The following is a 113,485-nucleotide window of genomic DNA, read 5'->3' as shown; positions in this document are numbered from 1 at the left end:
CACGTCGCGGTGGAACTTCTGGCGATATTCGATCGCCATCTTGGTGGCGAAGGTCACCGCCTCGGGATCGTCGCCGTTGACGTGGAAGATCGGCGCCTGGACGCCCTTGGCGACGTCCGACGGGTATGGCGACGAACGCGCGAACTGCGGCGACGTCGTGAAGCCGACCTGGTTGTTGATGATGAAGTGGACGCAGCCGCCGGTGTTGTAGCCGCGGATGCCGGAGAAGCCGAGGCACTCCCAGACGATCCCCTGTCCCGCGAACGCCGCGTCGCCGTGGATGAGGACGGGGAGCGATGCCTTGTGCTCGTCGAGATCGCCCGCGATCGTCTGGATCGCGCGCGTCTTGCCGAGCACGACGGGGTCTTCCGCCTCGAGGTGCGACGGGTTGGCGACCAGCGACATATGGACGCTGATCCCGTCGAACTCGCGGTCGGTCGAGGTGCCGAGGTGGTACTTCACGTCGCCCGAACCCGCGACGTCGTCGGGATTGTCCGACCCGCCGCCGAATTCGTGGAAGATGATGCGGAACGGCTTGGCCATCACGTTGGTCAGGACGTTCAAGCGGCCGCGATGCGCCATGCCGAAGACGATATCGTTGATGCCGAGCGCGCCGCCATATTTGATGACCGACTCGAGCGCCGGGATCATGCTTTCGCCGCCATCGAGGCCGAAGCGCTTGGTGCCGACATACTTCTTGCCGCAGAAGCGTTCCCACTGCTCGGCTTCGATCACCTTGTTGAGGATCGCCTTCTTGCCGAGATCGGTGAACTCGATCGCCTTGTCCTTGCCTTCCATGCGGTCCTGCAGGAAGCGACGCTCTTCGACGTCGGCGATATGCATGTATTCGAGGCCGACATTGCCGCAATAGTTGGTGCGCAGCGTGTCGACGAGCTCGCGGATCGTCGCCCATTCGAGCCCCATCGCGCCGCCGAGATAGACCTTGCGGTCGATATCGGCGTCGGAGAAGCCGTGATATTCGGTCTTCAGATCATCGGGCATGTCGCGCGTCGACAGACCGAGCGGATCGAGATTGGCGGCGAGATGGCCGCGCACGCGGTAGGTGCGGATCAGCATCATCGCGCGGATCGAATCGCTCGCGGCGCGCAGGATCGCGTCCTCCGAGGGCGCCGGGGCAGCCGCCGCGGCGGGAGCTGGCTTTGCGCCACCGCGTGCGGGCTTGGGCGCGGGCTCCATCTGGGTCGGGTCGAGCGCCGAGGTGAGATCGTCGGTCGAGGAAAGCGGCCAGTTCGCCTGCTGCCACGAAGCGCCTTCGGTCGAGCCTTCGAGGCCTTCGAACCAGGAGCGCCACGACGGCTCGACGCTGTCGGGCGACGTCTTGAAGCGTGCGTAGAGCGACTCGATGAAGGCGGGGCTTACGCTGCCCGCAACATCCGCGAAATCCTGGCCTTCAATGCCCATATCGAGTCCTCGTCACCCCGGCGTAGGCCGGGGTCGCTGTGTTTGGGGCAACCGCTGCGCAACAGTAACGCAGCGGCCCCGGCCTTCGCCGGGGCGACGCCCGAGATTAACCGTTCAGCACTGCCAGCAAGGTCGTGCCCAGTTCCGAGGGGCTATCCGCAACGCGGATACCCGCAGCTTCCATCGCCGCGATCTTGTCCTCGGCGCCGCCCTGGCCGCCCGAGACGATCGCCCCGGCATGGCCCATGCGACGACCCGGAGGCGCCGTGCGGCCCGCGATGAAGCCGGCCATCGGCTTGCTGCGACCGCGCTTGGCTTCGTCACGCAGGAACTGCGCGGCTTCCTCTTCGGCCGAACCGCCGATTTCGCCGATCATGATGATCGACTTGGTCTCGTCGTCCGCCAGGAACAGCTCGAGCACGTCGATGAAGTTCGTGCCGTTGACCGGATCGCCACCGATGCCGACCGCGGTCGTCTGACCAAGGCCTGCGTTCGACGTCTGGAACACCGCCTCATAGGTGAGCGTGCCTGAACGGCTGACAACGCCGACCGACCCCTTGCGGAAGATGCTGCCGGGCATGATGCCGATCTTGCACTCACCCGGCGTCAGCACGCCCGGGCAGTTCGGGCCGATCAGGCGCGACTTGGAACCCGACAGCGCGCGCTTGACGCGGACCATGTCGAGCACCGGGATGCCTTCCGTGATCGTGACAATCAGCGGAACCTGTGCGTCAATCGCCTCAAGGATCGAGTCGGCCGCGAAGGGGGGCGGAACGTAGATGACGCTTGCGGTCGCGCCGGTCTTGGCGACGGCCTCGGCGACGGTGTCGTACACCGGCAGGTCGAGGTGGGTGGTGCCGCCCTTGCCGGGCGTCACGCCGCCAACCATCTGCGTGCCGTATTCGAGCGCCGCCTTGGTGTGGAAGCTGCCGGTCTCACCGGTCATGCCCTGGGTGATGACCTTGGTGTTCTTGTCGACGAGAATGCTCATGTGGCGTTCGATCCCTTACAGCGTCCACCCCGGCGAACGCCGGGGCCCAGTTGGAATGGCGGTTATGGTTGTGCGATGCGGTCGTAAAGGTCTTCCCACTCCGGGTTGAGCCCTTCGATCTCCTGCAGTTTCCAGCTTCTCCGCCACTCCTTCATTCGCAGCTCGCGCTGCCGTGCTTCTTCCCAACCGTCGTGCGCTTCGTACCAAACCAGAAGCTTGCAACCGTAACGCTTCGTAAAACCTTCGACGACACCGCCCCGATGTTCCCAAGCCCGCTTCGCCAAATTGACCGTCGAGCCGAGGTAGATCGTTCCGTTGCGCTGGCTGGCCATGATATAGACATAGGCGTGTCCGTTCATAGCCAGCGTCCCACGACTGGGCCCCGGCGTTCGCCGGGGTAGTGCCTAATTCCTTAGTTCAAGCTGCCGTCGATCGCCTTGCACGCGACCAGCAGTTCCTTGACCGCGTCGACCGAGACCGAGAGGTTGCCCTTGGCTTCGTCGTCGAGTGCGATCTCGACGATCTGCTCGACGCCGCCCGCACCGATCACCACCGGAACGCCGACATAGAGATTGTCGATGCCGTACTGGCCGGTGAGGTGCGCCGCTGCCGGGAGGACGCGCTTCTGGTCGTAGAGATAGGCTTCGGCCATCGCGATACCGCTGGTGGCGGGCGCATAATAAGCCGAACCGGTCTTGAGCAAAGCGACGATCTCGCCGCCGCCGCCGCGCGTGCGCTTGACGATCGCGTCGATCTTCTCCTGGGTCGAACGGCCCATCGCGATCAGATCGGGGACCGGGATGCCCGAGACGGTCGAATACTGGATGACCGGGACCATCGTGTCGCCGTGGCCGCCAAGCACGAAGCTGGTGACGTCCTTGACCGAAACCTCGAATTCCTCGGCGAGGAAGTGGCTGAAGCGCGCCGAGTCGAGCACGCCGGCCATGCCGACCACCATGTGATGCGGGAGCCCCGAGAATTCGCGCAGCGCCCACACCATCGCGTCGAGCGGGTTGGTGATGCAGATGACGAACGCGTCGGGGGCGTTGGCAGCGATGCCCTCGCCGACGGCCTTCATGACCTTGAGGTTGATACCGAGCAGATCGTCGCGGCTCATGCCGGGCTTGCGCGCGACACCAGCGGTGACGATAATCACGTCGGCGCCGGCGATGTCCTTGTAATCGTTGGTGCCGGTGACCTTGGCGTCGAAGCCCTCGACCGGCGAGCACTGGCTGAGATCGAGCGCCTTGCCCTGCGGCACGCCTTCGACCACGTCGAACAGCACGACGTCGCCCAGACCCTTGAGCGCTGCGAGGTGCGCGAGCGTGCCACCGATGTTACCGGCGCCGATCAGCGCGATCTTCTTGCGAGCCATCTGGGATCCTTCCGACTATCGCCCGCATCCGGGCGTTGTGATTGGGGCCGCGGACGCGCGGCTGGGCAGATGGCGCGCGGCTTAGGCCGGTTTGCGCCTCGGGGCAACCGTAAAGGCGAGTGGGTTAACAAGCAGTATTGCGACTAATTCGCAAGTGCAATTGGGCAGGCTCACACTCTGTACCTAGGATGAACGCGACAGCGCTCAGTCGGTGCCATGCCCCTGCGCAAGATACGCTTCCGAGCGCATTTCTTCGAGGCGACTGATCGTGCGTTCAAACTCGAAGCGGCCATCCCCCGCTTCGTAGAGCAGCGCGGGCTCGGCGTCGGCGGCGGCGAGCAGTTTGACCTTATGTTCGTACAGCGCATCGATCAAAGCGACGAATCGCGCCGCCTCGTTGCGCATGTCGGGGCCGAGCTTGGGGATGCCGACGAGGATCACGGTGTGGAAGCGCCGCGCAATCGCGATGTAGTCGGCGGCACCGCGCGCCTCCCCGCAGAGCCGCTTGAAGCTGAAGACCGCGACACCCTTGAGCGCCTTGGGAACGTGGAGCGTGCGGCCCTGGACGATCATCTCTTCGGACGGAACGTGGGCGCGGTCCTCGACCGGGAAATCGGTGAGGCGGAAAAAGTCGCCCGATAGCGTCGCGGTCGCCTGCGGGCCGTTGGGAACGAGCCAGGTGTCGACCTGCCCCAGGCGATCGCGGCGGTAATCGGTCGGGCCGTTGAGCGCGAGCACGTCGAGCTTTTGCTCGATCAGCGCGATGAACGGCAGGAAATGCTCGCGGTTGAGCCCGTTCTTGTAGAGATCGGCGGGCGGGCGGTTCGAAGTGGTCACCACGGTCACGCCCTCGTCGAGCAAATGCGTGAACAGCCGCGACAGGATCATCGCGTCTGGGCTGTTGGTGACCATCATCTCGTCGAACGCGAGCAGGCGCGTTTCCTCGGCAAAGGTTCTGGCGAGCGGCGGGATCGGGTCGCCGAGTTCCTTGGCACGCTCGGCGGCGAGGCGCTGGTGCACTTCGAGCATGAATTCGGCGAAATGGACGCGGCGCTTGCGGCGGATGTCGAGGCTGTCGAAGAACAGGTCCATCAGCATCGACTTGCCGCGACCGACCCCGCCCCAGATGTAGAGCCCGCGGGGTGGCTCAGGCTTGCGGCCGAGCACGCGCCACAGCGTGGAGCCGCGTTTTGGGGTGGCCTGGAGTGCGGTCGCGAGATCGGCGAGGCGCTGGGCGGCGGCGGCTTGCTCGCGATCGGGTTTCAGCTCGCCCGAAGCGAGGAGCGCGGCGTAGCGCTTGAGGATGTCGGTCATTCCGTAACGCACCTCACATGGATTCCCACGGAGCTGCAGTTACCGCGAGGTGATCCCTCAAATCCTCCTCCCGGTGGGAGAAGCTGGCGCGAAGCGCCGGATGAGGGTGCTGCGCGCCAGCGGCTGCGTCACCCTCACCCTTACCGCACCTGCTGCGCGGGCCCCTTCCCTCTGCTGGAGGGAGAGGGAGAAAAATCAAACGACGCGTTCGATTTCCATCTTCTTGATCTCGGCGATCGCCTTGGCGGGGTTGAGACCCTTGGGGCAGACGTTCGCGCAGTTCATGATCGTGTGGCAGCGATACAGGCGGAACGGATCCTCGAGCTCGTCGAGCCGCTCGCCGGTCATCTCGTCGCGGCTGTCGGCGAGCCAGCGATAGGCTTGCAACAGGATCGCCGGCCCCAAGAACTTGTCCGAATTCCACCAATAGCTCGGGCACGCCGTCGAGCAGCACGCGCACAGGATGCACTCGTACAGGCCGTCGAGCTTCTCGCGCTCGGCCGGCGACTGGAGCCGCTCCTTGCCGGAGGGCGGCGGGGTGACGGTCTGCAGCCACGGCTTGATCGAGCTGTACTGCGCATAGAAGTGCGTGAAATCGGGGACGAGATCCTTGATCACTTCCATGTGCGGCAGCGGCGTGATGCGGATCTCGCCCTTCACGTCCTCGATCGCCTTGGTGCAAGCGAGCGTGTTGGTGCCATCGATGTTCATCGCGCACGACCCGCAAATGCCCTCGCGGCACGAGCGGCGGAAGGTGAGCGACGAATCCTGCTCGGACTTCATCTTGATCAGCGCGTCGAGCACCATCGGGCCGCACGAGTCGAGATCGACCTCGAACGTATCGTAATGCGGGTTCTGGCCGGCATCGGGATCGTAGCGATAGATCTTGAAGTTCTTGATCCGAGTCGCGTCCGATGCCGCTTTGTGCACCGTGCCGGTCTTCTTGATCTTCGAATTGGCGGGAAGGGAGAATTCGGCCATCGCTGTCTCGTTTCCGTGATGCGTAGCGCCCAAGAGCGCCGGGTTTGCGACCGCTCGTACACAGAGTGAGCGCGGGCCGCAAACCCTAGCTCTGCATTGCAGCATGCAATTGAAAGAGGGTGGGCAATTTGTCCCAGCCGCAGCATCGCTCCTGCGCCCCCTGAAAGGGAGGGAAGCAAGCCCTCAGATCACGTCGAGCACCAGCCCGAGATCGCGCGCCTGCTCGGCCTCGATATACCAGTTCGACGGCGCCTTCTCGCGCAGTTCCTCGAAATCGACCTGGCTGTCCTTGACGATCGCGCGGAAGCCCTCTTCCTCGATCTCGATCGAATGCTCGACTTCGTGGAGCGCCGCCTTGATCGAGGCGACGACCATCCGCAGTGGCCCATCGAGCGTGATCGTCTTCGAAATCTTGCGCTCGTGGATCATCAGCCGCGTGTGCCGGGTGAGAAACCGGCGCCCGACCGGGAACGCCGCCATGAAGGTCGCGCCTGCCGAATAGACCGCGACCTTGCCGAGGAACAGGATCTCGCGCCCGTCATGCTCGTCGAGCAAGCGGATATCGTCGGCCATCGTCCGCGCGACCTCGGGGTCGCCGCCGAGCGTCGTCAGCGCGATGACGATCGTCCCCTCCTCCGGGCAGGCGTCGAGCTGCTGGCGGAAGTTGGTGTACATCAGCTGGTCGACCGGACCCGACAGGCGGATGTGCGGATTGGCGAGCAAGGGGTAGCGGGTGGCGGTCATGCCCGCGCCAACCGGCGAAGCGGGGCCTGGTTCCAGCGCCACCGCAACATCCGAAATTTTCAGCCGGGTTCGATCGGCTGCCGGGGCGGCATGGCGGGGGCGTGGACTGCCCCCGCCACGCTATCAATACACCCGCTTCTTCGGCTTGATGTACTCGGCCTCGTCGGTGAGCGTGTAATCGTGGACCGGGCGATAGCCGATCTCGACCTTGCCGCCGACGCCGCCCCAGCCCGTGAAGGTCGCGGTGGTATGCTTCATCCAGTTCGCGTCGTCGCGATCGGGATGATCCTCGTTGACGTGCGCGCCGCGCGATTCCTTGCGGTTCGCCGCCGACTGCATCGTCACCATCGACTGCGCGAGCAGATTGTCGAGCTCGAGCGTCTCGACCAGATCGGTGTTCCAGATCAACGAGCGATCCGTGACCGCGACGTCGTTGAGCTTGGCGTAGGTCGCCTTGATCTGCTCGACGCCCTCGTTCAGCAGCTCGTTGTCGCGGAACACGGCGCAGTTCTTCTGCATCGTGCGCTGCATCTCGAGCCGGATCTGCGCGGTCGGGATCGTGCCCGTCGCGTTGCGGAAGCGGTCGAGGCGGCTGAGCGACAGCTCTTCCGACCCCTTGGGCAGCGGCTGGTGCGGCGTGTTGGGCTTGAGGATATCCTTGATCCGCAGCCCCGTCGCACGGCCGAACACGACCAGATCGATCAGCGAGTTCGAACCCAGGCGGTTGGCGCCGTGGACCGAGACGCACGCCGCCTCGCCCACTGCGAACAGGCCGGGGACGACCGCATCGGGGTTGCCATCCTTCATATGGACGACTTCGCCGTGATAATTGGTCGGGATGCCGCCCATGTTGTAATGCACCGTCGGCGTGACCGGCAGCGGCTGGCGCGTCAGATCGACGCCGGCGAAGATCTTGCCGGTCTCGGTGATGCCCGGCAGGCGCTCGGCGAGCACCTTGGGATCGATATGGTCGAGATGGAGCCAGATATGGTCGCCATTCTTGCCGACGCCGCGACCCTCGCGCATTTCGAGCGCCATCGAGCGCGATACGACGTCGCGCGAAGCGAGATCCTTCGCCGAGGGTGCATAGCGCTCCATGAAGCGCTCGCCCTCGGAATTGGTGAGATACCCGCCCTCGCCGCGCGCGCCTTCGGTGATGAGCACGCCCGCACCGTAGATGCCGGTCGGGTGGAACTGGACGAACTCCATGTCCTGCAGCGGGAGCCCCGCGCGCAGCACCATCGCATTGCCGTCGCCGGTGCAGGTGTGCGCCGACGTCGCCGAATAATAGCAGCGACCATAGCCACCCGTCGCGAGCACGACATTGTGCGAGCGGAAACGGTGGATCGAGCCGTCGTCCATGCACAGAGCGATCACGCCGCGGCACACGCCGTCTTCCATGATCAGGTCGAGCGCGAAATATTCGATGTAGAAGTCGGCGTCGTACTTCAGGCTCTGCTGGTAGAGCGCGTGGAGCATGGCGTGGCCGGTACGATCGGCGGCAGCGGCGGTGCGCTGGACCGGCGGCCCCTCGCCCATGTTCTGCATGTGGCCGCCGAACGGACGCTGGTAGATCGTGCCATTCTCGTTGCGGCTGAACGGCACACCGGCGTGCTCGAGCTCATAAACCGCCGCCGGTGCTTCGCGCACCATATACTCGATCGCGTCCTGGTCGCCGAGCCAGTCCGACCCCTTGACGGTGTCGAACATGTGCCACGTCCAATGGTCGGGGCTGTTGTTGCCGAGCGACGCGGCGATACCGCCCTGCGCCGCCACGGTGTGGCTGCGCGTCGGGAACACCTTGGTGATGCACGCGGTTTTCAGCCCGCTTTCGGCGATCCCCATCGTGGCACGAAGGCCGGACCCGCCGGCACCTACGACGACGGCGTCGTAGGTGTGATCGATAATCTTGTATGCCTCAGACATGCGGCACTCCGGTGGTGGCGGTGAAGGCGACCTTGAGGATCGCAAAAAGGGCGACGGCGCCGCTGCCGAAGGTGAAGAAGTTGAGCAGCAGCATCAAAGCAACCCGGCTGGCGCCGTGTTGGTAGTCCTCGATCAGCACCTGCAGCCCGAGCCGGAAGTGATAGAAGACCGAGAGGATCAGCAGCACCAGCGGGATCGCCGCCCAGGGCGAGCCGAGCCAGGTGTGGACCGAGTCGTAATCGTAGGCCGGCAGCCGGACGAGCGCGACAAAGAACCACAAGGTAAGAAACAGGTTCGATCCGGCGGTGACGCGTTGCGCCCACCAATGGTGCGCGCCTTCCTTGGCGCTGCCGAGACCGCGGACGCGGCCGAGTTCGGTTCCGTTACCCATCTTACTTGACCCCCACGATATAGGCCCAGACGAGCACGGTTGCCACCACCGCAAAGACCATTGTCGCGATCGAGCCCGAGCGATTGATCTTCAACTCGTAACCGGCGCCGGCATCGAGGAAGAAGTGGCGGATCCCGGTCGCCATGTGCTGGAAGAAGCACAGCGTCATGCCGATGGCGAACAGGTAACCTATCGCACCGCCGGCAACTTCCCCGAACACATGGTAGAAGGTGTGATAGCTCTCGCGCCCCGCCGCGATCGCGGCGAGCCACCAGACGAGCACGACGGTGCCGACGGTCGCCATACCGTCGCCGGTAATGCGGTGGAGGATCGAGACCACCATGTGCGGACCGGGTTTCCAGATCGACAGATGCGGACTGAGCGGTCGGGCGCGGGGTGTTGGGCTGGCCAAGGCTAGGACGTCCTCGTCATATTGGGTTGTGGCTCCTTTAGTCGGCAAGCGCTGCGATGCAAGGTTTCTGGCATGCCACGCACATGCAGCAATTGCAGCTGGGCACTTTGCCCAAGGGCCTGAGCAGGCCGCACGCAGGGCTTACCGAGCGTTAACCAAATCGCGTTAAGCCATCGGGTGACCGCCGACCAGTAGCGTACAGCCCATGGCTGCGGCAGATACGGAGCTTCGCCTTGAACCCCACTGCATTGCCTGCCCCCGGTACGGTCGCCGCGACCATCGATATTCGGGCGCGCCTGCGCGCCTTCGATTTCGACAATACGCTGGAAGCCGCCGCGCGCGACGTGTGGAGCGTCCTCGAGGCCGATGCCGCCGAGATCGCGCTGGCGTTCTGGGCGCAATGGCGCCGCGCGAGCCCGGGCGAAAAGAGCTGGCAGCCGCACGAAGAAACCAAGATGATCGAGCTTGGCGTGACCTTCCTGCGCAATCGCTTCTGCGACGTTTCGGGGCGTGCCTGGATCGAGTCGATGGAGCGATCGGTCGCGTCGGGCTACAAGGAGGGCGTGTCGACGATGGCGCTGCTGTCGATGACCTGCGCGAGCGACCGCGCCGCGCTCGATATCCTGTTCAAGCGCGTCAAGGGCGACGACCCGCGCCTGCCCGGCTTCATCGATACGCTGATGCGGCTGACCGGGCTCGAAGCCGAGATAACCGTCGAAATCTACAACGCCTTCCGCCTCAACAGCGCGCAAGGCGAGCGCGACAGACTCGCCACCGAGTTCCGCGAGCGCATCGCCGCGACGGTCGAGGAAGCGACGCAGGAATCCGAAGTGCTGCGCGGCCAGTCGGTCCGCACCTCGACCTCGGCGCGCGGCATGCTCGGCAAGACGAGCGAAGTCGCCGCCGCCGCCGAGCAATCGGCGATGGCGATGCGCGAGGCGGCGCAGACCGCCGCCGGGCTGATCCGCGCGATCGAGGATGCGCGCTCCGAAGTCGAAGCCGCCGCCGAGATCGCGACACGCGCCTCGACCCAGGCAAGCGCTGCGGTCGGCATGTCGGAAACGCTCAGCGACCATGCCAAGTCGATCGAATCGATCCTCGGGCTCATCCGCGACATCGCCGGGCAGACCAATCTGCTCGCGCTCAACGCAACGATCGAGGCGGCGCGCGCCGGCGATTCGGGGCGTGGCTTCGCGGTCGTCGCGCAAGAGGTGAAGTCGCTGGCCAACCAGACCGCGCGTGCGACCGACGACATCGCCGCCAAGATCGCCGCGATCCAGTCGGCGACGCGCTCGACCGTCGCGACCAACGCCTCGATCAAATCGACCGTCGCCGAGGTCCAGGAAAGCGCCAACCGCATCCGCTATGCGATGGAGGCGCAAGCGCACACCGTGACCGCGATCACCGCCGCGGTCGACGAGACCGCGCTTGCCGCCGATTCGATGTCGAACACCATCACCGCGATCCGCGAGGACACCGAATCGGTCGCCTCCGAGATCGACAGCGTCGGTCGCGGCTTCGATTCGCTCGACCACAAGCTGGGGACCCTAAAGAACCGCGCGAGCGACTTTGTCGCAAAAGTCGCGGCGTAAACCGGGAACGAGGAACTGAGATGGCAGTAAGCGACGCGCTTGTAGGCGCGATCCCGGGTGGGTGGAGCGGCGAACACCGCACCGCCGCCGCCCGTGTCGCCGACTATGATTGGGACGGCAGCATCCGCGCGTGCGCGGCGGAGATCACGCAGGCGATCGCCGGACACGAAGCCGAAATCTCGCGTGCTTTCTGGGAGCATTATCTCTCGCTGCCGGTGAGCGCGCACATCCGCTCGCAATTCACCGCGGACTATCTCGACACGAGAGTCGACAACAGCGCGCGCTACACCCGCGTCAAATATGCCGCGCCGTACGAGGATGACTGGATGCGCATGGCGACGCGCCATGCCGCATCGTCGCAAAAGGCGGGCGTGCCGTTGCAGGCGCTGCTCTCGTCGTTGAGCTTTGCGCATACCCGCACGCTGGTCGCGATCGAAGCCAAGCTCGGCAGCGGGTCGTCGCGGATCGGCGCGCTCGCCGATTGCGTCCAGCGGCTCGCGCTCGTCGAGGCCGATGTGATGGCGTCGTATCTCGGCGCGCACGATGCCGAACGCGCGCGCTCCGAACGGCGCACCCGCTCGGCCGATTTCAGCGCGACGATCGCCAGCTCGATCGAGGGTGCCGCCGCGCTCGGCAACCGCATTCGCGTCCAGGCACAAGGCGCATCGCGCGCGGCGCGCGGGATGCTCGGCCAGACGAGCGAAGTCGCCGCCGCGGCCGAACAATCGGCGATGGCGATGCGCGAAGCCGCGCAGACTGCCGCTGGCCTCATTCGCGCGATCGAGGATGCGCGCAGCGAAGTCGAAGCCGCCGCCGAAATCGCGACGCGCGCCTCGACCCAGGCGACGACGGCGGTCGGCATGTCGGAGACGCTCAGCGATCACGCAAAGTCGATCGAATCGATCCTCGGGCTGATCCGCGACATTGCCGGACAGACCAATCTGCTCGCGCTCAACGCAACGATCGAGGCGGCGCGCGCGGGCGATGCCGGCCGTGGTTTCGCGGTGGTCGCGCAGGAAGTGAAAAGCCTCGCCAACCAGACCGCGCGCGCGACCGACGACATCGCCGCCAAGATCGCCGCGATCCAGTCGGCAACGCGCTCGACCGTCGAGACCAACGCCTCGATCAAATCGACCGTCGTCGAGGTCCAAGAAAGCGCCAACCGCATCCGGTTCGCAATGCAGGCGCAAGCGCAGACCGTCACCGCGATCACCGCGGCAGTCGACGAAACCGCGCTCGCCGCCGATTCGATGTCGGGGACGATCACCGCGATCCGGGCGGGCACCGAGCGAGTCGCGGGCGAGATCGACACGCTCGAACGCGAGTTCGGCACCGTCGACGATCGGCTGGGCGAGCTGAAAGGCGCGGCCGACACTTTCTCGGCGAGCGTGGCGGCCTGATCGTAGCCCCCTCCCCCCCTTCCTTCCAGGGAGGGGAGGCCCGTAGCGCTTGGGCAAACGTCCCGCTAAAGCTCGCAAATGACCAACATCCTCCTCACCGGTTCATCGCGCGGGATCGGTGCCGCCACGCTCACCGCGCTCGAAGCGGCGGGCGCCACCGTCATTGGCCAGGGCACCCGCTCGGGCATCCCCGCCGACTTCGCCGATCCCGCCGCACCGCGCGCCTTGTGGGATGCAGCACTCGCGCGCTGCGACGGGCGGATCGACGTGCTGGTCAACAACGCCGGCGTGTTCGAGGCCAACCCGATCGAGTCCGACGATGCCGCCTGGGTCGAGCAATGGGAGCGCACGCTGCGGATCAACCTGACCGCCTCGGCCGAACTCTGCCGCTTCGCGGTGCGCCACTGGCAGGAGCGCGGCGTCGGCGGGCGGATCGTCAACATCGCCAGCCGCGCGGCCTATCGCGGCGATTCGCCGGCGCATTGGCATTATGCCGCGTCGAAGGCCGGGATGGTCGCGATGACCAAGTCGATCGCGCGCGGCTATGCCCGTAACGGGATCCTCGCGTTCGCGATCTGCCCGGGCTTCACGATGACCGGGATGGCCGAGGAGTATCTCGAGAGCCGCGGCGGCGACGCGCTGCTCGCCGACATTCCACTCGGGCGCGTCGCGATGCCCGAGGAAGTCGCCGAGGCCGCGCGCTTCCTCGCGCTGACCGCGCCGGCGTCGATGACGGGCGCGGTGCTCGACATCAACGGCGCGAGCTACGTCCGTTAGCGCAGCGCGCGCAGCCGCTCGAGATCCTCGGGCCGGTCGATGTCGAGCAGCTCCGCCTCGGGTGCGATGACGTGGCGCCCGGCGCGGACCATCGCGCGCGCGCCTTCGTCGCCCGCGAGTTCGAGGAGCGCCGGAAGCCGCGCTGCGCCGAACAGCGCGGGCGGGCTCGTCTGGACGCCGTTGCTCGAGGCGATCACGGCATTCTCGCCATCACCGTCGACCGCGTCGGCGAGGCGATAGATGTGCGACGCGGTCACGCGCGGCATGTCCGCCAGCGCGATCACCGCGCCGGCACAGCCGAGCTCGATCGCGGCGCGCACACCGAGCTTGACCGATCCCGCCATGCCGTCGCCGGGGTCGGCATTGTGGAGCACGGTGTAGCCCCGACTGCCGAAATCGAGCGCGGTGTTCGAACAGACCGCAAAACGCGCCTTGAACGGCACATCCTCGAGCGCGGTGACGACGTGGAAGGCGAGCGGCTTGCCGAGAAAGTCCTGCTGCAACTTGTCGGCATCGCCGAAGCGTTCGGACCGCCCCGCGGCGAGCAGGATCAGCACATAGTCGTCGATCGCGATCATCTCGGTTCTCCGGCGCGGCTGCCCCTAGCCCTGCGGCATCAACGCGCGCCGTCGCCGATATGGTCCGCACAGCGCTGCGCTATCGAGGCTTTTCGCGTGGCGCGCTATCGTCAAACTGTCATCGTCTTGCCCCATGCGGGCGGACACGACGCTGCCAAGAGGATTTTCACGACGATGACGCATTCGAGCACCGCCAAGGCCGCCCAGACAGTCGCGGCGCTGTTGCTGTCGCTGGCGTCGAGCGCGGCGATCGCGCAGACTGGCGCGATGCCCCACCCCGTCACCGCGCAACCGCTCTCCCCGCCGATCGTCATCGCGCACCGCGGCGCGAGCGGGCTTCGGCCCGAGCATACCATCGCCTCGTACACGCTCGCGATCGAGCAAGGCGCCGATTTCATCGAGCCCGACCTCGTGCTGACCAAGGACGACGTCTTTGTCGCGCGGCACGAGAACGACATCACCGGCACCACCGATGTCGCCAAGCACCCTGAATTTGCCGCGCGCCGCACGACCAAAATGATCGACGGCGAGAGCCATACCGGCTGGTTCACCGAGGATTTCACGCTCACCGAGCTGAAAACGCTGCGCGCGGTCGAGCGTTTGCCCAAGCTGCGCCCCGGCAACGTCAAATATGACGGTCAGTTCGAAGTTCCCACGCTCGCCGAGGTGATCGCTCTGGCGAAACAGCATTCGGTCGGCGGGCGCGTCGTCGGCATCTATCCCGAGACCAAGCATCCGAGCTATTTCGCGCGCATCGGCCATCCGATGGAAGCGCGGCTCGTCGCGCAGCTGAAGGCGGCAGGCTGGGACAAGCCGAGCGACCCGGTGTTCATCCAGTCGTTCGAGGTCGACAATCTCAAGCGCATCCACGCAATGACGGGGCTGCGGCTGATCCAGCTGATGGACGCGAGTGGCGGGCCAGCCGACCATGCCGTGCCGAGCTATGCCGCGATGGTCACGCCCGAGGGGCTCAAGGCGGTCGCGAAATACGCGTATGGCATTGGCCCCGGCCTCGCGATGATCGAGAATGGCGATGCGCCGCCGACGACCCTGGTCGCCGATGCGCATGCCGCCGGCCTGCGGCTCCACCCCTGGACCTTCCGCGCCGAGAACATCTTCCTGCCGCCGAGCCTGCAGACCGGCACCGATCCGGCGGTCCACGGGCGGATCGAAGATGCGATGCGGCGCTATCTCGCGCTCGGAATCGACGGCTTCTTTACCGATTTTCCAGGGATTGGCGTAAAGGTGCGCAACGCCCTAAAGGAAAAATGATGCAGTACCGCCCTTTGATCGCCGCCGCCTTGCTCCCGCTGATGATGGGCGGCTGCGTCCGCACCGCTGCCAGCATCGTCACCTTCCCCGTCAAGGCCGCGGGCAAGGCGGTCGACTGGACGACGACGAGCCAGTCCGAAGCCGATCGCAACTACGGCCGCAAGATGCGCAAGCAGGAAGCGCGCGAAGGCGCCGAACGCCGCCGCTGGGCGCAGGAATGCCGTCGCGAGCAGCGCCCCGACTGCAATCGCTACGACGGGTATCAGGCCGGGCGCTGAAGGCCCCTTTGTCACCCCGGGCTCGTCCCGGGGTCCATCGGCCCGCACATCCGTCCCGCGTAGTACGCGCGGCACGGTGGGCCCCGGCACGAGGCCGGGGTGACGTTGCGGTCCGTTCGCTCAGACCTGCCGCTCGACCGCAGCGCCGCCCAGCACCTGCGCCACCGCGAGCAACACCGCCGGGCGCACCTGCACGCCGACATGGCTGCTGCGCACCTCGACCGATCGCCCCGCGGCGTCGTGGCAGATCATGCCATTGACCAGCCCATCGCTGCGGCTCCAGATCGCCGTTGCCGGCACCGGCGGGGTCTGCGCGACCAATGCGCTGTGCGCGACGATCTCGGGCGCGTCGATCCGGTCGCCGGTGAAGAATTCGAACGCGCGCCACACATTGGTCGCACGCGGGCTGCCGGCATAAGGCGAGCTGATCGTCACCACTTCGCGCACCAGCTCGGGCCAGCGATGCGCCGCGAAACGCGCCATGATCCCGCCGAGACTGACGCCGACCAACGTCACCGGCTCGCCGCTCGCCGCGGCCAGCGCGACGATCCGGTCGTGCAGCCGCGCGCCATCGACGCCGATCGTCCGCGCGCCGAGATTGCGCCCGAGCCCCCACCCCTCGGCGCGGTAACCGAGCGAGACGAGGTAACGCTGCAGGAACACCCCCGACAGATCGCTGTTGAACAAGCCTGGCAGCAGCAGCACCGGCCGTCCATCGCCGCGCGGCCCCTTGGCCAGCAGCGACCGCGACCCGAGCAGCGACGCCAGTCCCCACGCCCCGCGCGGCACTTCGAGCGCGAGCAATGCTTTCGACGGCGGCTTCACGTCGCATCTCGTAGCGGATGTCGCGGCGGGGCAAACCAGCCGAGTACCGTCACCGGAAACGGCGTCCACACCCCGATCCGCACCCCGGCCGCTCGCAAGGCGTCACCGGTCCAGGCGTTGCACGTCTCGATCGCGCTGTAGCGCCCGCGCGCCTGGTAGAAGGCATCGTTGCTGCCGTAGCCCGCGCGGTGCCACGCCTGCCGCCCCGCAAAGCTCGCGCGGATAAAGGCCACGAGCCGGCGATATTCGTCAGGCCGCAGCACGAGCACGCGCGCATCGTCGGCCGCGGCGGGCGGCGCGATGTGCTCGACATGCAGCACGGTGCGGTCGCTGCCGAACGCGGCGCGCAGCACGGTGAGCGGCTTCACGTCGCTCCAGCGCGGCGTCTCGAGGTAGAAGGTCCGCTCGCCCCAGCCGATCGCGACATGATCGAAGCCGGCATAGCGCGGATCGGCGAGATCATCGCCAGGCAAAAGGTCGCGCCAATCGACCCCGGCCGCGACCTTGGGCAGCACCAGATCGGTATGCACGCCATTGCTCTCGACCAGGATTCGCACGCCATCGCGCGGCTGGCTCCAGCCAGCATTGCTCGGCGCCGCACCGCCCGCCATCCCCGCCGCGCCATAAGCGACGAGCAATACGGCGATTATGCCAGCCACGCTGACTACCCGCCCAAGAATTCGTTTCATGCGTAAGCATTCCAGACCCGCAGTGGCTGTGATACCCTGCAGCAATGACCGATGATACGCACGTTCTCGACCGCCCCCCGCCCGGCGCCTCCGCCGATTGGACGATCCCGCAGGATTGGGCGCATTTCAGCCAAGAAGAACACCACGTCTGGGACACCTTGTTCGCGCGCCAGGCAAAACTGCTGCCCGGTCGCGCGTCTGACGCCTATTTGCGCGGGCTAGATGTACTCAAGCTGTCTAAACCGGGGATTCCCGATTTCGACGAACTCTCCGAACGGTTGATGAAGCTCACCGGCTGGCAAGTCGTCGCGGTGCCCGGGCTCGTGCCCGACGCCGTGTTCTTCGACCATATGGCGAACCGCCGCTTCGTCGCGGGCAATTTCATCCGCCGCGCCGACCAGCTCGATTATCTCCAGGAACCCGACGTGTTCCACGACGTGTTCGGCCATGTCCCGATGCTCGCCGACCCCGTCTTCGCCGATTACCTCGCGGCATACGGCCGCGGCGGGCAGCGGGCTCAGGGGCTCGATGCGCTGAAATATCTCGGCCGGCTGTATTGGTACACGGTCGAGTTCGGCCTCGTCGCCGAGCCCGAAGGCTTGCGGCTCTACGGCGCGGGGATCGTGTCGAGCTTTGCAGAGAGCCGGTTCGCACTCGATGATCCGAGCCCCAATCGCATCGCCTTCGATCTCGAACGCGTGATGCGCACCGAGTACCGGATCGACGACTTCCAGCAGAACTATTTCGTCATCCCGAGCTTCGAGGATCTGCTGCGCGTAACGGTCGAGACCGACTTCGCCCCGCTCTATACCAAGCTTGCCGAGATGCCCGACGTGCCGGTCGCGCAAATCCTGCCCGACGACACGCTGCTGACGCGCGGGTCGCAGGCCTATGCGCTGGCGAAGGCGTCGTGAGCCGCGCCGAACGCGAGCGCTGGGCGATGGCCGAGGAACAGTGGCCGACGCTGCAGGCGTTCATGACCGAGCGGCTCCATGTTTTCGGCCATTTGAAGGCGCTGCATGCCGAAATCGCCGAGGCGCTGCCACAGCTGAGCTTCGACGAACGCGCGACGATGGCGAGCGAATGCCGCGATTTTCTCCAGACGTTCAAGACACGCTATGACGACCGCGAGTTCCTGCGCGACGGCTTCGGCGTGCGCGGCGAGCTGCCGATCGACGATCGCGGGCGCAGCCAGGCCGGGCTGACGCGCGCCAAGGTGATCTACGATTCGCTGCTCGCCTCGCTCCGGCGCGAGAAGGCCGAGTGGCAGCCGGCCTGACGCGTCGCTAGAGATCGAGCGCCCAGCCGTCGCGTCCCTTCGGGTCGATCGGCTTGGTCGGGACATAGCGCACCGCGCCCGCGACGAGCCGCAGGATCGTCCAGTCGCCACGCCGGTCGGTCTCGGCCAGCGTGCAGCCGCAGCCGGCAAACGCCGCGACGACATCGACGCGCTGCGTGTCGAGCAAGCCCGCCAGGACGATCGTCGCGCCGGGCGCGGCAATTGCGGCGAGCTCGGGCGCCATCGACACCAAGGGGCCCGCCAGGATATTGGCGATCACCAGATCGTACGGCGCGCGTGCGGTGATCGTGTCGTCGAGCGCACCGTCGGCGACGATCAGCGCGATGCCGTCGAGCGCATTGAGCTCGGCATTCTCGCGCGTGACGATGATCGCGCGCGGGTCGATATCGGTCGCGACGATCTCGGCCGTCGGCCACAGATGCTGTGCGGCGAAAGCGAGCAGTCCGGTGCCGGTGCCGATATCGATGATCCGCGCGAACGACTGGTCGGCGAGGCGGTCGAGCATCGCAAGACATCCCGACGTGGTCGCATGGTGTCCGGTGCCGAACGCCTGCCCCGCCTCGATCAGAAAGGCGCGACCGCCTGCGGGGGCGGCGACGGGATGCGCGCTGGTATGGACGACGAAACGCCCCTCGGCGATCGGCTCGAGCCCGTCCTGGCTCAGCGTCACCCAATCCTCATCGGGCAGTTCCTCGACCAGCGGCGCGGTCTCCCCCGCACTCGGCGCGAGCAGGCGGATCGCGGCGATTGCCGAGGGCGTCGGCGCCACCTCGAGATAGGCGTCGAGCCGCCAATGCTCGCGATCGTCCTCCTCGAGTTCGGTCGTCATCAGCACCATGCCCTCGGCGATATCATCGGCGGCATCGATCGCCTCGGCCTCGGCGCGGGTGCAGGGGAGCGTCACTTTCCAGCTGGTCATCGCTGCGTCCTGCCCGCGCCGCCCGCCCCGCGCAAGCGGGCATCCCCACTTCTCTCCGCGTCTCCGCGTCTCCGCGTGAACAAGAAATTGATTTCACGCGGAGACGCGGAGACGCGGAGAAGAAAGGGCGTAGCGCTACGCGGTTATTCGTGGCGGAGCGCGTCGATAGGGTTGAGTGCTGCCGCGCGGCGCGCGGGGAAATAGCCGAAGACGACGCCGATCACCGCCGAGATGCCGAACGCGATCAGGTTGATCTGCGGCACGAACAGGAAGTCGACCTTCATCACCGGCGCAAGGCCGAGGATTGCGAGTTGCGCGACGACGAGCCCGATCAACCCGCCGAGCATCGACAGCGCGATCGCCTCGACGAGGAACTGCATCAACACCTCGTTCGCGACCGCGCCGATCGCGAGGCGGATGCCGATCTCGCGCGTGCGCTCGGTCACCGAGACGAGCATGATGTTCATGATCCCGATCCCGCCGACGATCAGGCTGATCGCCGCCACCGCGGTGACAATCCCGGTCAGCAAGGTGGTCGATTGCGTCAGCGTCGCTGAGATCTGGGCTGTATCGAAGATGTTGAAATCGTCGTCCTTGCCGCCAGTGATGTTGCGGCGTTCGCGCAACAGATCCTCGATCGAGGATTGCACCGCCGCGCTCGAATAGGCCTGGTCGACGCCGACGAGCATCAGCTTGAGGTCGGTCGTGCCGGTGAAGCGGCGCTGCACCGTCTTCAGCGGCATGATGATGACATCGTCCTGATCGCCGCCGAAGCCCGCCTGCCCGCGCTTCGACAGCAACCCGATCACGTCGCACGAAATCCCCGCGATGCGCAGCCGCGTGCCGAGCGGCGAGGCGCCGCGATAGAGATTGTCGTTGACGGTATTGCCGATGATGCAGATCGATTTGCCTGCGGCTTCCTCCGCCGGGGTGAAAATGCGCCCCTCGGCGAGCGGCCACGGCTGGACCTGGAAATAGGCGTTGGTCGTGCCGTTGACAGTGGTCGACCAATTCGCGCCCTCGTAGATCGCGGTGCCGGTGGTGCCGGCCTGCGCCGCGACTGCGGTGACGCCGGCGATCTGATCGCGGATCGCGGCGGGGTCGTCGGCCTTGAAGTCTGGCGGACGCGGTCCGCCGCCGCCGCGACCGAAGCCTTGGCCGGGGCGAATCTGGAGGATGTTGGTGCCGAGCGCGGCGATCGATTTCTGCACCGCCGCGGTCGTCGCCTGGCCGAGCGTCACCATCGTCACGACCGCTGCGACACCGATGATGATGCCGAGCGTGGTGAGGAACGAACGCAGCTTGTGGCGCGCGATCGAACGCAGCGCGAGGAGGAGGGTCGTGCCGAACATTATGACTTCCCTCCCGCTTGCGGGGGGGGCGTGCCGGTGGGGCGGTCGCTTGAGGCACTGCCCTCCCCTAGCCCCTCCCGCAAGCGGGAGGGGGATTCGTCGGGAGTCTCCCCCGGCCGATGCTGCGCCTCGACGCGCTCCACCAGCCCGTCCTTGAAATGGACGATAGTATGCGCGAACGCCGCCATGTCGGGTTCGTGCGTCACCATGATCACCGTGATCCCGCTGTCGCGATTGAGCCCCGACAGCAGCTCCATGATCTCGATCGACCGCTCCGAATCGAGGTTGCCGGTCGGCTCGTCCGCCAGCAGCACCGACGGCGAGGTGACGATCGCGCGCGCGATCGCGACGCGCTGCTGCTGCCCGCCCGACAGCTCGGCCGGCGTATGGTCCCACCAGTCGGCGAGCCCGACCTTGTCGAGCGCTGCCATCGCCAAAGCGCGCCGCTCCTTCTTCGCATCGCCGCGATACAGCAAGGGCAGCTCGACATTCTCGAGCGCGGTCGTGCGCGCGAGCAAATTGAACCCCTGGAACACGAAGCCGAGATATTTGCGCCGCAGCAACGCGCGCTGGTCGCGGTCGAGCGTCTCGACATGGACGCCCTTGAACACGAACGTCCCGCCGCTCGGCACGTCGAGACAGCCGAGGATGTTCATCGTCGTCGACTTGCCCGAGCCGGACGCCCCCATCACCGCGACGAAATCGCCCTGCGCGATGTCGAGGTCGATGCCCTTGAGCGCCTGGAACGCGGTCGCGCCCTCGCCGTACGTCTTGATGACCTGACGCAGCGCGATGATCGGTGCGCCCGCGGCCGGCACATATTGGCCGGCGACGTGGACGGCGGGGGCGTTACTGGCCACCGGCCTGCCCGCCCGACCGCTTGCGCTTGCCCGCCCCCGATGCGCTCGCGCCTGCCGCGAGCTGCCCGGTGATGACCTTATCGCCGGGCTTGAGATTGCCGCCAATCACTTCGGTCATCGCGCCGTTGCTCTCACCCGTGGTGATCTGCACCGGCTGCGGCGTGCCCCGCGCATCGGCGATATAGACCGTCTGCGATCCGCCGCGCTTGACCGTCTCGCCCTTGCCCGTACCCGCGCCGCCACGCCGTGGACGGCCGGGGATCAGCGCGCCGGCGATGCCCTTATTGGCGCTCGCGCCCGTGTCGGTCGGCTTGAAGCGCAACGCGGCATTGGGGACGAGCAGCACGTTGGTCTTGGCGGTCGTGGTGATGTCGGCAGTCGCGGTCATGCCGGGGCGCAACTGGAGATTGGCGTTACCGACGCTCAACGTCGCGCTGTACGACACGACTTGCCCGGTCGTGGTCGTCGTCGTGGTCGTCGTGCTCGCTTGCGCCGACAGGTTCGATCCGAGGTCGACGCGCGTGATCGCCGCGGGGAAGGTCTTGCCCGGGAAGGCGTCGACCGTGAACACCGCGCTCTGCCCTTCCTTGACCGATCCGACATCGGCTTCGTCGATCGCGACCTGGAGCTTCATCCGGCTGAGATCCTCGGCGATGACGAACAGCGTCGGCGTGCTGAACGAGGCGGCGACGGTCTGCCCCGGTTCGATCTGTCGCGCGAGCACGACGCCGTTGACGGGCGACCGGATCACCGTTTTCACGAGCTGCGTCGCGTTCGACGACAGCGTCGCGCGTGCCGAGGCGACATTGGCTTGCGCCGCCCGCACATTGGCGATCGCGCGGTTCCGGTCGGCGACCGCCTGGTCCATCTCGGTCTTGGCGGGGACGCGCCCGCCCGACAGGCGGCTGACCTCCCGGAAGCGCGCAAGCGTCGCATTCGACTGCGACAGCGTCGCCTGATTCTGCGCGACCGTCGCGACCGCGGCATCGAGCGCGGCCTGGCTTTGGTTGACCGTATCCTGGAAACGCGACGGATCGACCAATGCGAGCGGCTGCCCCTTGGTCACGCGGTCGTTGACGTCGACGACGACCTTGGTGACGAGCCCCGACAATTCCGAACCGACATTGACTTGGTTGGTCGGCGCGAGCTTGCCCGTTGCCGAGACGCTGACCGCCAATGCGCCGCGCGCGACGGTGTCGGTCGCATATTCGGGCTTGGCAGTGCCCCCGAAGCAGCTCTTGAGCAGGATCAGCAGCAACAGGACGCCGACGCCGACCGCAGCCCATTTCGCCCAGCGGCGCCAGGCGGGAACCGACTTGGCGCCGAGAAATTCGTTCAGATCGGTGCGCGCGGGATCGGCCATCTATCGTACCTGTGCGGGAGAGAGCGGGAGGGCGGTCGGATCGGCGGCACTGTCCCAGCCGCCGCCGAGCGCGAGATAGAGCTGGACGAGCGCCGTCGCCTGGTCGGACTGCGCCTGGCTCAGGCCATTGCGCGCGGTCAGCAAGCTCGCCTCCGACGTGTTGAGCGTGGTGAAATCGGTCAGCCCCGCGCGGTATTGCGTGCGCGACAGAATCGCGCTGTTGTTCGCGGCATCGAGCGCGATCGCGAACTGTGCTGCACGACGCTTGGCACTATCGAGCGCGACGACCGCGTTTTCGACATCCTCGAGCCCACTCAGCACGGTCGATCTGTACGCTGCGAACGAACCCTCGGCCGCCGCCTCGCTCGCGCGGACTTGCGAGCGCAGCCGCCCGCCGTTGAAGATCGCCTGCGTCAGCCCGGCGAACACCTGGCCCGCGATGCTCTGGAACAGGTCGCCGAGATGCGATGCATCGGTCGAGACGCTGCCGCTGATCGCCAGCGCCGGATAGAGCGCCGCCTTCGATATGCCGATCTGCGCCGTCGCAGCGGCAAGCGCGCGCTCCGCGGCGCGGACATCGGGGCGCTGGCGCAGCGTGTCGATCGGGATGCCGACCGCGACCGATGCCGGCCCCGTCGGGATCGGCCGCGCCGCCGCCAGCTCGGCCTTGAGCGCGCCGGGGGCCTGGCCGGTCAGCACGCCCAATCGCGACACCGCAGCGTTGTAATTCTGCTCGATCGTCGGGATCGTCGCCGCGGTAGAGGCGCGCTGCGAACGCGCCTGCTCGGCATCGAGCGAGGAGACGAGCCCCGCCTGGACGCGGAAGCCCGCGATCTGGAGGTTGTCGTCCTGCAACCGCAGCGAATCCCGCGCATTGGCGAGCTGCGCTTGATACAGCCGCGCGAGCATGTAGTTGCGCGCGGTCTCGGCCTGGGTCGACAGCACGACGGTCGCATAGTCGTAGCCCGACGCCTGATATTGCGCGCGGCTCGCCTCGACCGTGCGGCGCACTTCGCCGAACAGCCCGACCTGATATTGCACGTCGAGCCCGAGCGACAGCGTGTCGCCCGATCCGCGTCCGGTGATGACCGTCGCGCCGCCGGGCAAGGTCGTCGTGCCGCCGCGGATACTTTGCGAGCGCGTGTAGCCGCCCGATCCGCTGAGCGTCGGCAGCAATTGCGCGCGCGACTGGACCAGCGCTTCGCGCGCCTGGCGCAGCCGCGCGACGGCTTGGGCGATGTCGAGATTGTTGCTGCGCGCGCGCTCGATGATGCTCGCGAGCAGCGGATCGTTGAACTGCGTCCACCACGCGGTGAGATCGGCGGCAGGGCGGCCGTCGCTCGGCACCGAATACACATCGGGCACGCCGAGCGTCGCGGGCGTGGCGGGGTGGTAATTGGGGCCAACCGTACACGCCGCCAGCGGTACGGTGACGGCGAGCAGCAGGGAAAGGCGGTGACGCATGGTGTTCGTGTGGACTAGCACACCGTGCGAGGTCCACCGATTTATTGTCGCAACCTGTCGCGGTTCCGTCCTGACGCGATACGAAATGTCGGTATCGCGGATCGCGTCAGTGCGAGACGCCGCCCGCGGCTATTCCATCTCGAGGATCACCGCATCGACCGCGAGGCTGTCGCCGGGCGCAGCGTTGACCGATTTGACCGTGCCCGCCTTCTCGGCGCGCAGGATGTTCTCCATCTTCATGGCTTCCACCACCGCGAGCGGCTGCCCCGCCTCGACCTTGTCGCCCGCGCCGACATCGAGCCGCATCAGCAGGCCGGGCATCGGGCACAGCAGGAACTTCGACAGATCGGGTGGGATCTTGGTGATCATGTGCTGCGCGTAGGGCGCGACATGCGCTGGGAGCACGCGCGCGACGTGACTCGCGCCGCGCGTGGTGAGCTTGAAGCCGGTGCGGGTGCGCGAAATCTTGACGGTGAGCGGCGCATCGTCGAGCTCGGCGTCAACATAGCGGTCGCCCGGCGTATATTCGAGTGCGATGTCGAGATCGGCATCGTCGACGGTGATCCCGTCGGTCGAGATCGACACCAGATGATCCGCCTCGCCGATCCGCACCGACCATTCCGACGGCGGGCGCAGCCGCTTGCCGAGCTGCCCGTCGATGCGGCGTGCGCGGTCGGCCTCGGCGGTCGCGGCGAAGGCGGCAATCGCGGCGAGCGCTTCGATCAACTCGGCATTGGCGGGGGCACCGTGGAAGCCGTCGGGATATTCCTCGGCGATGAAGCCGGTCGTGATGTTGCCCGAGCGGAAGCGCGGGTGCTGCATCAGGGCCGAAAGGAAATCGATGTTGTTGCCGGGGCCTTCGATCTCGAACGCGTCGAGCGCGGCGATCTGCTCGTCGATCGCTTCCTCGCGGGTCGGCGCCCAGGTAATCAGCTTGGCGATCATAGGGTCGTAGAACATGCTGACCTCGCCGCCCTCGCGGACTCCGTCATCGACGCGGGTATAGGCTTCTTCTTGCCCCCCTCCCGCTTGCGGGAGGGGCGTGCCGGAGAGATCCGCGCTCGCGGCACGCCCCTCCCCTAGCCCCTCCCGCAAGCGGGAGGGGGAAAGGTAGGGCGTCTCGCTGCTTTCGGGCGGATTGTACCGCACCAGCCGACCAATGCTCGGCAGGAACCCGCGATACGGGTCCTCGGCATAGACGCGGTTCTCGATCGCCCAGCCGTTGAGCTGGACGTCGTCCTGCGTGAACCCGAGCGGTTCCCCCGCAGCCACGCGGATCATCAGCTCGACGAGATCGAGCCCGGTCACGGCCTCGGTCACCGGATGCTCGACCTGCAGCCGGGTGTTCATCTCGAGGAAGTAGAAGCCTTCGCCGGTGGTGTCGGCGCCCGACACGATCAACTCGACCGTCCCCGCCGAGAAATAGCCCACCGCGCGTGCGAGGGCTACCGCCTGCTCGCCCATGGCCTTGCGCATCTTCGGCGTGACGAACGGCGACGGCGCTTCCTCCACGACCTTCTGGTGGCGGCGCTGGATCGAGCATTCGCGCTCGCCGAGATAGACGATGTTGCCGTGCTGGTCGCCCATCACCTGGATCTCGATGTGACGCGGGCTTTCGATGAACTTCTCGATGAACACGCGGTCGTCGCCGAACGACGCGAGCCCCTCGCGCTTGGTCGCCTCGAAGCCTTCGCGCACGTCCTGCTCGGAGTATGCGAGCCGCATCCCCTTGCCGCCGCCGCCGGCCGAGGCCTTCATCATCACCGGGTAACCGATGCCCGAGGCGATCTCGACCGCATGATCGGTGCTGTCGATCTCGCCAAGAAAGCCCGGCACGACGTTGACGCCCGCCGCCTTGGCGAGCTTCTTCGATTCGATCTTGTCGCCCATCGCGGCGATCGCTTTCGGGGGCGGGCCGACAAACGCGATCCCGGCATCGGCGCAGGCGCGCGCGAAGCTCTCGCGCTCGGACAGGAAGCCGTAGCCTGGGTGGATACAGTCGGCGCCGGTTTCCTTGGCGGCGAGCAGGATCAAGTCGGCGAGCAGATAGCTCTCGCCCGCGGGGGGCGGCCCGAGCCGGACGGCTTCGTCGGCCATCAGCACGTGCGGGGAGCGCGCATCGGCGTCGGAATAGACCGCGACGGTGGCGATCCCCATCTTCTTGGCGGTGCGCATCACGCGGCAGGCGATTTCACCGCGATTGGCGACGAGGATCTTCTTGAACACGCTAACTTCTCCCCTCCCGCTTGCGGGAAGGACCAGAGGAAGGCCCGTCCGCAAGAGGTGAAACCTGGAGGGAGGATGGCCCCTCCCCCTAACCCCTCCCGTAACCGGGAAGGGAACTCGTCATCACTGGTACCAGATCATCGATTTCAGTTGCGCCGTCCGCGCTCGCGTCAGGTCGGTTCGGCACGCCGCCATCGTCATGCCTTGCGCCGATCCGCCGGCATATTGCCCGCCCTCGATGACGCACTGCGCATCGCGATACTTGAGCCACGCACGCTGGCTCTCGAGCAAGGCGCCCGCATAACCGAACCCGCCGCCGCGCGACGTATCCTGCGCATCGCGGCCCTTCATATAGGCATAGGTCCGCTTCCACTGCGCGGTCATCGCCGCGTCAGCCTGCGCGTAGCTTGCGCCGCCGGAGCGGTTCATCGCCGCCTTGGTCTGGACCGGGGCGGCGGCGGTGAGGAGCAGCGCGATCAGCAGCACGTCTTTTCCTTCCGCATCGGTTCCTCGCCGACCATCGGGACGAGCCCGAGCTTCGCCAGCAGTGCGGCGTCCTTATCGTCGCCGGCATTGCCCGTGGTGAGCAGCTTGTCGCCGGTGAAAATCGAGTTCGCGCCCGCCATGAAGCAGAGCGCCTGCGTCGCCTCGGACATGCTCTCGCGCCCGGCCGACAGCCGCACCATGCTCAGCGGCATCGTGATCCGCGCGACCGCGACCGTCCGCACGAACTCGATGTCGTCGATCGCGGCGAGCGGCGTGTCGGCGAGCATGTTGCCGAGCACGGTACCCTTGACCGGCACCAGCGCATTGACCGGCACGCTCTCGGGATGCCGCGGCAGCGTAGCGAGCGCATGGACGAAACCGACGCGATCGGCGCGCGTCTCGCCCATCCCGACGATCCCGCCGCAGCAGACATTGATGCCCGCCTCACGCACGTTCTCGAGCGTGTCGAGCCGGTCCTGGAAGGTCCGCGTCGTGATGACCTCGGCGTATTTTTCCGGCGAGGTGTCGATGTTGTGGTTGTAGTAATCGAGCCCCGCCGCGGCGAGCTGCTCGGCCTGGGCGGGCGTGAGCATGCCGAGCGTCATGCAGGTCTCCATCCCCATCTGGCGGACGCCCTGCACCATCTCGATGATCGCGGGCATGTCCTTGTCCTTGGGGTTGCGCCAGGCGGCGCCCATGCAGAAGCGCTGGCTCCCCGCATCGCGCGCCTGCGCAGCGGATTGCAGGACGGCGCGGACGTCCATCAGCTTCCTCGCCTTGAGCTCGGTCTCGGCCGAGGCGGACTGGTTGCAATAGCCGCAATCCTCGGGGCAGCCGCCGGTCTTGATCGACAAGAGCGTGCACAGCTGCACCTGCCCCGCAGCGTGGTGTGCGCGGTGCGTGGTCTGGGCGCGGAACATCAGTTCGTCGAACGGGAGATCAAACAAAGCGGCGATCTCGGCGCGGGTCCAGTCGGTTCGCACTTCGTCACCCCGGACCTGTTCCGCCTCAGCTTGCAAGGTCGGCGCGTGGGGCGCGGTGGACCCCGGAACAAGTCCGGGGTGACGGAGCGTATCTACAGTCATTTCACATCTTCCTCGACCGGCGGCATGTTATGCCCCAGCAACCGCAACACTTCGCCCGCAGCCTCGACCAGATTGGTCCCGGGCCCGAAAATCCCCTGCACGCCGGCGTCGCGCAACACCTGATAATCCTGCGCCGGGATCACCCCGCCCGCGATCACCTTGATGTCGCCGCGCCCGGCCTCGCGCAGATGCCCGATCAGCTCTGGGATCAGCGTCTTGTGCCCCGCCGCGAGCGACGACGCGCCGACCACGTCGACATCGCTCTCGATCGCGAGCTTGGCCGCTTCGGACGGCGTCTGGAACAACGGCCCCGGCACCACGTCGAACCCAAGGTCGCCAAACGCCGAGGACACGAGGTTGGCGCCGCGGTCATGCCCGTCCTGCCCCATCTTGGCGACGAGCATGCGCGGACGGCGGCCGTTGCGCGTCTCGAGCGAGACGACGCCTTCCTTGAGCCCCTGCCATGCCGCGTCGAATTCGTGCGCGCCGCCGTAAATGCCCGACACCGGGGTGGGGACTGTGTCGTAGCGGCCGAAGATATCCTCCATGGCGGAGGAAATCTCGCCGAGCGTCGCGCGCTGGCGGGCGCATTCGACCGCGAGCGCGAGCACATTGGTCGTGCCGCGCGCGCCTTCGCGCAACGCGTCGAGCGCCGCCGTGTATTTCGCCTCGTCGCGCCCAGCCTTCGACCGCGCGATCCGCGCGATCTGCGATTCGCGCACCGCCACGTTGTCGACGTCGAGAATGTCGATCGGGTCCTGCTCAGCGAGCTTGTACTTGTTGACGCCGACGATGACGTCCTCGCCCTTGTCGACGCGCGCCGCGCGGCCGGCCGAGGCTTCCTCGATCATCGCCTTGGGCCAGCCCGCCGCAACCGCCTGCGCCATACCGCCCTCGGCCTCGACGCGCTGGATGATCTCCCACGCCTTGTCGACCAGCTCCTCGGTGAGCGCCTCGATATAATAGCTGCCGCCGAGCGGATCGACGACCTTGGTCATCCCCGTCTCTTCCTGCAGCACGATCTGCGTATTGCGCGCGATCCGCGCCGAGAAATCGGTCGGCAGCGCGATCGCCTCGTCGAGCGCGTTGGTGTGGAGCGACTGCGTGCCCCCCAGCATCGCCGCCATCGCCTCGACCGTCGTGCGGATGACGTTGTTGTACGGATCCTGCTCGGTCAGCGACACGCCCGACGTCTGGCAATGCGTGCGCAGCATCTTGGAGCGCTCGTCCTTGGCGCCAAGATCGGTCATCACGCGGTGCCACAGTTTCCGCGCCGCGCGCAGCTTGGCGACCTCCATGAAGAAGTTCATGCCGATCGCGAAGAAGAAGCTCAGCCGGCCCGCAAACGCATCGAGGTCGAGCCCCGACGCCATCGCAGCCTTGGCGTACTCGCGCCCGTCGGCGATCGTGAACGCCAGTTCCTGCAGCTGCGTCGCCCCGGCTTCCTGCATGTGATAGCCGGAAATCGAGATCGAGTTGAACTTGGGCATATGCGCCGAGGTGTAGGCGATGATGTCCGAGATGATCCGCATGCTCGGCTCGGGCGGGTAGATGTAGGTGTTGCGGACCATGAACTCCTTGAGGATGTCGTTCTGGATGGTCCCGTCGAGAAGCGCCTGAGGCACCCCCTGCTCCTCGCCCGCGACGATGAAGAAGGCGAGGATCGGGATCACCGCGCCGTTCATCGTCATCGAGACCGACATCTTGTCGAGCGGAATGCCGTCGAACAGGATCTTCATGTCGTCGATCGTGTCGATCGCCACGCCCGCCTTGCCGACATCGCCGGTCACGCGCGGATGGTCCGAGTCATACCCGCGATGCGTCGCCAGATCGAACGCGACCGACAGCCCCTTCTGCCCCGCCGCCAGGTTGCGGCGGTAGAAGGCGTTCGACGCCTCGGCGGTCGAGAAGCCCGCATATTGCCGGATCGTCCACGGCCGCCCCGCATACATCGACGCGCGCACCCCGCGCGTGAACGGCGCGAAGCCGGGGAGGCCGGGGTCGATCCCCTCGACATCGGCCGCGGTATAGAGCGGCTTGACCCCAATTCCCTCGGGCGTCTGCCAGGTCAGGTCGCGACCTTTGACTTCCTTGGCAGCAGCCGCTTGCCAGTCGCTCAGCGTTGGTTTGTCGGTCATAATGGGATGTTGTCGTGCTTTTTCCACGGGTTTTCGAGCGCCTTGCCGCGCAGCTTGCGCAAGCCCAGCGCGATGCGGCGGCGCGTCGAGTGCGGCTGGATCACCTCGTCGATGAACCCCTTGCTCGCCGCGACGAACGGGTTGGCGAAGCGCGCCTCGTACTGCGCGGTCTGCTCGGCGATCTCCTCGGGCGAGCGGCCGCGGAAGATGATCTCGACCGCACCCTTCGCGCCCATCACCGCGATCTCGGCGGTCGGCCAAGCGTAATTGAGGTCGCCGCGCAAATGCTTCGACGCCATCACGTCATACGCGCCGCCGTAAGCTTTCCGCGTGATCACCGTGATCTTCGGCACGGTCGCCTCGGCATAGGCGAACAGCAGCTTGGCGCCGTGCTTGATGATGCCGTTCAATTCCTGAGCGGTGCCCGGCAGGAAGCCCGGCACATCGACGAAGGTGACGATCGGGATCTCGAACGCGTCGCAGAAGCGCACGAAGCGCGCCGCCTTTTTCGACGAATTGATGTCGAGGCAGCCGGCGAGCACCATCGGCTGGTTCGCGACGAAGCCGACGGTGCGCCCCTCGATCCGCCCGAACCCGATGATGATATTGCCGGCATGCGTCGGCTGGACCTCGAAGAAATCGCCCTCGTCCACCGTCTTCCGGATCAGCTCGTGCATGTCGTACGGCTGGTTCGCGCTCGCCGGCACCAACTGGTCGAGGCTGTGCTCGATCCGGTCCCACGGATCGGACGACGGCCGTTCGGGCGATGCTTCCCGGTTCGAGGCGGGAAGGAAATCCACGAAGTCGCGGGCCGCGAGCAGCGCCTCGATATCGTTCTCGAAGGCCACGTCGGCGACCCCCGACTTCGTGGTATGCGTCACCGCTCCACCCAGTTCCTCCTGCGTGACGATCTCGTTGGTAACGGTCTTCACTACATCTGGGCCGGTGACGAACATGTAGGAACTATCCTTCACCATGAAGATGAAGTCGGTCATCGCCGGGGAATAGACGGCACCCCCGGCGCATGGCCCCATGATGAGAGAGATTTGCGGCACAACGCCGCTCGCCAGAACGTTGCGCTGGAACACCTCGGCATAGCCGCCGAGCGAGGCGACGCCCTCCTGGATGCGCGCGCCGCCGCTGTCGTTGAGCCCGATCACCGGCGCGCCGACCTTGAGCGCCATGTCCATGATCTTGCAGATCTTCTGCGCGTGGCGCTCGCTGAGCGAACCGCCGAACACGGTGAAATCTTGGCTGAACACGAACACCAGCCGGCCGTTGATCGTGCCCGAACCCGTGACCACGCCGTCGCCGGGGATGATCTGGTCCTGCATTCCGAAATCGACGCAATTGTGCTCGACATACATGTCGAGCTCCTCGAACGAGCCCTCGTCGAGCAGGACAGTGAGCCGCTCGCGCGCGGTCAGCTTGCCCTTGGCGTGTTGCGCGGCGATGCGTTTTTCACCGCCACCCATGCGGGCGGCTTCGCGCTTGCGGTCCAGTTCGGCGAGGGTCGAAGACATGCGCACTCCCTTAGGTCGCGCTCGTCTTGCCGCTCTGCGCGCACTATGCAAATGTGGTTTTGCAAATATGCGTGTGGAAACTTCACAATGCCCGTCCCCCAATCGCGCCGATCGTTCGACGGCTACCGTGTCCGCGCGGTGCGCAAGCAGCTCGGCTTGAGCCAGGCCGAGATGGCGCGGGCACTCGCCATCTCGGTGTCGTATCTGTCACAGATCGAGAGCGGCGACCGGCCGATCACCGGCAACGTGCTGGCGGCGCTCGCCACGCACTATCCGCACGACTGGTCGGCGATCGACCCGAGCGAGACCGAGACGCTGCTGTCGGATGTGATCGACGCCTGTTCGGACCCGAGCGTCGGCGACGTCGTTGGTGATCTCAGCGATATCGAACGCGTCATCCGCCAGCACCCGTTGATCGCGCGCCGCCTCGCCGCGCTCTATGCGACGCAGCGCGCAAATCTCGCGCAATTGCGCGCGCTCGACGATCAGGTCGGCGCCGAGGGCAGCGCACGCCGCCTGCCGTGGGAAGAAGTGCGCGACTGGTTTCACGCGCAGCAGAACTACATCGACGAGATCGACCGTGCCGCCGAGCGGATCGCCGCCGAATTCGCCGACGGCCCGGCGCTGCAGCAGATCGAGGCGCGGCTGCTCAACCGCTTCGGGGTGCGCGTCGCCCCGATCGCAAATGGCGACAGCGCGATCCGCGCGTTCGATCCGGCAGGCGTGCTGCATGTCGATCCGTCGCAGCCGGCGGAGAGCATACTGTTCTCGGTCGCGTATCAGCTCGCGCGGCTCGAATTCGGCGATCTCGTCGCGAGCATCGCCGCGCGCGGATCGCAGACGAGCGTCGGACGCCAACTGCTCGGCGCGGGCATCACCAATTACGCCGCCGGGGCATTGCTGATGCCGTATCTCGCCTTCCGCCAGGCCGCGCGCGAATGTCGCCACGATGTCGACCAGCTCCGGCTCCAGTTCGGGACGAGCTTCGAGCAAACCTGCCACCGCCTCTCGACGCTCCAGCGCCCCGGCGCACTCGGCATCCCCGTCTTCTTCTGCCGCGTCGACATGGCGGGCAACATCACCAAGCGGCATTCGGCGACACGGCTCGAATTCGCGCGCTTCGGCGGGGCCTGTCCGCTCTGGGTGGTGCACGAAGCCGTGGCGATCCCCGATCGCATCCTCGTCCAGCTCGCCGAGACGCCCGACAGCGTGCGCTACGTCTCGATGGCAAAGGGGCTCGTCAAACCCTCGAACAGCTACACGCGCGCCCCGCGCCGCTACGCCGTCGCGCTCGGCTGCGAGGAGCGCTACGCGCCCGCCTTCGTCTATGCCGATGGGTTGCGCACCGACAGCAGCGCAACCCCGATCGGCAGCTCGTGCCGCGTCTGCCCGCGCGCCGATTGCGACCAGCGCGCCTTCCCGCCGGCCGCGAGCGATTTGCACATCGATCCCGACCGGCGCGGGCGGATCCCCTACGAGCTTCGCACCACTCCGTAGCGGTGGGGGCGGCCGACCCGATCGCAGCGCGATCCCCGCGCCACGCGACGGGGCGCGTTACTCGAAGGTGCGCGCGAGGTCGGCAGGAACGTCCGCCTTCGGGTCGTTGCCGAAGCGGTTGGGGCCCGGCGTGCCGGCGGTGCAATACCAGACGAACACGAGGATGCTGCAGACCAGCGCGGCAAGCCCGGCGACGCCTGCAAGAACCATCACGCCCATGTTTCCCGACGCCGCGCTGCCCGCCACAGCGAAGATCGCGACGAATACCGGGACCATCGGCAGCAGGATGTACCAGCCGCTGCGGTCGATGTCGTGCATCCGCCGCACCGCGACCGCGATGTTGGGCAGCAGCACCGCAAGCGAGAAGATATTGCTGAGGATCCCGCCGCGCAGATTGCCCGCCGCAGCGACGCTACCCGGCACTGCGCTCGTCGTGCCGGTGGCCTGTCCGCCAAGTCCGAGCGCTGCATCGACAAAGCTGAGCACGATGCCGACGATCACCTGGAACAGGATCCACATCCAATATTCCTTGCGGCGCGAGCGGCCATTGAATTGCGCGTAGCGCTTCAACGGCAAGATCATCCATTCCATCGTCTGTCCCCTGGCGCGGGCTGCGCATGCTTATAGTGTTGCGGCCAAACATTGCGGGAGCAAGTCCTTCAATTACGTGGCGCTTGGCGGCGATAGCTCAACGCCTCGGCGACGTGCAGCCGCCCGACCTGCTCGGTCCCGGCGAGATCGGCGATCGTCCGCGCGACGCGCAGGATGCGCGTATAGCCCCGCGCCGACAGCCGCATCGCCGCCGATGCCTGCGCCAGCAACGCACGCCCGGACTCGTCTGGCGTCGCGACCGTATCGAGCAATTCGCCATCAGCCTCGGCATTGGTGCGCACCGGATGATCGGCGTAGCGCAGCGTCTGGACGCCGCGCGCCGTCGCAACGCGCGCCGCGACCTCGACCGAACCTTCGGCGGGCGGCGGCAGCACCAAATCCGCTGCGCTCACCGCCGGCACTTCGACATGCAAATCGATCCGGTCGAGCAGCGGGCCCGACACCTTCGCCTGGTAATCCGCGGCACAGCGCGGCGCGCGCGAGCACGCCAGCGCGGCATCGCCGAGATGCCCGCAGCGGCACGGGTTCATCGCCGCGATCAACTGGACGCGCGCCGGGAAAGTGACGTGTGCATTGGCGCGCGCGACGCTGACCGTCCCCGTCTCGAGCGGCTGGCGCAGCGAATCGAGCACCGCACGCTGGAACTCGGGCAGTTCGTCGAGGAACAACACGCCGAGATGCGCGAGGCTGACCTCGCCCGGCTTGACCTTCAATCCACCGCCGACCAGCGCCGCCATCGACGCCGAATGATGCGGCGCGCGGTACGGCCGCGACCGAGTCAGACGCCCCCCGCTGAGCGTGCCCGCGACGCTTGCCACCATCGACACTTCGAGCGCCTCGGCCGGATCGAGCGGCGGCAGGATGCCGGGCAGGCACGACGCCATCAGCGACTTGCCCGATCCCGGCGGGCCGACCATCAGCAGATTGTGCCCGCCAGCCGCCGCGATCTCGAGCGCGCGCTTGGCGGTTTCCTGCCCCTTGACCTGGCGCAGATCGGGTCCGGCAAGCACCGCCTCGACCGTGCCCGGCTGCGGTGCGCCGAGCAGGCCATGCCCCTTGAAGTGGTTGATCAGCGAGAGGATGTCGGGCGCGGCGAGCACCGCCTGCCCCGCCCATGCCGCCTCGGCGCCCTGCGCCGCCGGGCAGATCAGCCCGAGCCCGCGTTCCGAGGCATGCAGCGCCGCGAGCAGCACCCCCGGCGACGGCGCAATCCGTGCGTCGAGGCTCAGTTCGCCGACGACGAGATAGTCGCTCAGCGTCTCGGCATCGACCACGCCCATCGCGGCGAGCAACCCGAGCGCGATCGGCAAGTCGAAATGCGATCCTTCCTTGGGCAAGTCGGCGGGCGAGAGATTGACCACGATCCGCTTGGGCGGCAGCGCCAGCCCCATCGCCGCGATCGCGCCGCGCACGCGCTCGCGGCTCTCGCCGACCGCCTTGTCGCCGAGTCCGACGACATAGAAGCCCGGCAATCCGGGAATGAGCTGCACCTGGACCTCGACGGCACGCGCCTCGAGCCCGAGATACGCCACCGTCGACACGCTCGCGACCATCCCCACCCCCCAGCAAGTGCTGACAGCATAACGTCTTTTGCCCGTGACGATAGCGGGCGTGCTGGCGTGGCGTGATCGCGCCTTGCCGAACCGGCTCGCGCGACCCACATCGAACGTCAATGAAGCCGCAACGCCATCCAATGCTCCGTACGCTATGGTTTTCCACCGGCGTCGTCCTGGTGATTCTCTCGCCGCTGGTCGGCGCGATTCCCGGGCCGGGCGGCATTTTCGTGTTCGCCGCAGGCCTTGCGCTGATGTTGCAGAATTCGCACCGCACTAAGCGGATATTTGTCGACACCAAACGTCGCTGGCCAGCGCTCGGCCATTATGCCGACATGGGGCTGCGCCGCAAAAGCGCGGCGCGCCGCCGTGCGCGCGACAAGGCGGTGATGCCCGAGGGTCCGCCGCCGACCTTCCGCCAGCGCCTCGCCGAGATTCTCGCCCCGCCGTCGAACCATCGCCCGCGTTGACTTTGCGCAGGTCGGTCGTTAAGCGCAGCCCACCAAGGCCGTCCTCGTGGCGGCCGTTTTCTATTTAGACGTGCCCCGGGCAGAATTTTAGGGAATGAACAATGAAGCGGACCTTTCAGCCGAGCAATCTGGTGCGCGCACGCCGCCACGGGTTCCGCTCGCGCATGGCGACGCCAGGCGGCCGCAACGTGATTCGCGCGCGCCGCAACCGCGGCCGCAAGAAGCTGTCGGCCTAAGAAACCCCGTCGGCGGAGCCGACATACGGACATTGCAGATTCGCCGCGACTTTCTCGCGGCGAATGCTGGCAAGCGAGCGCCGATGCCGGGCTTTGTCCTGCAGGTGCGCGCCCGCGACGACGGATCGAGCGACATGCGTGTCGGCTTCACCGTTACCAAGAAAATCGGCAATGCCGTGGTGCGGAACCGGATGAAACGCCGGTTGCGCGCTTTGGCGCGTGATGTGCTCCCCGATTCGGGCGTGCGCGGGGCGGACCATGTGCTGATCGGCCGCAACGGCGGGATCGAGCGCGATTACGCCGTGCTGCGCGCCGAGCTGGTCAAGGCGCTGGCGAAGGTGGCACGGTGAGCCCCACGCCCCCCACTGTCACCCCGGCCTTGTGTCGGGGCCCACTTCGCACCCCGCGCAACGCCCAGATTGCAAGGGATGCGCGAGCCGCCCGGTGGACCCCGGCACAAGGCCGCGGTGACGGATGGGCGATTCGCGCCGGAGCGCAGCCATGCTGACCCGCCTCCTCGTGCTGCTCGTCCGCGGCTGGCAGATTGGCCCTTCGGCGATCCTCCCGCCTACCTGCCGCTATCAGCCAAGCTGTTCCGCCTATGCAATCACCGCCTTACGTCGCTATGGCGCGGTGAAAGGTGGGTGGTTGGCGGCCAAGCGAATCGCGCGATGCCATCCCTGGGGCGGGTTCGGACCCGATCCTGTGCCCTGAAGACTCCCGCGAGTGACGAACGGATAACGCCAGCGTGAAACAAGACACCCGCAATTTCATCCTGTTCGCGGTGCTCGCCGCGATCATCCTGTTCGGCGGCAATTTCCTGTCGGCGCGCTTCTTTCCGCGCGCGGCGAACCCGCCTGCCACCAAGCTGGTCGACGGCAAGAGCCAGGTCGTCAACACGCCAACCGGCCCCGCCGCGACGGGTGCTGCCGCCGTGCGCGATCTCAAGATCGTCCAGGCCGAGAGCCCGCGCGTGCCGATCCGCACCGCCGACCTCCAAGGCTCGATCAACCTCAAGGGCGCGCGGATCGATGATCTGACGCTGACCAAATACAAGCAGACGATCGACAAGAATTCACCGCCGATCCGCTTGCTGTCGCCGCGCGGCACCAAGGACGCGTATTTTGCGGGCTTCGGCTGGAATGGCGACGGCGTCACCGTCCCCAATGGCGACACGGTCTTCACCGCGAGCGGTGGTGCGCTCACCCCCACCACGCCGGTCACGCTGCGCTGGGCGAACGGCAAGGGCCAGGTCTTCGCGCTGACCTTCGCGATCGACGACAAATACATGTTCACGGTGCGCCAGAGCGTCGGCAACGCCGGCCCGGCGCCGATCGCGCTGCGCCCCTATGCGCTTGTCTCGCGCTCGGGCGTTGGCACCGAGCCCGACACCTGGACCAATCACATCGGCCCGATCGGCGTGTTCGACAAAGGCGCGACCTACGACATCACCTTCGACAATCTGAAGGGCAAGGACGCGACCTTCATGGGCCGCATCTGGGGCAGCAATGCCAAGGCCGGCGACAACTTCTTCGACGCAAAGGGCGGCTGGCTCGGCTTCGGCGACAAATACTTCCTCGCCGCGGTCATCCCGGACCCCAAGGCGCAGGTGCATGCCGGCTTCCACGCCGCCAATGGCGACACCTTCCAGGGCGATTTCACACAGGCGCCGCGCGTCATCGCGCCGGGCAAGGCGCTCGTCTCGACCGCGAAGTTCTTTGCAGGCGCAAAGGAGACCAACACGCTCGACCGCTATGAGGATCGCCTCGGCATCCAGCATTTCGGCAAGGCGATCGACTGGGGCTGGTTCGAGGTCGTCGAAAAGCCGATCTTCAAATATCTCGACTGGCTGTTCCGCATGATCGGCAATTTCGGTGTCGCGATCATCCTGCTCACCGTCACGATCCGCACCCTGATCTTCCCGGTCGCGCAGCGCCAGTTCGCCTCGATGGCCGCGATGAAGGCGATCCAGCCGAAGATGAAGGCGATCCAGGAGAAGCATAAGGACGACAAGGCGCGCGCGCAGCAGGAAGTGATGGCGCTGTACAAGGCCGAGAAGGTCAACCCGCTCGCGGGCTGCCTGCCGACGCTGATCCAGATCCCGATCATGTATTCGCTGTACAAGGTTCTGCTGCTGACGATCGAAATGCGCCATCAGCCGTTCGTCGGCTGGATCCACGATCTGTCGGCGCCCGATCCCGCGACGATCCTCAACCTGTTCGGCTATCTGCCGTATCATCTGCCGCCCTTCCTCGCGATCGGCATCGTGCCGGTGCTGCTCGGCATCTCGATGTTCTTCCAGTTCAAGTTGAACCCGGCGCCGATGGACGACGCGCAGAAGCAGGTGTTCGCGATCATGCCGTGGGTGCTGATGTTCGTGATGGCGCCGTTCGCGGTCGGCCTGCAGGTCTACTGGATCACCTCGAACCTGTGGACCGTCGCGCAGCAGCGCCTGCTGTACGCGCGGCACCCGGGCCTCAAAGAGCCGGCGGTGAAGAAGTGAGCTTCGAACCAGAAGATATCGAGATTGCGCGCAAGCTCTTCGCCGGGCCGATCGCGTTCCTGAAGTCGGCGCCGACGCTCGAGTTCATCCCCGAGCCGACGGTCAACGAAGTCGCCTTCGCCGGCCGCTCGAACGTTGGCAAATCGTCGCTGCTCAACGCGCTGACCAACCGCAACTCGCTCGCGCGCACGTCGAACACGCCGGGCCGCACGCAGGAGCTGAACTTCTTCGACGCCGGCAATCCGCTGGCGTTCCGCCTCGTCGACATGCCTGGCTATGGCTATGCCAAGGCACCGAAGGACCTGGTCAAGAAGTGGCGCTTCATGGTCAACGATTTCCTGCGCGGGCGCGACGTGCTGAAGCGCGCGCTGGTGCTGATCGACGCGCGCCACGGCATCAAGGAGGTCGATCGCGACATTCTCGAGATGCTCGACAAGGCGGCGGTGAGCTACCGCATGGTCATCACCAAGGCCGACAAGATCAAGGCTTCCGAACTGGTCGAGGTCACCGAGGCGACCGCGGTCGAAGCGCGCAAGCGCCCGGCAGCGCATCCCGAGATCCTGGTGACGTCGAGCGAGACCGGGCTCGGCATCCCCGAACTGCGCGCAGCGGTAATCGAGGCGGTACGCTGAGACTTGCGCGCGTCGGTCCATCGACCGACGCGGTTCAAACCTCGACGTAGGTTGCCGCTACCTCGACCGAAAAGTTTACCGACCGCGCGATGAAGCAGTGCGCGTGGATCTGCGCGTGGATCGCATCCGCCATCGTCAAGTCACTCCCCGCCGCGACCTCGATCCGAGGCCGCAGCACTGCCTTGACGAAGCACCCGGTGCCGTCGGGCGCGCTCTCGCCCATGCCGAGCGGATCGTCGGCATAGCCGGTCACCACCACGCCAGCGACGCTCGCCAGATGCAGGTACCACAGCATGTGGCACCCCGCTAAGCTCGCCAGCAGCAGGTCCTCGGGGTTGGGCAACGCCGGATCGCCGCCGAGCCGCGGATCGTTCGAGCACGCCACCACCGCCCCACCGGGGGTCGCGATGTCCCACGTCCGGTCGTAACCGCGATAGGTAGAGGTCCCCGCCCCGCGGTTGCCCGTCCAGGCGATTCGCGCGGTGAAATCGTGTTGTGTCATGCCTTACCCTCCACCAGCGCCACGAACGGTTTGGCGAGCCCGTGATACAGCCGCTCACGGCACACCAATGTGCTCGCCGCATCGGCGATCAGCGCGGTCGCGAACAGCGGCAGGATCAGCCCGCGCGCCGCGGTCGCCTCCATCACGATGATCACCGCGGTCAGCGGCGCGCGCACCACGCCGACGAAATAGGCGGTCATGCCGAGCAGCACGACCGCACCCGCCGGCTGGCCAGCGAACAGACCGGTCAGCAGGTTGCCGAACCCGGCCCCCACCGCGAGCGATGGCGCGAAAATGCCGCCCGGCGCGCCGCTGAGCGTCGTGGCGAGCGCTGCGAGGAACTTGGCCGGCCCGAACCAGTCCGACTGGCCAAGCCCTTCGACCAAGGCGCGCGTCGCGCCATAGCCAGTGCCCCACGTCGCGCCGCCGGTGACAATCCCGAGCAGCGCGACAACCAACCCGCATCCGCCAGCGAACAGGATCGGATGCGCCCGCGCCTCCGCGATCGGCCGCCAGCGCGCGCCCGCAAAGCCCAGCACCAGCCGCGAGAACAGCCCGCCCGCGGCACCGCCGAGCACGCCTGCAACCGGGGTGACGAGCAAGACAGCCGACACTCCCAGCGTCTCGTGCATCACCCCGAAATAGACATAGTCGCCCGCGATCCCGAGGCTTACCAGGCCCGCGATCATCACCGCCCCCATCACCAGCACCGCGACACGCTGCTCGTAGGCGGCCGCAAGCTCCTCGATCGCGAAGGCAACCCCCGCGAGCGGCGTGTTGAACGCCGCCGCGACGCCCGCTGCGCCGCCCGCGATCAGCACGCCCGAGGTGATCGGCACGCGCAGATAGCGATGGACCTTGACCATGATCGCCGCGCTGATCTGCACCGTCGGCCCCTCGCGCCCGACCGACGCGCCGCCGAGCAGCATCACGATCGTCAGCACGAGCTTGACGCACGCCGTCCACAGCGAGACGAGCGCGTTGCTCGGCGGCGTATCGGGCGCGCGGCTGGCGGCGATCACCTGCGGAATGCCCGATCCGCGGGCATAGGGCGCGGTACGGCGCGTCACCCACACGACCAGCGCGAACACCGCCGGGGTCAAAGCGAGCGGCGCATACGGGAAGCGCGCGACGAACACACCGAAAACCGCCTGCGCGCGGTCGCTCGCCCCGGCAAAGAGCAACGCGACCAGCCCGAGCAGCACCGCGCCGACCCCGGTCGCGAGCCGCCGCCGCAACCGACCGATTTGCATCCCGGCCTGGCGCGCACCGCGTCGGCGCCACACGATCGAGACGAGGCGGACGGCATAAGGCGCATTGCGATTCATGCCCGCGCTCATGCGCGATTGCGGCGCTGGACACCACCCGCAGATGCGGTTGCGCGGCGTTCCGCGCTCCCTTAGGCAGGGGCCATGAAACTCATCATCGGCAACAAGGCCTATTCCTCCTGGTCGCTGCGCGGCTGGCTCGCGTGCAAGCAATCAGGTTTGCTGTTCGAAGAAGCCGTCGTGCCGCTTTACGACGCCGAGTGGGACAAGCGCCGCGCAGGCGACGAATTCGCGCCGTCCTCGGGCAAGGTGCCGATCCTGTGGGATGGCGACGCCGTGGTGTGGGACAGCCTCGCGATCGTCGAATACCTCGCCGAGAAGACCTCGCGCGACCTGTTCTGGCCGGCCGATGACGCCGCGCGCGCGATGGCGCGGTCGATGGCGGCGGAGATGCATTCGAGCTTCACCGCGCTGCGCCGCAAGCACAGCATGAACGTCCGCCAGATCTTCCCGCCCGCCCAGCCCGACGCCGACGTGCTCGCCGATCTCGAGCGGATCATGGAGCTGTGGGCACAGGCGCGCGCCCGCTTCGGCGGCGAGGGCGATTTCCTGTTCGGCGCGTTTGGCGCGGCCGACATCATGTACGCGCCGGTGGTGACGCGGATCGTCACCTACAGCCTGCCGATCGCGCGCTTCGCCGCGCCCTATATGGAGGCGGTGCTCCACCACCCGTTTATGCAGGACTGGATCGCGAGCGCGCAGGAAGAGGAATGGGTGATCGAGCAATTCGAGCAGCCGGCGCCGACGGCCTGACACCCCAAATCCGTTCGGGCTGCGCCTGTCGAAGCCCTGCCCTCAGCACGCTGAGCGCCAGCCTGCTGCGAGGTGCCCTTCGACAGGCTCACGGCGAACGGCACCTGGTTCCGCCTGGGTGGAAGCGACGCTACGGCACGCGCTCGGTCGGATACGGCGTCCCGTCCTTCCGCTCGTAACGGCCGGGCAGGAAGCGCATGTCGATATCAGGATACTCCCCGCCCTGCAGCCGCGGCCCCGCGCCGATCGCGACATAGACGCACGGCACGTCGCTGCGGTTCTGCAGATGGTGCCCGTCCGCGACCCCGGCCGCGAACGTCGCGACGTCGCCCGTACGCAACAGCGTCTCGCCGGCGTCCTCGACCAGCACCGCCTCGCCCGACAGCATCACGACCAGTTCGTCCTCATCGGCATGCCAGTGCCGCTGCGACGACCAGCCGCCGGGTTCGAGCGTGACATGGCTCGCCCCGAAATGCGTCAGCCCAGCAGGCGGCGCGAGCTGGCGGTACCAGCGCCCCTGCACCGGCGCATCGAACGGCGGCGGATAGCCCGTCGCGTTGGTTTGCGGGATTGTATCGAGGTCGAGCTTGGGCAATGTCGCCTCCATGGATAGCACCTCGAACCTGCCCGATTGCGTCACCCTCGCCAAGGCGCTGCTCGCTTGCGAGAGCGTGACCCCGGCGCGGGGCACCGTGTTCGACGTGGTCGAAGCCGCGCTGCTGCCGCTCGGCTTCACGGTCGATCGCTTCACCCTCGGTGAGGCCCCCGACGGCCCGGTCGAGAATCTGCTCGCGACGCGCGGCGGCACCGGCGCGCATCTCGCCTTTGCCGGGCATCTCGATGTCGTGCCCCCCGGCGAGGGCTGGACGAGCGGCGCGTTCGCACCCGAGATCCGCGGCGACTTGCTCTACGGCCGCGGCGCGGTCGACATGAAGGGCGCGATCGCCGCCTTCATCGCCGCGATCCCGGCCGAGCCGACCGCCCCGCTCAGCTTGATCCTGACCGGCGACGAGGAAGGCCCCGCCACCTACGGCACGCGCAGCCTGATCGAGCGGATGGCGGAAACCGGCGTCCGCCCCGATTTCTGCCTCGTCGGCGAACCGACCTCGTCGGCAAAGCTCGGCGACATGGTCAAGATCGGCCGCCGCGGCTCGGTCAATCTGTGGATCGAAGTGCCGGGCAAGCAGGGCCATGTCGCCTATCCGCAGCTCGCCGACAATCCGATCCCGCGATTGGTCGCGATACTCGCCGAGATCGACGGACTCGTGCTCGACACGGGCAATGCCTGGTTCCAGCCGTCGAACATCGAAGTCACCGACATCGCCGTCGGCAACCCGGCCACCAACATCATCCCGGCCAAGGCGAGTGCGCGGCTCAGCATCCGCTTCAACGACGAGCAGCGCGGGGGCGCTCTGGTCGAGCGGATCGAAGCGCTCGTCCATCGGCATGATCCCGCCGCGATCGTCACCGCGCGGATATCGGGCGAAGCCTTCCTCACCGCGCCGGGCGCGTTCTCCGCGCTGATCGGCGCCGCGATCGAAGCGCAGACCGGTTTCGCGCCCGCGCTGTCGACCACGGGCGGGACGTCCGATGCGCGTTTCCTCTCGGCGCTGTGCCCGACGGTCGAGTTTGGGCTGGTGAACGCAACGATGCACAAGCTCGACGAAGCCGTGGCGCTCGCCGACATGACCGCGATCACCGCGATCTATGCCGAGATCATCGCGCGGGTCGCACAGCTTTAACCGAGTCCAAATCGTCGAGCTTCGGTGCGACTCGTGGATATTCCTACGTTTTCGTGGACGCGAGTCGGCAGATGCGATACGCATAGAATTAACCTTAACGGTGCGCGGGCATGCCAATCGATCCCTGGTTCCTGATTGCGATCGCGTGCAGCGTGGCCGGCTATGGCCTGTACTTGGTCGGGCTGCGTCGGCACCTCGTCCAGCCCAACCGCGCCTCCTGGCTGATCTGGAGCGCCGCCACCACCGTCGAGGCCGCCACCTACGCCGCGGTCAACCCGAACGCACTCCCCGGCTGGGTGTTCGCGCTGTCGGCTCTCGCATGCGCCGCGGTGACGATCGGGATCTGGCGCCGCTCGGTGTGGAGCGCGCCGTCGCGCGGCGAGCTGTTCTGCACCGGCACTTGCCTTGCCGCGCTGACGCTGTGGATCGTCTCGCACAATGCCTTCTGGGCGCATATGCTCGTGGTGGTCGCGGTGCCGGTGAGCTTCTGGCCGACTTGGCAGAGCGTGCTGCAGGACCGCACGCGCGAACGCTCGCCTGCCTGGGGCCTGTGGTCGATCGGCGACCTTGCGACGCTGCTCGTCGCGACCCGCAGCGGCGACCAGCATGTCGGCGAATATGCCTATATCCTCGTCGAACTGCTGTGCCACGCGAGCGTGTGGTTCATGGTCGGCCTGGCTACGATCAACCCGCTGCGCTCGCTCGGCTTCCGGCAGGGCCGCTTCTACGTGCTCGACGCGTACGGCCCCGCCGCCAGTCTGTTCGCGGTCGGTGAGACGCATCTCGGCAAGGCGGTCTATGCCGCACAAGGCTTTGCCGAGGGCGATGCGATCATCCGCTTCACCGGACGCCGCTTCCGCGCCGACCAGGTGCCCAGCCTGATGCGCGGATCGAGCGATCGCTTCGTCCAGGTGACGCCGCAGCATTTCATGGGGCCATCGGGCAAGATCGACGATCTCATCAACCATAGCTGCGACCCCAATGCCGGCCTGCGCTTCGCCGGCGGCAGCGTGACGCTGGTCGCGGTGCGCGACATCGCAGCGGGCGAGGAGATCGCGTGGGACTATTCGACGACGCTCGCCGAATCGAACTGGCACATGATCTGCCAGTGCCGCAGCGCCGAGTGCCGTCGCGTCATCGGCAATTTCTCGACGCTGTCGCAGGAGCGCCAGGAGTGGTTCAGGTCGCGCAACCTCGTCGCGCCGTATCTGCGCCGCCGCGACGCGGTGGCGCGCGACCGGGCGGCGTAGCGCAGCCCTACGACCCCAGCATCGTGCGGATGCGCTCGACCAGCGCCTCCATCGCAAACGGCTTGGCGAGCAGTGCCATCCCCGGCTCGAGCGCGCCGTCGCCGACGACCGCATTCTCGGCAAACCCCGTAATGAACAGCACCGGCAGCGTCGGCCGCGCGACCCGCGCGGCGTCGGCGACTTGCCGGCCGTTGAGGCCGCCGGGCAGCCCGACATCGGTCACCAGCAAATCGATCCGCTCGGCCGAACGCAGCAGCTCGAGCGCCGCCGCGCCGGTCTCGGCCTCGAGCGCGACATAGCCGAGCTCGCCGAGCACTTCGCTCACCAGCATCCGCACGCTCGGCTCGTCATCGACGACGAGCACGGTCTCGCCGCGCCGCGCGGCGCCGAGCGTGGGCCCCGTCTGGGCAGGCGCGCGGTCACCGACCGCGCCGTCATGCCGTGGCAGATACAGGCAGATCGTCGTCCCTTCGCCGAGCGTCGAGTGGATCTGGATCTGCCCACCCGATTGCCGGACGAAGCCGTAGATCATCGACAGGCCGAGCCCCGTCCCCTGCCCGATCGGCTTGGTCGTGAAGAATGGATCGAACGCGCGGGCGATGACGTCGGCACGCATCCCCGTCCCCGAATCGGCGACGCACACTACGAGATATGCGCCGGGCGGGAGGTCGCGCACTGCCGCCGCGGACGGATCGAAAGTCTCGTTATGCGCCGTGATCCGCACCGTACCCCCAGCCGGGCTCGCATCGCGCGCATTGATACACAGGTTGAGCAGCGCATTCTCGAGCTGGTTGGCGTCGGCCAGCACTGGCCAGCTGTTGGGCTGCGCGGCGATCTCGAGCGTGATCGACGGGCCGAGCGTGCCACGGACGAGATCCTCCATCCCGGCGATCAGCTGCGGGACATCGACCGGGCGCGGATCGAGCGGCTGGCGGCGCGAGAAAGCGAGCAACCGGTGCGTCAACGCCGCCGCGCGCACCGCGCCGGCCTGCGCCGCAGCGATATAGCGCGGCAAGTCCTCGGTGCGCCCCTGCGTCACCCGCAGCTGCATCAGCTCTAGCGCGCCCGAGATGCCCGTCAGCAGATTGTTGAAGTCATGCGCGAGCCCCCCGGTGAGCTGGCCAACCGCTTCCATCTTCTGTGCTTGGCGCAATCGCTCCTCGAGCTCGCGCTGGCGGCTGACATCGACGCCGACGCCGACGACGGTCTCCCGTCCGCCAGCCGCGTCGTGCTGGACATGGTTGCGCGCCATCACCCAGCGCACGCTGCCATCGGGCAGCCGCAGGCGATATTCGTGCGCGCCGTCCTGTCCGGTCTTGCGCGCAAGCTCGACGGCGGCCGTCAGAATCGCTTGGTCATCGGGATGGACCCGCGCCGCGACATCGGCGAGCGAGACCCCCGTTTCCAATTGCTCGGGGGTAAAGCCGTACAGCTCGGCAAAGCCGATTTCGCCATCGAACCGGTCGCGCGCGACGTCATAGGTCCAGACCCCGATGCCCTCCATCGCGTTGAGCACGATCCGCGTACGGGCATCGGCGACCCGCAACGCGGCCTGCTGACGCCGCTCTTCGGTAATATCGCGCGCGTTGGTGTAGAGCCGGTCGCCCACCAGCGTCGTCTGCCAGGCAAAGATACGATAGCCGCCGTCGCGCGTGCGCAGCCGCCGTTCGAGCCGATGCGTCGTTCCGGCCGCCGCGATCTGCGCGATCTCGGCCGAGCTGCCGCCTTCGTCGTCGGGATGTCGCAGCCACTGGCTGTCGCGCCCGACGATCTCCTCGTTCGACCAGCCGAGCGAGCGCTCCCACGCCGGATTAACCGCTATCCAGCACCCGTCCTGCTCGGCAATGCCGAGCAGATCGGTGCTGAACTCCCACAATTGATCGCGCTCCGCAGTTCGCGCCGCGACCTTGCGCGCAAGGTCGGCGTTGAGCGCGCGCAACTCGGTCACCGCGCGGACCCGCGCGACCGCGTCCCAGCTGAGCTCGGCGACCTCCTCGACCAAGGCGATCTCGCCACGCGTCCACGCGCGCGGCTCGGCATGGCTGACATAGAGCGCACCTTGCAATGCGCCGCCACGCACCAGCGGAACGCTCAGCCCGGCCTTGGTCCCGATCGCGCCGAGGACGGCCGGCGGTGGCGCGGCCGGATCGTCGGGAGCGTTGAATACCAGCGTGTTGCCGCGTTGCACGGTCTTGCCGATGATCTTGCCGAACACCGCCGAAGGCGTCGTGCCCGTCAGCGGCGGCAAGCGTCCGCTGACCCAACACGCTCCGTAGATCAGCAGGTCTTCGGGCGTGACCTCGAAAAATCCGACTCGGTCGACCTCGAGGAACGCGCCCAACGCCTCGGCCGTGCGCTGCATGACGTCATCCGGGCTTGGCTGGATGCGCTGTTCCTCGACGAGGGTCAGGATGAAATCGCGCTCGCGCTTCGCCGCGCGCAAGGCATCGTCGGTCTCGACATAGTCGGTCACCTCGAGGCCCTGGTTGAACAGGCCGACGACCGTGCCGTTCTCGTCCTGGATCGGCGAAATGTTATAGGTCCAATAGGTGAGCGTCGGCACCCCGTCGCGCAGCATGGTCACTGGCTGTGACGAGAAGGTCGCGCCTTCGCCGGTCTCGAACGCCCGCCGGAAGTGTGGCTCGATCATCGACCACAATTCAGGCCGCGTCTCCGCCACCGGACGCGCGAGCTTCGACGCGTCGGGACCGGCCATGCCGGTCCACGCAGCATTGAAGATCAGCCAGAAGTCCGCCCCCCAATAGACCGCGCTCGGGAAGCGCGCGCGCAGGCACAGGCTGACACTCAGCTTGAGCGTGGCAGGCCAATTCTCGGGGGGGCCGAGCGGATGCCCGCTCCAGTCGTGGGTGCGCAACAGCGTCGCGATCGGCCCCGCACCGTCGAGAAAGCGCAGCTTTGCCGAGATCGATTCCACATTCGACCTCGGGACGAGATCGGGTACGGGATGTTCAACGGCCATAGGCTCAGATCTCGCACATGGGCACGGCAGCGCCGGACGGCGGCGACCAAAGCGTGCGAGCTCATGGCAAGGCTGTCAACACGGCACGATACGGCCGAAAAAATTAAGCAATATTAGCGTGCCTCACAGTGCGCCAAGATCGATCTCGCCAAACCGATCGACCGCGGCATTGGCCTCGGGCATCGGATATTTGAGGCCCGTCGCGCAGTTGAACAGAACGACGCGCTCGTCCTCATCGACTTCGCCGCTGCGCAGCGCCGCGCGATAGGCGGCGAGCGTCGCGCCGCCCTCGGGACAGAGCAGCAACCCGTCCTTCTTCGCGCAATCCTCGACCGCCTTGAGGATCGCGGGATCGCCGACGCCGAGCGCCTTGCCACCGCTTTCGCGGACGGCGCGCAGGATCAGGAAATCGCCGACCGCCTTGGGGACGCGGATCCCCGCCGCGACGGTCGCGGCGTCTTCCCAGCGTTCGGCATGTTCCTCGCCCGCCTCGAACGCGCGGACGATCGGCGCGCAGCCGCTTGCCTGGATAGCATACATGCGCGGTCGCTCGGAGCCGATCCAGCCGAGCTTTTCGAGCTCGTCGAACGCCTTCCACATGCCGATCAACCCGGTGCCGCCGCCGGTCGGGTAGAAGATCGCATCGGGGAGCTTCCAGCCGAATTGCGCGGCGAGCTCGAGCCCCATCGTTTTCTTGCCCTCGATCCGGTAGGGCTCCTTCAGGGTCGAGAAATCGAACCAGCGCCCCTCGGCGGCGCCGCGCCCGACGATCGCGCCGCAATCATCGATCTGGCCGTTGACGCGGTACACGCGCGCACCCTGCGCGGCGATCTCGCGGATATTGACCTCGGGCGTCTCCTCGGGCGCCAGCACGATCGTCTCGATCCCGCAGCGCGTCGCATAGGCGGCGAGCGCGGCGCCCGCATTGCCGTTGGTCGGCATCGCGATCCGGGTGACGCCCAGCTCCTTCGCCATCGCCACCGCCATCACGAGCCCGCGCGCCTTGAAGCTGCCCGTCGGCAAGCGGCCTTCGTCCTTGACCAGCACGTTCGCGCTGCCCGCGCTCTTCGGGATCGGCACGAGCGGCGTCTCGATCTCGCCGAGGCTGACTATGTTCTCTGTCCGCCGCACGGGCAGCAGCTCGCGCCAACGCCACAGATCGGTCTGCCGCGCCTCGAGCGTTGCCTTGGGAAGCGCGGCTTTGACCGCGTCGAGATCGTAGCGGACGAGCAGCGGCCGCCCGACGCGCGACAGGCCATGAAGCTGATCGGCCTCGTAGCGCTCGCCCGTCATCGAGCATTCGAGATGCGTGACGAAGGTCGAGCGGTCGGTCGTAAGGTTCGAATTGATCACCACTTGCCCCCTGCAACTTCGATTGCCTTTAGCAGCGCGCGCTTGCTTTCGGTGCGGCGGTTGCCGGCGTTGCGCGGCATGTCCGGGTAGCCAGCCGCGGCGCGGCGTCGCTCGACCTCCGCAACGAATGCGTCAAGCGGGATCGGCTGAGAGGTCTTGAACACCGAGGTCACCTGCTGTTTCTTCTCTGATACGACGTTCCAAATAGGCACGGTCGAGATCGTTGTGAAGCGATGCCAACACTTTCGCTTGCCCCAACATTTCGGGCGCGGCGCCTGAATGGAACTGGCCCATGCGGTCGGCGATCATGTCCTCCCTGGACAGGATTGCCGCGACCCCGTCCTCGCCGAGATCGATCAAAACGAGCCGATCACGTTCCGCCAATCCGTCAAGAAGCGTCGCGGAAACAACCTCAAATCCCAATTTGAAATCCGCATGTATCCAGCCACGCGTCGCAACCCCCGGGCCCTGCGGTCTCGTAAAGCCGAGCGCTACCAGCTCGGTTTCGAAAGCCTCCTGCCGTGCGGTTGCGATATCGAAGTCGCCCGTCGCAATCAGGTTATTCGAGAACAACTCTATCGCAGCGCCGCCAACTAAAACCGGCGCCTAGAATCCTTTCGCCCGAAACCCAAGACCGGCGCGCCCGAAGAACCGCAAGGCTTTTTCAAAATCGGGGCGGAGGGATCTTATCGAACAGTCCCCCCGCCCATCAGGCTCATCCCGCCTTAGCCACGCCTACCAGAGCCGGCCGCAACAGACGGTCCTTGATCATATAACCGGCCTGCATCTCCTGCACGACGGTGCCCGGCGTCTGGTCGCTCGGCAGTTCGAACATCGCCTGGTGGAAGTTCGGGTCGAGCTTCTCGCCGATCGCCACCATCTTCTTGATGCCGTGGCGCTGAAACACCGCCTCGAGCTCGCGGCCCGTCGCTTCGAGGCCCGCGACCAGGCCCTTCATCTTCTCGTCGGCGCGCAGCTCGGCCGGGATCGCGTCGAGCCCGCGCGCGAGATTGTCGGCGACCGACAGCAGGTCGCGCGCGAAGTTGGTCGAGGCGTAGGCGCGTGCGTCGGCGGTTTCCTTCTCGGCGCGGCGGCGGACGTTCTGCGCCTCGGCGTGCGCGTACAGCACGGCGGCCTTCGACTCGGCGAGTTCGGCGCGCAGCTTGGCGGTCTCGTCATGCTCGGCAACTTCGGGCGCCGCTGCGGCGGTTTCTTCGCGCAGCTCGGCCGCGTCGTTCGCCACGGTGTTTTCGTCTTCGGTCATGTCGTCCCTAGTCCATTCAAGCCATCAGCCGCGCGAGTGTCGCGGCGGTATAATCCACCATGGGCACGACGCGCGCATAGTTCAACCGCGTCGGGCCAATCACACCGACCACGCCGACCACGCGACCGTCCAATCCGCGGAACGGTTTGGCGATCACCGACGAACCCGAGAGCGAGAACAATTTGGTCTCCGCGCCGATGAAAATCCGCGTCGCATCGCCCGCGCTGGCATTGTCGAGCAGGCGCGCGATGTCCTGCTTGCCCTCGAGATCGTCGAGCAGGAAGCGCACGCGTTCGAGATCGGCGGCGGCGGCATCGTCGATCAGCCGCGCCTGGCCGCGCACGATCAGCACCGGGCGGCGCTCGCCATCCTCGCTCCAGATCGCGAGGCCGCGTTCGATCAGCGCGCGCGCGGCGCCGTCGAGCTCGGCGCGTTCGGCGAGCAACTCGCGCTCGATCTTGGCGCGCGCCTCGAACAAAGTAAGGCCGCCGAGCATCGCGCTCATGTAATTGCCCGCCTCGATCAAAGCCGAGACCGGCAGGCCGGGCGGCAGATCGATCACGCGGTTCTCGATCGAGCCGTCCTCGCCGACGAGCACCGCGAGCGCCCTGCCCCCAGCGGCGTCGGCCGACAGCGGCACGAAGCTCATCTGGCGCAACACCAGCTCGCGCTTGGCGACCATCACCATCCCGGCACACGCCGACAGGCCCGACAGCGCCGCGGTGGTGGCGGCGATCGCTTCCTCGACGGGGCCCGTCTGGACCAGCTGGCGCTCGATCGCGGCGCGCTCCTCGAGCGAGGGTTCGAGCGCCTGCATCATTCCGTCGACGAACAGACGCAGGCCGATCTCGGTCGGCATCCGGCCGGCGCTGGTGTGCGGGGCTGCGAGCAGGCCGAGTTCCTCGAGATCCTGCATGACGTTGCGGATCGAGGCGGGCGATAGGTTCAACCCGGACAGGTGGGCGATCGTGCGCGACCCGATCGGCGCGCCGGTATCGAGATAGCTCTGGACGACGACGCGGAAGACGTCGCGGGCGCGGTCGTTGAGCTCGGTGATCGGGGGCAGCCGCATATCGTCTATATGGGGCGGTGCGGCGCGGGGCTCAACCGGTTGCGTGTTGCGATCAACCGTGCGTTGGTTGACTCGATTGACCCCCGGAGCGAAAACGACCGGCGGGACCGTTTCCATTTCTACGACGATCGGCGTTCGTCTCCGACCCTTTCGCCGGACGCGAGCGGTTACTGGACAGCCGACGATATCAAAGAGCCGACACGGACATACCATAAGCACGCCGTGTAGGACAGCGCCCGCCCGTCACCCCAGCGCACGCTGGGGTCTCCCCGTTTTCGCGCGCCCGCGCGCCGCGTGAGATCCCAGCCTTCGCTGGGATGACGACGGTGGGCAGTGGCGTCCGGCGCGCCAGACTAGCGGTCCCGATCTTCGCGATCCGGATCGCGCGTCACGGTCCATTCCTGTTCGAACAGCGCCGAGTCGGCGACCTTGTGGCCGCTCGCATCGCGCGCCGGGCGGAAGCGGACGTGCTGCAGTGCCAGCGCGCAGGTCGCGACATCGAGCGCGCGGTTGCCGCTCGAGCGGACGATCCGGCAATCGCTGAGCCGACCGTTCACCCCGATCGTCGCGCGATACGTCACCATGCCGGCGGCCTGCGATTCATACACGTCGCGCGGCAGATCGCGGTAGCGCAGTTCGTTGCTGATGAGCTCGGCGTCGGTCCCACCGCCGCCGCCATCGCCGTCGCCGCTATCGCCGCTGCCGGTGCCATTGCCCTGCCCGCCGCTTCCAGTTCCAGGGCCGGCAACGGGCGCAGCGCCGGTCGAGCGCTCGGCGCCGATGCCCGCGATCGGCGCGACCACCACCGGCGGCGGCTGGCGCAGCACGATCGGCGGCGGCGGCGCGACCAATTCGGTCGCCTTCGCCTTGAGGTTGGGCGGGGACGCTGCGGCTTCCTTGCGCTTCTCGGCCTTTTTGGGCGCGGGCACCGGATCGGGCTTGGGCGGGGGCGAATCGGGCAGGACCGAGATCACCTTGAGATCCTCGACGACGCGGCGCTGGAAATCGACGCCGAGCCCCATCACCAGCCCATAGCCGATCAGGCCGACGAGCACCGCCGCGCCGCCCGCGCCGATGATCCGGTCCTGTCGTGAAGCTGGTGCGTAGCCGGTCATGTCTTTGCGTCGTCCTTGGCCCCGAATGTGGGCATCCGCCGCCCCCAGCCAAGGGGTGACACCCGCCCAACGCACAGCTAGGGCGACTCGGTCATTTCCAGGAGAGTCCCCATGCGCCCAAGCGGCCGCACCCCCGACCAGATGCGCACGATCACGATCGAGCCGCGCTTCACCAAACATGCCGAAGGGTCGGTGCTGATCGGCTTCGGCGACACCAAGGTGCTGGTGACGGCGTCGATCGAGGAGAAGGTCCCGCCGTTCCTGCGCGGTAAGGGCGAAGGCTGGGTGACAGCCGAATACGGCATGCTCCCGCGCGCGACGCACACGCGCGGCAGCCGCGAGGCCGCCAAGGGCAAGCAGTCGGGCCGCACGCAGGAAATCCAGCGGCTGATCGGCCGTTCGCTGCGCGCCGTGACCGATCTCAAGCTGCTCGGCGAGCGCCAGATCGTGCTCGATTGCGACGTGATCCAGGCGGATGGCGGGACGCGCACCGCCTCGATCTCGGGCGCGTGGGTCGCGCTGCGGCTGGCGATCGACGGGCTGATGGCGAGCGGCAAGCTCACCGCCGACCCGCTAACGCAGAAGGTCGCGGCGATCTCGTGCGGCATCTTCAAGGGCACGCCGGTGCTCGACCTCGATTATGACGAGGATTCGAACGCCGACGCCGACGCGAACTTCGTGCTGCTCGAAAACGGCAACATCGCCGAAGTCCAGGCGACCGCCGAGGGTGCGACCTATGACGAGGAAGCGCTGCTCCGCCTGCTGCGTCTGGCGCGGATCGGCTGCACCGACATCTTTGCCGCACAAGCCAAGGCCGTCGCAAAATGAGTGAAGAGGTCGCGCCGCAGGCGATTCGCAAGCTCAGCCCCGGCAAGCTCGTCATCGCGAGCCACAATGCCGGCAAGGTGCGCGAGATTGGCGCCCTGCTTGCCGAGCATGGCATCGAGGCGATCTCGGCGGCCGACCTCGACCTCCCCGAGCCCGAGGAGACCGGCACGACCTTCGTCGCCAATGCCGAATTGAAGGCATTGCAGGCGGCGGACCTGTCGGGTCTCCCCGCGCTCGCCGACGATAGCGGGCTGTGCGTCGAGGCGCTCGGCGGCGATCCCGGCGTCTACACCGCCAATTGGGCGGAGACGCCGAACGGGCGCGACTGGACGTTGGCGATGACCAAGGTCGAGCAAGCGCTTGCGACCAAGGGCCCCGATGCGAGCCGCGCCGCGCACTTCGTCTGCGTCCTCGCACTCGCCTGGCCCGACGGGCACGTCCAATGGTTCGAAGGCCGTGCCGAGGGCACGCTGACCTGGCCGCCGCGCGGCGATGTCGGGTTCGGTTATGATCCGGTGTTCGTGCCTGCGGGGGGCGACCAGACCTATGCCGAGATGGACCCGGCGCAGAAGCACGCGATCAGCCACCGGGCGGATGCCTTCGCGCAGCTCATTGCGGCGGTGGTGTAAGCCGCCTCCTCATCGCACGCATCTGTTCCCCGGCGAAGGCCGGGGCCCAGGTGCGATGGCTTCAACAGGCGCGCATTGCGCCCGCCTCGGCCTGCGCCACGCCTGGGCCCCGGCCTTCGCCGGGGAACGGAAGCCGAGGACGACCCAGGCGTAAGCGCCCTTAGTCCGCCACGCGCCGCCCCACGACATTCCCCGGCGGCGAATAGCGGCACACCAGATAATCGTCGCGCGCGCTGCTCGCGAGCGCGCAGCCGACCGCGCTGGTCCGCCGCCAGACGATCTGCGTGTAATGCGCGACATCCTGCCAGCGCCCCGTCGTGCTGATGTCGGGCACGACGCCTGCCCGGTAGCCGCGTCGCTCGTCGACCCAGAGCTGCACCATCTCGTCATAGCGATACGCGCCGCGCGATCCCATGAAGAGGTTCTCGCCCTCGGGGATCCGCCCGCGCACGCCGGTCGAATGCTTGAAGGCGCGCGTCTCGGCGAGCACCGCGGCATAGCGCGCGGCATCGTCGGCAAGTTCGGCGTTCCACGCCAGCGGCGGCGCGCCGACCGCGGCGCGCGCACGATTGTGCCCGTCGAGCATCGCGCGCTGCAGCAGCGATTCGCCGCGCGCAGCGGACGCCTCGCTCAGTCGTGGCTCGGTGACGCGCGGCGGTTCGTCCGGGTCGGACGCGGCGCATCCCGCCAGTCCCGCCACCAGGGCCAGCGCAAGCCAGTGAACGCGCATCTTTCGTAATCTCCTCGAAACGCCCATAGGCTCCGGTTGATGAATGCCTCCGAAACGCCCCTGCTAACGCCGCCGCTCGCGCTTTATGTCCATTGGCCGTTCTGCGTGTCGAAATGCCCTTATTGCGATTTCAACAGCCATGTCCGCGAGAGCGTCGACCAGGCGGCGTGGCGCGACGCTTTGCTCGCCGACCTCGCCTATGAGGCCGCAGCGCTGCCCGGACGGCGGCTCGGGTCGATCTTCTTCGGCGGTGGCACGCCCTCGCTGATGCCGCCCGCGACGGTCGCGGCGATCATCGATGCGGCGACCGCTTATTGGCCTCCGGAGCCCGATATCGAGATCACGCTCGAGGCCAATCCCTCCTCGGTCGAGGCGGCGCGCTTTGCCGATATCGCGCGCGCCGGGGTCAACCGCGTTTCGCTCGGCCTGCAGGCGCTCGACGACCAAGCGCTGGTGTTCCTGGGCCGGGCGCACGGGGTCGACGAAGGCCTCGCCGCGCTGGCGACCGCGCAAGCGGCCTTTGCGCGCGTCAGCTTCGACCTGATCTATGCGCGCCCCGGCCAGACGCTCGCGGCCTGGGATGCCGAGCTCACCCGCGCGCTGTCGTTCGGGACCGAGCATCTCTCGCTCTACCAGCTGACGATCGAACCCGGCACGCGCTTTGCGACCGAGGCGGCGGCGGGGCGGATCGTCATTCCCGATGGCGATTCCGCGGCCGACCTGTTCGAGGCGACGCGCGCGGCGACCGCGGCGGCGGGGCTGCCGGCGTATGAGATTTCGAACCATGCGCGGCTGGGGGCGGAGAGCCGCCACAACCTCGTCTATTGGCGCTACCGCGATTATGCCGGTGTCGGTCCGGGCGCGCACGGGCGACGCGGTGGCCTCGCGACCGCGCGGCACAAGAAGCCCGAGAACTGGATCGGCGCGGTCGCGCGCAACGGCCACGGCGCGCAGATCGAGCAGCCGCTGGTGCCGGGCGAGCGCTCGACCGAAGCGCTGCTGATGGGGTTGCGGTTGCGCGAAGGGGTCGATCTCGCGCGGATCGCAGGGCTTGGCGAGACGACAGTCGAGGCGCTGATCGACTGGACGGCGGCGGCGCGGCTCGACACGCAGGGCTTGATTGCACGCTCTGGCGACCATCTGCGCGTCACCGAGGCGGGGATGCTGCTGCTCGATGCGATCCTGCCATTGATCGTCCTAAGCCCCTCCCCTTCAGGGGAGGGGCTTTAGAAGGTTAGAACCCGCTCGGCGCGGGCGATACCGTCACCGTCGTTCCGCTGTGGATCTCCTGCACTTCGAGCGCACGCTCGGCGACATTGTCGCGGCCGAAGCGGAATGCGCCGTCGATCCCTGAAAAACCGCCGCGATCCTTGAGCCGGTCCTCGGGGAACGCCGCGCCCATCGGCCAGTCGCGCATGATGCGGATCGTGAGCAGCACCGAATCATAGCCGAGGCTCGACAACCGGAACGGCGCCGCGCCGAAGCGGGCGCGGTATTTTGCGGCATATTGGCGGTACAGCCCGTCCGAGACGCTCGCGAACCACGCGCCCTCGAGCGCTGGCTTGCTCGCGATCGAACTTTCCGAATTCCACAATTCGGTGCCGAGGATGCGCGCGCCGCCCATGCCGTTGCGCCGCAGCACGGGGACACCCGCCGCCGCCGCAGAGCCGCCATCGGCGATCAGGATCGCCTGATACGGTGCGCTCTTGGCCATCCGCGTGATCGCCGCGGTCATCGAGCCCGGCGCGCGATCATAGGTCTGCAGCGCGCCGACGCGGCCGCCGGCCGATTCGACCGCACGCAGGAACGCGGTCGAGGCGCGTTCGCCGTACACGCCGTTGGGGACGAGGCCGCCGAAGCTCGCCACGCCCTGGTCGTGCGCATATTTGACGACGCGGATGATAGACTGCGCGGGGACATAGCCCATCAAATACGCGCCGTTGCCCGCCGCGGTGGCATCGTTCGAGAAGCTCACCACGGGAACGCCGGCGCGCCGCGCGATCGGCGTCACCGCGCGGACGTCGTCGGCGAGCAAGGGGCCGAGAATCAGCTGGTTGCCATCGGCAAGCGCGCGCTGCGCGGCCTGCGCGGCACCGGCGGCGGTGTCGTAGCTGGTGATGCGGACGCGCTCGTTGCGCGAATCGAGCAGGGCCATCTGCGTGGCGTTGGCCAGACTCTGCCCGACGCCGGCATTCGCCCCCGAGAGCGGCACGAGCAAGGCGACGCGGTGGCGCTGCGTATCGGTCGGGATGCCCGGCTCGACCGCAGGCTGCTGGCTCTGCGACGGGCGCTCGGCCGGGGGGCGCCGCGATGGGCCGGGCCCGGGCACGACCGTCTGGCAGCCCGCGAGCAGCACCGCGCCGACCAACGCTGCCCCGCGCAAAAGCCGCTTAAACCCGATGGGACGTTGCGCGCCCATATCCCGCTCTGCCATGACCACTCCCGATGAACCCTGATCTTTCCCCCGGCCTCTACATCGTTGCCACCCCGATCGGCAATCTCGGCGATCTCACGCCGCGTGCGGCGCATATCCTCAGCTACGCCGCGATCATCGCGGTCGAGGACAGCCGGGTGACGGGCAAGCTGCTGAACCATATCGGCGTCAAGCGACCGATGACGCCGTATCACGACCACAATGCCGAGGATGTCCGCCCCGGCCTGATCGCCCGCATGGGGACCGAGGCGGTGGCGCTGGTGTCCGATGCGGGGACGCCGCTGATTTCCGACCCGGGCTACAAGCTGGTGCGCGATGCGCGCGCGGCGGGGCATACGGTGTGGACGATCCCGGGGCCGTGCGCGGCGGTGGCGGCGCTGACGCTCGCGGGGTTGCCGACCGATCGCTTCCTGTTCCTCGGCTTCCTGCCGTCAAAGGCGCAAGCGCGCGCCGCCGCGATCGCCGAGGTGGCGGCGGTACGCGCGACGCTGGTGCTGTACGAATCGGGCCCGCGGCTCGGCGTGATGCTGGCGGCGCTCGCCGAGGGGCTCGGCGAGCGCGAAGCGGCGGTGACGCGCGAGATCACCAAGCATTTCGAGGAAGCGGTGACGGGGACGTTGTCGCAGCTCGCCGCGCGCTATGCCGATGCGCCGCCCAAGGGCGAGATCGTCGTCGTGGTGGCAGGCCCCGGCGCGCCCGAAGCAGCGAGCGCGGCGGATGCCGACAGCGCGCTCGCCGAGGCGCTGACGCGGCTGTCGACCGGGCAGGCGGCGAGCGAAGTGGCCAAGGCGCTGGGGTTGGATCGCAAGACGCTCTACGCGCGGGCGCTGGAGCTGAAGGCGTAGTGGCTCCTCCTCCCCTCCCGCTTGCGGGAGGGGTTAGGGGAGGGCATGTTCAGGCGTGCCGCGCGACATCCCCTCCCCTAGCCCCTCCCGCAAGCGGGAGGGGAATGCGAAGCGGCAAGCGGCCGAAGCCTCCGGTCGTCGCGGCGAGCGCTTGGCCGGCTGGTGGCTGCGCCTCAAGGGCTGGCAAATCCTCGCGCGGCGCGTGCGCACGCCCGCTGGCGAAGTCGATCTGATCGCGCGCAAGGACAAGCTGGTCGCCTTTGTCGAAGTGAAAATGCGCGCCACCGCCGCCGAACTCGACTTCGCGATCGACGAGCGCCGCCTCGCTCGCGTCGCCGCCGCCGCCGAATATCTGATGCCGACCTATGCCGCGCCGGGCGACGACATCCGTGTCGATGTCATCCTGCTCGCGCCGGGCACGCAGCCGCGCCACATCGAGAATGCGTGGATCGGGTGACATCGCAGGCTCGGCACCTTAGATGCGCTTTGCCCCAACCGTCATGCCAGCTCAGGCTGGCATCTCGCGGTTGACGCGCAGCGCCCGCGCCACAGAGACCCCAGCCTTCGCTGGGGTGACGGCAAGCGGCAGGAGTCGAACATGTCCCTCACTGTCGCCGTCCAGATGGATCCGATCGCGCATATCAACATCGCGGGCGATTCGACCTTCGCGCTGATGCTCGCCGCGCAGCAGCGCGGGCACAAACTGTTCCACTACAATGCCGAAGACCTTAACTATGCGAACGGCCGCGTCTGGACCAAGGCCGACCCCGTCACCGTGCAGCGCGTCGTCGGCGATCATTACAGTTTCGGCGAACCCGTCAGCCTCGATCTCGGCGACGAGGCCGACGTCGTGCTGATGCGGCAGGATCCGCCGTTCGACCTCGGCTACATCACCGCGACGCACCTGCTCGAGCGGATCGCGCACAAGACGCTGGTGGTCAACGACCCCGCCTCGGTCCGCAATGCGCCCGAGAAGGTGTTCGTGCTCGATTACCCGCAGTTCATGCCGCCGACGCTCGTCACGCGCAGCCTCGACGAGGCGCGTGCCTTCCTCGCGCAGCACGGCGAGATCGTCATCAAGCCGCTCCACGGCAATGGCGGCAAGGCGATCTTCAAGGTCGGGTCGGACGGCGCGAACCTGTCGGCGCTGATCGAGGTGTTCAACACGATGTGGCGCGAGCCGCACATGGTGCAGGCGTTCCTTCCCGCGGTCGCCAAGGGTGACAAGCGGATCGTGCTGATCGACGGCGAAGTCGCCGGCGCGATCAACCGGCTGCCCGGCGAGGGCGAGATCCGCTCGAACCTCGCGGTCGGCGGGTCGGCGGTGAAGACCGAACTCACCGAGAAAGAGCGCGAGATCTGTGCGGTGCTCGGGCCGGAGCTCAAGAAGCGCGGGCTGCTGTTCGTCGGGATCGACGTGATCGGCGGCGAGTGGCTGACCGAGATCAACGTCACCTCGCCGACCGGGATCGTCGCGATCGAGCGGTTCGACGGGACCGATGTGGCGGGGCTGATCTGGGACGCGATCGAGCGGAATGTTGCAGCGCGTGGGTGATTCGTCTTCTTCCCCCCTCCCGCTTGCGGGAGGGGTCGGGGGTGGGCGCGCGCTATCAGCGGGCGCTAGCGTCGAGAGCGCGTGCCCACCCCCAGCCCCTCCCGCAAGCGGGAGGGGAGTCAGGTAAGTGACCGACTTCATCGTCAACCTGACGGCGTGGGGCGGCTATTTCGGCATCTTCGTGCTGATGGTGCTCGAGAACGTCTTCCCGCCGATCCCCTCCGAAGTGATCATGGGGCTGGGCGGGATCGCGGTCGCGCGCGGGCAGATGACGCTCGTCCCGCTGATCGTCGCGGGCACCGTTGGAACCGTCGTCGGCAATTATTTCTGGTACGCCATCGGCTATCGGCTCGGCTATCACCGGCTGCGGCCGTTCGTCGATCGCTATGGCCGCTGGCTGACGCTCGACTGGCAGCATGTCGTCCAGCTGGAAGCCTTCTTCCGGTCGCGCGGGCAGTGGGTGGTGTTCGTGTTTCGCTTCATGCCCGCGTTCCGCACGATGGTGTCGCTGCCCGCCGGGATGGCGCGGATGTCGCATTTGCGCTTCCTGCTGTGGACTGCGGCGGGATCGGCGATCTGGAACACCGGGCTGGCGTTTGCGGGATATTATCTCGGCGCGAATTTCCGCGAGCTCGATCGGTTTATCGGGCCTGCCGCGATCGCGCTGACGGTGGCGATCGTGGTTGGCTATCTGTGGCGGCTGCTGCGCTGGAAACCGCGCGCCTAAGGCTTGGCCGCGCGCCCTCCCCCACCGTCACCCCGGGCTTGTCCCGGGGTCCACCGGGATACGCGCCCTGCCGGCGAGGCTCGCGCGGAGCGGTGGACCCCGGCACGAGGCCGGGGTGACGAAAAAGCGCCTAAGCCCGCGGATGCGCGTTGCGGTAGACGTCGAGCAGATGCGCGGCATCGACTTGCGTATAGATCTGCGTCGAACTCAGACTCGCATGCCCGAGCAGCTCCTGCAGCGCGCGCAGATCGGCGCCGCGCCCGAGCAGGTGCGTCGCGAACGAATGCCGCAGCGCGTGCGGCGTCGTGCGATCGGGCAGCCCGAGCCGCACCCGCGCGCCTTGCACCGCGCGCCGCACCAGCCGCGGCGACAGCGGCCCGCCCTTCGCGCCGCGGAAGATCGGCGCGTCGCGCGCGGTGCCGTACGGACTGAGCGCGACATACGCCTCGACCGCTTCGCGCACCTGCGGGAGCAGCGGCACGATCCGCGTCTTGTCACGCTTGCCCGTGACGACGAGCGTCGCGCCGAGCGGGAGCACCGCGCCGGTCAGCGACAGCGCCTCGGCAACGCGCAAGCCCGCGCCGTACAGCAGCAGCAACACCGCGAGGTCGCGCGCGCCGATCCACGGTTCGCTGGCATCGTCGGCGACATCGTCGGCGAGCGCGACAGCTTCGTCGGGCGACACCGGGCGCGGCACGCCTTTCTTGACGCGCGGGCCCTTGAGCCGCGGCGTGGTGCCCTCGCCCGTCGCGAAGGTGAGGAAGCCGCGCACCGCCGACAGTTCGCGCGCGGCGGACGCGTTGCTCAGCCCGTCGCTGCGGCGCTGGGCGAGAAAGGCGCGCAGATCGGCAGTGTCGGTCCGGGCGAGCGCGGTACGGTCTACGGCCTCGCCCCAATGCTGGGTGAGGAACCCACACAGCCGCGTCGCGGTCGCCTCATAGGCGCGCACGGTGTGGACCGAACGCCGCCGGTCGCGCGCGAGGTGCTCGGCGTAGAGGCGGGGGAGGTCTGACATGGCGGGGGTGTAGCGGACCTCACCCACCGCCGTCACCCCGGCCTCGTGCCGGGGTCTACCCAGTCGCGGGCGCGACGCCGCTTATCCTGCAGCAACCTCGCGGCGTGGTGGACCCCGGCACAAGGCCGGGGTGACGAACCGGTTGGAAACACTCGCCCCCTTTGCACCCGCCCCCTCGACCCGCCATATGCGCTCCATGTCCCGCGCCCGCGTTCTCGTCCTCAACTCCGCGCTCGGCCCGCTCGATTACCGCGTGCCGCATGGCATGAGCGTCGAGCCGGGCTCGGTGGTCGTCGCGCCGCTCGGCCCGCGCCAGTTGCTTGGCGTGGTGTGGGAGCCCGAGCGGATGCCATCCGACGCCGAAGTCGGCGACAACCGGCTGCGCAACCTCGTCGGCGTCGCGCCGGTGCCGCCGCTCGCCGCGCCGCTGCGGCGGCTGATCGAATGGACCGCGGACTATTATCTCGCGTCGCCTGCAGCGGTGGTGCGGATGGCGCTGTCGTCGACCTCGGCGCTCGAGGGCAGCAAGACGATCACCGAATATCGCGCGACCGGCGAAGTCCCTGCGCGCCTGACGCCGCAGCGCGAGCAGGCGCTCGAAAAGATCGGCAGCTTCCAGGGCCTGATCCGCGAGCTCGCCGCGCTTGGCGAGGTGTCCGACGCGGTGATCCGCGGGCTGGTCAAGGTCGGCGCGCTCGAGGCGGTCGAGGTCGATATCGACAGCCCCTTCCCCGCCCCCGATCCCGATTTCGCAGCACCCGCGCTCTCGCCCGACCAGCGCGCGGCCTCGGGCACGCTCGTCGCCGACGTCACCGCGCGTGCGTTCGCACCGACCTTGCTCGACGGCGTCACCGGCTCGGGCAAGACCGAGGTCTATTTCGAAGCGGTTGCCGCCGCGATTCGCGAGAACCGCCAGTGCCTTGTGTTGCTCCCCGAGATCGCGCTGACCGAGCCCTTCCTCAAGCGCTTCGCCGCGCGCTTCGGCGTCCAGCCGGTGGCGTGGCATTCGGGGCTGCGCCAGTCGCAGCGGCGGCGCGCGTGGCGCGGCATCGCCAGCGGGCAAGCGCTCGTCACCGTCGGCGCGCGCTCGGCGCTGTTCCTGCCCTATGCCAATCTCGGGCTGATCGTCGTCGACGAAGCGCACGAGACGAGCTTCAAGCAGGAAGAGGGCGTGCATTATCACGCCCGCGACGTCGCGGTGATGCGCGGCAAGTTCGAGGAGATCCCGGTGATCCTCGCCTCGGCCACGCCCGCGATCGAGACGCGCCAGCAAGTCGCGCTCGGCCGCTATGCCGAGGTCAAGCTTCCCGGCCGCTGGGGCGCCGCCGAGATGCCCGCGATCGAGGCGATCGACTTGATCGCCGAACCGCCCGAACGCGGCCGCTGGATCGCGCCGCGCCTCGTGAAAGCGATGGAGGAGACGCTGGAGCGGCGCGAACAGTCGCTGCTGTTCCTCAACCGCCGCGGCTACGCGCCCCTCACCTTGTGCCGCACCTGCGGCCACCGCTTCCAATGCCCCAATTGCACCGCGTGGATGGTCGAGCACCGCCTCGTCCGCAGGCTCGCGTGCCACCATTGCGGCCATACCGAGCCAGTCCCGAAGATCTGCCCCGAATGCCATAACGAGGATACGCTGGCGGCAGTCGGCCCGGGGGTCGAGCGCATCGCCGACGAAGTGACCGAACTGTTCCCCACCGCCAAGATCGCGGTGGTCACCTCGGACACGATGTGGTCGCCCGCCAAGGCCGCCGAGTTCGTGGCACGGATGGAGGCGCACGACATCGACATCGTCGTCGGAACGCAGCTGGTGACCAAGGGCTATCACTTCCCCAACCTCACGCTGGTGGGGGTGATCGACGCCGATCTCGGGCTCGATGGCGGCGATCTGCGCGCGAGCGAGCGCACATTTCAGCAGATCTGCCAGGTCGCCGGCCGCGCCGGGCGCGGCGCCAAGCCGGGGCATGTCTACATCCAGACGCACAGCCCCGATGCGGCGGTGATGAAAGCGCTCGTCTCGGGCGATACGGAGGCGTTCTACAGCGCCGAGACCGAGCATCGCCGCGAGGCCAATGCGCCGCCGTTCGGGCGTTTCGCAGGCATCGTCGTGTCGAGCGAGGACCAGCAGGCGGCGCTCGAAACCGCGCGGCTGATCGGCCGCGCCGCGCCGCAGCTCGAGGCGATGGAGGTCTACGGCCCCGCCCCTGCCCCGCTCGCGATGCTGCGCGGGCGCCACCGCTTCCGCCTGTTGATCCACGCCAAGCGCGGGCTGGCGGTGCAGGACGTCGTGCGCGACTGGCTCGGCGGGCTCGACTGGCCGAGCAAGGTGCGCGTCGTCGTCGATGTCGATCCGTACAGCTTCGTATGACCTAGCTTGCCGTGCCCGCACCCGGCCGATACGCTGACCGGCGACACTTGGCGGGGGCTGAAACATGGTACGGAAATGGGTATGTGCGGCGCTGTTGGCGGCCACGTCGAGCGCTGCCGGCGCGACGTGGCGGACGGCCACTTCGACCAATTTCATCGTCTATACCGAGGGGAGCGAAACGAGCGCGCGCGCGCTGGCGGAGCGGCTCGAAAAGTATGAGAACGTGCTGCGGGTCATCTCCGGCGCCAAGACGACCCCGAATACGACTCCGATCCGAGTCTTCATGGTACCCAGCCAGACTGCGGTGCAGGACACGATGCCGTTCCCCAGCAGCGGCGTCGCAGGCTATTATGACGACGACATTCGCGGATCGTACACCGTCATGCCGCGCGCCGGGATCGAAGGAGATGACGGCTCGTTCGCGCAGGTCGTGCTGTTCCACGAACTGGCGCACCAGTTCATGTTCCACAACTTTTCGGGCGCCTACCCGACTTGGTATATCGAGGGCTTTGCCGACTATTACGGCACGACCAAGATCGGCGCAAAGGATGTAACGACGGTCGGGATCCCGCTGGAGAACCGCTACAAGTCGCTGAACGACAACGCCTGGATACCGATCTCGCAAGTCCTCTCGGCCCGCCGGTACAGCGATGTGACCAACGTCTATCTGCTTTATGCCGAGGGCTGGCTGCTCGTGCACTATCTCTCGACGACGCAGAAGCGGCCCGGCCAGCTGACCGCCTATCTCAAGGCGATCAACGACGGCAGCAGCTTCGAGGCCGCGGCGACCAAGGCGTTCGGCAATGTTTCGGCGCTCGATGCGGAATTGCGCGACTATGCGGCGGTACGAAACCACCAGGTGCTCGATCTGCCGTTCAAGAAGCTCGATCCCGGCCCGATCACGGTTCAGACGCTGAGCCCCGCGCAAAGCGCGCTCGTCCCCTTCCAGATCCGGCTGAGCGCGGGTGTCCCCGCTGCCAATTTCGCCGATTTCGAACAGCGGCTCGGCAGCGTCGTGGCCTCCTATCCCGATGATCCGTCGGCGCTCGCGGTGCTGAGCGATGCGCAAATGCTCGTCCAGCATCACGATGCGGCGCGCGCCACCGTCGCGCATTGGCTGAAGGTCGCGCCGCAGGATCCGCGCGCGCTGATGTTCCAGGGAATGCTCGATGTGGAGGGACTGCGTGTCGCCAAGGTCACCGATCCGGCACGCTGGACCGCCGCGCGCCAGTCGATCCTCGCCGCCAACCGGCTTGCGCCGCACACGCCCCGCATCCTCAAGGCCTATTATGAGAGCTTTACCGCACAGGGCGTGCTGCCGCCTGCGGGGGCGCAGAACGGCTTGCTCGCCGCCTTCGACACGATGCCGGAAAACGCCGAGCTGCGGCGGATGGTCGCGTCCGATTTCGAGGCCCGCGACATGCTCGACGATGCGATCGACACGATCCGGCCGCTGGCCTTCAGGACACGCGCGAGCGGCGAACAGAGCGCCAAGGACAAGGCGCGCGACGACAAGCTGTCGGTGAAATACCGGCTCGCCGGCGCGGGGGCCAAGGAGGAGACCGCGCGCGAAATGCTCGAGCGGCTCGAGAAGCGGCGCGCGGGGGGTGCCAAGGCGGCTAAACCGGCGGGAAGCTGACGCGCGCCGAGACGCGATCGACTCACGCCGCCGGCGGCGGCACGGCGATCGGCGCCCGCTCGCCCGCCGCGACGGGCCGCCGGTCGCCGGCCAGGATGCGGTCGTTCATCCAGGCGAGCAGGATCGGGTCGATCGGGTTCTGGAAGGCGAGGCCCGCGGTGTCGTTGCGGCACCAGGCGACGGTCGTGACGACGACCGTGTTGCCGATCGTCAGGATCAGGCCGCCCTGGTGCTGCAGCGGCGGCAGGCTGCCCCGGATCAGCGCGCCGCGCGTGGAAATGTTGGCGATCTCGACCAGCGTCTGGACGATCCCGTAGCCGCCCACCGAGCCGTGCAGCGCGACGCCGTGGCGCAGCAAGCCGCGCTGGTCGCCCGGCGGAGCGCGGCGATCGAGTTCCGCCATCGCCACCGTCGCCAGCGCGGCCAATTGCCGCCGCTCGCGCGCGCAAAAATCCGCGCGTGGAACCGAATCGGTGATGCAGACCGTGCCGATGTTGAAACCGCCCGGCGTCGTCAGCGGCGCGCCAGCGTAGAACCGGATGTGCGGCGCGTGCACCACCAGTGCATTTTCGTTGAAGCGCGGATCGACCATCGCGTCGGGGACGACCATCGGCGCGTTCGACAGGATCGTATGCGCGCAAAAGGCGTCCTCGCGCCGGGTCTCGGCAAAATCGATTCCGCGCCGCGCCTTCAACCATTGCCGGTCGTCGTCGACGAACGACACCGCGCTCGACGGCACGCTGAACACGCGTTGCGCGATCCGCACGACATCGTTGAACACGGACTCGGGTGCGGTATCGAGGATCGCATAGCGTTTCAGGGCGTCGAGCCGGGACGCCTCATCGTCCGGGACAGGAAAGCGTCGATCGACGAGCATGACGAACTTTCGAAACCTCTCTCACGCTACGGCGTAAGCTGGCTCGCTCGCAAAATCCTGTCCGGTCTTTTACAGTATGAAGCAGCGATTCCCCTGACCAAGAACAGCTGCATCCTGGCCTCGTAGCGGCTTTTCGCGACCGGATTTTCCGGCTGCATATGTCCGGCATACCGGATCGTGCTCCCCGTCGCTGGCGTAACGCTGGCCGGTCGGCGCCGTGGTGGCTGAAGGCACGCCCCCGGGCTCGGGCCAGCGTGCGAATGCCTCGGGCACGCACTTTCCCCTGTCCCGCGCGGCGCGATCCTGTCAGAATCGCGGCCATGTCCTGCCTGACCTCCGTCTTCCCCGCCGACAGCGGCCGTCGCGCCGCGTCGCGCCAGATCCTTCGCCTTTTCCTTCTGCGGTCTTGGGCGATGGTCATCGCGGTGCTGGCGACGGCACTGCTCTCGGCAGCACCGGCACGCGCCGACGATATCTCCGCCACTGCGCGCGGGGTGGTGCGCGTCGTGACGATCGCGATCGTCGATGATGAAGTCGTCGGCTTCGGGCACGGCAGCGGTTTCGCTGTGGCGCCCAACCGGATCGTTACCAACGCGCATGTCGTCGAACTGCTGGCGCGCTATCCCGGCAATGTCGTGATCGGCATCGTGCCGTCGGAGGGCTCGAAAAGCTATCAGGGCAAGGTCATCGCGCTCGATACCGTGCACGACCTCGCGCTGATCGAATTCACCGGCAAGCCGATCCCGACCACCGCAATCTATACCGGGCCGGTCGACGAGGGGAGCATGGTCACCGCGCTCGGCTATCCCGGCAATGTCGACATGGCGACCGCGAAATCGGCGGTCGATTACATTCATCCCCTCTCGCCGATCCGGTCCGAAGGCGTGTTTTCGGGGCGGCGGCAGATGTCGGGGACCGCCGTTTTGCTCCACACCGCGCAGATCGCGCGCGGCAATTCGGGCGGGCCTTTGCTCGATCGGTGCGGGCGCGTGATCGGTGTCAATTCGGCGATCACGCGCGACGAGGAAGGCGATTCGAGCTTCGGCTTCGCGATCGCCAATAGCGAGCTCACCGCCTTCCTCATCCGCGCCAAGCAACCCTATGCCGCGGTCGGCACGCCGTGCACGAGCATCGCCGACATCGACAAGGTCGATGCGCAGGCCGAGGCCAAGGCCGCCGCGCTCGCCGACGGCGCGCGGCGCGATGCCGCGGGCAAGGCGCTGGTCGCGCGCGATGCCGCCTGGATCGCCGCGCGCGACGCCGCCGATCGGCACCGCGAGAACGTCATGGCGATCGCCACGCTGCTGCTCGTGCTCGGCGCGATGGCGATCGGCGCGGGCGGGCTGCTCGATGCGCAGGCGCTGCGGCGCGGGGCGATCTGGGCATGGGGGGTCGGCGCGCTGATGATGGCGGGCGCGGTCGTGCTCTTCCTGCTGCGCCCGACGGGGACGCCGATGCTTGCCACTCCCAGCGAAACCGCGAGGATCGACTCGCCCGTCGCGCCGATGTCGTCGCGCGCGCCGCTCGGCAAGCTGGTGTGCCACCTGGTGCCCGAGCGCAGCCGCGTCGTCTCCTCGGCGACGACCGACACGGTGATCGACTGGGGCCAGGCGGGCTGCATGAACGGCCGCACGCAATATGCCGAGAATGGCAGCAAATGGGATCGCATCCTGGTGCCCGCACAGGAGCAGACGGTGTCGGTGCTGCAGTTCGACCCGGCGACGCGCAGCTATGTCACGACGCGCTATTTCCTCGGGTCCGACCAGATGGACGATATCCGCAAAATCCGCGCGCAAGTGACGCTCAAGGCGTGCTCGCCCGACGAAGCCGGACGCGCCAACCTCGCTTCGCAACAGGCCGCGATCCGCACGAGCCTGCCCGCACGGCCGAACGAGAAGATCGTCTATCAGTGCGAGGCGGCGCAGGCCGGCGGGCCGCCCGCTTCCGCAGTGCCCGTCGAGTAACGGCGCGGAGCGTCTACGCTACGCCCTCGCGATCGCGCAGCGCGACCTTGCGGTCGATCCCGTAAGCATAGCCGCCGAGCGTCCCGTCGCTGCGCTGGGCACGGTGGCATGGCACGACGATCGACACGGGGTTGGCGCCGCACGCGCTCCCCGCCGCGCGGACGGCCTTGGGGGTGCCCGCGGCGGCGGCGAGCTCGGCATAGCTGCGTGTCTCGCCCAAGGGGATTTCGCGCAGTGCCTGCCAGATCGCCTCCTGGAACGCCGTCCCGCGGACGTCGAGCGGCAGATCCTGATCGCGCTCGGGCGATTCGACGCTGGCAACGACGCGCGCGGCGAGATCGGCGAGCGCCGCGCCACCGGGGACGATCGCGGCGTGCGGGAAGCGGGCGCGCAACGCGCCCTCGTCCTCGTCGAACGAGACGCGGCACAGCCCCTTGTCGGTCGCCGCGACGAGCATCGCGCCGAGCGAAGTCTCAGCGAGGATCCAGCGGATCGTCACCCCCTCGCCACCGCGCTGCCACGCGCTCGGGCTCATGCCGAGGCGCTTGGCGCCGCCTTCATAGAACCGGCTCGGGGCGGAATAGCCGGCTTCGTAGATCGCAGCGGTCACGGTGCTATCTTCTGTCAGCGCCCGGGCGGCGCGGCCCGCCATCAACCCGCGTGCGTAAGCGGCAGGCGTCACGCCCGTCGCGCGCTTGAACAGCCGGTGGAAATGGTGCGGCGCATAGCCGACGCACGCCGCGATCGTGTCGAGCGCGACCAGTTCGTCGGCCGCCTCGATCAGCGCGATGGCGCGCGCCACCGCGATCCGGTCGCGCCCGACCGCGTCGGGGGTGCAGCGCAGACACGCGCGGAAGCCCGCGCCCCGCGCTTCCTCGGGCGTGCGGTAGAAGTCCATGTTCTCGCGCTTGGGGCGCCGCGCCGGGCAGCTCGGCTTGCAATAGATTCCGGTGGTCTTCACCGCGCCGACGAAGCGGCCATCGGAATGCCGGTCGCGCGCTTCGAAGGCGCGCCACGCGGCGTCTGGGTCGAGCGGGAGGCGCGGCATGGTCATGCGGTCTTATGTACCCGCTGCCCCGTACCGCGCCATCCCGGCGCTTGCGCTCAAAGCGCAGCGTCAGCCCGCATTGGCGGCGAACAGCTCGAGCGTGCGTGCCTTGGCGAGCTTTGCGCTCTCGGCGTCATAGGCTTCGCGGCGGTCCGAATTGAAGCCGTGGCCCGCTTCGTAGACATAGACCGTCGCGTTGGGCCAATCCTTGGCGATGACCTTTTCGACGCCCTCCATCGGGATGCTCTGATCCTCGCGGCCGAAATGGAGGATGACGGGAACCTTGGGCTCCTCGTCGGCGGCGGCGGGGACCATGCTGCCGTAATAGGCCGAGGCCGCCGCGACGTTGTGCATCCGCGTCGCCGCGAACCACGCGACCGAACCGCCATAGCAATAGCCGACGACGAACACCGGGCCGTCCTTGGCGAGCGTGTCGACGCAGGTCTGGACGTCGGCGAGGCTGAGGTCGAACGGATGGACTTCGCGCGCGAGCTTGATGCCCTGCGCCATACCCTCGGCATCGTGGTCGGCCTCGAAGCCGGGATGCTCGCGGTCGAAGATCGCGGGCGCGAGCACTTCATAGCCATCGGCGGCGTACCCATCGCACAGGTCGCGAATGTGCGCGGTGACGCCGAAAATCTCCTGGACCAGCACCAGCCCGCCCTTGCGCGCGCCGCTCGGCTGCGCGTGATAGACGCCGATCGTGGCGCCGTCGGACATCGTCATCTGCTGCATCTGGCCGGTCATTCTACTCTCCGTCGCTGTCGCCCCGTGCTCGCGCCGCTAGCAACATTGCAGCGTCCACGGAAGCGCGATCAGGCGGCGCGGACGTCGGCCATCAGCTGGTTGATCTGCCCGCGCAGCCGCTCGACGCTGCCCGCGACATCCTCGGCGGTGCGCGTCACGTCGTCCGACGTCTGGCGCGAGCGCTGCGCGCGTTCGCGCAGCGTCTGCATGTTGGCGGCGGCGTCGGCCGTACCGTCCTCGACCTCGGCGATGGCGTAGGCGATCGCTTGCGTCATGCCGCGCTGCTGATCGACCGCGTGCGCGACATTGGCCGACGACTGATCGAGCTCGGCGACCAGCCCGTCGACCGATTCGATCGTAGCGAGTACGGTGTCGCTCGCGGTGCGCACGGCGGCGAGCCGCGCCTCGATCCGCCCCGCCGCGGTCTGCGTCTGGCGCGCGAGGCCCTTCACTTCCTCGGCGACGACCGCGAAGCCGCGCCCCGCCTCGCCCGCGCGCGCCGCCTCGATCGTCGCGTTCAAGGCGAGCAGATTGGTCTGCCCGGCGACCGCGGCGATCATGTCGAGCACGGCGGCAATCTCCGCCACCAGCGCCCCCATCGATTCGGCGTGCCCGCGCCCTTCGAGCGTGCGCTCGCGCACCGTCGCCACGCCGGCGCGCGATTCGTTCGCCGCACGGCTGATCCGCTCGATCGCGCCGGCAAGCGCGGTCGCCGATTGCGTGATCGTGCGGGCATTGTTCGCGCTTTGCTCGGTCAGCGCAGCGGTCGCCATCGCATGCTTCTCGGTCGTCCCCGCCTCGCTCGACATCGCCGCGGCGGTCTCGCGCAGCGCCGGGCCGGTCGAGGCGAGCTGGCGCACCGAGATCCCGGCGGTCCGCTCGAACACTTCGAACAGCGCGTCGAGATGCGCGGCGCGTTTCGCGCGCGCGGCGTCCTCGCGCCGCTCGTTGGCGTAGAGCGCGTCGGCGGTCCGACGCGCTTCCTCGCTCAGCCGGCGCGCATCGGCCGAGCGCTGCCGCGCAAACACCAGCGCGCGCGCGATGTCGCCGATCTCGTCGCTGCGGTCGAGTGCGGGGATCGGCGCGTCGGCGCGCTCGAGCGTGATGTCGCGCGTCGCCTCGGCGATCAGCGCGAGCGGGCGAACGACTCGCAGCGTCAGCATCCGCATTCCCCATACCGCCACGAGCAAGGCCGCTGCAGTGACGAAGGCGACGAGCAGAAAGACCTGGAGGAACCCGGCATCGAGCGCGGCTCGCTCGCGCGCTGCGTCGGCACGCAGATCGGTCATCAGCGTCGTGCTCGACGCGGTCAGCGGATCGATCGCGGCATAAAGCGGGCCGCTGACGAAAAAGTCGAGTTGGTCGATCCGTTTGGCGCGCAACAGGTCGTGGAGCGTATCGAGCGCGGCATCGGCATCGTGGCGCGCGGATTCGACGTGCGCGACCTGGCTCGCCCGCCGCGTATCGAGATGGTGGTGCGTGAACGCGCTCCAGTTGGTTGCGATCTCGGCACGCGTCGCCTGGATCGTCGCGATCGCGCCCGCCGCCGAGAGATTGCCGCTGCGCACCTTGTTCGCCGTCAGCAACGCATTGGCGTAGCTCGCATTGACACGCTGCAGCTCGCCGATCGGATACAAGCGATCGAGCACGAGCACGTTGACGCGGTGGCTGGTCGCGGCGGTGGTGCCGACCAGCGCGAGCGCGAGCAAAGCCTGGATTGCCAGCAACGCCGCGACGATCCGCCGCAGCTGGATACGCACGTTGCGCCCGCCGGCATCCCAGCGCGTGGCAAAACGGCCGATCCAGCGATCGAGCAGGGGGACCTTCGGAGCGAAAGCGATTCGTTTCATGTCCGACGCTATGGTCTCGAAGCTGCCAAGCAATGGTTAAGCGAATGTTACAGTTGCGTGAAAGACGCGAGTTCTTGCCGCAATAGGGCCGCTTGGTGCGCATGGCTTGCAAGCGACCCGAGCCGATGCTAACCGCTCGCCATCCCATCTGAAGGCGCATTCCCCAGCGCCCTCTTTTTGCATGGGGCCACCATTCGTGCCCAAGAGGACCCCAATCGCGTGGAAGCATCCGGCGGTATTCAAGCAAGCTTAAGCGGCCGCTATGCCACCGCTTTGTTCGAGCTCGCGCGTGACACCAAATCGATCGACGCCGTCGAAGCGAGCCTCGTCCGCGTCCGCGCCGCGATCGCGCAGTCGAGCGAGTTCGCGCAGCTGATCGGCAGCCCGGTCGTCTCGCGCCAGCAGGCGGCCAAGGCCGTCGCGTCGGCCGCGGAGATGATCGACGTCGACGATACGACGGCGAAGTTCCTCGGCGTGCTCGCCGACAACCGGCGTCTGTCGCAGCTCCCGGCGATCATCCGCGCCTTCCGCGATCTGGCCGCGCGCCACCGCGGCGAGACGACCGCGGAAGTGACCTCGGCACATCCGCTCACCGAAGATCAGGTCGAGGCGCTCAAGCAGCAGCTGCGCACCCGCATCGGCACCGACGTTTCGGTCGATCTCTCGGTCGACCCCACCCTCCTCGGCGGTCTGGTCGTCCAGATCGGCTCGCAGCGGATCGACAGCTCGATTCGCACTCGTCTCAATGCTCTCGCGCACGCGATGAAAGGTTAAGTCATGGATATCCGCGCCGCAGAAATCTCGAAGGTCATCAAGGACCAGATCGCCAATTTCGGCACCGAAGCGCAGGTTTCGGAAACCGGCCAGGTGCTCAGCGTCGGTGACGGCATCGCGCGCATCTTCGGGCTCGACAACGTCCAGGCGGGCGAGATGGTCGAATTCTCGAACGGCGTGCAGGGCATGGCGCTCAACCTCGAGGCCGACAATGTCGGCGTCGTGATCTTCGGGTCCGACTCGCAGATCAAGGAAGGTGACGTCGTCAAGCGCACCGGCACGATCGTCGACGTCCCCGTCGGCAAGGGCCTGCTCGGCCGCGTCGTCGATGGCCTCGGCAACCCGATCGACGGCAAGGGCCCGATCGAGACGACGCAGCGCAGCCGCGTCGAAGTCAAGGCACCGGGCATCATCCCGCGCACCTCGGTCAACGAGCCCGTCCAGACCGGCCTCAAGGCGATCGACGCGCTCGTTCCCGTCGGCCGTGGCCAGCGCGAGCTGATCATCGGCGATCGCCAGACCGGCAAGTCGGCGGTCGCGATCGACACCTTCATCAACCAGAAGGCAGCGCATCAGGGCGACGACGAGTCGAAGAAGCTCTATTGCATCTACGTCGCGGTCGGCCAGAAGCGCTCGACCGTCGCCCAGCTCGTCCGCACGCTGACCGAGCAGGGCGCGATGGATTACTCGATCGTCGTCGCGGCGACCGCGTCGGACCCTGCCCCGCTGCAGTTCCTCGCACCGTACACCGGTTGCGCGATGGGCGAATATTTCCGCGACAACGGCATGCATGCCGTCATCGTCTATGACGATCTGTCGAAGCAGGCCGTCGCCTACCGCCAGATGTCGCTGCTGCTGCGCCGCCCGCCGGGCCGCGAAGCCTATCCCGGCGACGTGTTCTATCTTCACAGCCGCCTGCTCGAGCGCGCGGCCAAGATGAACGACGCCAACGGGGGCGGCTCGCTCACCGCACTGCCGATCATCGAGACGCAGGCTGGCGACGTGTCGGCCTACATCCCGACCAACGTGATCTCGATCACCGACGGCCAGATCTTCCTCGAGACCGACCTGTTCTTCGCGGGCATCCGGCCCGCCATCAACGTCGGTCTGTCGGTGTCGCGCGTCGGCTCGGCCGCCCAGACCAAGGCGATGAAGAAGGTGTCGGGCTCGATCAAGCTCGAGCTCGCGCAGTATCGCGAAATGGCGGCGTTCGCGCAGTTCGGGTCTGACCTCGATGCCTCGACGCAGAAGCTGCTCAACCGCGGCGCGCGTCTGACCGAGCTGCTCAAGCAGGCGCAGTTCGCGCCGATGCCGTTCGAAGAGCAGACCGTGTCGATCTTCGCTGGCACCAACGGCTTCCTCGATACCGTGCCGGTCAACGCCGTCGTCCGCTACGAGCAGGCGATGCTCGCCGAGATGCGCAGCAGCCACGCCGCTCTCCTCACCGACATTCGCGACAAGCGCGACCTGTCGAAGGAGACGACCGAAGCGCTGAAGACCGCGCTCGGTGCGTTTTCGAAGACGTTTGCGTAATGCCTAGCCCTCTCCCGCTTCCGCGGGAGAGGGTTGGGTGAGGGTCTTCTTCTCGTCGACGCCCGACAAGCAGAAGACCCTCACCGACTTCGACTAGGGCCGCGTGAAGGACGCGACCCAAGTCTCCGTAGCCTCTCCCGCACGCGGGAGCGGATAAGAAGGACTAGAATGGCCTCGCTTAAAGCCCTCAAGATCCGCATCGGCTCGGTGAAGTCGACGCAGAAGATCACCAAGGCGATGAAGATGGTCGCCGCTGCCAAGCTCCGCCGTGCGCAGGAAGCGGCGATTGCCGCACGCCCGTACGCGCTGCGCCTCGAGCAAGTGATGGCGAGCCTCGCGTCGAAGGTGTCCGTCAGCGAATCGAGCCCCAAGCTGCTCGCCGGCACCGGCAAGGACCAAGTCCATCTGCTGGTCATCGCGACCTCGGAGCGCGGCCTCGCGGGCGCGTTCAACTCGAACATCGTCCGTGCGGCGCGGCGCAAGGCCGAAGAGCTCGAGCGTGCCGGCAAGACGGTGAAGTTCTACGTCGCCGGCAAGAAGGGCCGCGTGATCAAGCGCTTCTTCCCGACGCAGATCCTCGCCGATCATGAAATGAGCCACATCAAGACCGTCGCCTTCGCCGACGCCAAGGCGATCACCGACGATCTGATCGCACGCTACGAAGCGGGCGAGTTCGACATCGCGCATCTGTTCTACGCCCGCTTCCAGTCGGCGCTGGTGCAGGAGCCGGTCGGCCGCCAGATCATTCCGGTCGCGCTGCCGTCGGCCGCGAACGACGTCGCCGCATCGTCGGCGACCGCCGCGGTCGAATATGAGCCCGACGAGGAATCGATCCTCGCCGCGCTGCTGCCGCGGAACATCGCGATCCAGATCTTCGGCGCATTGCTCGAGAATGCCGCGTCGGAGCAGGGCAGCCGCATGACCGCGATGGACAATGCGACGCGCAATGCCGGCGACATGATCAATCGCCTGACGATCCAGTACAACCGCAGCCGCCAGGCCGCGATCACCACCGAGCTGGTGGAAATCATCTCCGGCGCCGAAGCGCTCAAGTAGTCGATACGAGGAAAGCATCATGGCAACCGCCCCAGACACACTCGCCCCGGCGCTTACGAACAGCGTTGGCCGTATCAGCCAGGTCATCGGCGCCGTCGTCGACGTGACCTTCGAGCAGGATCGCCTTCCCGCGATTCTCAACGCGCTCGAGACGTCGAACAACGGCAACCGCCTCGTGCTCGAAGTCGCGCAGCATCTCGGCGAGAACACCGTCCGCACGATCGCGATGGATTCGACCGAGGGTCTGACCCGCGGCCAGGAAGTCACCGACACCGGCTCGCAGATCCGTGTTCCCGTCGGCCCGCAGACGCTCGGCCGCATTCTCAACGTCATCGGCGAGCCGATCGACGAGCGTGGTCCCGTCGGCCACACCGAGACGATGCCGATCCACGCACCGGCGCCGCTGTTCGTCGACCAGTCGACCGAGAGCGCGATTCTCGTCACCGGCATCAAGGTCATCGATCTGCTCGCGCCGTACGCGAAGGGCGGCAAGATCGGCCTGTTCGGCGGCGCCGGCGTCGGCAAGACCGTGCTGATCCAGGAACTGATCAACAACATCGCCAAGGGGCATGGCGGCACCTCGGTGTTCGCGGGCGTCGGCGAGCGTACCCGCGAGGGTAACGATCTGTACCACGAGTTCCTCGACGCGGGCGTTATCGCCAAGGATGCCGATGGCAACCCGACGCCGGAAGGTTCGAAGGTCGCGCTCGTGTTCGGCCAGATGAACGAGCCGCCAGGCGCGCGTGCACGCGTTGCGCTCTCGGGCCTGACGATCGCCGAATATTTCCGCGACGTCGAAGGCCAGGACGTGCTGTTCTTCGTCGACAACATCTTCCGCTTCACCCAGGCGGGTTCGGAAGTGTCGGCACTGCTCGGTCGTATCCCGTCGGCGGTGGGCTATCAGCCGACGCTGTCGACCGACATGGGCGCGCTGCAGGAGCGCATCACGTCGACCAACAAGGGCTCGATCACCTCGGTGCAGGCGATCTACGTTCCGGCCGACGATCTTACCGATCCGGCGCCGGCCACGTCGTTCGCGCATTTGGACGCAACGACCAACCTCAACCGCGCGATCTCGGAGCTGGGCATCTACCCGGCGGTCGATCCGCTCGACTCGACCAGCCGCGTGCTGACCCCGGCGATCGTCGGCCAGGAGCATTACGACACGGCGCGGCGGGTTCAGGAAACCCTCCAGCGCTACAAGTCGCTCCAGGACATCATCGCCATTCTCGGCATGGACGAGCTGTCGGAAGAAGATAAGTCGACCGTGTCGCGCGCTCGCAAGATCCAGCGCTTCCTCAGCCAGCCGTTCCACGTCGCCGAGGTCTTCACCGGCATCAGCGGCAAGTTCGTCCAGGTCGAGGATACCGTGAAGTCGTTCAAGGCAGTCGTCGACGGCGAGTACGATCACCTGCCCGAGAGCGCCTTCTACATGGTCGGCGGCATCGACGAAGTGATCGCCAAGGCCGAGAAGATGGCCAAGGAAGCCTAATCCTATCCAAGCCCCTCCCCTTCAGGGGAGGGGTTGGGGGTGGGGCGTGTCTCACCGAGACCAGCGCCTGCGTCCCCCAACCCAACCCCTCCCCTAAAGGGGAGGGGCTTAGAGAGACAAGACATGCTGCACTTCGAACTCGTCACCCCCGAAAAGCTCGTCCGGTCCGAGGACGTCTATATGGTCGTCGTGCCCGGCACCGAGGGCGATTTCGGCGTGCTCGAGGGCCATGCGCCTGTCATGTCGACGATCCGCGACGGCGCGCTGTCGATCTATCGCACCGAAAAGGGCGAGCCCGAGCTGATCGCGATCGAGGGCGGTTTCGCCGAAGTCAGCGCGACTGGCCTCACGGTGCTCGCCGAGCGCACCGCTTAAGGTTTATGCTCTCCCGCGATCGGGCACTGTCATCGTCATGATGACGGTGCCCTTTTCGTTTTAGCGGTCCGCGCCACCCGAGCGCGCGGTTTGGTTAGGAAAATGTCAAACACTCTCGCCTAACGCTTGTTGCCAAGCATGAGGAAACTGGCGGCATGAGTGCATTTGGGCGTCGACCTGGCATGGCGGGCGCGAGCGCGAGACCCGCGTTCGGCGTGGCACGCCCGATGCAGGGCGGTGGTTCGCGTCCGGCGGATGGCGAATCGGCTCCCGGCGCGGGCGAACAGTTCCCGCCGCTGCCCGGTGGCCTCGACCCCGAGCCGCTCGGCACGATGCCCGGTACGCAGCAGGACGCGATGCAGCGCCTTGCCGACCGCCAGGCGCTGTCGGGCGAATCGGGCAGCTCGAAGGTCGAGGGCTTCGAAAGCTCGATCCACAAGATCAAGGAGCAGGTCCTCCCGCGCCTGCTCGAACGCGTCGATCCCGAGGCGGCGGCAACGCTCGACAAGGATGAGCTCGCCGAGGAATTCCGCCCGATCATCGGCGAAGTGCTCGCCGAGTTGAAGCTCACGCTCAACCGGCGCGAGCAGTTCGCGCTCGAAAAGGTGCTGGTCGACGAATTGCTCGGCCTGGGACCGCTCGAGGAATTGCTCGCCGATCCGAACATCACCGACATCATGGTCAACGGCCCCGAGCAGACTTATGTCGAGCGCAAGGGCAAGCTCGAGCTCGCGCAGATCCAGTTCCGCGACGAGGAGCATCTCTTCCAGATCGCGCAGCGCATCTGCAACTCGGTCGGCCGCCGCGTCGACCAGACCACGCCGCTTGCCGACGCCCGCCTCAAGGACGGCAGCCGCGTCAACGTCATCGTGCCGCCGCTGAGCTTGCGCGGCACCGCGATCTCGATTCGTAAATTCTCCGCCAAGCCGATCACGCTCGACATGATGGCGGGCTTCGGCTCGATGAGCCCGAAGATGGCGACCGCGCTCAAGATTGCCGGCGCGTGCCGCTTCAACGTCGTCATCTCGGGCGGTACCGGCTCGGGCAAGACGACGATGCTCAACGCGCTGTCGAAGATGATCGACCCGGGCGAGCGCGTGCTGACGATCGAGGACGCGGCCGAACTTCGCCTGCAGCAGCCGCATTGGCTCCCGCTCGAAACCCGCCCCGCCAATCTCGAAGGCCAGGGCGAGATCAGCATCCGCGATCTCGTCAAGAACGCGCTGCGTATGCGCCCGGATCGCATCATCCTCGGCGAAATTCGCGGCAGCGAGTGTTTCGACATGCTCGCTGCGATGAATACCGGCCACGACGGCTCGATGTGTACGCTCCACGCCAACTCCCCGCGCGAGGCGCTCGCGCGTATGGAGAACATGGTGATGATGTCCGACATCAAGGTGCCGAAGGAAGCGATCTCGCGCCAGATCGCCGATTCGGTCGAAATGATCATCCAGGTGAAGCGCCTGCGCGATGGCTCGCGCCGCGTGACCAACGTGACCGAAGTGATCGGCATGGAAGGCCCGGTGATCGTCACGCAGGAGCTCTTCAAGTTCGAATATCTCGACGAATCGGCCGATGGGAAGATCATCGGCGAATATCGCTCGATGGGCCTGCGGCCGTATACGCTCGAAAAGGCGCGGACCTTCGGGTTCGACCAGGCGTATCTCGAGGCGTGCCTGTAAGGCGGGCAGGTAACGGCCGCTTAGGCGCGAGCGCGACAACCAATTTCCGTTCGGGCTGAGCCTGTCGAAGCCCCGCGCACGCCAGCCGCCCGCAGCGGAGAAGGCCCTTCGACAGGCTCAGGGCGAACGGGGTTTAGATTCCGCGCGAGCGAGCGAACCCGCTCGCTAGCCGTGCTGCGCGATGATCGCGCATCCCGCCGCCGCGATCAGCGCGAACATCTGCATCGAGCGCCAATCGACCCAGCCGACGCGGTCGAGATCATCGCGCCGGTCGCGCCGCCAATCGGCGACTCCGGCGAGCACCGCGACCACCACCGCGACGCCCGCTCCGATCCACCACAGCATGCCTCAGTCGCCGAGCTTCTCGATCTTCTCGTTCAACCGGCCGAGTTCGGCCTTGAGCGCGGCGATCTCGTCGTCCTTGCTCATCGCGGCAGCCGGAGCAGGCTTGGCCGCCCCACCGGGTACTGCGCCGGGCTTGAATGCCGCGGTCGCCGCCTCGAACATCGCCATGTTCTGCTTGGCGATCTCGGCGAACGGCGTGTTGGCGAAGGGCGACTGCGCGAACGCGCCCTCGACCGCCGACTTGAACTGCTGCTGGTTGTGGCGGAAGCTGTCCATCGACGCCTCGAGATAGCCCGGCACCATCGCCTGCATCGAATCGCCGTACATCGCGATCAGCTGGCGCAGGAAGTTGACCGGCAGCATCGTCTGGCCGCGCTGTTCCTCTTCCATGATGATCTGGGTAAGGATGTTGTGCGTGATGTCTTCTTCGGTCTTCGCGTCGAGCACCTTGAAGTCGCGCCCCTCGCGCGTCATCGCGGCGAGATGTTCGAGGGTGATGTAGGAAGACGTCTCGGTATTGTAGAGCCGGCGGTTCGCATACTTCTTGATCGTCACCGGGCCGTCGCCCGGAATGGTCTTTTTCATGCAGAAGGGCTCCCCGACGAATGTTTGGCCAGAACCTACCACCAATTATTACCGCATCGCAACACGGCCCGCGTCCGCTACCCTTATTCCTCGAAATGCTGCTTGCCGAGACCGCGACCGATCCCGATCGCCGCGTCGCAGCACTGGCGGGACTGCGCGCGTATCAGGACGCGCCGCGCGGTCGCGTGCGCAAGCCGATGCCGGCGCGGTACCGCAAGGGGAAGGCAAGGCTGCGCGATTACGGCGCGAAGGGCGCGGCCGGGCGCGCGATCGTGTTCGTGCCATCGCTGATCAATCCACCGCACATCCTCGACTTGCTGCCCGACGTCTCGTTGCTGCGCTGGCTGGCCGCGCAAGGCCACCGCCCCTTCCTGCTCGACTGGGGGACGCAAGCCCCGGCGGGGCGCGCGCTCGATCTCGACGCGCACGTCACGCGTGTGCTGCTGCCGCTGATCGCGAAGTTCGACGCGCCGCCGATCCTCGTCGGCTATTGCCTCGGCGGCACGCTGGCGCTTGCCGCCGCCTGCCTCGCCGAAGTCGCGGGATTGGCGCTGATCGCCGCGCCGTGGCATTTCGCTGGCTTCGGCGAGGCGGCGCGCGCCGATATGGCGGGCTTATGGGCGTCGGCCAAACCCGCGTGCGAGGCGATGGGGCTCGTGCCGATGGAAGTGCTGCAAGCGGGCTTCTGGCGGCTCGACCCGGCGCGAACGGTCGCCAAATACGAGTCGTTCGCCGCGCTCGACCCTCACAGCGCCGCGGCGCAGCGCTTCATCGCGATGGAGGATTGGGCGAATGGCGGCGCCCCCCTGCCCTATGCCGCCGGACGACAACTGTTCGAGGATTGTATCGCGCAAGACGTGCCCGGCAGCGGCGGCTGGCAGATCGCGGGCACCACGATCGACCCCGCGGCGCTGCGCTGTCCGAGCGTCGACTTCGTCTCGCGCAACGACCGTATCGTGCCCGCCGCCACCGCCGCCGATCTCGCCGACCGCCACGATCTCGGTGCGGGTCATGTCGGGATGATCGTCGGCAGCGGCGCCCGCGCACAGCTGTGGGAGCCGCTCGCGGGGTGGTTAAACGCGTGTTCCCCGGCTAGATAGCGGCCACACCTTACCGCCGGAGCAGAGCCATGCAGGACATCGTCATCACCGCCGCCAAGCGCACGCCCGTCGGCAGCTTTCTCGGCGCGTTCGCCGGAACGCCGGCGCACGAACTCGGCCGGATCGCGATCGAGGCGGCGCTCGCGCAGGCCGGCGTAGCGGGTGACGAAGTCTCCGAGGTCATCCTCGGCCAGGTGCTGACCGCCGGCCAAGGGCAGAACCCGGCGCGCCAGGCGGCGATGGCCGCAGGCGTACCCAAGGAAATCCCTGCCTGGGGCGTCAACCAGGTGTGCGGTTCGGGCTTGCGCGCGGTGGCGCTGGCGGCGCAGTCGATCGCGTGCGGCGATGCGCGCATCATGGTCGCGGGCGGCCAGGAATCGATGTCGCTCAGCGCGCACGCGCAGAACCTGCGCGGCGGTACCAAGATGGGCAACGTCACGCTGGTCGACACGATGATCAGCGACGGGCTGACCGACGTGTTCAACAACTATCACATGGGCATCACTGCCGAGAATCTCGCCGAGCAGTACCAGATCTCGCGCGAGGCACAGGACGTGTTCGCGGTCCGCTCGCAGAACCTCGCCGAAGCCGCGCGCACCGCCGGCCGCTTCCGCGACGAGATCGCGCCCGTCACAATCAAGGGCCGCAAGGGCGACACGATCGTCGCGGACGACGAATATATCCGCGCCGGTGCGACGCTCGAGAGCGTTGCCGGCCTGCGCCCGGCGTTCAAGAAGGACGGCACCGTCACCGCGGCGAACGCGAGCGGCCTCAACGACGGCGCCGCCGCGCTCGTGCTGATGACGCGCGCCGAGGCCGAGACGCGTGGGAGCCCGATCCTCGCACGGATCGCGAGCTGGGCGTCGGCCGGGGTCGATCCGTCGATCATGGGGATCGGCCCCGTCCCCGCGACTCGCCGCGCGCTCGAAAAGGCCGGGTGGAGCATCGGCGATCTCGACCTGATCGAAGCGAACGAAGCGTTTGCCGCGCAGGCGCTGTCGGTCGGCAAGGAACTCGGCTGGGATCCCGAGCGCGTCAACGTCAACGGCGGTGCGATCGCGATCGGCCACCCGATCGGCGCCTCGGGCGCGCGCGTGCTGACGACGCTGCTGTACGAGATGGCCAAGCGCGATGTTCGGAAGGGTCTGGCAACGCTTTGTATTGGCGGCGGAATGGGGATTGCAGTCTGCGTCGAGCGGTAAGACCCAAAAACCGTTGCGCCGGGACAACAATTTTTTGAAAGCATGACGGATGTGACACTTTGGTCACATGTTTAACAAACTGTCAGCTTTGGTTCAGGTTTGTGAAATGTAGGGGTTGCGCCGGACCTACATTTCTTATTTGTTACCCCCAACCGGGCAGGCGGAACCGCCGCCCGGAAATGGGGAACTATCGATGAAGCTCAGACTGTTGTCTGCGAGCGCCCTTACCGGCGTGTCGCTCGTTATCGCTTTGCCTGCCGCCGCTCAAACCGCACCTCCCGAGCCGGCTCCTGCCACACCACCAGGCTCGCTTGCTGCCGACGACGCTGCGGCGGCGAACCAGGGCCCTGAAGATATCGTCGTCACCGGTTCGCGCATCCGGGTCCGCAAGCTCGACCAGTCGGTTCCGGTTACGGCGATCTCGGCGGTCGAACTGCTCGGTGCCCGCGGCGACGTTTCGCTCGGCGACGCGCTCAACCAGCTCCCGCAGCTCCGCTCGACCTTCAGCCAGGCGAACTCGACCGGCAGCATCGGCACCGCGGGCCTCAGCCTGCTCGATCTGCGCGGCCTCGGCACTGCGCGCACGCTGACGCTCGTCAACGGCCGTCGCGTCGTGACCGCAGTTCCCGGCAGCTACACGCCCGACGTCAGCACGATTCCGTACGATCTGGTCGAACGCGTCGATCTTGTCACCGGCGGCAATTCGGCGATCTACGGTTCGGATGCGATCGCGGGCGTCGTCAACTTCGTGCTGCGCAAGAACTATGACGGCGTGCGGATTCGCGCACAGGGCGGCACGACCACCTATGGCGACCGCGGCACCTACCTGATCAGCGGCATCGCCGGCCATAACTTCCTCGACGGCCGGGTGAACCTCACCGTGTCGGGCGAATATACGCGCGCAAACTCGGTCTTCTATGCGGATCGCGATTATCTGGGCGCGTTCACGGGAACGCCCGGGTTCATCACGACGCAGATCACGACCGCGCCGAACCGCAACTTCGACGGCATTCCGAACACCTCGTTCGTGTCGAGCGGCATCGTCTTCGGCAACCGCTCGATCGGCGGTACCGTCGTGACGACCTGCCCGGGCACCGCGACCACGGCCAATGCCGCGCAGCGCGCCGCGATCTGCACCGGGCAGACCACGCCGACCGGCGCCCCGCTCGCGTACAACTACGTGTTCCAGCCCGACGGTTCGCTTCAGAAGGACAGCAACATCGTCGACAATCGCGCGATCGGCGGCGGGATTCTCCGCGGCTTGACCGCGACGGGCGTCGAAGATGCGATGTTGCTGCCGAGCCAGGATCGCTATGTCGCGAACCTGATGTTGAGCGGCGATTTCTCGCCCGCCTTCAAGCCGTTCCTCGAGGCGACCTACGTCAAGGTCGATGTCGAGCAGCAATCGACCCAGCCGAGCTTCACGGGTGGGACGCTGACCTCGACGTTCAGCATCAACAACCCGTTCCTCTCCGCCGCCTCGCGCTCGACGCTGCAGACGATCCTCGCCCCGGGCGCCACGTCGTTCACGCTCAACCGCTTCAACAACGATTTCGGCACGCGCGCCGAATTCCATAAGCGGCAGACCTATCGCGCCGTTCTCGGCGTGCAGGGCGACATCAGCGAAAAGGGCAATCTCCACTACGAGATCGCCGGCAACTACGGTCGCACCGAGAACTACTATCGCACGGGCGGCAACGTCCTGATCGCGAATTACGGCAAGGCGGTGAACGCGGTTGTCGCACCGACCGGCTATGCCGGGAGCAACTTCGTCAACAATTCGACCGGCCAGAAGATTGTCTGCGCGGTCAACGCCGACGCCAGCACGACCAATGACGACGCGGCCTGCGTCCCGTTGAACCTGTTCGGCCAGGGCGCCTTCGACCAGCGCGCCCTCAACTACACGCTCTACACCTCGACGCGGAACCAGTGGGCCGAGGAAATCGACGCAACGGCATTCCTCTCGGGCGATTCGAGCGGCTTCTTCAAGCTGCCCGGCGGCCCGGTCGGCTTCTCGATCGGTGCCGAATATCGCAGCGAGGATGCGTTTTCGGGCCAGGATCCGGTCACCGCGTCGGGCGCGACCTTCCTCAACCCGGCGGCGACGTTCGATCCGAACAAGGTCGAGATCAAGGAACTCTATGGCGAGCTTCGCCTACCGGTCCTCGCCAACTTGCCGCTCATCCGCGAGCTGACGATCGAAGGCGCTGGCCGCGTGTCCGATTACGGCGGCACGGTTGGTTCGGTCGTCGCATGGAATGCCGGTGTGATCTACTCGCCGGTCCGCGACCTGACCTTCAACGCGACCTTGGCACGCTCGGTCCGCGCACCGAACCTGTCCAACCTCTATGCGACCGCCGCGACCACCTTCGCCAACGGCCTGACCGATCCGTGCGACCAGGCGGGTGGCACCAACTCGGGCAACAACATCAACGCCGGTCCGAACCGTGTGAAGAACTGCGCAGCGGCCGGTATCCCGACCAGCATCACCTTCGTCGATCCGGCATCGGGCGCGACTCTGGTGAAGCCGTGGACCAACCAGTCGGCATCGGGTGTTGCCGGTGTGAACCAGGGCAACCCCAACCTCTCGCCTGAAGTCGGCCTGAGCTTCACGACCAGCATGAACTATGCGCCGCACTATATCCCCGGCCTCAACTTCAAGGTCACCTACTACAATATCCGCGTGAAGAACGTGATCTCCGGCCTTACCGGCCAGGCGATCATCAACCGCTGCTATGACGATCCGGGCGGCATCAACAACACGTTCTGCGCCGCCGTCTTCCGCCGCACGACGACCGATCCGGTTACCAACCAGACCTTCAACGGCCAGACCTCGCGCACGATCGACACGTCGCAATTCACCTTCGGCCTGGCGGGCAACGGCAACGGCTTCATCAACCAGCCGTTCAACTTCGCCAAGCTGGCAACGCGCGGGCTCGATTTCGACGCAGCCTATGTCCATGCGTTCCGCAGCAACCTACAGCTCAATCTGCGCCTGCAGGTCAGCTATGTGATGGATCGTCTGCAGTACACCTACATCACCGAACCCAACCGCTACGACCGGATCGACAGCACGCTCGGCGATCCGAAGTGGCAGGGTCAGTTCACGATCAACGGCAAATGGGGCCCGGTCGACCTGAACTACAATGCTCGCTACGTCGGCAAGCAGATCGTTTCGGGGCTTTCCTATGAAACGTTCTTCACTTCGCAGGGCCGGACTCCGACCAACCCCGACGCGCGTCCGTTCGTGTACTATAACCCGATCGTCTACCACAGCCTTCGTCTGGGCGTGAACGCGACCGACAAGTACCGCTTCTACGCCGGCGTCGACAACCTCACCAACAAGCTGCCGCCGTACGATCTTACGGGCACGGGCAACGACGCGATCTATCCGAACACCGGCCGCTTCTTCTATGCGGGCGCCGAGTTCAAATTCTGATCGAAACACATCCAACCTGAGGAAAAGGGGTCGCTTTCGCGGCCCCTTTTTTTATGCGGTCCAGCGCCTTTCGAACCGCTGCCCCAACCCCGTCAGCAGCTCATATTGCGACATGCCCGACGCGGCCGCTGCCGCCGGCAACGCATAGTCGAGCGCGACCCAATCGCCCTCGCCAAGCTCCGGCGCCGCCGCGACCGAGATCGCCGTCAGGTCCATCGACACGCGGCCGATCACCGGCAGCGCGGCAGCACCGGCGCGCGCGGCGCCGGCATTACTGAACCCGCGCCAATAGCCGTCGGCATAGCCGATGTTGAGGATCGCCACCTCGAGCGGGGCCGCGGCCGTGAACTGCGCATTATAGCCGATCGAATCGCCCGCCTGGAGGGTACGGCGCTGGAGGATCTGCGCTTCGGGCGTCACCACTTGCCCGACCACGCCCGCCAGTTCGCCGCGCGGCACGCCCCCGTAGAGCGCAAGCCCGGGTCGCGTGAGGTCAAAGGCATAGTCGGCGCCAAGCGCGATTCCCGCCGAATTGGCGAGGCTCAGCCGCCGTGCGGCGTTGCGCCCGCCGAGCCCGCGCAACGCCGCTGCCTGCCGCGCATTCATCGCGCTGTCTTCGTCGGCGCAGGCGAGATGGCTCATCAGCGTGTCGATCGCCAGGCCATCGAGCAGCCCGCTTTCAATCTCGGCGATCGATACGCCGAGCCGGTTCATGCCGGTATCGACCATCACGTCGCACCGCCCGCCGCCACTCTCGCGCCAGCGCGCGACGTGCGCCGCAGTATTGAGCACCGGGCGCGCGATACCGCTCGTGGCGGCCGCCATGTCCTCGGCGCGCACGCCGTGCAGCACGGCGATGTCGAAGCCGAGCCCGGCAAGGCGATCGGCCTCGCCCCAGCTCGCGACGAAGAAATCGCGGCATCCCGCGCCCGCCAGGCGCTCGGCGACACCCGCCGCGCCGAGGCCATAGCCATCGGCCTTGATCGCCGCGCCGCACGCCGCCGCGCCGCTCAGCGCGTCGAGCGCGCGCCAGTTCGCGACGAGCGCGGCGGTGTCGAGGCGGAGGCGGAGCGGGGCATCGGTCATGCCAGAGCGGTTAGCCGCCGCGGCAGGTGCGCGCCAGCCCGGCGTTCAGTCGGCGCTCGCGCGGCCGGGCTTGCTTTCCTCGAGCCCATAGAGCGTGACGACCAGCGCCATCGCCACCACCGCGATCGTGTACCACAGCCCGGCATAGGGATTGCCCGTCCGCGCGACGATGACCTGGCTGATCAGCGGCAGGAAGCCGCCGAAATAGCCGGTGCCGAAATGATAGGGGATCGACATCGAGCTGTAGCGGATCCGCGGCGGGAACATCTCGGACAGCAAGGCGGCGACCGGGCCATAGGTGATCCCGGCGAGCGCGCTGAGCGCAAGGATCGCGAGCAGGATCAGCACGATATTGCCCGGCGACGGCACGACCGGGCGCAGATCGTACCCGCCGTTCGCGAGCGCGGCATCGAGCCCGGCATCGCTGAGATCGTCGACGCCCACGCCGCCGATCAGCACCAGCGTCACCGGGGTGTGCGCCTTGGTATACGGCACGCCCTTTTTCGACAGATAGTCGAGCAAGCGGCGGCATTCGGTCGGCTTGGCCGGAAACAGGTCGTATTGGCACGCAGGCCCCGACACGACGACGGGCGCGCGCTTGGCGGCATGCGCGAGTTCGGGGTTGGCGGCGCTGCCCATCACCCAGAAGATCGGAAAGAGCAGCACGAGCGTCAGCGCATAGCCGATCACGATCGGCGTCTTGCGCCCGACTCGGTCCGACAGCCAGCCGAACAGCACGAAGAACCCAAGCCCGCCGAGCGCGCCGAACCCGACGATCAACTGGGCGGCAGTTTCCTGGACGCGCATCGTGCCTTGAAGGAACGACAGCACGGTGAACATCGCGGTGTACCAGATCACCGTCAGCCCGGCGGCGATGCCGAACAGCGCGACGAACAGCCGCTTGAGGTTGCCGGGATAGGTGAAGCTTTCGGTGAAGGGGTTCTTCGCGGTCTCGCCCGCCGCCTTCATTTGCTTGAACACTGGGCTTTCGGACAGTTTGAGCCGCATCCACAGCGACACGCCGAGCAGCACGAGCGAGAAGACGAACGGCACCCGCCAGCCCCACGCGTCCCACATTCCTCCCGGCATCAGCGCCTTGGCGAGCAACACGACGGCGAGGCTGAGGATGAATCCGCCAGCCACACTCGCTTGGATGAAGCTGGTGAAATAGCCGCTGCGCCCGGGTGGCGAATGCTCGGCGACATAGATCGCCGCGCCGCCATATTCACCGCCGAGCGCGAGCCCCTGCAGGATTCGCAGTCCGATCACGATGAACGGCGCGGCGAGCCCGATCGTCGCCGCGCTCGGCACCAGGCCGACCCCGGCGGTGGCGAGGCCCATCAGCGTGATCGTGACCAGGAAGGTATATTTGCGCCCGAGCTTGTCGCCGAGAAAGCCGAACAGGATCGCGCCGAGCGGGCGAAAGCCGAACCCGACCGCGAACCCCGCCCAGGCGTAGAGCGTCTGGAGCAGCTCGCTTTGCGCGGGAAAGAAGGTCCGCCCGATGATCCCCGAGGCAGCAAGCGTGCCGTAGATGAAGAAATCATACCATTCGAAGATCGTGCCGAGCGACGAGGCAGTGATGATGAGCTGGATGTCCTTGCGGCTCGGCGTCACCGGCACGTCCGGCCCCACATCGCTCGCCAAGATCGTCGCCATTCTCACCATCCCCACCCATGCTTCGGGTCCGGCGCGACGATAAGCGGTTTCGCCCGTGCGGCAAGACGCATCCCGCCAACCCGGCGCGCAGCGGGCTATCCGGCGTCGCGCACGCGCTCGTGATGGCGGATCACTTCGTCGATGATGAAGCGCAGGAACTTCTCGCTGAAATCGGGGTCGAGATCGGCTTGCTTGGCGAGCCCGCGCAGCCGCGCGATCTGCGATTCCTCACGCCCCGGATCGGCGGGCGGCAACCCAGCGGACGCCTTGTAGCGCCCGACCGCCTGCGTCGTCTTGAAGCGCTCGGCGAGCAGAAAGACCAGCGCCGCATCGATATTGTCGATGCTCTGGCGGTATCCGTTCAGCGTCTCGTCGGCCACCGATTGCTCCCCATCTGATGTCCTCGCCCTATTGCGGGCACGGGAGGGCCCATGCAAGCCGGGAAACACTTGCCTTTGGGCGCGCGCGCGGCCACATCGCACGCCACATGAGCGCCACCCTTCTCCGCCTCGATCCGAGCCGCGCCCAGCCCTCGCTGGAGCCGATGGTGCAACTCGTCACCGGCGACATGAACATGGTCAACGCCGTGATCCTGTCGCGGATGCAGTCCGAGATTCCGCTGATCCCCGAACTCGCCGGGCATTTGATCGCCGGTGGCGGCAAGCGGATGCGCCCGATGCTGACGCTCGCGAGCGCACGGCTGCTCGGCTACTCGGGCACGCGGCATCACCGCCTCGCCGCCGCGGTCGAGTTTATCCACACCGCCACGCTGCTCCACGACGATGTCGTCGACGGATCCGACCTGCGCCGCGGGAAGCGCACCGCCAACCTCATCTGGGGCAACCCGGCGAGCGTGCTCGTCGGCGATTTCCTGTTCAGCCGTTCGTTCGAGCTGATGGTCGAGGACGGATCGCTGAAAGTGCTCGGGATCCTGGCGGGCGCGAGCGCGATCATCGCCGAGGGCGAGGTCAACCAGCTCACCGCCGCGCGTCGGATCGACACGCCCGAGGAGCGCTATCTCGACATTATCGGCGCGAAGACCGCGGCTTTGTTCGCCGCGGCCTGCCGCGTCTCGGCGGTCGTCGCCGAGCGCCCCGAGGCCGAAGAGCTCGCGCTCGATTCGTACGGGCGCAACCTCGGCATCGCGTTCCAGCTGGTCGACGATGCGATCGACTATGTCTCCGACGCGGGCACGATGGGCAAGGATGCCGGCGACGATTTCCGCGAGGGCAAGGCGACGCTCCCGGTGATCCTCGCTTATGCGCGCGGCAATCCGGAGGATCGCGTGTTCTGGAAGGCGGCGATCGAAGGGCATCGCAACAGCGACGCGGATTTCGAGCGTGCGATCGAGCTCGTTCGGGCGACGCGCGCGGTCGACGACACGCTCGCACGGGCGCGCCATTACGGCCAGCGCGCGATCGATGCGCTGGCGATCTTCGCCAACGGCAAGGCCAAGGACGCAATGGTCGAAGCCGTCGAATTCGCGATCGCGCGCGCCTACTAAGCCGCGCGCCCGGTCGGCCTTTCGATCTTTCCAATGCCACGGAAAGGCGCATAGTGGCGGCGTGGTTGGACGTTGAGCGGGCGATCGCAACAAGAGGATCGAGTATGTTCGTCGATTTCCAGAACCAGTGGAGCCCACCCGAGCCCCCGGCGCCAAAGCCCGCGCCACGGCAGAACAAGCGCGCCGAGTCGATCACCGCCTGGATCATCGGTTTGAATCTGGTGATGCTCTTGGTCGGCCCGCTCGCCGGCGCGACGCTGTTCGACGCCGTGGTGGCGATGTTCAAGCACTGACGCGCGACGCCGCCCCCGGCGGTTAGCAGCCGAGCTTCGGCTCGGTCGCGTCGGCCCCGTCGAGTTCGACTTGCAACGTCGCATGGCCGATCCCGAAATGCGCCTTGAGCATCGTCCGCGCGCGGTCGAGGAAGGCATCGCCCGGATGCCCGCCGGGCATGACGAGATGCGCGGTCAGCACGGTTTCGGTCGTGCTCATCGGCCAGATATGGACGTGATGCACCCGCGCGACGCCCGGCAGTTCGCGCAGTTCTTCCCAAACCGCGTCCGAATCGATGCTCCGCGGCACCGCCGCCAGCGCCATCTCGACCGATTCGCGGAGCAAGCCCCAGGTCTGCAGGAAGATCAGCACCGCGATGACGATGCTGACGATCGGATCGATCCAGGTCGCCCCCGAGAGCCAGATCACCAGTCCCGACACGACGACCCCCGCCGACACCATCGCATCGCTCAGCATGTGGAGATAGGCGCCGCGGATGTTGAGATCGTCCTTACGGCCGCGCATGAACAGCAACGCGGTCACCCCATTCACAACAATTCCCGCGCCCGCGACCCAAGCGACGGTCGGCCCGTCGACCAGCGCGGGCGTCGCGATCCGCTGCACCGCCTCGAGCACGATCGCCCCGAGCGCGACGAGCAGCAGCAGCGCGTTGAGCAACGCCGCGAGGATCGTCGAGCCCTTGAGCCCATAGGTGAAGCGCTTCGACGCCGCGCGCCGCCCGAGCGCGATCGCCGCCCAGGCCGCGCCGAGCCCGAGCACGTCGGAGAGGTTATGTCCGGCATCGGCGAGCAGCGCCACCGACCCCGCGATCAGCCCGAACACGACTTCGGCGACGATGAAGCCGAGGTTGAGCGTGATGCCGATCGCGAACGCCCGGTCGTGGCCAGCGGCGGGCGGACCGTGGTCGTGCCCGGCATGGCTATGGCCTGCGCCATGCGAATGCCCGTGATGATGATGCGAATGGCCGGCCACGACGATCTCCGAAACTCTGGACGCCCGCCTAGCATCGCGATTGCGGGATATACTAGGACGTTGGGAATGCCGCCGCAGTTCCTTCGCCATGCGTCGATCGATCGCACGACATCGCGCTGTCCCCGTGGCGCGCGATCGGGCAAGGCGCTGCGTATCGTGGCCACCCTTCCCCTTCCCCATCTGCGGTGTTTGGCATGACGCTGCCGATCCACGCCGTCCTGCCCGATCTGCTCGCGCGGCTGCGCGACGCAAGCAACGCCGTCCTCGTCGCGCCGCCGGGCGCGGGCAAGACCACCGCCGTCGCGCCCGCTTTGCTTGGCGAAGCGTGGTGCAGCGGCGAGATTCTGCTGCTCTCGCCACGCCGCCTCGCCGCGCGCGCCGCGGCCGAGCGCATGGCGGCGACCGCCGGGCAGGCCGTCGGCCAGACCTTCGGCTATGCCACGCGGATGGATTCGAAGCGCTCCGCGGCGACCCGCGTAACCGTCGTGACCGAGGGAATCTTCGTCGCGCGCATCCAGAACGACCCCGAACTGGCAGGCGTCTCGGCGGTGCTGTTCGACGAAGTCCATGAGCGCAGCCTCGACAGCGATTTCGGGCTCGCGCTCGCGCTCGATGCGCAAGCCGGGCTGCGCCCCGATCTGCGGCTCGTCGCGATGTCGGCGACGCTCGACGGCGCGCGCTTCTCGGAGCTGATGGAGGGCGCGCCGGTGATTGAGAGCGCGGGGCGGATGCACCCGCTGACGCTGCGCCATCTCGGGCGCGCGGCCGAGGCGCGGATCGAGGATTCGGTCGCGGGCGCGGTGCGGCTCGCGCTGCGCGAGGAGAAGGGCGGAGTCCTCGCCTTCCTGCCGGGCGTCGCCGAGATCGAGCGCACCGCCGAACGGCTCGACGGGCTCGGCGAGGGGATCGTGCTCCACAAGCTCCACGGCAGCCTCGATCCGGCAGCGCAGCGTGCCGCGATTGCGCCCGACGCCGCCGGGCGCCGCAAGGTCGTGCTCGCGACGTCGATCGCCGAGACCAGCCTGACGCTCGACGGGATCGCGGTGGTGGTCGATTCAGGCCTCGCGCGGCGCCCGCGCTACGATCGTGCCGCGGGGATGACGCGGCTCGTCACCGAACGCGCGAGCCAGGCCGCGGTCACGCAACGTGCGGGCCGCGCCGCACGGCAGACGCCGGGGGTGGCGTATCGGCTGTGGGAAGAAGCCGCGACCGCCGGGCTGCCGCGCTTCGACCCGCCCGAGATCCTCGAGGCCGATCTGTCGGCGCTGACGCTCGATTGCGCACTGTGGGGCGTCGCCGATCCGCGGCAGTTGCGCTGGCTCGATCCGCCGCCCGAGGCCGCGGTGCAGGAGGCGCGCGCGCGGCTGGCGGCGCTCGACGCGCTCGACGCGGATGGGCGCCCGACGCCGCATGGCCATGCGATCGCGCGGCTGCCGCTCGCACCGCGGCTCGGGCACATGCTGGTGCGGGCTGGCGAAATCGGTCTGGCCGACGTCGCGGCCGAGGTCGCGGTGCTGCTCGGCGAGCGCGGGCTCGGCGGCAATGACGTCGATCTCGAAACGCGCCGCCGCCGCTGGCGCAGCGAGCGCGGGCCACGCGCGGAAGCGGGGCGGAAACTTGCGAAACGGTGGAGCCAACTTGCTCCCCTCCCGCTTGCGGGAGGGGCTGGGGGTGGGCGCGCGCCTTCAACCGGCGCGAACGGCGATAGCGCGCCCCCACCCGCCAACCCCCTCCCGCAAGCGGGAGGGGGAGAAGAAGCCATCGCCATCGCGCTCGCCTTCCCCGACCGCATCGCGCGGCGGCGCGACAATTCCGGCGAGACCTGGGCTTCCGTCGGCGGACGTGGGTTCAAGCTCGACCCAACCAGCAGCCTCGCCCGCGAGGAATGGCTTGCCGTCGCCGAGACGCAAGGCATGGCGTCGGGCGCGCGCATCCTCTCGGCCGCGGCGATCGACCTCGCGACGATCGAGACGCTGTTCGGCGAGCGGATCGCGACGCATCGCACCGTCGCCTTCGACCCCGCCACCGGCGGTATCCGCGCCCTGCACGAACGCCGACTCGGCGCGCTGCGGCTGTCGAGCGGCCACGATTCGAACGCCGACCCCGCTGCCATCGCCGCGGCGCTGCTCGAAGGAGTCCAGGCGACCGGCCCCGCCCGCCTCCCGTGGAGCGACGCCGCGCTCGCGCTGCGCCACCGCGCCGCCTTTGCGCAGGAGCATGGCGGCGCCGAACTCGCGCTCGACGACGCGGCGTTGCTCGCGCGCGCCGACGAATGGCTCGTCCCGTTGCTTACGGGCAAGCGCCGGCTCGACGCGATCGACTCGGGCGCACTGACCGAAGCGCTGCGCACCCTGATCGGCTGGGACGCGCTGAAAACGATCGAGCGCCTCGCCCCGACGCACTTCACCAGCCCCGCTGGCTCGACCCACCCGATCGATTACGATGCCGAGGGTGGCCCGCGCGTCGAGCTGCGCCCGCAGACGCTGTTCGGGCTCGCGACGCATCCGATGATCGCGGGCGGGCGCGTGGCGCTGGTGCTCAGCCTTACCTCGCCCGGCGGCCGGCCGATCCAGACGACGCGCGATTTGCCGGGCTTCTGGGCGGGCAGCTGGTCGGCGGTGGCGAAGGAAATGCGCGGCCGTTACCCGCGCCACCCCTGGCCCGACGACCCCGCCGCCGCCTCTGCAACGCTGCGCACGAAAAACGCAGATGCGCGGCGCCAAGAAGCACGATAAGGAGACGCCATGTCGATCGCCCGAATCTATCAGCGCCCCAAGAACGCCATGTCGTCGGGCCGTGCCCGCACCACCAGCTGGGTGCTCGATTTCGCCCCTGCCGAGGCCAAGCAAGCCGACCCGCTCACCGGCTGGGCCGGCTCGGGCGACACGCGCGACCAGGTGCGGCTGAGCTTCCCGACGCAGGAAGCCGCGATCGCCTATGCCGAGCGCGAGGGTCTGGCGTTCACCGTCGTCGCCGCGCCAACGCGGACGCTCAAGCTGCAAAGCTACGCCGACAACTTCCGCTAAGCGCGGCCGGATTGCGAAGGGCCCGACCGGCCCTGCGCCGGATCAGCCCGCCAGGATCCCGCCGCTCAACAGCAGCAGCATCTTGACGTCGATCGCCACGCCCTCGGCGCGCTTGGCGGCGACGAACGCCGCGATCTCGCCGAGCGGGACGCGGTGGACGGTGATGTTCTCGCCCTCGACCCCGCCGCCGGCACTCACCTGCGTCAACCCGGTGGCGCGGACGAGCGTAAAGCCCTCCGAGACCATCCCCGGCGAGGAATGGAAGAAGCCGATCGTTTCGATCGTGGCCGCGGTATAGCCCGTTTCCTCCTCGAGCTCGCGCGCGGCCGAGGTGTGAATGCCTTCGCCTTCGGTTTCATCGCCGACAAGGCCGGCCGGCAATTCGAGACAGCGCTTCCCGAGCGGCACGCGGTATTGCTCGACCAGAATCACCGCGCCATCGTCGATCGCGAGGATCACCGCGGCGCCGATCCCGCGGGCGCGCGCGACATATTCCCAGCTTCCGTCCTTGATGACCTTGATGAACTTGCCGTCCCACACCGTCTCTGCGGTCATACTTCGATCAGCCTGTCGGGAAGTTCGTTGCGGTCGTCGGCGGTCTTGGGGAAGGTTTCGGACAGGATCGTGCCGATCTGCTCGACCGCCGCTGCCATTCCGGCGGCGGGCCGGCCCTCGCGCGAGTGCGCGACCAGCGCCGCCATCGCCGCGCCCCAGCGCTCGGCCGGGACCGCGCGGTGGATCGCTTCGTCGGCGACGATTTCGGCCATGCGTTCGTCGCGCGACAGATAGAGCAGGATCCCGACGCGCGCGGTGGTGCGCCGCTCGGCACCGACCTTGAAATACTGGATCGCGCGACGCCGCACGCGCCGCGCGCGCGTCGCCTTCGGCACCAGCGCGATCCGCCACGCGGCACGCCCGAGCGCATAGCGGACGATCAGGAAGACGATCGCCTCGACCACGAGCAGCGCCGACAGCAGCAACCGCGGATCGGCGGGCGATTCCCACCCGTCCGAAAAGCCTGCGAGCCAGCGTTCGATCGCGGCGGGATCGATCGTGAACAGCGCGACGACGAGCAGCATCGCGGCCACCGCATAGTGCAGCGCGGCGTCACGATACTCGTCCGATCGATCGCTGACGATCGTCACGATCTCGCCGTCGGTCCCCGCTTCGGCGGCCTTGACCGCGGCGAGCACGACCGCATGGTCCGCCGCCGTGAGATGCGCTGTGCGCGGCATTACCAGTCTCCCGAGGCGCCACCGCCCCCAAAGGATCCGCCGCCGCCGCCGGTGAAGCCACCGCCGCCCCAGCTGCCATCGGAACCGCCGCCGCCACCGCCGCCGCTGCCCCAGCCGCCGCCCGAATCGCGACGCGAATCGCCAAGACTGCTGAGCACCGAGCCCCACAACACCGCTGAGCCGATCCCGTCATTATACTGCCGCCCGCCGCCGCGCCGGCGCAGGCTCGACAGGATGACGAAGCCGATCACGAGGCCCCAGAAGATCATCCCGAACGGAATCCCGCCGCCGCCGCGCGATGTGCTGCGCTTGTGCGTCGCATCGAACGCGGCTGCCGCCTTGTCGAGATTGGCCTTCTGTTCCTCGGGCGATGCACGCAGCTGCGCGATGACGGCGTCGGTGCCGGCCTCCATCGCGCCGGGAATGTCGCTCGGCTGCTTCTTGAGCAGCGGCAGCATCTTCTCGCGGATCATCACGCCCGAAAACGCATCGGTCAGGAAAGGTTCGAGCCCATAGCCGACTTCGAGCCGCGGCCCGCGATGCCCGGCGGCCTCGTTCGGCGCGATCATCAGGATCGCGCCATTGTCGACGTCCTTGAGCCCGACACCCCAGGCACGCCCAAGCCCGACGCCATATTCCGACAGCTCGCGCCCCTGCAGATCGGGGAGCGTGACGACGACCAATTGCCGCTTGGTGTCCTTTTGCAACGCCTCGAGCTTGGCGGTCAGATCGGCCTCGGTCGCTGGCGGCAGGACGTTGGCGGCATCGACGACCAATCCGGTGAACTTCGGATAGGTCTGCGCCGCTGCCGGGACGAGCCCCAGCAGCAGCGCGACCAACGTCGCAAGCAAGGCCTGAATCAGGCGCATCGGCATCACATCGCCTTCGGGGCCTTCGGCCCGGTTACTTTAGTTGGTGTTGCCGAAATTGACCGCAGGCGCTTCCTCGGCGCCCGCGCTCGTCGCCTTGAACGGGACGAGCGGCTTTGCACCATAGATCACCTTCGCGCCGATCGCGTCGGGGAAGGTGCGGATCGTCGTGTTATACGCCTGCACGGCGTCGTTATAATCGTGCCGCGCGGTCGAGATGCGGTTCTCGGTGCCTTCGAGCTGCGTCATCAGCGTGGCGTAATTGCCCTGCGACTTGAGCTCGGGATAGGCTTCCTGGAGCCGCTGCAGCGACATCGTCACGCCGGCCTGCGCCTTCTCGTAATTGGCGACCTTCGCCGGATCGTTGAGATCGGCACCCGACACCTTGACTTGCGACGCCGAGGCGCGCGCCTGCGTCACTTCGACGAGGATCGCCTTCTCCTGCGCGCCCGCGGCCTTCACCGTCGAGACGAGGTTGGGGATGAGGTCGGCGCGGCGCTGGTAATAGTTTTCGACGTCGGCCCATTTGGCCTTGGCATTCTCTTCCGCGGTCGGAACGCTGTTGAGCCCGCAGCCAGCCAAGGTGACGGCGCCGAGGAGAACGAGCGGAGTGCGGTACTTCATATCGTAGGGATCCCTTCAGATCTTGCGTCACCATGATAGCCGGGTACGATGGCCTCGCGAAATGAAATCGGAAGGGGGCACGCTTTGTTCAAGGAGTTTAAGGCATTCATTGCTCGGGGGAACGTCCTCGATCTCGCCGTCGCGGTGATCATCGGCGCGGCGTTCGGCAAGATCATCACGTCGCTGACCGACGACGTGATCATGCCGGTCATCGGCAAGATCTTCGGCGGACTCGATTTTTCGAGCTACTTCGTCGTGCTCGGCAAGGTGCCGCCCGCGCTCGCCGGATCGTCGGATTATGCCGCGCTGAAAAAGGCGGGCGTGCCGCTGTTGGGCTACGGGACGTTCATCACCGCCGCGGTGAACTTCGTGATCGTCGCCTTCATCATCTTCTTGATCGTGCGCGCCGTGAACCGGCTGATGCCAGCCGCGCCCGAAGTCGTCGCCGAGCCGGTCGAGCCGTCTGACGTCACGCTGCTGCGCGAGATTCGCGACGAGCTGCGCCGGCGGTAATGATCGGTAGCCCCTCCCCTTCCGGGGGAGGGGAGTGGGTTACGCCGCGACCAATTCCTCCGCAGTCGCATCGGCAAGACTGGTGCCATCGAGAATCCGTGCGGTCTCGTCGCGCACGCGCATCATCGCGTGGCGGATCGCGCAGGTCGCCTCGTCCTTGCAGTCCTTGCACGAGCGGTATGCGGTACGGCTGACGCACGGCACCAGCGCGAGCGGCCCCTCGATCACGCGGATGATCTCGCCGAGCGAAATCAGGTGCGGCGGGCGCGACAGGCAGTACCCGCCCATCTTGCCGCGATGGCTGTGGAGGAACCCCGCCTCGCGAAGATCGGCGAGGATCAGCTCGAGGAACTTGCGCGGCACGTTCGCCTCGGCGGCGATGCGGTTCATCGGGATCGGGGGGCTTCCGGCGGGGGCTTGCGCCAGGAACATCATCGCGCGGAGTGCGTAGCGGGAACGTTGCGTCAACATGATATACTAACCCATGCACCCGATTTGTGGCGAGTGAAAGGCGGAAGGTGTCAAACCGGGCCTTTTCATCATGTTGCAACGCCCCTTTTCACGCGGCTGTAACATGCCTATACCGCTCGTGCCGGGCTTGCCCGGCTATGGTGATAAAGTGCGGCGTAGAATAGATGCAGCGGACCCGGGGGCAGTACCCGGCGACTCCACCACACCCCCTCTCTCCAGAGGGGGTATGACGGGGTCGAACTAGGATCGACGTGTATTGAAAGGCGCTGTTTTTGCCCAGGCTGAGTAACCTGTTCAAGGCTCATAACCACAAGTGCAAACGATAACCATGCACTCGCGATTGCTGCGTAACACTAAGGCCTAACGGTCTAAGTTACTAAGTTAAAAGCGCGGTCCGGGCCGCACCGGGCAACAGAAGCGGACACCGGCGGTCCGGGGGGCACCGAGCAACAGAAGCTCCCCACCTATCCTGCGGCGAGTAGCGTTACGCGAAGCATGGCCGACTCCGACAGCGCCCCACCCCCGCCCCCGCCCCCACAGCGCAAGATCATCCATATCGACATGGATGCCTTCTATGCCTCGGTCGAGCAGCGCGACGATCCGTCGTTGCGCGGCCGCCCCGTCGCGGTCGGCGGATCACGCGCGCGCGGCGTGGTCGCGGCGGCGAGCTATGAGGCGCGGACCTTCGGCGTGCGCTCGGCGATGCCCTCGGTCACCGCGATCCGGCGCTGTCCTGACCTTGTGTTCGTGCCGCCGCGCTTCGACGTCTATGGCGCGATCTCGCAGCAGATCCGCGCGATCTTCGCCGATTATACCGACCAGATCGAACCGCTCTCGCTCGACGAGGCGTATCTCGACGTGACCGAGGACCGCCACGCCCTCGGCTCGGCCAAGGCGATCGCCGAGCAGATCCGCGCGCGGATCAAGGCCGAGACTGGGCTCACCGCGTCGGCGGGCGTTAGCTACAACAAGTTCATCGCCAAGCTCGCCTCGGACCAGAACAAGCCCGACGGCATTTGCGTCATCCCGCCCGCGCGCGGCGCGGCGTTCGTTGCGAGCCTGCCGGTCAAGCGCTTCCACGGCGTCGGCCCGGTGACCGCGACGCGGATGGCGGCGCTCGGAATCGAGACCGGCGCCGACCTGCGCGAGCAACCGCTCGCCTTCCTCCACGCGCATTTCGGCAGTTATGCCGACTATCTCTACGGCGCCGCGCGCGGGATCGACCACCGTCCGGTGCGCAGCAACCGCGCGACCAAGTCGGTCGGCGCCGAGCGCACCTTCGAGACCGACATCGCGTTCCCTGCCGATCTCCACGCCGCGCTCGACCGGGTCGCCGAGGCGGCGCTGGTGCGGATCGAGCGCCACGGCGTGCGCGGACGGACAGTGACGCTCAAGCTGCGCTTCTCGGATTTCCGCACGATCACGCGGGCGCGCTCGCTCAGTCGCGGGGCGTTCGACCGCGCAAGCTTCGTCGCGGGCGGACGTGCGTTGCTCGATGCGCAGCTTCCGGTGCCGCTCGGCGTGCGCTTACTCGGGCTGACGCTGTCGGGGATCACCGACAATGAGGAAGCGACCGAGCAGGCGACGTTGTTGCTATAGCGCCCGTCGTTCCCCGGCGAAGGCCGGGGCCCAGTTGCGAGCGTTGGCGGTTCTAGCACAGCCTCCGTCCCATAGCGCCCACGACTGGGCCCCGGCCTTCGCCGGGGAACGATGCCGCTACGCCACCCGCTCCCCCACGCGCTGCAGATCCTCGACGAAGAGCGCATATTCCGCATCCGCCTGCGCGCGGTCGGGTATCCGCAGCAAATAGCTCGGATGCACCGTGATCCACGCCTCGCCCCCACCGGGCAGCGTCAGCGCGCGCCCGCGCTCCTTGCCGATCGTCACGACGCGCCCGAACAGGCTGCGCGCCGCGGTCGCGCCGAGCGCGACCGTCACCTTCGGCCGGACGAGCAATTGCTCCTGCTCGATCCACCAGCGGCACGCGTCGATCTCGCCGGCATCGGGCTTGGCATGGATGCGGCGCTTGCCGCGCGGTTCGAACTTGAAATGCTTGACCGCGTTGGTGACGTAGACGCCCGCGCGCTCGATCCCTGCCGCGGCGAGCGCACGGTCGAACACCTGCCCCGCCGGCCCGACGAACGGCTTGCCCGCCAAATCCTCCTGGTCGCCGGGCTGCTCGCCGACGAACATCAAGCTGGCATCGACCGGCCCTTCGCCGAACACCGTCTGCGTTGCCGGCCCGTAGAGCGAACAGCGCGTGCACCCCGCCGCTTCACCCCGCAGAGCCGCCCACGCCGCGTCGATATTGTCGCCGATGTCGCGCTTCGTCTGCGCCGTCGCCATCATCCCGCTTTCCCGCGCCTGCGCGCCCGCGATGAGGCCTGGCACCAAGGCGGTCTCGGGCATGTTCTTCCAATATTTGCGCGGCATCTCTTTCAGCATCATGCCGATCTTGAGCCGCGCCGGGTTGAAGATCGAGGCGTAATAGGTCTTCCACACTTCCTCGATCGGGTCGCCGTCGGGCGCGTCGCTCTTGGCGGCACCGGGGCCTTCTGCGAGCGTCTCACCGTCCCAATGCAGCGACAGCTCGGGCGTCAGGATCGACCAGCGCATGCTCGAGAAGCGATCGAGGAAAAAGCCGGCATTGGCGCGCACGATATGATGCTCGGGCTCGAACCAGGCGACGAAACGCGCGACGCCATCCTCGTCGACCTCGCGGAAGCGCAGGAAGGCGCGCATCTTGTGGATGTCCTTGCGCACTTCCTGCGCGAGATGCTCGAGCCGCCGGAGCAGCGGATCGGCATGATCCTCGATCGCGCCAGGCTGCACGCGGATCCGCGCAAGCAGCGTGTAGAGCAAGGCGAAGCGCTCGGGATCGCGGTGGAGCACGGCCTTCTTCGCCAGATCGATAAACGCGCGCGGCACCGCAAAGGCCGGGCCGGTCGGCACCATCGTGTCGGCGGTCGCCGCGAACAGGTCGGTCGGGTTGCCCGCGCCCGGCCAGACGACGTCCTCGGGCGGCACGCCCGCAGCGGCGAGACTGCGCGCGGCATCGCGCCAGCCGTCGAAATCATCGGGTTCGGCAAGAGTAATCGCGCGCATCAAGCTCCCCTTATGCCGCGAACAACTCCAATTGCTCGGTCTTGGGTGCAACCACCGGTCGCAATTCGGCGCGATCGCTGAGCGCCACCGGGCGCCAATCTTCGGCGATCAGGAACGGTCGCACTTTCGCGACGGACACCGTGAGCCGGGCGACATCGGCGAGATGCAGCCGCCGCCAGCGTCGCGCCGCCAGGATCGCGGTCACCGCCTTCACCCCGAGCCCGGGAACGCGCAGCAACGCCTCGCGCGGCGCGCGATTGACGTCGACCGGGAACGACCCGCGGAACTTGAGCGCCCAGGCAAGCTTGGGGTCGATGTCGAGCGGCAGCATCCCCGTCGTCGCGTCGGCGGCGGCGACGACATCGGCCGGCGTGTAGTCGTAAAAGCGCATCAGCCAGTCCGACTGGTACAGCCGGTGTTCGCGCATCAGCGGCGGGCGCTGGAGCGGGAGCACCGCGCTCGCATCGGGGATCGGGCTGAATGCCGAATAATAGACGCGGCGCAGGCCGAAGCGATCGTACAGCGTCGACGCCTTGGTGACGATGTCGCCGTCGGTCGCCGCATCCGCCCCGACGATCATCTGCGTCGATTGCCCGGCGGGCGCGAAGCGCGGCGCCGACTTGAAGCGCTTCTTGGCGTCGCTCGTGTCGAGGATCGCGGTCTTGGTGTCGCCCATCGCGCCCTCGATCCGCGCCGCCGACTTTTCGGGTGCGAGCCGAGTCAGTCCCGCTACGGTCGGCAGCTCGACATTGATCGAGAGGCGATCGGCATGCAGCCCCGCCTGATGGACGAGCTCGGGATCGGCGTCGGGGATCGTCTTCAAATGAATGTAGCCGCGGAAATCATGATCCTCGCGCAAGCTGCGCGCGACCTCGACCATCTGCTCCATCGTATAGTTCGACGATCCGATGATCCCCGACGACAGGAACAGCCCCTCGATATAATTGCGGCGGTAGAAGGACAGCGTAAGCCGCACGACCTCCTCCGCGGTGAAGCGCGCGCGCCGCACGTTCGAGCTCTTGCGGTTGATGCAATAATGGCAGTCGAAGATGCAGCTGTTGGTCAGCAGGATCTTGAGCAGCGAGATGCAGCGGCCATCGGGCGCATAGGCGTGGCAGATGCCCATCCCCTGATCGGTCGAGCCGATCCCCTTGCCTTCGCGCGACGTACGCTTCACCGATCCCGAAGAGGCGCACGATGCATCGTATTTGGCGGCGTCGGCAAGGATCGCGAGTTTCTGCTGGACGTCGAGCTGGGCCATGCGTTCGATATATGTTCCGCGTCGCCCAGACGCAACCCAGGTTAGAAATCAGAAGCCCGAATGAAGCCCCACCCGCTTCTCGTGCGTCACGTCGCTCTTCGAGCCGACCAGCCGCCCGGCCTTGCCGTCGACGCATTCGACTTGCGCGACGATCCGCACCCAGCGCCGCTTGCCGTCGATCTCGATCTCGGCGTCGAGCATGAAGCCGGTCTTGTCGCGGATCGCAGCCATGCGCATGCATTCGAGCGCGATGCGCGATTCAGGTGTGTAGCATGCCGCCGCCGTGGCGCGATCGAGCACGCTGCCGCGCGGAAACCCGAACAGATCGTAGACGCCCTCGCTCCACGTCAGCGTTTCCGTTGCGAGGTCGCACGCCCACAGGCCGGTTTTCACCATCGTCGGCATGGCCGCGTATGGAATGATGTCGCTCTGCGGCCCGTATAGTGTGGCATCGTTCATGCACGTTGCCTTGCCTTGCCCATTTCACCCTTGCTCATTTCACCCGCTATATTGCTCAACAAAGGTTAATCAAATGATCGCCAAGACGAGATTGTTCGCTCGGCGATGCAACCCTCGCCGCGACGGAACGTTACGCACCCGAATAGGGTCAAAAAGGGATTATACCATCATGCGTCACCTCTTCCTCTCGCTCGCCGCCGCTTCGCTCGTCATTCCGGCAACGATGGCCCTCCCCACCGACAAGGCCGAAGCGCGCAAGCATCGCTATTACGGCAAGTCGAACCGCCATTATTCGTGCCGTCGTTCGTCGGGCACGACCGGCCTGCTCGTCGGCGGTGCCGGTGGTGCGCTCGCTGGTAATGCGCTCGGCGGCGGCGTGCTCGGCACGGTTGCCGGCGGCGTCGGCGGTGCGCTCCTCGGCAAGCATCTCGACAAGCGTCACGACGCTGCGCAGAACCGTCGCAACGGCTGCTGATTGACCTACTCGGCGGCGAGGAGGCTTTCCGCGCCGCCGAGATCTACCGAGACGAGGCGGCTGACGCCTTGCTCGACCATCGTTACCCCGAACAGCCGGTGCATCCGGCTCATCGTCACCGCATTGTGCGTCACGATCAGATAGCGTGTCTGCGTTTCGCGCGTCATTGCGTCGAGCAGCCCGCAGAATCGCTCGATATTCGCATCGTCGAGCGGCGCATCGACCTCGTCGAGCACGCAGATCGGCGCCGGGTTGGTGAGAAACAGCCCGAAAATCAGCGCGACCGCGGTCAGCGCCTGTTCCCCACCCGATAGCAACGTCAGCGACTGGAGCTTCTTGCCCGGCGGCTGCGCCATGATCTCGAGCCCAGCCTCGAGCGGATCATCCGAATCGATCAGTTCGAGATGTGCGCTGCCGCCGTTGAACAGCGTCGTGAACAGCCGCCGGAAATGCCCGTCGACCGCTTCGAACGCGGCAAGCAGCCGCTGCCGCCCCTCGCGATTGAGCGTGCCGATCGAGCCGCGCAGCCGGTTGACCGCGAGCCCAAGCTCCTCGCGCTCGGCGGCATTGCCCGAACTTGCCGCCTCGAGTTCGGCGAGCTCGGTCTCGGCAACGAGATTGACCGGGCCGATCCGATCGCGATCGAGCATCAGCTTTTCGTGCGAAGCGGATTCTTCCGCCGGACTACGCACCGTCCCGCCGTCGAACCCGACGCGCTCGGGGAGCAGCACCGAGGGGCATTGGAAGCGCTCGCCCGCCAGCCGGTTCATCTCGACGCGGCGCAATTCCTGGTTTTCCGCGCGTGCCGTCGCGCCTGCGCGCGCCTCGCGCGCTTGCGCCAGCGCCTCCGCCGCCGCTGCCGCGCGCGCTTCGGTGTCGCGCAGCGTCATTTCGGCGGCACGCTCGGTCCTCGCGGCGTCCTCGGCCTCGGCACGCGCGGCGGCGTGCGACGTTTCGAACGCTGCCACCTCGTTCGCGAGCGCCTCGGGTCGGCCAACCAGCGCTTCGGCTTCCACGGCAAGCTCGACATCGCGCTTGTCCATCTCGGCGATCCGCCGCGCCGCCTCGCCGGCGCGCGTGCGCCAGCCTTTCGCCTCGGCTGCCATCGCTGCGAGCCGTTCGCGCGCGCTGGCGATGTCGCGGTCGACCCCGGCACGATCGGCGCGCGCGGTCGCGATCGCGCTCCGCCGCGCCTCGGCCTCGGCCGACAGCGTGCGGACGCGCTCACGCGTCGCGCTGCCATCGGGGAGCGCGGCGTGCAGCGCGGTCGCGCGTGCGACCTCGGCCCCCGCCTCGTCATGCTCGGCATCGATCCGCGCGCGCCGCGCGGCCAGGTCGGCACGCTGCGCCTCGATCCGTTCGATCGCCGCGGTCGCGCGGTCTTCCGCGCGCGCAGCCTCCCGGGCGCGCGTTTCGGCGCTTTCCAGCGCACGCCGCGACGCCACTGCCGCCGCACGCGCGTCGGCGATCGTCGTGGCGATCCGCGCGAGCTCAGCATCCGCCGTCTCGACCGCCAGCGCCGCCGCGGGACGCAGCGCGGTGATCGCGCGCAAGCGATTGATCCGCTCGAGCCGCTCGGCCGCCACCGCGCCGCCCGACTTGGCGACATAGCCGTCCCAGCGCCGCAGCACACCGCCGAGCGTCACCAGCCGCTGCCCGACGGCAAGCGCAACGCCGTCATCGCTGTCGACCACCACGATCTGCGCCAGCCGCCGCGCAAGCGCCGCCGGCGCCTCGACGTGCTGCCCGAGCGGCACCGTTCCCGGCGGCGGCGGCGGATCGCCCGGCACGACCACTGCGCCCGACCAGTGCCGCTCGCCCGCGGAATCGAGCCCGGCCTCGAGATCGTCCCCGAGCGCCGCCGCCAGCGCGCGCTCATAGCCCGGGTCGGGCTGGACCTGGTCGAGCAGCCGGTCGCGACCGTCTCGGCGCGTCGCCTTGGTCAGCGCGGTCGCTTCGCTGTCGAGCGCGGCGAGATCGGCGTGCGCGGTAGCGCGTGCCGCCTGTGCGCCGTCGCGTTGTCCGATGCTGGCGCGCTCGTCGGCATCGGCGCGGGTGAGCGACGCGCGCGCATCCTCGCCGTCGTGGAGCGCCTGCGTCCGCGCGGCGACAGCCGCGGAGCGCTGCGCGACCAGCGGCGCGGCATCGCCAAGCGCCGCAGCCTCGGCGGTCACGCGCGCGAGATCGCGCGCGCTGCGCTCGGCGCGCGCGCGCGCTGCCGAAAGCGCCGCATCCGCCACACGCGCGTCGGCGGCCTCGGTCGCTTGCGCGGCAAGCGCTTGCGCAAGCGCGACCTCGGCGTCGCGTCCGGCGCGTTCGGTATCGCTCAACCGCGTCTCGAGCTCGGGCACGCGCGCAATCGCCGCGGCAAGCGCCGCATCGAGCCGCTTGGTCTCGTCGACCAGTCGCGCGATCGCCTCGGCGGCGTCGCTCGCGAGCGACCCTTCGCGCGCGCGATCATCGGCGAGCCGCAACCGCGCCGCCGCAAGCTCCTGCGTCCGCCGCACCGCCGCGGCCTGTTCACCGCGCAATCCGCCGAGCCGGTGTCCCACTTCGCTCGCCGCCTCGCGCAGCGCCTGTGCCGCGCCGCGCGCCTGCGCCAGTGCCTCGGTCGCCGCCAGCGCGTGGGCGGCGGCGGCGCGCTGCGCCTCGGCGGCGGCGACGACGCTTGCCTCGCACGCCACCGCCTCGGCCTTCGCCGCATCCGCCGCCGCTTGGGCATCGCGCCAGCGCGCGAAGATCATCCGCGCCTCGGCGATGCGGATCTGGTCGGAGAGCGCCCGATAGCGTTCGGCCTGCCGCGCTTGGCGCCGCAAAGCGTTGGCGCGGCCGTCCTGTTCGGCGATCAGTTCGTCGAGCCGCGTCAGATTGGCCTCGGTCGCGCGCAGCTTCTGCTCGGCGTCCTTGCGCCGGACGTGGAGCCCGGCGATCCCTGCCGCCTCCTCGAGCATCGCGCGGCGTTCCTGCGGCTTGGCGGCGATGATCGCGCCGATCCGCCCCTGGCTGACGAGCGCGGGCGAATGCGCGCCCGTCGCCGAGTCCGCGAACAGCAACGCCACGTCCTTCGCGCGCACGTCGCGCCCGTCGATCCGGTACGCCGAGCCCGCCCCGCGCTCGATCCGGCGGACGACTTCGCTTTCCTCGCCCTCCGCCTCGATCAGCATCGACACTTCGGCGAAATCGCGCGCGGGCCGCGTATTGGTGCCGGCGAAGATGACGTCGTCCATCCCCGCGCCGCGCAGCGACCGCGCCGAGGTCTCGCCCATCGTCCAGCGCAACGCCTCGAGCAGGTTCGACTTGCCGCAGCCATTCGGCCCGACGATGCCGGTCAGCCCCGGCTCGATCCGCAGATCGGCCGCGTCGACGAAGCTCTTGAAGCCCGACAGGCGGAGCCGCTTGATCTGCATTCAGAGCCCCCCGGCCGGAGTGGAAACAGCGGGGCGTCCTTCCAACACTAGGCCGTCCCCCCGGGCCTGTCCCGGGGTCCACCGTCGTTGGCACCCCATGATCGCGGACCATGCGGCACCGTGGATGCCGGGACAAGCCCGGCATGACGGGCTAGGTGCGTTACGCGCCAGCGCGCTTGAGCGCTGCCTCGACGTCAGCCCAGGTCACGCCGTCGACCTTGGCGCCGTTGATGATGAAGGTCGGCGTACCCGTCACCGCCGCGCCATCGCCCTTGCTCATCATGCCGATGATCTCGTCGAGCGCCGCCTTGTCGGCGATGCACGCGCGCGCCTTGGCCTCGGGGATGCCGCGCTGCTTCACGAACTCGACATAGCCGAGATAATCGCCCCATGCCGCAGCGGCCTCGTTCGGCGTCTTGCCCTGGAGCTGCGTCTGCAGCGCGGTGGTCGCCGCCTGGTCGGCGAGCTTCGCCTCGAATTGCGGCTGCGCCACGTACATCGCTTCGAGCAGCGGGAAGAAGGTCGCCGTGCCGACGCAGCGGCCGAGCAGGCTCGGCGCGAAATCGGGCTGGCCGTGAACCAGATAGTCGCGGAACTCGTAACTCACCTTGCCGGTCGAGACGTAATTCTCGGTCAGCGGCTTCTGCCCGGTCTGGCCGAACGCGCCGCAGGTCGGGCACGTGCGCGAGCCATATTCGACGACCTTGATCGCCGCGTCGGGATTGCCCATCCGGTAGCCGCCCTCGGGCGTCTTGACGACGGTGTCGATCCACTTCTGCCCGGCGGCCGAAGGCGTCACTGCCGCGGTGCTGGTGCCCGCAGTGGTGCCGCCCGACGTCGTGCCGCCGGCGCTGTTGCCGCCCGAAACGGCATCGTTTCCACCGCACGACGCGAGCGACAGCGCGGCAACCGCCGCGAACAGGATACGAGGGGTCATCGATAGGCTCCTAGTCAGTAAGATCATTTGGCGACGGCGGCGCGCACGAGCGGCTCGAGCGCCGCCCAGTCGTATACATTGGCTTGCGCCGCGCCGTTGAGCACGAACGTCGGTGTTCCGGAAACCGCATAGGCCTTGTTGGCGGCGTCAGCGCGCGCGACGAGCACATCGATCTTCTTGCGATCGGCGAGGCAGGCATTGGCCTTGGCGAGCGGCAGGCCGCGCTTCACCACGAAATCGGTATAGCCATAGAATCCGGCGAGGTAGCTCGCGACGGCGTTGGGCGTCGCGGTCTGCAATTCCTTCTGCTTGGCATCGGGAATCGCGTCGCTGCGCCCGACCAGCGTCTTTTGCTCGGCCATCATCGCGTCGAGGACCGGGAAGAACGCGCGCGTCGGGACGCACTGGCCGAGCAGGATCGGCCCGAGATCGAGCGCGCCATGCACCGGATAATCGCGGAATTCGTAGCTGACCTTGCCGCTCGCGATATAGCCCGCCTTGAGCGCCGGAAGGCCCTCGACATCGAAGCGCGCACACAGCGGACAGGTCCGCGAGCCGAACTCGATCAGCTTGACCTTCGCCGCCGGGTTGCCCATCCGCACCCCGCCCTCGGGCGTTGCGACGATCGTCTGCAGCCACGCGGCGTGCGCCGGCGCCTTTTTCGGCGGCGCGGCCTCAGCCGAAGAAACCAGAGCGACGCCCAACACCAGCGCCGCCAGACCAAATCGCATCATTCGTCTCCACCCACGCTCGGCGCCCCGCGCGTCGCCGCGACACCCGCCGCCAAGGCCTCGAGCACCGCCTTCAATTCGGGATCGGCGATCGTCCTGAGGCTCGCGCCGAGATCGACCGGCACCGGCTTCAACGACGGCGGCGCGGCGCGCGGGCGCGGCACGGGGACGTCGCCCTGGCGGAACTGCACCTTGGCGACCGCGGCATAGCCGAAGAAGCGATTGACGCGCTCGATGATCTCGGGCGCGATATGCTGCATCATCGTCGCATGCGCGCCGCGCACGACGAGATTGAGCGTGCCGCCGATGCGCTCGCCATGCGGGAATTTGATCGATTCGGGCGACGACACGCCAGCATAGCGCGGCCCGACGATTTCGCTCCAGCGGCTGACCACCGCGCTCTGGACGAAGCCGAAGCGGCGAAACGCGGCGCGGCCCGCATCGGGCAGCAGTTCGGCGACCGATCGCGCACGGCCGCCGCGCGGGCGTTCGACGGCTGGAGCTGGAGTGGCGCGCTTGCTCATTGCGTCGTCCATGCCATAGCGGGGCCGTGTCCGCCAAGCGTCCTTCCGCCCCGCCAGCAAAACTCCTGCTCGATTGGTACGATAGCCATGCGCGCGATCTGCCATGGCGCGCCGCGCCCGGCAGCAACGCGCCCGATCCGTACCGGGTCTGGCTGTCCGAGATCATGCTCCAGCAGACGACGGTCGCCGCGGTGCGCCCCAAGTTCGAGGCATTCGTCGCGCGCTGGCCCAGCGTCGAGGCACTCGCCGCCGCGCCCGAGGCCGATCTGATGGCGGCATGGGCGGGGCTCGGCTATTACGCCCGCGCCCGCAACCTCCACGCCTGCGCCCGCGCCGTCGTCGCCTTGGGCGATTTCCCGACGACCGAAGACGGGCTGCGCGCGCTCCCCGGCGTGGGCGCGTACACCGCCGCCGCCATCGCCGCGATCGCGTTCGGCGAACGCGCGGTGGTGGTCGACGCCAATGTCGCGCGCGTCGTCGCGCGGCTGTTCGCGATCGAACGCCCGCTCCCCGGCGGGATGCCCGAAGTCCGTGCCGCAACCGACCAGATCACGCCCGACCTGCGCTCGGGCGATTTCGCGCAGGCGATGATGGACCTCGGCTCCTCGGTCTGCACCCCGCGCAGCCCGCGCTGCCTCGCCTGCCCGCTGTCGAGCGTGTGCGAGGGCTACCGGCTCGGCAACCCCGAGGGCTTCCCGATCAAAGCAGCGAAGCTCGCCAAGCCGCAGCGCCACGGCACGATCTTCTGGGCGCAGCATGACGACAAGGTCCTGTTCGTCCGCCGCCCACCACGCGGGCTGCTCGGCGGAATGCGCGCGCTGCCGACCGGGCCGTGGGCCGACACCCCGCCCGGCCTCGCCGATCCGCCACTCGCCGCCGACTGGGAGATGCTGCCCGAAAGCGTCGCGCATGTTTTCACGCACTTCCGGCTCGAACTGTCGCTTGCGGTCGCGCGCGTGGATGGGCATTCGGACGACGGCGAATGGTGGGATGTGACCGAGATCGACTCGGCGGGCCTGCCGACGGTATTCGCCAAGGCGGCGGACGCCATCAGGAGGGCACGACCATGATTCGAGCAATCATTCCAATCACGTTGCTGGCGACGATCGCCGGATCGGCGGCGCTTGCCGGGCAGGCATCGCCGCAGCCCGTCCCCCAGCCGTCCGCTCCAGCGACAGCTGCGAACGACGATTTCGTCGTGACCGAACAGCTTGGCAGCAAAGATCTGGCGCGCTTCCCGAAGACCTTCGGGCTGTTCACCGATTACATCAACAGCAACAAAATCCCCGGCGTGGTCGGCGCGTTCGGCCAAGGTCAGACGCCAACCGCGATCGTCGCCTCCGGCAAGATCGGCGACGAACCCGGCGCTCCGCGCGTCGACAAGGACAGCCTGTGGCGCGTCTATTCGATGACCAAGCCGATCACCGCGATGGCCGCGATGATCCTGATCGAAGAGGGCAAGATGCGCCTCGATCAGCCGGTCAGCGACTTCATCCCCGCGTTCAAAACCATGCGCGTCCAGATCAGCCCCGATTCGCTCGAGACGCGCCCCGCGACCAAGCCGATCACGATCCGCAACCTGCTCACCCACACCGCCGGGCTCGGCTATACGATCATCACCAAGGGCCCCCTGCTGAAAGCGTATGAAGACGCCGGCATCACCCCCTTCACCTCCGACGCCAAGACCGAGGCGCAGCTCCGCCTCAAGCGCCCAGCGACGCTGGAAGCCTTTGCCAACAAGGTCGCCACGCTCCCGCTGATCGCCGAGCCCGGCACCAAATGGAGCTATTCGATCGGCCTCGACGTGATGGGCCGCGTGATCGAAGTCGCCTCGGGCCAGTCGTTCGACGCCTTCCTCCAGCAGCGCATCTTCACCCCGCTCAAGATGAATTCTAGCTATTTCCAGGTCCCCGCCTCCGAAGCGCGCCGCCTCGCGACGGGCTATTTCATCGCCGGCAACACCCGCGTCCCGCTCGATCCCGGCGCAACCTCGGTCTTTCTCCAGAAACCGAGCTTCCCCTATGGCGGCGCCGGCCTCGTCACCTCGGCGGGCGATTACGACCGCTTCCTCCACATGCTCCAGAACGGCGGCAGCCTCGACGGCGTGCGCATCCTCAAGCCCGCCACTGCCAAGCTCGCCATGTCGAACTTGCTGCCCGCGGGCGTGATCTACCCCGGCGCGGTCTCGGCGACGGGCGGCACGACCAACGCGCAAGGCTTCGGCGCGGGCGGCTCAGTGACGCTGGGCGACGTCCCCGGCGGCCCGGCCAAGGGCACCTATGGCTGGGGCGGGGCTGCGGGCACGATCGCCTGGGTCGATCCGGTCAACCAGGTCCGCGCGACGATCATGGTCAATTATCTGCCGGGCGACAAATGGCCGCTGCGCGTCGAATCGACCAAGGCGGTCTACGCCGACCTTGCCCCCTCGCTCCAGCGCAAGTGATCGGCATAGCGTGATGTCCCCAGGCTTTACCGGCGGTCTGCTCGACCGCGCCGATGCGCTGCGCCACGATCCCGAGGGGTTAGCCGCCGCACGCAGCGACTGGCGCGCGCGCGTGCTGCGGCTTGACCGCTTCGAGCCCGAACTCGATGGCGAGGGTCGGCTCGGCTGGTCCTCGCTCGCCGAGACGCCCGAGGAGGCCGAGCTGATCCTGCTCGGCTTCGACGAGGCCCGCCGCCCGCATTTTGCGGCGTACCTGCCTGGGATGCGCGCGCCGGCCGGGCGATCCCCGCGGCTGTTCGCCTTGCTCGACCAGTTCGCGCCGGGCGAGGCGGCGACCTACGCCGCGGCGCGCTCGGTGCTCGACTGGCACAGCCGCCACCAGTTCTGCGCGAATTGCGGGCACCAGACCGCGCTGTCCCGCGCCGGCTGGGGCCGCGCCTGCCCCAATTGCAAGGCGGAACACTTCCCACGCGTCGACCCCGTGGTAATCATGATCGCGGAACATGATGGCCGCGCGCTGCTCGGCCGCCAGCCGGCGTTCCCGCCCGGTCGCTACTCTGCGCTGGCGGGGTTCCTCGAACCCGGCGAATCGATCGAGGAAGCCGTCGCGCGCGAGATCATGGAGGAAGCGGGCGTCCGCGTTTCGGGCGTGCGCTACATCGCGAGCCAGCCCTGGCCCTTTCCCTCCTCGCTGATGATCGCCTGTGTCGGCATCGCCGAGGACGACGCGATCACGCTCGACACCAACGAGCTCGAGGACGCGATCTGGGTATCGCGCGACGACGTGCGCGCGGTGCTGGCGGGCGAAGACGGCCCGTTTTTGCCGCCACCGCCTTATGCGATCGCGTATACGTTGTTGAAGGCTTGGGCCGAGGGGTAATTGCGGTTAGCGGACATCCAGCTTCAGCAAGCGATCCACCATATCAGTCCAGCGATCACCGCCACAAACACGCCCAGCATCGCTAGGGCGGCCATTCAAGCAGCTGCTCGACCATAGCGTTCATCGACAAATTCGACGATGGCTTCAGCCCAAGCGATGAACAGGACATCGTCCATTCTTGGTTTGTAGCATAGCCGTTGTCTGCAATTGGTGGAATGCGGACCGTCCGCTATTGGGAAGGCGGATAGCGTTGGCGGACGTGCCCGACGCTATCTGCCTTTCCCGAAAAGAATCGAATTTCGGGAAAGGGGCGGCTTGTTTGCTGCGAGAGCGCAAGCGAACAACGCCGCCCTCTACCAAGCTATTTCAGTGGCAGGAACAATTCCGCGACCGCCTCATGCTCAGGCACCTCCGAAAAGAAGGCGACGCGCTGGCAGTAGAGTGGAAAATCCCGTGCCTCCTCGCCGCTGGCGGGTAGCCAATCGCGGTAAAGGTACAGCGCGGCCGGCTCCAGATTATCTGTATTGCCGACGACGCGCAGCACCGCGCAGCGTCCGCCGGGGATGGTGCCGGCCTCGATCCGCTCGCCGTTTGCCTCGACGGGTCGATCGGTGCCGACGCATAGGTCCATGCGATACTGGGCCGGGGGGGTCGTGCGCGGATCGGAGTGGAATACGTTGAATGTCGGGCTGACCGTCGGCGACAGGCCGGTTGCCTTCCGCCAAGCGATAAACCGCTGGATGGTAGCGCCGATCGTCGCCGGATCGCCGCGATGCTCCATGATCGCCACCGGGGTCGGCGCTACGTCGCGGATTGTCACATCGTGGGGTGTGTAGGTGGTCTGCATGAGCTTGCTCCTCGCGTTGTTGAGAGGCCCGAAGGCCGCAAGCCACGGTTCCCAATCGGGAGCCTTCCGAAACGACGAGGGCGATTGCCCGACCCGTTGCCGGAAGGCGCGGGCAAAGGCATCCGGGGCGTCGTATCCAGCGTCCATTGCTATTTCAGTGATACTCTGCGCGTCCCTGTAGGCCAGCCGATAAGATGCACGCTTCATGCGGGCGAGCTGGACGTAGCGATGCACGGATAGCCCGAAGGTCGCCACGAACTGCCGGTGGAAGTGGAATTTCGAAAAGGCCGCGACGCCGCTCATCGCATCGAGATCTAGATCATCGTCCAAATGCCGGTCGATGTGATCTAGTACCCGCTGCATCCGGGCATGGTAATTGGGAAGCGCCGCCTTCATCGTCCTGTCCTCCGTGGCGTCGCTAGCTAGGCGCGACCGGATATGAAGCGCTCGACCGATCTTGCGGTTCTAGCATGGCTCGCAGGCTTTCCCGAAAACGAACCCGCAAGCGCGACACTAGCCCGGGCGATCGCACAGAGAGCCGTGCGGAGCACCCCCCTTTCCCGAAATCTGTTCCCGATTGCACTTCCCCGAAATGTGCCGTTGGAGACGGGGAGACGGGAAAGATCGAGCTGAACGAATGGCCGTTATCGGGAGCCCGGATCGCCAGCCTGAACGTCCGGCGGTGGGGGTGGGTTCAACCGATCGACGCAACGCTCTGTGCGAACTTCTCCGCTGGCGTTTGGTACATCAAGGTTTTTCTCGGCCGCTCGTTGAGCTGTCGG

At 67.5% G+C, this 113,485-nt stretch carries 107 protein-coding genes and 1 other RNA gene (1 of these 108 cut by a window edge); 48 read left to right on the top strand and 60 right to left on the bottom strand.

The window, feature by feature from the left end; all coding sequences use genetic code 11:
• From ABIB28_RS09405 to sdhC, 10 genes are all read right to left on the bottom strand, one after another.
• Positions 1–1,422, bottom strand: the start of a protein-coding gene (locus tag ABIB28_RS09405) for a 2-oxoglutarate dehydrogenase E1 component (protein ID WP_354287938.1). 1,518 nt of this gene lie to the left of the window's left edge; the window shows 1,422 of its 2,940 coding nt (coding positions 1–1,422); it begins with the start codon at positions 1,420–1,422; the stop codon falls past the left edge of the window.
• Between the two features lie 106 nt (positions 1,423–1,528).
• On the bottom strand, positions 1,529–2,413 hold the full coding sequence (gene sucD / locus ABIB28_RS09400) for a succinate--CoA ligase subunit alpha (RefSeq protein ID WP_010183864.1): 885 nt from the start codon (positions 2,411–2,413) through the stop codon (positions 1,529–1,531).
• Between the two features lie 62 nt (positions 2,414–2,475).
• A complete protein-coding gene (locus ABIB28_RS09395) occupies positions 2,476–2,772 on the bottom strand; it encodes a GIY-YIG nuclease family protein (RefSeq protein WP_354287937.1) in 297 nt (98 codons plus the stop codon).
• A gap of 53 nt (positions 2,773–2,825) precedes the next feature.
• Positions 2,826–3,788 carry a malate dehydrogenase gene (gene mdh, locus ABIB28_RS09390; protein ID WP_133186470.1) on the bottom strand — a complete coding sequence of 321 codons (963 nt, stop codon included), beginning with the start codon at positions 3,786–3,788 and terminating at the stop codon, positions 2,826–2,828.
• A 204-nt stretch (positions 3,789–3,992) separates the two neighbouring features.
• Positions 3,993–5,102 (bottom strand): cell division protein ZapE, encoded by a 1,110-nt coding sequence (gene zapE / locus ABIB28_RS09385; protein ID WP_354287936.1) that lies wholly within the window; start codon positions 5,100–5,102, stop codon positions 3,993–3,995.
• Positions 5,103–5,297: 195 nt separating this feature from the next.
• Positions 5,298–6,083: a succinate dehydrogenase iron-sulfur subunit gene (locus ABIB28_RS09380; protein ID WP_133186466.1), complete on the bottom strand. Its 786-nt coding sequence runs from the start codon at positions 6,081–6,083 to the stop codon at positions 5,298–5,300.
• A 183-nt stretch (positions 6,084–6,266) separates the two neighbouring features.
• Complete coding sequence (locus ABIB28_RS09375; protein ID WP_133186464.1) at positions 6,267–6,827, bottom strand: ClpP family protease; 561 nt, start codon at positions 6,825–6,827, stop codon at positions 6,267–6,269.
• 123 nt (positions 6,828–6,950) lie between these two features.
• The gene (gene sdhA, locus ABIB28_RS09370; RefSeq protein WP_189675822.1) at positions 6,951–8,753 is read right to left on the bottom strand and encodes a succinate dehydrogenase flavoprotein subunit; all 1,803 of its coding nucleotides are present in this window, start codon (positions 8,751–8,753) and stop codon (positions 6,951–6,953) included.
• Entirely contained in the window at positions 8,746–9,144 is a 399-nt protein-coding gene (gene sdhD, locus ABIB28_RS09365; RefSeq protein WP_133186456.1) for a succinate dehydrogenase, hydrophobic membrane anchor protein, read from the bottom strand. Before sdhD ends, sdhA begins: the two co-directional genes overlap by 8 nt.
• Position 9,145: 1 nt before the next feature.
• Positions 9,146–9,556: a succinate dehydrogenase, cytochrome b556 subunit gene (gene sdhC / locus ABIB28_RS09360; RefSeq protein ID WP_354287935.1), complete on the bottom strand. Its 411-nt coding sequence runs from the start codon at positions 9,554–9,556 to the stop codon at positions 9,146–9,148.
• Positions 9,557–9,804: 248 nt separating this feature from the next.
• On the opposite strand from sdhC, the gene ABIB28_RS09355 reads away from it, so the two are divergent.
• From ABIB28_RS09355 to ABIB28_RS09345, 3 genes are all read left to right on the top strand, one after another.
• Complete coding sequence (locus ABIB28_RS09355; RefSeq protein WP_133191870.1) at positions 9,805–11,148, top strand: methyl-accepting chemotaxis protein; 1,344 nt, start codon at positions 9,805–9,807, stop codon at positions 11,146–11,148.
• Between the two features lie 20 nt (positions 11,149–11,168).
• The gene (locus ABIB28_RS09350; protein ID WP_133186452.1) at positions 11,169–12,548 is read left to right on the top strand and encodes a methyl-accepting chemotaxis protein; all 1,380 of its coding nucleotides are present in this window, start codon (positions 11,169–11,171) and stop codon (positions 12,546–12,548) included.
• A 78-nt stretch (positions 12,549–12,626) separates the two neighbouring features.
• Positions 12,627–13,325 (top strand): SDR family NAD(P)-dependent oxidoreductase, encoded by a 699-nt coding sequence (locus ABIB28_RS09345; protein ID WP_354287934.1) that lies wholly within the window; start codon positions 12,627–12,629, stop codon positions 13,323–13,325.
• Here ABIB28_RS09345 and ABIB28_RS09340 read toward each other — a convergent pair.
• On the bottom strand, positions 13,322–13,903 hold the full coding sequence (locus tag ABIB28_RS09340; protein WP_133186448.1) for a nucleotidyltransferase family protein: 582 nt from the start codon (positions 13,901–13,903) through the stop codon (positions 13,322–13,324). The two genes, ABIB28_RS09345 and ABIB28_RS09340, sit on opposite strands and share 4 nt — an antisense overlap.
• Positions 13,904–14,170: 267 nt before the next feature.
• Here ABIB28_RS09340 and ABIB28_RS09335 point away from each other — a divergent pair, with 267 nt between their 5' ends.
• Both ABIB28_RS09335 and ABIB28_RS09330 read left to right on the top strand, forming a co-directional pair.
• On the top strand, positions 14,171–15,175 hold the full coding sequence (locus ABIB28_RS09335) for a glycerophosphodiester phosphodiesterase (protein ID WP_354288097.1): 1,005 nt from the start codon (positions 14,171–14,173) through the stop codon (positions 15,173–15,175).
• On the top strand, positions 15,175–15,453 hold the full coding sequence (locus ABIB28_RS09330; protein WP_133186446.1) for a hypothetical protein: 279 nt from the start codon (positions 15,175–15,177) through the stop codon (positions 15,451–15,453). The genes ABIB28_RS09335 and ABIB28_RS09330 overlap by 1 nt, the downstream gene beginning before the upstream one ends.
• 120 nt (positions 15,454–15,573) lie before the next feature.
• Here ABIB28_RS09330 and ABIB28_RS09325 read toward each other — a convergent pair whose 3' ends face one another.
• Positions 15,574–16,278, bottom strand: coding sequence for an esterase/lipase family protein (locus ABIB28_RS09325; RefSeq protein ID WP_354287933.1), 705 nt, complete (start codon positions 16,276–16,278; stop codon positions 15,574–15,576).
• Positions 16,275–16,967 (bottom strand): TIGR02117 family protein, encoded by a 693-nt coding sequence (locus ABIB28_RS09320; protein ID WP_354287932.1) that lies wholly within the window; start codon positions 16,965–16,967, stop codon positions 16,275–16,277. The genes ABIB28_RS09325 and ABIB28_RS09320 overlap by 4 nt, the downstream gene beginning before the upstream one ends.
• A 44-nt stretch (positions 16,968–17,011) precedes the next feature.
• Here ABIB28_RS09320 and phhA point away from each other — a divergent pair, with 44 nt between their 5' ends.
• Complete coding sequence (gene phhA, locus ABIB28_RS09315) at positions 17,012–17,881, top strand: phenylalanine 4-monooxygenase (protein WP_354287931.1); 870 nt, start codon at positions 17,012–17,014, stop codon at positions 17,879–17,881.
• Positions 17,878–18,246 carry a hypothetical protein gene (locus ABIB28_RS09310; protein WP_133186438.1) on the top strand — a complete coding sequence of 123 codons (369 nt, stop codon included), beginning with the start codon at positions 17,878–17,880 and terminating at the stop codon, positions 18,244–18,246. The genes phhA and ABIB28_RS09310 overlap by 4 nt, the downstream gene beginning before the upstream one ends.
• A gap of 7 nt (positions 18,247–18,253) precedes the next feature.
• Here ABIB28_RS09310 and ABIB28_RS09305 read toward each other — a convergent pair whose 3' ends face one another.
• The 10 genes from ABIB28_RS09305 to ABIB28_RS09260 form a co-directional block, all read right to left on the bottom strand.
• Positions 18,254–19,186, bottom strand: coding sequence for a 50S ribosomal protein L11 methyltransferase (locus tag ABIB28_RS09305; RefSeq protein ID WP_354287930.1), 933 nt, complete (start codon positions 19,184–19,186; stop codon positions 18,254–18,256).
• A gap of 143 nt (positions 19,187–19,329) precedes the next feature.
• Positions 19,330–20,538 (bottom strand): ABC transporter permease, encoded by a 1,209-nt coding sequence (locus ABIB28_RS09300; protein ID WP_133186434.1) that lies wholly within the window; start codon positions 20,536–20,538, stop codon positions 19,330–19,332.
• Complete coding sequence (locus ABIB28_RS09295; protein ID WP_354287929.1) at positions 20,538–21,398, bottom strand: ABC transporter ATP-binding protein; 861 nt, start codon at positions 21,396–21,398, stop codon at positions 20,538–20,540. The genes ABIB28_RS09300 and ABIB28_RS09295 overlap by 1 nt, the downstream gene beginning before the upstream one ends.
• Entirely contained in the window at positions 21,388–22,761 is a 1,374-nt protein-coding gene (locus tag ABIB28_RS09290; RefSeq protein ID WP_354287928.1) for an efflux RND transporter periplasmic adaptor subunit, read from the bottom strand. Before ABIB28_RS09290 ends, ABIB28_RS09295 begins: the two co-directional genes overlap by 11 nt.
• Positions 22,762–24,225 (bottom strand): efflux transporter outer membrane subunit, encoded by a 1,464-nt coding sequence (locus ABIB28_RS09285; RefSeq protein ID WP_354287927.1) that lies wholly within the window; start codon positions 24,223–24,225, stop codon positions 22,762–22,764.
• A 129-nt stretch (positions 24,226–24,354) separates the two neighbouring features.
• Positions 24,355–26,400 carry an ATP-binding protein gene (locus ABIB28_RS09280; RefSeq protein ID WP_502958233.1) on the bottom strand — a complete coding sequence of 682 codons (2,046 nt, stop codon included), beginning with the start codon at positions 26,398–26,400 and terminating at the stop codon, positions 24,355–24,357.
• Positions 26,401–26,574: 174 nt separating this feature from the next.
• Positions 26,575–26,937 (bottom strand): lysozyme inhibitor LprI family protein, encoded by a 363-nt coding sequence (locus tag ABIB28_RS09275; RefSeq protein WP_354287925.1) that lies wholly within the window; start codon positions 26,935–26,937, stop codon positions 26,575–26,577.
• The gene (gene bioB, locus ABIB28_RS09270; protein ID WP_502958230.1) at positions 26,928–28,022 is read right to left on the bottom strand and encodes a biotin synthase BioB; all 1,095 of its coding nucleotides are present in this window, start codon (positions 28,020–28,022) and stop codon (positions 26,928–26,930) included. The genes ABIB28_RS09275 and bioB overlap by 10 nt, the downstream gene beginning before the upstream one ends.
• Positions 28,019–30,160 (bottom strand): methylmalonyl-CoA mutase, encoded by a 2,142-nt coding sequence (gene scpA, locus ABIB28_RS09265; RefSeq protein WP_354287923.1) that lies wholly within the window; start codon positions 30,158–30,160, stop codon positions 28,019–28,021. The genes bioB and scpA overlap by 4 nt, the downstream gene beginning before the upstream one ends.
• Complete coding sequence (locus ABIB28_RS09260; protein ID WP_322162535.1) at positions 30,157–31,683, bottom strand: acyl-CoA carboxylase subunit beta; 1,527 nt, start codon at positions 31,681–31,683, stop codon at positions 30,157–30,159. Before ABIB28_RS09260 ends, scpA begins: the two co-directional genes overlap by 4 nt.
• Positions 31,684–31,770: 87 nt before the next feature.
• Between ABIB28_RS09260 and ABIB28_RS09255 the strand changes: the two genes are divergently transcribed.
• Positions 31,771–33,180, top strand: coding sequence for a helix-turn-helix domain-containing protein (locus ABIB28_RS09255; RefSeq protein WP_354287922.1), 1,410 nt, complete (start codon positions 31,771–31,773; stop codon positions 33,178–33,180).
• 57 nt (positions 33,181–33,237) lie between these two features.
• Here the strand turns inward: ABIB28_RS09255 and ABIB28_RS09250 are convergent, their stop codons facing one another.
• Positions 33,238–33,771, bottom strand: coding sequence for a DUF805 domain-containing protein (locus ABIB28_RS09250; protein WP_189675835.1), 534 nt, complete (start codon positions 33,769–33,771; stop codon positions 33,238–33,240).
• 68 nt (positions 33,772–33,839) lie between these two features.
• Positions 33,840–35,345 (bottom strand): YifB family Mg chelatase-like AAA ATPase, encoded by a 1,506-nt coding sequence (locus tag ABIB28_RS09245; RefSeq protein ID WP_354287921.1) that lies wholly within the window; start codon positions 35,343–35,345, stop codon positions 33,840–33,842.
• A gap of 140 nt (positions 35,346–35,485) precedes the next feature.
• Here ABIB28_RS09245 and ABIB28_RS09240 point away from each other — a divergent pair, with 140 nt between their 5' ends.
• The 6 genes from ABIB28_RS09240 to yihA all read left to right on the top strand — a co-directional run bounded on the left by ABIB28_RS09240 (position 35,486) and on the right by yihA (position 39,186).
• Positions 35,486–35,815, top strand: a complete 330-nt coding sequence (locus ABIB28_RS09240) for a hypothetical protein (RefSeq protein WP_354287920.1) — start codon at positions 35,486–35,488, stop codon at positions 35,813–35,815.
• A 101-nt stretch (positions 35,816–35,916) separates the two neighbouring features.
• Entirely contained in the window at positions 35,917–36,051 is a 135-nt protein-coding gene (gene rpmH / locus ABIB28_RS09235) for a 50S ribosomal protein L34 (protein WP_010162954.1), read from the top strand.
• Between the two features lie 32 nt (positions 36,052–36,083).
• Positions 36,084–36,401, top strand: coding sequence for a ribonuclease P protein component (gene rnpA, locus ABIB28_RS09230; RefSeq protein WP_322162527.1), 318 nt, complete (start codon positions 36,084–36,086; stop codon positions 36,399–36,401).
• A gap of 151 nt (positions 36,402–36,552) precedes the next feature.
• On the top strand, positions 36,553–36,765 hold the full coding sequence (yidD, locus tag ABIB28_RS09225; protein ID WP_322162526.1) for a membrane protein insertion efficiency factor YidD: 213 nt from the start codon (positions 36,553–36,555) through the stop codon (positions 36,763–36,765).
• A gap of 34 nt (positions 36,766–36,799) precedes the next feature.
• A complete protein-coding gene (gene yidC / locus ABIB28_RS09220) occupies positions 36,800–38,554 on the top strand; it encodes a membrane protein insertase YidC (protein ID WP_354287919.1) in 1,755 nt (584 codons plus the stop codon).
• Positions 38,551–39,186 carry a ribosome biogenesis GTP-binding protein YihA/YsxC gene (gene yihA, locus ABIB28_RS09215; protein WP_354287918.1) on the top strand — a complete coding sequence of 212 codons (636 nt, stop codon included), beginning with the start codon at positions 38,551–38,553 and terminating at the stop codon, positions 39,184–39,186. Before yidC ends, yihA begins: the two co-directional genes overlap by 4 nt.
• Positions 39,187–39,220: 34 nt before the next feature.
• Here the strand turns inward: yihA and ABIB28_RS09210 are convergent, their stop codons facing one another.
• Complete coding sequence (locus ABIB28_RS09210; RefSeq protein WP_354287917.1) at positions 39,221–39,688, bottom strand: OsmC family protein; 468 nt, start codon at positions 39,686–39,688, stop codon at positions 39,221–39,223.
• Positions 39,685–41,028 (bottom strand): chloride channel protein, encoded by a 1,344-nt coding sequence (locus ABIB28_RS09205; RefSeq protein WP_354287916.1) that lies wholly within the window; start codon positions 41,026–41,028, stop codon positions 39,685–39,687. Before ABIB28_RS09205 ends, ABIB28_RS09210 begins: the two co-directional genes overlap by 4 nt.
• 72 nt (positions 41,029–41,100) lie before the next feature.
• On the opposite strand from ABIB28_RS09205, the gene ABIB28_RS09200 reads away from it, so the two are divergent.
• A complete protein-coding gene (locus tag ABIB28_RS09200; protein WP_354287915.1) occupies positions 41,101–41,769 on the top strand; it encodes a glutathione S-transferase family protein in 669 nt (222 codons plus the stop codon).
• Positions 41,770–41,899: 130 nt separating this feature from the next.
• Here the strand turns inward: ABIB28_RS09200 and ABIB28_RS09195 are convergent, their stop codons facing one another.
• Complete coding sequence (locus ABIB28_RS09195; RefSeq protein WP_354288096.1) at positions 41,900–42,364, bottom strand: cupin domain-containing protein; 465 nt, start codon at positions 42,362–42,364, stop codon at positions 41,900–41,902.
• Positions 42,365–42,374: 10 nt separating this feature from the next.
• On the opposite strand from ABIB28_RS09195, the gene dapE reads away from it, so the two are divergent.
• Positions 42,375–43,511, top strand: a complete 1,137-nt coding sequence (gene dapE / locus ABIB28_RS09190) for a succinyl-diaminopimelate desuccinylase (protein ID WP_354287914.1) — start codon at positions 42,375–42,377, stop codon at positions 43,509–43,511.
• Between the two features lie 110 nt (positions 43,512–43,621).
• A complete protein-coding gene (locus ABIB28_RS09185) occupies positions 43,622–44,761 on the top strand; it encodes an SET domain-containing protein (protein WP_354287913.1) in 1,140 nt (379 codons plus the stop codon).
• A 7-nt stretch (positions 44,762–44,768) separates the two neighbouring features.
• On the opposite strand, the gene ABIB28_RS09180 is transcribed toward ABIB28_RS09185, so the two are convergent.
• From ABIB28_RS09180 to ABIB28_RS09170, 3 genes are all read right to left on the bottom strand, one after another.
• Complete coding sequence (locus ABIB28_RS09180) at positions 44,769–47,696, bottom strand: PAS domain-containing protein (RefSeq protein WP_354287912.1); 2,928 nt, start codon at positions 47,694–47,696, stop codon at positions 44,769–44,771.
• A 168-nt stretch (positions 47,697–47,864) separates the two neighbouring features.
• Positions 47,865–49,091, bottom strand: a complete 1,227-nt coding sequence (locus tag ABIB28_RS09175) for a threonine synthase (protein WP_354288095.1) — start codon at positions 49,089–49,091, stop codon at positions 47,865–47,867.
• Positions 49,091–49,267, bottom strand: coding sequence for a hypothetical protein (locus ABIB28_RS09170; protein ID WP_354287911.1), 177 nt, complete (start codon positions 49,265–49,267; stop codon positions 49,091–49,093). The genes ABIB28_RS09175 and ABIB28_RS09170 overlap by 1 nt, the downstream gene beginning before the upstream one ends.
• 106 nt (positions 49,268–49,373) lie before the next feature.
• Here ABIB28_RS09170 and ABIB28_RS09165 point away from each other — a divergent pair, with 106 nt between their 5' ends.
• Complete coding sequence (locus ABIB28_RS09165; protein ID WP_354287910.1) at positions 49,374–49,691, top strand: hypothetical protein; 318 nt, start codon at positions 49,374–49,376, stop codon at positions 49,689–49,691.
• Between the two features lie 118 nt (positions 49,692–49,809).
• Here ABIB28_RS09165 and grpE read toward each other — a convergent pair whose 3' ends face one another.
• The 3 genes from grpE to ABIB28_RS09150 all read right to left on the bottom strand — a co-directional run bounded on the left by grpE (position 49,810) and on the right by ABIB28_RS09150 (position 52,545).
• Complete coding sequence (grpE, locus tag ABIB28_RS09160; protein ID WP_133186388.1) at positions 49,810–50,358, bottom strand: nucleotide exchange factor GrpE; 549 nt, start codon at positions 50,356–50,358, stop codon at positions 49,810–49,812.
• Positions 50,359–50,374: 16 nt separating this feature from the next.
• A complete protein-coding gene (gene hrcA, locus ABIB28_RS09155) occupies positions 50,375–51,430 on the bottom strand; it encodes a heat-inducible transcriptional repressor HrcA (protein ID WP_354287909.1) in 1,056 nt (351 codons plus the stop codon).
• Positions 51,431–51,783: 353 nt separating this feature from the next.
• Complete coding sequence (locus ABIB28_RS09150) at positions 51,784–52,545, bottom strand: energy transducer TonB (protein WP_354287908.1); 762 nt, start codon at positions 52,543–52,545, stop codon at positions 51,784–51,786.
• A gap of 111 nt (positions 52,546–52,656) precedes the next feature.
• Here ABIB28_RS09150 and rph point away from each other — a divergent pair, with 111 nt between their 5' ends.
• Together rph and rdgB are read left to right on the top strand one after the other, a co-directional pair.
• Positions 52,657–53,373, top strand: a complete 717-nt coding sequence (gene rph / locus ABIB28_RS09145; protein WP_133186384.1) for a ribonuclease PH — start codon at positions 52,657–52,659, stop codon at positions 53,371–53,373.
• Positions 53,370–54,002 (top strand): RdgB/HAM1 family non-canonical purine NTP pyrophosphatase, encoded by a 633-nt coding sequence (gene rdgB / locus ABIB28_RS09140; protein ID WP_354287907.1) that lies wholly within the window; start codon positions 53,370–53,372, stop codon positions 54,000–54,002. The genes rph and rdgB overlap by 4 nt, the downstream gene beginning before the upstream one ends.
• A gap of 160 nt (positions 54,003–54,162) precedes the next feature.
• On the opposite strand, the gene ABIB28_RS09135 is transcribed toward rdgB, so the two are convergent.
• Entirely contained in the window at positions 54,163–54,732 is a 570-nt protein-coding gene (locus tag ABIB28_RS09135; protein WP_354287906.1) for a CAP domain-containing protein, read from the bottom strand.
• A gap of 39 nt (positions 54,733–54,771) precedes the next feature.
• Between ABIB28_RS09135 and hemW the strand changes: the two genes are divergently transcribed.
• Positions 54,772–55,962, top strand: a complete 1,191-nt coding sequence (hemW, locus tag ABIB28_RS09130; RefSeq protein ID WP_354287905.1) for a radical SAM family heme chaperone HemW — start codon at positions 54,772–54,774, stop codon at positions 55,960–55,962.
• 4 nt (positions 55,963–55,966) lie between these two features.
• On the opposite strand, the gene ABIB28_RS09125 is transcribed toward hemW, so the two are convergent.
• Positions 55,967–57,166, bottom strand: coding sequence for a penicillin-binding protein activator (locus ABIB28_RS09125; protein WP_354287904.1), 1,200 nt, complete (start codon positions 57,164–57,166; stop codon positions 55,967–55,969).
• 11 nt (positions 57,167–57,177) lie between these two features.
• Here ABIB28_RS09125 and rsmI point away from each other — a divergent pair, with 11 nt between their 5' ends.
• The 4 genes from rsmI to ABIB28_RS09105 all read left to right on the top strand — a co-directional run bounded on the left by rsmI (position 57,178) and on the right by ABIB28_RS09105 (position 60,293).
• On the top strand, positions 57,178–58,011 hold the full coding sequence (gene rsmI, locus ABIB28_RS09120) for a 16S rRNA (cytidine(1402)-2'-O)-methyltransferase (protein WP_133186379.1): 834 nt from the start codon (positions 57,178–57,180) through the stop codon (positions 58,009–58,011).
• A 151-nt stretch (positions 58,012–58,162) separates the two neighbouring features.
• The gene (locus tag ABIB28_RS09115; protein WP_322162496.1) at positions 58,163–58,468 is read left to right on the top strand and encodes a YraN family protein; all 306 of its coding nucleotides are present in this window, start codon (positions 58,163–58,165) and stop codon (positions 58,466–58,468) included.
• A gap of 141 nt (positions 58,469–58,609) precedes the next feature.
• Positions 58,610–59,566 (top strand): glutathione synthase, encoded by a 957-nt coding sequence (gene gshB / locus ABIB28_RS09110; protein ID WP_354287903.1) that lies wholly within the window; start codon positions 58,610–58,612, stop codon positions 59,564–59,566.
• 127 nt (positions 59,567–59,693) lie between these two features.
• The gene (locus ABIB28_RS09105) at positions 59,694–60,293 is read left to right on the top strand and encodes a DedA family protein (protein ID WP_354287902.1); all 600 of its coding nucleotides are present in this window, start codon (positions 59,694–59,696) and stop codon (positions 60,291–60,293) included.
• Positions 60,294–60,423: 130 nt separating this feature from the next.
• Here the strand turns inward: ABIB28_RS09105 and ABIB28_RS09100 are convergent, their stop codons facing one another.
• On the bottom strand, positions 60,424–61,308 hold the full coding sequence (locus ABIB28_RS09100) for a tyrosine recombinase XerC (RefSeq protein WP_354287901.1): 885 nt from the start codon (positions 61,306–61,308) through the stop codon (positions 60,424–60,426).
• A gap of 187 nt (positions 61,309–61,495) precedes the next feature.
• Between ABIB28_RS09100 and ABIB28_RS09095 the strand changes: the two genes are divergently transcribed.
• Both ABIB28_RS09095 and ABIB28_RS09090 read left to right on the top strand, forming a co-directional pair.
• Positions 61,496–63,673, top strand: coding sequence for a primosomal protein N' (locus ABIB28_RS09095; protein WP_354287900.1), 2,178 nt, complete (start codon positions 61,496–61,498; stop codon positions 63,671–63,673).
• 64 nt (positions 63,674–63,737) lie between these two features.
• On the top strand, positions 63,738–65,312 hold the full coding sequence (locus ABIB28_RS09090) for a peptidase MA family metallohydrolase (RefSeq protein WP_354287899.1): 1,575 nt from the start codon (positions 63,738–63,740) through the stop codon (positions 65,310–65,312).
• Positions 65,313–65,334: 22 nt separating this feature from the next.
• On the opposite strand, the gene ABIB28_RS09085 is transcribed toward ABIB28_RS09090, so the two are convergent.
• Positions 65,335–66,189, bottom strand: coding sequence for a GAF domain-containing protein (locus tag ABIB28_RS09085; protein WP_354287898.1), 855 nt, complete (start codon positions 66,187–66,189; stop codon positions 65,335–65,337).
• 413 nt (positions 66,190–66,602) lie between these two features.
• Here ABIB28_RS09085 and ABIB28_RS09080 point away from each other — a divergent pair, with 413 nt between their 5' ends.
• The gene (locus ABIB28_RS09080; RefSeq protein ID WP_354287897.1) at positions 66,603–68,153 is read left to right on the top strand and encodes a S1C family serine protease; all 1,551 of its coding nucleotides are present in this window, start codon (positions 66,603–66,605) and stop codon (positions 68,151–68,153) included.
• Positions 68,154–68,166: 13 nt separating this feature from the next.
• Here the strand turns inward: ABIB28_RS09080 and ada are convergent, their stop codons facing one another.
• The 3 genes from ada to ABIB28_RS09065 form a co-directional block, all read right to left on the bottom strand.
• Positions 68,167–69,207, bottom strand: a complete 1,041-nt coding sequence (gene ada, locus ABIB28_RS09075; protein ID WP_354287896.1) for a bifunctional DNA-binding transcriptional regulator/O6-methylguanine-DNA methyltransferase Ada — start codon at positions 69,205–69,207, stop codon at positions 68,167–68,169.
• Between the two features lie 63 nt (positions 69,208–69,270).
• The gene (locus ABIB28_RS09070; protein WP_354287895.1) at positions 69,271–69,948 is read right to left on the bottom strand and encodes a dienelactone hydrolase family protein; all 678 of its coding nucleotides are present in this window, start codon (positions 69,946–69,948) and stop codon (positions 69,271–69,273) included.
• A gap of 68 nt (positions 69,949–70,016) precedes the next feature.
• A complete protein-coding gene (locus ABIB28_RS09065) occupies positions 70,017–71,798 on the bottom strand; it encodes a methyl-accepting chemotaxis protein (protein WP_133186363.1) in 1,782 nt (593 codons plus the stop codon).
• A gap of 219 nt (positions 71,799–72,017) precedes the next feature.
• On the opposite strand from ABIB28_RS09065, the gene ABIB28_RS09060 reads away from it, so the two are divergent.
• From ABIB28_RS09060 to ABIB28_RS09035, 6 genes are all read left to right on the top strand, one after another.
• Complete coding sequence (locus ABIB28_RS09060) at positions 72,018–72,572, top strand: F0F1 ATP synthase subunit delta (RefSeq protein ID WP_354287894.1); 555 nt, start codon at positions 72,018–72,020, stop codon at positions 72,570–72,572.
• Between the two features lie 3 nt (positions 72,573–72,575).
• The gene (gene atpA, locus ABIB28_RS09055) at positions 72,576–74,105 is read left to right on the top strand and encodes a F0F1 ATP synthase subunit alpha (protein ID WP_189675866.1); all 1,530 of its coding nucleotides are present in this window, start codon (positions 72,576–72,578) and stop codon (positions 74,103–74,105) included.
• 168 nt (positions 74,106–74,273) lie between these two features.
• Positions 74,274–75,161 carry a F0F1 ATP synthase subunit gamma gene (locus ABIB28_RS09050; RefSeq protein ID WP_354287893.1) on the top strand — a complete coding sequence of 296 codons (888 nt, stop codon included), beginning with the start codon at positions 74,274–74,276 and terminating at the stop codon, positions 75,159–75,161.
• A gap of 19 nt (positions 75,162–75,180) precedes the next feature.
• On the top strand, positions 75,181–76,653 hold the full coding sequence (atpD, locus tag ABIB28_RS09045) for a F0F1 ATP synthase subunit beta (protein WP_133186355.1): 1,473 nt from the start codon (positions 75,181–75,183) through the stop codon (positions 76,651–76,653).
• Between the two features lie 123 nt (positions 76,654–76,776).
• Positions 76,777–77,028 carry an ATP synthase F1 subunit epsilon gene (locus ABIB28_RS09040; protein ID WP_354287892.1) on the top strand — a complete coding sequence of 84 codons (252 nt, stop codon included), beginning with the start codon at positions 76,777–76,779 and terminating at the stop codon, positions 77,026–77,028.
• Positions 77,029–77,183: 155 nt separating this feature from the next.
• Entirely contained in the window at positions 77,184–78,710 is a 1,527-nt protein-coding gene (locus ABIB28_RS09035) for a TadA family conjugal transfer-associated ATPase (protein ID WP_189675867.1), read from the top strand.
• Positions 78,711–78,875: 165 nt separating this feature from the next.
• Here ABIB28_RS09035 and ABIB28_RS09030 read toward each other — a convergent pair whose 3' ends face one another.
• Entirely contained in the window at positions 78,876–79,055 is a 180-nt protein-coding gene (locus ABIB28_RS09030; RefSeq protein WP_189675868.1) for a hypothetical protein, read from the bottom strand.
• Positions 79,056–79,058: 3 nt separating this feature from the next.
• Positions 79,059–79,640, bottom strand: coding sequence for a polyhydroxyalkanoate synthesis repressor PhaR (gene phaR, locus ABIB28_RS09025; protein WP_133186349.1), 582 nt, complete (start codon positions 79,638–79,640; stop codon positions 79,059–79,061).
• A gap of 95 nt (positions 79,641–79,735) precedes the next feature.
• On the opposite strand from phaR, the gene ABIB28_RS09020 reads away from it, so the two are divergent.
• The 3 genes from ABIB28_RS09020 (at position 79,736) to ABIB28_RS09010 (ending at position 85,381) form a co-directional block, all read left to right on the top strand.
• On the top strand, positions 79,736–80,740 hold the full coding sequence (locus tag ABIB28_RS09020) for an alpha/beta fold hydrolase (RefSeq protein WP_354287891.1): 1,005 nt from the start codon (positions 79,736–79,738) through the stop codon (positions 80,738–80,740).
• Between the two features lie 29 nt (positions 80,741–80,769).
• Complete coding sequence (locus ABIB28_RS09015; RefSeq protein WP_322162471.1) at positions 80,770–81,942, top strand: acetyl-CoA C-acetyltransferase; 1,173 nt, start codon at positions 80,770–80,772, stop codon at positions 81,940–81,942.
• Between the two features lie 193 nt (positions 81,943–82,135).
• The gene (locus ABIB28_RS09010; RefSeq protein WP_133186343.1) at positions 82,136–85,381 is read left to right on the top strand and encodes a TonB-dependent receptor domain-containing protein; all 3,246 of its coding nucleotides are present in this window, start codon (positions 82,136–82,138) and stop codon (positions 85,379–85,381) included.
• A gap of 51 nt (positions 85,382–85,432) precedes the next feature.
• Here the strand turns inward: ABIB28_RS09010 and ABIB28_RS09005 are convergent, their stop codons facing one another.
• The 3 genes from ABIB28_RS09005 to ABIB28_RS08995 form a co-directional block, all read right to left on the bottom strand.
• Positions 85,433–86,467: an alanine racemase gene (locus tag ABIB28_RS09005; RefSeq protein WP_354287890.1), complete on the bottom strand. Its 1,035-nt coding sequence runs from the start codon at positions 86,465–86,467 to the stop codon at positions 85,433–85,435.
• Positions 86,468–86,512: 45 nt separating this feature from the next.
• Positions 86,513–88,126: an MFS transporter gene (locus tag ABIB28_RS09000; RefSeq protein ID WP_354287889.1), complete on the bottom strand. Its 1,614-nt coding sequence runs from the start codon at positions 88,124–88,126 to the stop codon at positions 86,513–86,515.
• A gap of 95 nt (positions 88,127–88,221) precedes the next feature.
• A complete protein-coding gene (locus tag ABIB28_RS08995) occupies positions 88,222–88,506 on the bottom strand; it encodes a chorismate mutase (protein WP_133186337.1) in 285 nt (94 codons plus the stop codon).
• A gap of 107 nt (positions 88,507–88,613) precedes the next feature.
• On the opposite strand from ABIB28_RS08995, the gene ABIB28_RS08990 reads away from it, so the two are divergent.
• Both ABIB28_RS08990 and ABIB28_RS08985 read left to right on the top strand, forming a co-directional pair.
• Positions 88,614–89,630, top strand: coding sequence for a polyprenyl synthetase family protein (locus tag ABIB28_RS08990; protein WP_354287888.1), 1,017 nt, complete (start codon positions 88,614–88,616; stop codon positions 89,628–89,630).
• A 104-nt stretch (positions 89,631–89,734) separates the two neighbouring features.
• A complete protein-coding gene (locus tag ABIB28_RS08985) occupies positions 89,735–89,923 on the top strand; it encodes a hypothetical protein (protein WP_354287887.1) in 189 nt (62 codons plus the stop codon).
• A gap of 22 nt (positions 89,924–89,945) precedes the next feature.
• Here ABIB28_RS08985 and ABIB28_RS08980 read toward each other — a convergent pair whose 3' ends face one another.
• Positions 89,946–90,896 carry a cation diffusion facilitator family transporter gene (locus tag ABIB28_RS08980; protein ID WP_354287886.1) on the bottom strand — a complete coding sequence of 317 codons (951 nt, stop codon included), beginning with the start codon at positions 90,894–90,896 and terminating at the stop codon, positions 89,946–89,948.
• 194 nt (positions 90,897–91,090) lie between these two features.
• Here ABIB28_RS08980 and hrpB point away from each other — a divergent pair, with 194 nt between their 5' ends.
• Together hrpB and ABIB28_RS08970 are read left to right on the top strand one after the other, a co-directional pair.
• The gene (gene hrpB, locus ABIB28_RS08975) at positions 91,091–93,631 is read left to right on the top strand and encodes an ATP-dependent helicase HrpB (RefSeq protein ID WP_354287885.1); all 2,541 of its coding nucleotides are present in this window, start codon (positions 91,091–91,093) and stop codon (positions 93,629–93,631) included.
• Positions 93,632–93,640: 9 nt separating this feature from the next.
• Positions 93,641–93,922 carry an ETC complex I subunit gene (locus ABIB28_RS08970; protein WP_133186327.1) on the top strand — a complete coding sequence of 94 codons (282 nt, stop codon included), beginning with the start codon at positions 93,641–93,643 and terminating at the stop codon, positions 93,920–93,922.
• Positions 93,923–93,964: 42 nt separating this feature from the next.
• Here the strand turns inward: ABIB28_RS08970 and ABIB28_RS08965 are convergent, their stop codons facing one another.
• Genes ABIB28_RS08965 through ABIB28_RS08950 form a run of 4 tightly spaced genes read right to left on the bottom strand, consistent with a single transcriptional unit; the run spans position 93,965 to position 96,650 of the window.
• Positions 93,965–94,477, bottom strand: coding sequence for an NUDIX hydrolase (locus ABIB28_RS08965; protein WP_354287884.1), 513 nt, complete (start codon positions 94,475–94,477; stop codon positions 93,965–93,967).
• Positions 94,474–95,157, bottom strand: coding sequence for a TPM domain-containing protein (locus ABIB28_RS08960; RefSeq protein ID WP_322162461.1), 684 nt, complete (start codon positions 95,155–95,157; stop codon positions 94,474–94,476). Before ABIB28_RS08960 ends, ABIB28_RS08965 begins: the two co-directional genes overlap by 4 nt.
• On the bottom strand, positions 95,157–96,032 hold the full coding sequence (locus tag ABIB28_RS08955) for a TPM domain-containing protein (RefSeq protein WP_354287883.1): 876 nt from the start codon (positions 96,030–96,032) through the stop codon (positions 95,157–95,159). The genes ABIB28_RS08960 and ABIB28_RS08955 overlap by 1 nt, the downstream gene beginning before the upstream one ends.
• A gap of 33 nt (positions 96,033–96,065) precedes the next feature.
• Positions 96,066–96,650: a LemA family protein gene (locus ABIB28_RS08950; protein WP_322162459.1), complete on the bottom strand. Its 585-nt coding sequence runs from the start codon at positions 96,648–96,650 to the stop codon at positions 96,066–96,068.
• 84 nt (positions 96,651–96,734) lie between these two features.
• Here ABIB28_RS08950 and mscL point away from each other — a divergent pair, with 84 nt between their 5' ends.
• Complete coding sequence (gene mscL / locus ABIB28_RS08945) at positions 96,735–97,163, top strand: large conductance mechanosensitive channel protein MscL (protein WP_354287882.1); 429 nt, start codon at positions 96,735–96,737, stop codon at positions 97,161–97,163.
• Between the two features lie 39 nt (positions 97,164–97,202).
• Here mscL and ABIB28_RS08940 read toward each other — a convergent pair whose 3' ends face one another.
• Complete coding sequence (locus tag ABIB28_RS08940; RefSeq protein ID WP_133186315.1) at positions 97,203–97,634, bottom strand: RrF2 family transcriptional regulator; 432 nt, start codon at positions 97,632–97,634, stop codon at positions 97,203–97,205.
• An 81-nt stretch (positions 97,635–97,715) separates the two neighbouring features.
• Here ABIB28_RS08940 and ssrA point away from each other — a divergent pair.
• Positions 97,716–98,060, top strand: a transfer-messenger RNA (tmRNA) gene (ssrA, locus tag ABIB28_RS08935).
• A 69-nt stretch (positions 98,061–98,129) separates the two neighbouring features.
• Positions 98,130–99,233 (top strand): DNA polymerase IV, encoded by a 1,104-nt coding sequence (gene dinB, locus ABIB28_RS08930; protein ID WP_354287881.1) that lies wholly within the window; start codon positions 98,130–98,132, stop codon positions 99,231–99,233.
• Positions 99,234–99,350: 117 nt separating this feature from the next.
• On the opposite strand, the gene ABIB28_RS08925 is transcribed toward dinB, so the two are convergent.
• Genes ABIB28_RS08925 through ABIB28_RS08915 form a run of 3 tightly spaced genes read right to left on the bottom strand, consistent with a single transcriptional unit; the run spans position 99,351 to position 102,459 of the window.
• Complete coding sequence (locus tag ABIB28_RS08925) at positions 99,351–100,739, bottom strand: UdgX family uracil-DNA binding protein (protein WP_354287880.1); 1,389 nt, start codon at positions 100,737–100,739, stop codon at positions 99,351–99,353.
• Positions 100,740–100,749: 10 nt separating this feature from the next.
• The gene (locus ABIB28_RS08920; RefSeq protein WP_354287879.1) at positions 100,750–102,000 is read right to left on the bottom strand and encodes a putative DNA modification/repair radical SAM protein; all 1,251 of its coding nucleotides are present in this window, start codon (positions 101,998–102,000) and stop codon (positions 100,750–100,752) included.
• Between the two features lie 48 nt (positions 102,001–102,048).
• Positions 102,049–102,459, bottom strand: coding sequence for a hypothetical protein (locus ABIB28_RS08915; protein WP_354287878.1), 411 nt, complete (start codon positions 102,457–102,459; stop codon positions 102,049–102,051).
• 169 nt (positions 102,460–102,628) lie between these two features.
• Between ABIB28_RS08915 and ABIB28_RS08910 the strand changes: the two genes are divergently transcribed.
• Positions 102,629–102,934: a hypothetical protein gene (locus ABIB28_RS08910; protein WP_133186307.1), complete on the top strand. Its 306-nt coding sequence runs from the start codon at positions 102,629–102,631 to the stop codon at positions 102,932–102,934.
• Between the two features lie 5 nt (positions 102,935–102,939).
• Here ABIB28_RS08910 and ABIB28_RS08905 read toward each other — a convergent pair whose 3' ends face one another.
• From ABIB28_RS08905 to ABIB28_RS08890, 4 genes are all read right to left on the bottom strand, one after another.
• The gene (locus ABIB28_RS08905) at positions 102,940–106,341 is read right to left on the bottom strand and encodes a chromosome segregation SMC family protein (RefSeq protein ID WP_354287877.1); all 3,402 of its coding nucleotides are present in this window, start codon (positions 106,339–106,341) and stop codon (positions 102,940–102,942) included.
• A 160-nt stretch (positions 106,342–106,501) separates the two neighbouring features.
• The gene (locus tag ABIB28_RS08900) at positions 106,502–107,278 is read right to left on the bottom strand and encodes a thioredoxin domain-containing protein (protein WP_354287876.1); all 777 of its coding nucleotides are present in this window, start codon (positions 107,276–107,278) and stop codon (positions 106,502–106,504) included.
• A 23-nt stretch (positions 107,279–107,301) separates the two neighbouring features.
• On the bottom strand, positions 107,302–108,009 hold the full coding sequence (locus tag ABIB28_RS08895; protein WP_354287875.1) for a thioredoxin domain-containing protein: 708 nt from the start codon (positions 108,007–108,009) through the stop codon (positions 107,302–107,304).
• The gene (locus ABIB28_RS08890; RefSeq protein ID WP_426264011.1) at positions 108,009–108,545 is read right to left on the bottom strand and encodes a DUF721 domain-containing protein; all 537 of its coding nucleotides are present in this window, start codon (positions 108,543–108,545) and stop codon (positions 108,009–108,011) included. Before ABIB28_RS08890 ends, ABIB28_RS08895 begins: the two co-directional genes overlap by 1 nt.
• Positions 108,546–108,559: 14 nt before the next feature.
• Here ABIB28_RS08890 and ABIB28_RS08885 point away from each other — a divergent pair, with 14 nt between their 5' ends.
• Genes ABIB28_RS08885 through nudC form a run of 3 tightly spaced genes read left to right on the top strand, consistent with a single transcriptional unit; the run spans position 108,560 to position 111,856 of the window.
• Complete coding sequence (locus tag ABIB28_RS08885; protein WP_502958229.1) at positions 108,560–109,603, top strand: A/G-specific adenine glycosylase; 1,044 nt, start codon at positions 108,560–108,562, stop codon at positions 109,601–109,603.
• On the top strand, positions 109,600–110,976 hold the full coding sequence (locus ABIB28_RS08880) for a serine hydrolase domain-containing protein (protein ID WP_354287873.1): 1,377 nt from the start codon (positions 109,600–109,602) through the stop codon (positions 110,974–110,976). Before ABIB28_RS08885 ends, ABIB28_RS08880 begins: the two co-directional genes overlap by 4 nt.
• A 13-nt stretch (positions 110,977–110,989) precedes the next feature.
• Positions 110,990–111,856 (top strand): NAD(+) diphosphatase, encoded by an 867-nt coding sequence (nudC, locus tag ABIB28_RS08875; RefSeq protein ID WP_502958232.1) that lies wholly within the window; start codon positions 110,990–110,992, stop codon positions 111,854–111,856.
• Positions 111,857–112,217: 361 nt separating this feature from the next.
• Here the strand turns inward: nudC and ABIB28_RS08870 are convergent, their stop codons facing one another.
• On the bottom strand, positions 112,218–113,099 hold the full coding sequence (locus ABIB28_RS08870) for an AraC family transcriptional regulator (RefSeq protein ID WP_354287871.1): 882 nt from the start codon (positions 113,097–113,099) through the stop codon (positions 112,218–112,220).
• Positions 113,100–113,485 lie beyond the last annotated feature (386 nt).

Source organism: Sphingomonas sp. UYEF23, assembly GCF_040546165.1.
Lineage (GTDB): Bacteria > Pseudomonadota > Alphaproteobacteria > Sphingomonadales > Sphingomonadaceae > Sphingomonas > Sphingomonas glacialis.
Note: the sequence above shows the minus strand (reverse complement) of the source record. Positions and strands in the feature narration are given on the sequence as shown.

Coding starts and splice junctions, on each gene's coding strand:
- ada (WP_354287896.1), bottom strand. CDS start 69,207: ATGACCATGCCGCGCCTCCCGCTCGACCCAGACGCCGCGTGGCGCGCC.
- scpA (WP_354287923.1), bottom strand. CDS start 30,160: ATGACCGACAAACCAACGCTGAGCGACTGGCAAGCGGCTGCTGCCAAG.
- ABIB28_RS09335 (WP_354288097.1), top strand. CDS start 14,171: ATGCCCCACCCCGTCACCGCGCAACCGCTCTCCCCGCCGATCGTCATC.
- atpA (WP_189675866.1), top strand. CDS start 72,576: ATGGATATCCGCGCCGCAGAAATCTCGAAGGTCATCAAGGACCAGATC.
- ABIB28_RS08925 (WP_354287880.1), bottom strand. CDS start 100,739: ATGCGCGCGATTACTCTTGCCGAACCCGATGATTTCGACGGCTGGCGC.
- ABIB28_RS09080 (WP_354287897.1), top strand. CDS start 66,603: ATGGTCATCGCGGTGCTGGCGACGGCACTGCTCTCGGCAGCACCGGCA.
- atpD (WP_133186355.1), top strand. CDS start 75,181: ATGGCAACCGCCCCAGACACACTCGCCCCGGCGCTTACGAACAGCGTT.
- ABIB28_RS09050 (WP_354287893.1), top strand. CDS start 74,274: ATGGCCTCGCTTAAAGCCCTCAAGATCCGCATCGGCTCGGTGAAGTCG.
- hrpB (WP_354287885.1), top strand. CDS start 91,091: ATGACGCTGCCGATCCACGCCGTCCTGCCCGATCTGCTCGCGCGGCTG.
- ABIB28_RS09340 (WP_133186448.1), bottom strand. CDS start 13,903: ATGATCGCGATCGACGACTATGTGCTGATCCTGCTCGCCGCGGGGCGG.
- rph (WP_133186384.1), top strand. CDS start 52,657: ATGCGCCCAAGCGGCCGCACCCCCGACCAGATGCGCACGATCACGATC.
- ABIB28_RS09085 (WP_354287898.1), bottom strand. CDS start 66,189: ATGCTCGTCGATCGACGCTTTCCTGTCCCGGACGATGAGGCGTCCCGG.
- ABIB28_RS08985 (WP_354287887.1), top strand. CDS start 89,735: ATGTTCGTCGATTTCCAGAACCAGTGGAGCCCACCCGAGCCCCCGGCG.
- ABIB28_RS09330 (WP_133186446.1), top strand. CDS start 15,175: ATGCAGTACCGCCCTTTGATCGCCGCCGCCTTGCTCCCGCTGATGATG.
- ABIB28_RS09090 (WP_354287899.1), top strand. CDS start 63,738: ATGGTACGGAAATGGGTATGTGCGGCGCTGTTGGCGGCCACGTCGAGC.
- mdh (WP_133186470.1), bottom strand. CDS start 3,788: ATGGCTCGCAAGAAGATCGCGCTGATCGGCGCCGGTAACATCGGTGGC.
- ABIB28_RS09305 (WP_354287930.1), bottom strand. CDS start 19,186: ATGACCAGCTGGAAAGTGACGCTCCCCTGCACCCGCGCCGAGGCCGAG.
- ABIB28_RS09200 (WP_354287915.1), top strand. CDS start 41,101: ATGAAACTCATCATCGGCAACAAGGCCTATTCCTCCTGGTCGCTGCGC.
- ABIB28_RS08895 (WP_354287875.1), bottom strand. CDS start 108,009: ATGCGATTTGGTCTGGCGGCGCTGGTGTTGGGCGTCGCTCTGGTTTCT.
- rdgB (WP_354287907.1), top strand. CDS start 53,370: ATGAGTGAAGAGGTCGCGCCGCAGGCGATTCGCAAGCTCAGCCCCGGC.
- gshB (WP_354287903.1), top strand. CDS start 58,610: ATGTCCCTCACTGTCGCCGTCCAGATGGATCCGATCGCGCATATCAAC.
- rpmH (WP_010162954.1), top strand. CDS start 35,917: ATGAAGCGGACCTTTCAGCCGAGCAATCTGGTGCGCGCACGCCGCCAC.
- sdhA (WP_189675822.1), bottom strand. CDS start 8,753: ATGTCTGAGGCATACAAGATTATCGATCACACCTACGACGCCGTCGTC.
- ABIB28_RS09135 (WP_354287906.1), bottom strand. CDS start 54,732: ATGCGCGTTCACTGGCTTGCGCTGGCCCTGGTGGCGGGACTGGCGGGA.
- sucD (WP_010183864.1), bottom strand. CDS start 2,413: ATGAGCATTCTCGTCGACAAGAACACCAAGGTCATCACCCAGGGCATG.
- ABIB28_RS09015 (WP_322162471.1), top strand. CDS start 80,770: ATGCAGGACATCGTCATCACCGCCGCCAAGCGCACGCCCGTCGGCAGC.
- ABIB28_RS08965 (WP_354287884.1), bottom strand. CDS start 94,477: ATGACCGCAGAGACGGTGTGGGACGGCAAGTTCATCAAGGTCATCAAG.
- ABIB28_RS09280 (WP_502958233.1), bottom strand. CDS start 26,400: ATGCGCACCGCCAAGAAGATGGGGATCGCCACCGTCGCGGTCTATTCC.
- nudC (WP_502958232.1), top strand. CDS start 110,990: ATGTCCCCAGGCTTTACCGGCGGTCTGCTCGACCGCGCCGATGCGCTG.
- grpE (WP_133186388.1), bottom strand. CDS start 50,358: ATGACCGAAGACGAAAACACCGTGGCGAACGACGCGGCCGAGCTGCGC.
- phhA (WP_354287931.1), top strand. CDS start 17,012: ATGACCGATGATACGCACGTTCTCGACCGCCCCCCGCCCGGCGCCTCC.
- ABIB28_RS08870 (WP_354287871.1), bottom strand. CDS start 113,099: ATGAAGGCGGCGCTTCCCAATTACCATGCCCGGATGCAGCGGGTACTA.
- ABIB28_RS09260 (WP_322162535.1), bottom strand. CDS start 31,683: ATGTCTTCGACCCTCGCCGAACTGGACCGCAAGCGCGAAGCCGCCCGC.
- ABIB28_RS09210 (WP_354287917.1), bottom strand. CDS start 39,688: ATGACACAACACGATTTCACCGCGCGAATCGCCTGGACGGGCAACCGC.
- rsmI (WP_133186379.1), top strand. CDS start 57,178: ATGAACCCTGATCTTTCCCCCGGCCTCTACATCGTTGCCACCCCGATC.
- ABIB28_RS09030 (WP_189675868.1), bottom strand. CDS start 79,055: ATGCTGTGGTGGATCGGAGCGGGCGTCGCGGTGGTGGTCGCGGTGCTC.
- ABIB28_RS09150 (WP_354287908.1), bottom strand. CDS start 52,545: ATGACCGGCTACGCACCAGCTTCACGACAGGACCGGATCATCGGCGCG.
- ABIB28_RS08905 (WP_354287877.1), bottom strand. CDS start 106,341: ATGCAGATCAAGCGGCTCCGCCTGTCGGGCTTCAAGAGCTTCGTCGAC.
- dinB (WP_354287881.1), top strand. CDS start 98,130: ATGGCCGACTCCGACAGCGCCCCACCCCCGCCCCCGCCCCCACAGCGC.
- ABIB28_RS09000 (WP_354287889.1), bottom strand. CDS start 88,126: ATGGCGACGATCTTGGCGAGCGATGTGGGGCCGGACGTGCCGGTGACG.
- ABIB28_RS09245 (WP_354287921.1), bottom strand. CDS start 35,345: ATGGTCGCGAGCGTGTCGACGGTGGCGTATCTCGGGCTCGAGGCGCGT.
- ABIB28_RS09125 (WP_354287904.1), bottom strand. CDS start 57,166: ATGGCAGAGCGGGATATGGGCGCGCAACGTCCCATCGGGTTTAAGCGG.
- ABIB28_RS08900 (WP_354287876.1), bottom strand. CDS start 107,278: ATGACCCCTCGTATCCTGTTCGCGGCGGTTGCCGCGCTGTCGCTCGCG.
- ABIB28_RS09165 (WP_354287910.1), top strand. CDS start 49,374: ATGGAACTGGCCCATGCGGTCGGCGATCATGTCCTCCCTGGACAGGAT.
- ABIB28_RS09010 (WP_133186343.1), top strand. CDS start 82,136: ATGAAGCTCAGACTGTTGTCTGCGAGCGCCCTTACCGGCGTGTCGCTC.
- ABIB28_RS09345 (WP_354287934.1), top strand. CDS start 12,627: ATGACCAACATCCTCCTCACCGGTTCATCGCGCGGGATCGGTGCCGCC.
- ABIB28_RS09040 (WP_354287892.1), top strand. CDS start 76,777: ATGCTGCACTTCGAACTCGTCACCCCCGAAAAGCTCGTCCGGTCCGAG.
- ABIB28_RS09100 (WP_354287901.1), bottom strand. CDS start 61,308: ATGTCAGACCTCCCCCGCCTCTACGCCGAGCACCTCGCGCGCGACCGG.
- ABIB28_RS08880 (WP_354287873.1), top strand. CDS start 109,600: ATGATTCGAGCAATCATTCCAATCACGTTGCTGGCGACGATCGCCGGA.
- phaR (WP_133186349.1), bottom strand. CDS start 79,640: ATGAAAAAGACCATTCCGGGCGACGGCCCGGTGACGATCAAGAAGTAT.
- ABIB28_RS08910 (WP_133186307.1), top strand. CDS start 102,629: ATGCGTCACCTCTTCCTCTCGCTCGCCGCCGCTTCGCTCGTCATTCCG.
- ABIB28_RS09255 (WP_354287922.1), top strand. CDS start 31,771: ATGCCCGTCCCCCAATCGCGCCGATCGTTCGACGGCTACCGTGTCCGC.
- ABIB28_RS09240 (WP_354287920.1), top strand. CDS start 35,486: ATGCTCCGTACGCTATGGTTTTCCACCGGCGTCGTCCTGGTGATTCTC.
- ABIB28_RS08960 (WP_322162461.1), bottom strand. CDS start 95,157: ATGCCGCGCACAGCGCATCTCACGGCGGCGGACCATGCGGTCGTGCTC.
- ABIB28_RS08890 (WP_426264011.1), bottom strand. CDS start 108,545: ATGGACGACGCAATGAGCAAGCGCGCCACTCCAGCTCCAGCCGTCGAA.
- ABIB28_RS08920 (WP_354287879.1), bottom strand. CDS start 102,000: ATGGCCCAGCTCGACGTCCAGCAGAAACTCGCGATCCTTGCCGACGCC.
- hrcA (WP_354287909.1), bottom strand. CDS start 51,430: ATGCGGCTGCCCCCGATCACCGAGCTCAACGACCGCGCCCGCGACGTC.
- ABIB28_RS09395 (WP_354287937.1), bottom strand. CDS start 2,772: ATGAACGGACACGCCTATGTCTATATCATGGCCAGCCAGCGCAACGGA.
- ABIB28_RS09250 (WP_189675835.1), bottom strand. CDS start 33,771: ATGGAATGGATGATCTTGCCGTTGAAGCGCTACGCGCAATTCAATGGC.
- bioB (WP_502958230.1), bottom strand. CDS start 28,022: ATGACTGTAGATACGCTCCGTCACCCCGGACTTGTTCCGGGGTCCACC.
- sdhD (WP_133186456.1), bottom strand. CDS start 9,144: ATGGGTAACGGAACCGAACTCGGCCGCGTCCGCGGTCTCGGCAGCGCC.
- yidD (WP_322162526.1), top strand. CDS start 36,553: ATGCTGACCCGCCTCCTCGTGCTGCTCGTCCGCGGCTGGCAGATTGGC.
- ABIB28_RS09035 (WP_189675867.1), top strand. CDS start 77,184: ATGAGTGCATTTGGGCGTCGACCTGGCATGGCGGGCGCGAGCGCGAGA.
- ABIB28_RS09185 (WP_354287913.1), top strand. CDS start 43,622: ATGCCAATCGATCCCTGGTTCCTGATTGCGATCGCGTGCAGCGTGGCC.
- dapE (WP_354287914.1), top strand. CDS start 42,375: ATGGATAGCACCTCGAACCTGCCCGATTGCGTCACCCTCGCCAAGGCG.
- ABIB28_RS08915 (WP_354287878.1), bottom strand. CDS start 102,459: ATGAACGATGCCACACTATACGGGCCGCAGAGCGACATCATTCCATAC.
- ABIB28_RS09300 (WP_133186434.1), bottom strand. CDS start 20,538: ATGTTCGGCACGACCCTCCTCCTCGCGCTGCGTTCGATCGCGCGCCAC.
- ABIB28_RS09020 (WP_354287891.1), top strand. CDS start 79,736: ATGCTGCTTGCCGAGACCGCGACCGATCCCGATCGCCGCGTCGCAGCA.
- ABIB28_RS09095 (WP_354287900.1), top strand. CDS start 61,496: ATGCGCTCCATGTCCCGCGCCCGCGTTCTCGTCCTCAACTCCGCGCTC.
- ABIB28_RS09290 (WP_354287928.1), bottom strand. CDS start 22,761: ATGGCCGATCCCGCGCGCACCGATCTGAACGAATTTCTCGGCGCCAAG.
- ABIB28_RS08940 (WP_133186315.1), bottom strand. CDS start 97,634: ATGTTGACGCAACGTTCCCGCTACGCACTCCGCGCGATGATGTTCCTG.
- ABIB28_RS08955 (WP_354287883.1), bottom strand. CDS start 96,032: ATGCCGATGCGCCTGATTCAGGCCTTGCTTGCGACGTTGGTCGCGCTG.
- ABIB28_RS09005 (WP_354287890.1), bottom strand. CDS start 86,467: ATGACCGATGCCCCGCTCCGCCTCCGCCTCGACACCGCCGCGCTCGTC.
- ABIB28_RS08990 (WP_354287888.1), top strand. CDS start 88,614: ATGAGCGCCACCCTTCTCCGCCTCGATCCGAGCCGCGCCCAGCCCTCG.
- ABIB28_RS08970 (WP_133186327.1), top strand. CDS start 93,641: ATGTCGATCGCCCGAATCTATCAGCGCCCCAAGAACGCCATGTCGTCG.
- ABIB28_RS09375 (WP_133186464.1), bottom strand. CDS start 6,827: ATGACCGCCACCCGCTACCCCTTGCTCGCCAATCCGCACATCCGCCTG.
- ABIB28_RS09065 (WP_133186363.1), bottom strand. CDS start 71,798: ATGAAACGAATCGCTTTCGCTCCGAAGGTCCCCCTGCTCGATCGCTGG.
- hemW (WP_354287905.1), top strand. CDS start 54,772: ATGAATGCCTCCGAAACGCCCCTGCTAACGCCGCCGCTCGCGCTTTAT.
- ABIB28_RS09380 (WP_133186466.1), bottom strand. CDS start 6,083: ATGGCCGAATTCTCCCTTCCCGCCAATTCGAAGATCAAGAAGACCGGC.
- ABIB28_RS09320 (WP_354287932.1), bottom strand. CDS start 16,967: ATGAAACGAATTCTTGGGCGGGTAGTCAGCGTGGCTGGCATAATCGCC.
- ABIB28_RS09070 (WP_354287895.1), bottom strand. CDS start 69,948: ATGACCGGCCAGATGCAGCAGATGACGATGTCCGACGGCGCCACGATC.
- ABIB28_RS09350 (WP_133186452.1), top strand. CDS start 11,169: ATGGCAGTAAGCGACGCGCTTGTAGGCGCGATCCCGGGTGGGTGGAGC.
- zapE (WP_354287936.1), bottom strand. CDS start 5,102: ATGACCGACATCCTCAAGCGCTACGCCGCGCTCCTCGCTTCGGGCGAG.
- ABIB28_RS09205 (WP_354287916.1), bottom strand. CDS start 41,028: ATGAGCGCGGGCATGAATCGCAATGCGCCTTATGCCGTCCGCCTCGTC.
- ABIB28_RS08950 (WP_322162459.1), bottom strand. CDS start 96,650: ATGAAGTACCGCACTCCGCTCGTTCTCCTCGGCGCCGTCACCTTGGCT.
- ABIB28_RS09285 (WP_354287927.1), bottom strand. CDS start 24,225: ATGCGTCACCGCCTTTCCCTGCTGCTCGCCGTCACCGTACCGCTGGCG.